We start from the raw sequence: 87,717 nt of genomic DNA on the forward strand, positions 1-87,717 counted from the left end.
CCAATACCTCCCACGCCCGGTCGGAAATATCGTGGCGGCGGTGCGCCGGCGCTGCGGCTGTTGCTGACATAGCTCCCATCCTGCTACATTGGTTACTACCTCAGCTTATCACTACAAGCCTACTTTGACGACACACCCTAGGGTGCCCGCATTCAAGGCCGGATTCTGTTGGCAAGCGCATACGGCTGAATCGGAGAGGCGACCGAACCTAACTCGGGGAACCCTCTGCTGCGAGTTCGCTTTGGCCTCCGTACAATCCCGCGCCTATCACAAATAGGCAGACCGATCCAACAAACAGCAAGAGCTGGCTGACCGTGAGATGCAGCACGACGTCTGGATCGGAGAGAAGCAGCGCTAGTACCATGTTTATGAAGCCAGCTAGTCCGATGACTACCAGCCCGTAGGAGGCCAGCTTATAGATATTCATGCTGCCAAGCCTCGCCGCGAGACCAAACCCAACCAGAAGGGTGGAGGGTTTGCTCGGGCCGAGCGGGCTGGGTCTCGTGGGCCCGCCGAATGCGCTCACGGCCATGGTGCCAATAATCATCACCGGCCTCACTGTGGACTACGCCATTCAGACTGTTTCGCACTATCGCGAGCAGCGCGTATCCGGCGAGACGGTCGCTTTGGCAGTCCGGACGGACGGGGCTGCGCAACGTCACGATCCCGCTGGTGCTGGCTGCGGTGACGACAATCGTGAGCCTGCTGGCGGGACTCTTCTCTCCGATAAATATCATCGGCGATTTCGGCATCATCGCGGGACTGGGCGTTGTGTTGAGCCTCATTGTGATGCTGACGTTGCTGCCGGCGGGACGGTCGAGGATCGACCGTCGCCGCGAGGCACGCGGCACGTTACGCCAGCCCCGCCTGATTTCGACGGCGTTTCCCGGTGTGGAGCGGTTGGCCGAGGGGCTGGGGCGGGAGGTCACCCGCGCTCCCGTGCCTTACTTCCTCATCGTGGCGGTGACGACGATTGCCCTTGGATTTGCGGCCACGGGACTAAAAGCGGAATTCAGCATCCGTGACCTCCTGCCCAGTGATGGGAGTGTGATGGCAGATATCGATACTCTCGATGTTGCGATTGGAGGCTCCACGGAGATCGTCAGTGTGCTGGTAAAAGCTGAGGCGACGGAGACTCGCTCGTTACTCAACCTGCAGGACCTTACCACCGCCTTTGAGAACGAGTCTCTGCGTCCAAGCGCAGCGGCGGGACCAATCCGGACATCGTATGAACTGCTGCTTCGGGACTGGATTCACGATAGCGGAGAGCCGGGGGACAACTACGACCCGGAACTGGCCGCGCTCTTCAGTCAAGCCAGCGACGACATGGAACTTGATCCAGAACTCATGCAGATGATTCTGGACAGACTGGGGTCGCAAGAGCCCTCCCTCGCGCATCTTCTTGTCAACGACCCGGGCGGGATTGACGCAATATTGCTCCAATTCGAGGCCTTCACCGGAGACCCCGCGGCATCCAGAGCACTCCAGGGAGACATTGAAGCTCTCTGGTTTGGCGATGACGACGCCATCACGGCGACTTCCGAGACAATTGTCTCTTTTGCGGTCACGGACGCGATCAGGGACCGGCAGACGGAGTCTATCGGCACGACCGTTGCGGTAGCGGTTGGCGTGCTGGCTATATTCTTCTGGTTGACGGTGCGGCAGCCGGCACTGGCCGTCATCGCGGTGGGGCCGACCTTCCTCGTGCTCATCTCAGTGCTGGGCACGATGGCATTGTTGGACATTCCCTATACCATCATCACGTCAATCATCACGGCGCTCTCCATCGGCATAGGGGTTGATTACACCATCCATGTGATTCACCGCTACCGCGAAGAGTACGGCCGCCGGCGGGACCCGGAACAGGCGGCTATCCGTACGCTCGCCACCACCGGCTCGGCGCTGCTGGGATCGGCTTTGACGACGGGGCTCGGCATTGGTGTGCTCATTGCCTCCCCACTGTTGGCGTCCCAACAGTTCGCTATCACCGCGGCCATCACGATTCTCTACTCGCTGATCGTATCGATTTTGGTGGTGCCGCCCCTGATGACAATTTGGGGCTCGTACCAAAACGTGCGGCTGCGCTCTAACTTGCGACAGATGGCAGCCGATCTCGACCAGCAGATGGAGGCTGTGTATCAGCGCAGCGAGCAGGCACCGTAGTCAGCGGCCCCAAGGACTATTGCCGGGGGCCGGTTGGACCGACCGTAAGGTCTATTGTGGGGAAAGTGCCAGAACTGTGGCACGCCCAACAGTGCAGCAATTCAGGTGCGTTGACTCTAGGGCCGGGTATGCGGAATCTCTAAGCGCCAGCGTGTGCAGAGACTGAGAGCACATAGGAACTGGTGCCTATGTGGGTGGACCGAGGGGGGTGACCCCCGACTTCTGCGATGCGAACGCTGCGCTCTTCCACTGAGCTACCGGCCCAAAGTGAGGCCTGGCGGGTGCGTTAGCCGAGCGGAACGATGGCGGCGCGTTCTTGGTTCGCGACCAGGGGTCTTTCATCGGACGCCGGCATTACACTTTGCCGGGAAAGCTAGAAGACCATGGAAAACTCTAGCCCCAGCAGATGGGTGTGCCATCCTCTCGCAGGGCGCAGGTGAAGAAGGGCCCGCTGCTGGTGGCCGTGAATAGCTCTCCAGCAGGCGGCCACGCCTGTCCGGACCACCCACCCTAATGTGGGACCCATAGGCGCCGCCTCAGCAGACCGGAGACCCGTCTCTTTGTAGTGCACAGACAAGAGAAGTCTTCTGCGCCAATTGCCACAAGGGTCTGCCCTTCGAGGGGCGAAGCCTTATACGTAGCGGGCGAAGAGCGCGATCGGCGCCTGTATCGCACGCGCCGTCATGTTACGGCCCCCACATCTCACCCGCTACGGCCTGCATCACCCTACGGGAGCGCTAAACGGAACACGGTTCCCCAGAAGGTGAGCACGTACACCTCGCCATCGGCATCGGTGCCGAATGACGAAACCGGCCGCTGGATGTCGGCGATCTCAACCACGGCGCCGCCATTCGGAGGTAGCGCCCACAGTTGCCCGCGGCAGAAGTCCGAGAAGAGGTAGTGCCCGACGAGCGCCTGGATGGCCTCCCCCCGGTACACCACGCCGCCCGAGACCGAGCAACCGAGGTGGTGGCCGTACTCCGCCACGGGCAGGATGGTGCCGGCCGGATCACACCCCGTTGCGGGACTGTTGCAATGTGAGCCTTCGAGCCGATTCCAACCGTAATTGCCACCAGCCTCGATGTGGTTAATCTCCTCAAAGTCTGATCTCCCCACATCACCCGCCCACAGCACGCCGGTTGCCGGATCGAACGCCATGCGCCACGGGTTGCGGAGCCCATACGCCCAGATCTCGGGTCGCGCCCCCGGTACATCGACGAACGGGTTGTCGGGCGGGACGGTGTATGGCGAGGATTCTGAGGCCTCGCGGACGTCGATGCGAATGACACTGCCCAGCAGGGTCTCGAGATTCTGGGAATCGCGGTCCGATCCACCGTCGCCCAATCCGAGATACAGCATCCCGTCAGGCCCGAAGCGGATACTGCCGCCGTTGTGGTTCGCATACGGCTTTTCGATTTCTATGACCATGAGCTCGGAGTCGGAATGCACGCGTCGCAGGTCAGCGAGGTCCACCGTGAAGCGGGAGAGCCGCGTTGTGTACGGCACCGCACCCTGCACTGAGTAGAAGAGCCAGAGGTGGCCGGTCTCCTCGAACCGTGGGTCAAGGGCGACACTGAGCAAGCCCTCCTCGTTGCCCTCCATCGTTACGCGGTCAGTGATGTCGAGCAATTCGACGGCCTCGTCGCCATCCGGGTGCAGCAGCAGGATACGGCCTTCCCGCTCGGCTACGAATACGCCGGGACCAGCTCCGTCGGCTGGCCCAATCGGGTACGCGCCAATCTCGATCGGCTGCTCGAACTCCCGTCCGCCGAACACCTCCTGGAGTGCGACCGCGAGCGGAACCGGAGAGTCCTGGGGCGTGACCGCCGGCGCGACGCGAACCGGCACCGGACTGCCCGGAATCTCCCCGCTCAGTTGGTTCCCGTGGAGCCACAACGAGGTAAGGCTCGCGAGGTTGCCCAACTCCGGTGGAATCTCCCCACTCAGTTGGTTTTCGCCGAGCCTCAGTTCTCTCAGGTAGGTTAGGTTACCCAACTCCGGCGGTATCTCCCCAATCAACTGGTTGTACCCGAGCCTCAGCGCGCTCAGGTTGGCGAGGTTACCCAGCTCCGGCGGAATTTCCCCGCTCAACTGGTTGTGGTTGAGCCACAGCGAGGTGAGCCTAGGGAGGTTGCCCAACTCCGGCGGAATCTTTCCGCTCAACTGGTTCCGGTAGAGCCACATCCATTCCAAGTTCGCGAGGCTGCCCAATTCCGACGGTATTGCCCCACTCAACTGGTTTGCTTCGAGGGACAGCGCTTTCAGATTGGTGAGGCTACCGAGTTGCGGCGGAATTTCCCCGCTCAGCGCGTTTTCATGGAGGAACATCCATCTCAGGTTGGCGAGGCGACCCAACTCCGGCGGTATTGCCCCGCTCAACCGGTTGTTGTCGAGCAACAGCGTGGTGAGGCGAGCGAGGTCACCCAACGCCGGCGGTATATCTCCGCTCAACAGGTTTCGCTGGAGCCGCAGATCCGCGAGGTTGGCAAGGCTGCCCAACTCCGGTGGTATGTCCCCACTCAGTTGGTTCCAGTCAAGGCGCAGATCCGTGAGGCTGGCAAGGTTGCCCAACGCCGGCGGAATCTCTCCGCTCAATTGGTTGTGGTTGAGCCTCAGTTCCGTCAGGTTGGTGAGGTTGCCCAACTCCGGCGGAATCTCCCCGCTTAACTGGTTCCGCAGGAGCCTCAGTTCTCTCAGGTTGGTTAGATTTCCCAGCTCCGGCGGAATCTTCCCGCTTAACTGGTTGTTATTGAGCCACAGTGAGGTGAGGCTGGTGAGGTTGCCCAACTCCGGCGGAATCTCCCCGCTCAACTGGTTCCGCTGGAGGCGCAGTTCTATGACGTGTCCTCTTGCGTCAACCGTAACCCCGTGCCACTCTCCAACTGGCGCACTGCTCAGCCACTTGCCACTGTACTTCCAATTCTCGCCGTTCGTGGCGTTGAATAGGGCGACGAGCGCCTCTCGGTCCCGTGGCACCTCCGCCTCCAAACACTCGTCGAATACCTCATACCCAATCAGTTCGCGCATTGTCATGAAGCCCGGCACGAACTTACAGTCGGCGGCGAGAACCGCACTCAGCGCGAGCAGCGCCAAGAGAATACCGAGTATGAGCCCAATAAGGCGTTTCAACGAAGCCACTCCTTTTGCGGCGCGTGGATTCCTCCGGCTTGCTACAGCAGCCGGCTCGCGCTGTGCGCCGCAAGCGTATACGCATGTTTAGAGCCCAGGGGTCCCTGGAGAGAGAGTTGATGTGTAAGTTCTCTATACTCTAGCATAAGGAATGCATAGAACGGCGTGGTTAGGGCGGATGGAAGAAGTGGATTTAGACGTTTCCCCTCGGGGAAGAATTAGCGTAACCTTGCCGGACACCTCGTACCTATCAACCCGGTCTGAACACTCCAGGGAGAGGGGATCATCTCGCCTGAAGAGGGGGGCTTTTTGCCTACCACCCTGGGTAGTGCAAGGTGTAGCCTGATGTTGACGCGCACGATACAGGAGATTAGAGTGTCGTCCTCCGGCGCAGAAGACGTCTCATGGGAGGTCTGGTTGCAATCGCTCCTTTAGAGCAAGGCTTTCGCAGTCCCAGTTGTGCCCAGGCTTGAGTGCCCATGGATCCCGCAGTAACCGTGAGATGAACGCAGACGCCCGGCAATGAACAGGTTGACACAACTCGCTGAGCGCAAATGAAGGAGCGCGCCGGCGCGACCCGGGACAGGCGGCTATCCGCACACTCGCCACCTCCGGCTCGGCGCTGATGGGCCCCGCGCTTACAACAGCACACGGCATTGGTGTGCTGATTGAGTCCCCTTTGCTGGCACCTCAGCAGTTTGCCATCACGGCGGCAAATACCATCGCCTACTCGCTGGTGTTTTCCATCCTGGTGGTCCCGCCCGCAATGGCGGTCTGGGGTGCGTACCAAAATGTGCGGCTGCGCTCGAGCTTGCGGCAGATGGCAACCGATCTCGCCTAGGAGATTGATGCCTTTCATCAGCGGCAAGCGCAGGGATCATGAACGGCGGCAATTCGGATGGTTCTGACCATCTTAGCAATCAGGTAGGTTGTCGAGATTGTCTGAGCAATTGGAGTTGCGTTCGGTTCGAAGATATTTTCCTGTTGAACCGTTCACAACTTCGACATTCGCTATTCTGCCAATGATATCCTTCACGTAATAGATGTGCAGCCTCTGCTCTATCTCTCTGATCGCCAATGACTTGCTAGTACGGCCCCACGAACCGCATAGTGCGGTTATGTCTCCGTATCCGTCCTTACCGGTGCGAAGTACTCTTAGGTTTGCCACTTTCGCCTCCTTGTGGCTGTAAGTTGGACTACATCTAAGTCCATCATACACTAGACTTGTGCAGTTGCGCAAGTACCCTAGTTTGGAGGCGATTCTGTGGGCTCCTGCTTGCCGATCAGACCTAATTCCTCTAGTCGAATCTCCAGCATCGATCGCGAGACTTTCCACCTGGAAGCAGTGCCGGAAAAGTCATTCAATGCTCCAGCTGCAACTTCGCAACGGACCAAATCCTCTGGCAACAACAGGTGAGCAGCCAGCTTGTTTGCGTTTACTTCGCGGATGCGTTGGGATTCTGTAAGTTCTGGTGATTCTGGAGGAAGGCAGTAAACCTTTTCAGGCTTTTCGGGGAAGTCAAATGCAAGCTGATCGGGGTCGTCGGCGTCATAGATCCAATGCGCTAGCTCATGAGCAAGTGTGAAGCGCTCTGGCCCAATGTATCGATCAAAGAGAGACTCGTGCCGCAAATTGAGCACAATCTGCCGGTCGCCAGGAGCCAAGGCACCCAGAATGATCTCACCGGGAACTGCTGGTATATTGTCCCATAGGATTTCTAACCCATAAGTTCGCTCGATAATCATCTCGATAGGCACAGGCAAGTCCACCTGTACGCCGAACTTTATGGCATGACGGGCGAGAACTTTGCTTGCGGTTTGAGAGTGCTGGTAATCGGGGCGAGGGTATGTTCGACGCGGCATCAGGAGTCGCGATCTTTCCACCGGCGCAGAAACTCAAGTGAGCGCTGGGGATCAGATGCGAAGCTCTCCATCAAGTCTGGAGGCATCCTCTTTGCCACCAGAAGTAACTCCTCAAAATCGCAATCCAAGGCACTTGCGATTTTATCAAGAAGATCATCGCTAGGGATCTCGCGACCGGCTTCGATCTTAGAGATGTGTGGAGCACCGACGTTTACTTTCTCGGCAAGATCCCTCTGAGTCAAGTTTCGCAACAAACGTTCACGCTTAATTCGCTGGCCGATTGTCTCCATGCTACTCAGTAGGACTCAATTCATGCTGCCCTTTATTCGTGAAAGCACCCAACTTTTGTAGTGAAATCCCTTTGTACATGGAGCGCTTCGCTTGGTTGGGCTGACTTGGGTGGAACATAACATCTAGTGTGAGCAAGCATCAAGTTCTATCTCTTCCCTATCCTCAGGATTGAGTTTGGATGGTGGACCGAGGGGGATTTGAACCCCCGACTTCTGCGATGCGAACGCAGCGCTCTCCCACTGAGCTACCGGCCCGAGAATTGTCTGTGCAAGGCAGTGCTCGGCTTTAGCGTGGCAATGTTGCGTGTTGCGATTGTGTGCTGGCGCTAGCCGAGCGGAACGATGATGGCGCGCTTGGAATCGCGGCCGAAGGTCTCGAAGCGGACTACGCCATCAATTTTGGCAAAGAGGGTGTGGTCCTTGCCGATACCGACGTTCTCGCCCGGGCGAATTGGGGTGCCGCGCTGGCGCACGAGAATGTTTCCGGCGCGCACTAATTCCCCGTCGGTGCGCTTGACGCCCAGTCGTCTGCCTGCGCTATCCCGACCGTTACGGCTGCTGCCGCCGGCTTTCTTTTGTGCCACTTGTTCGTTACTCCTCGTTTTTGTTGGAGGGACGCGGAATGACCGCGAGTCCCTCCTCGTCTCGGTTATTGGCTCTGCGTATTAATGGAATCTATTTCCAGAATTGTGCGCGTATGCCGGTGACCGGAGAGATGGCGGTAGCGGTTCTTCCGCTTGTACTTGAGGACAAGCACTTTGCTATCTTTCTCTTCCGCGATCACCTGAGCGCTGATGCTGGCGCCGTCAATTACCGGAGTGCCGACGGTAACGCCATCATCTGTGGACGCCAGCAGTACGGAATCCAGGGTAATCTCACTGCCCGGTTCTGCTTCCAGTCTCTCTACAGCGATACGGTCTCCGGGGCTGACCCGATATTGCTTGCCAGCGATTTCGACGACTGCGAACACGATGTTCCTCGTTTATATAGATGCACGACTTCTTAGGTATTCAAGAGACAGGGCCGAATGCGCACCTACCCAAGGGTCAGTGCTGCCCTGCATTGCTTAGGATAGCAATGGCGAGGCGGAAGTGTCAACAGAGGGTTTGCATGCGGATTGCGCGCAGCTTGCTGAGATGGGATCGTCGATAGCTTTGAGACTCGCAGTATTCAAGTAGTCCATGGTTCGACACTTCGGCGAGTTCAGGCAAGGCAACTCACCAAGCACGGTAAATCGGGCTTGCTGTGAACAGATGTCCGACTGTTGCGCGAGGCTTTGTGCAATGCGTCCGCACGGCCGTCAGTGCAACCCCGCACGTCTCTATTGCCGCGACAGTGGCAGCGGATTGTGCAACGACTCGAGCTTGGCGGGGTCGAGGGTAACGCCGAGACCGGCGCCGGTGGGAACGCGCAGGTAGCCGTTGTCCCACTCCCAGGGCTCCACGAGCACGTCATCGGTGTACATGAGCGGCCCGATGAGGTCCGAAGGCCAGTCAATACGCCACGAAGAAGCGGCAAGCGCCAGTTGCGCCGCTGTGCCGACGCCGAGCTCCACCGTACTGCCAAGCAGCGCGTGCAAGCCAGCGGCTTCGGCAATAGCGATTACTTTCTTCGCGCGGTAGATACCGCCGCATCCCACGGTGGAAACGTTGAAGACGTCCACGGCTTCATGGCGGACGAGTTCCAGGGCGTATTCCTGCGTGCTAACGTGCTCCAGTATCGGCGTGTCAACGGACTTGCGTACCTGAGCCATGCCGGCAACGTTTTCTTTGTCAATTGGCGTCTCCACGCCGGAAATGTTGTACTTCTCCAGGCGGCGCATAAAGGTAATGGCCTCATCAACGTCCCAGGCCGCGTTGGCGTCGAGCTTTAGGTTCAAGTCATAGCCGCCGATCTCGCGAAACAGCTTAATGCGCGCTTCGTCAAGATCGATATCCCGGCCGACCTTAAACTTGAAGGCGTCGAAGCCTTGCGCGAGTTTCTCCTGAATCTCGGGAACCATGGCCTCGGGTTCACGAATGTAGGCAACCCAGGATACCCAAACGCTCTTCCGCAAGTGCCCGCCGGCTAAGGAGGTGGCGGAAGTTCCGTAGGACTTTCCCATAATGTCATAACATGCAGTGTCGATCGCGCAGTCTATAAGACCGCCGGTGCGCACCTCCAAAGAGAGCCGCTCCATGTCGCTTGGGTCCCGTCCGACGAGAAGTGAGTTCAGTTTACCGGCAACATTCTCAATCTCCATTGGAGACCCATCGACCATACGCATTTTTGGATCGATGTCGGAGATCTCGCCGATACCCACGATGCCGGCGTCGGTTTCTACTTCGAGGATGTAGAAATAGGAGAGCTCCACGGGAGCGGCGCCAGGATTCTTCCGGCCCTCTTGGCCGCCGGAGGTCAGCGTGGCGTATTGCCGGGAAACGGCAACGGGATGGATGTTAAGGTTTACGATTTTCACGCAATTCTCTCCTTGAGCTACGCGTCCCCTTCAAGACTAATGGGATTGCTCCACGCCCGGCGCCCTTGAAAGTCAACGCACTCTAAGCGCAAATAGGTATGCTCGTTTCGCAGCGAATAGTGGGCGGATGTGATGGGATCGCCCTGTGGTGATCTGATTGCTTGTCCATGCGAGCGTTCGGACATAAAGGCGATCGTGCGGACCGGTGAAGTCTTGGCGGAGGCCACACCGTCTTCGAGGCGAAAATCGTAGATCTCCGGCCCTTGGGAGGAGTAGAAGTCTCCACTTCCAATCGCATCCAAGATTGTCTCCGATGTGCACGATTCCGCTTTCGCCATGACCCAGCCGCCACCGGCATCGGGTAGCTTCCAGTGGGCGTCGTCTACGGCCAAGCCAAAGAGCGGCCGTTTGCGGTCGAGCAGTCCGTCCCAGAGATACGTGCTGTCGCCCTTGTTGATACTCAATTGTGTCCCGTAATTGAAGACCTCCAGGCCGGTAGCACCTTCCAAGTGCGTGAGATCGGTGGTGACGTGACCCAGCCAGTAGGGATGCGCCAGCACAGCCAGCCCGCCGTCCGCGCGAATGGCATCGATTGCACCCTGCGCATCCAGGTCCGGCGGTTGTACGAGCATGTCGCGCAGACCAAGTCCGACGATATGGTAGCCGCCTCCGGCGCGGGTGTCGTCACCATTCAGCTCCATACCCGGGATGAGCACGGGACTGCGCGTTGGCGGTTCATCAAAGAGTGTGAGTGAACGATGATCGGTGATCGAGAGAAAGTCGTAGCCCGTAGTCCAGTACCACAAACACACCATCTCCGGAGTATAGAGGCCGTCAGAATTCGTGGAGTGGGTGTGGAGATTGCCCTTGTACCAGTTCCCCGGCTTTTGAAAGACAGTCATTGGCTCAGATGCTCGCTTTCTCTTTGCTAAAGGACGGACGCGGCGGCGCAGTTCACTGTACCCATCTTACCGCATCGCAGTGGCGGCAAAGGCACAAAGACCAAGTACGTTTGGCAGTTGATCGAGATTCACGCGGCGTTGCGACAATCCGCTATTGAGAAGATGTGCCCAGACTTTGGGTCTACGACACGCGGAATTCAGCCAAAGCGTCCTCATTGAGCGTTATGCCAAAACCCGGTCTATCCGGCGGCGCGAGCATGCCGTCATCGTCCAACATGAGCGTTTCTTTGAACGTCTTGCCCCACATGGGGTCAACGGTATCGCGATAATACTCAAGGATCAGCCCATTGGGGATGCCGGTAACGAGGTGAATGTGCACGTCTTGTGATCCATGGGGCGCGATCACCAGATCATGGGAGGCGGCAAGCGCGGCAATGCGGCGAAACTCCGTAACCCCGCCGCAGATATTGGCATCGGCATTGAGGATGCTGGCTGCTTGGTGCTGAATCAGGTCGCGGAATCCGTAGCGCGTGTATTCGTTCTCGCCGGTAGCAATGGGGATAGTCGTTGCTTGGGCCACGCGGGCACAGCCCGCATAGTCGTCTGCGCCCACCGGCTCCTCAAACCAGTAGATGTCGTACTTCTCCATCTGCGCTGCTATGCGGATGGCTTCGTGAGCAGGATAGGCATTGTTCGCGTCTACCATCACTTCCACGTCCGGCCCCACCGTCTCGCGGACGACGCGCACGCGTTCCACGTCTTCACCAATCGGCGCGCCGCCAATCTTCATCTTTACCGCCCGCGCGCCCAGACGCAGGTTCTCTGCCATCTCGTCCGCCAGCTCTTTGAGGCCCTTGCCTTCCTCGTAGTAGCCGCCGGCGATGTAGACCGGGATGCGTTCCGCATAGCCGCCGAGTAGTTGGTGCACGGATTTGCCCGTTGCTTTGCCGACCAGGTCCCAGAGGGCGATGTCCAGGCTTGAGATGGTGCGCGTCTCTGTGCCGCGCCTTCCTACAAGTTTCGGCACCCACAGGGCATGCCAGTGTCGTTCCACGTTGAAGGGGTCTGCGCCGATGAGCAGGGGCTTGAATTGCTCCAGGAGGGAAGGATTGACACCGCCTAATCCAAGACCGGTGAGGCCGGCATCAGTCTCAATTTCCACCACGGAGAGCGTAACGTCGGTGTACGTGAACATGCCGTTGCGGATTGGCTTCCGGCGGGGCCAACGGTAGAGACGATGCGTGATGTCAGTAACTCTCATGTTTCGCCCTTTGTCTGTTGTTAGACTTCATTTCCGGTTGAGTTGTGCGGAAGTGCCACGGCAGAATTCGCTTTCAGGATTGACAGCACTAATAGGCCGGCTGCCTAAAAACGGCAATTACCGTACGTAGGAGGATGCGAATATCAAAGTAAATCGACCAGTTCTCGATGTAATAGAGGTCGTACTGCGTGCGTTGATCGATGGGCACGTCGCCGCGCAGGCCGTTGACTTGCGCCCAACCGGTCATGCCGGCCTTTTCGCGGTGCCGTTCCATGTAGCGTGGAATTTCGGCGCTGAATTGCCTAACATACTGCGGCTGTTCCGCACGAGGTCCGACCAGGCTCATGTGGCCGATGAGAACATTGATCAGATTGGGTAGCTCATCTACGGAAAACCGCCTGAGGAACTTGCCCAAGCGGGTGCGTCGCGGGTCATTGGGCACGGTCCAGTCGCGGCCTTCTTGGGCGGCAACATCTGCCACCATCGTGCGAAACTTGATGATTGGGAATGCTTTGCCGTCTCGTCCTACCCGCTCCTGGATGAAGAAGGTGGGGCCTGCCGAGTCAAGACGGATCAAGAGGGCAACGAGCAGCAGCGGTCCCGAGAGAACGATCAATGTGATGGCAGCGACCACAAGATCCAACGAGCGCTTTGCCATGCGGTGCCAAACGGCGAGACGAGGTTCCTTAACGGTAAGAAGTGGCAGACCGGAAATCTCGTCTACTTGGATGGTTGTGACCAGGAACTGAAAGAGATCCGGATGCACTCGTATGTGTACGTTCTCCGTGGGGCACAGGTCAAGAATGCGCAGCAATTCAACCGTATTGAGTGCAGGCAACGTAATGATGACTTCCTTCACGTCATACTGGGAGATGACGATCGGTAGTAGGTCGATTTCGCCAAGCAAGGGGTAGCTGAGTTGAAGGACGTTGTCGTCGGGGTCGTCATCCAGGATTCCGACTACTTCATAGCCGAGTTGCTGAAGGCGCTGGAAGTGCACGTCAACGATTGCGCTGCCAGCCCCGTGTCCCACGATGAGTGTGCGCACCGTCCCCATGTTTCGCTGGTGAAGCACGCCGCGAGCGAAGGATACAAGCGCCCGCTCGAATGTGAGGAAAAAGACGCTCAGAATCGCCGCATAGCCGATGAGCAACCGGGAGTATTCGAATCCTGTGCGCCCGAAAAAAGCGGTTAAACCGACCGCTACAACCGTCCCCAGCGCAACGGCAGGCAGAATCTTGAGGAGGTATTCTTCCGCCGGTACGTGTTGATGGGAGCGATAATGCCCATTAATGAGCATCGTGCCCATGTATACGACGGTTATGAGTAACCAAAAGCGGTAATACATCTGCAGGGAATGGGCTTCCTCCGGTGGCGGCCAACCTAACGTGAAACGCACGTAATAGGAACAAAGTACGGCAAGGCCGATCGCCAATGCGTCAAGAACGAGCCACAGCGGCACAATGATGAGGCGCAGATCTCCATTAAGTGTCATGGCCCCCTCCCTCCTAGAACGCTGAAAGCCGCGGGGCGTGGTGGGTATCGCGTCGCGCCCATACCCGGAGCATTGCTGCGAAAAAGAAAGTCCAGATTGCAGTGAATACGAGGACATTCAAGACAGTTGGGTTTTGGGGCGCTTGGTGCTTGGCATAGAACAAGTGCATAGAGCGGAAAAACTCAAATGTCATACGGCCTGGACGTTGGCGGCTGCTTTCGCCTTTCAGGTGGCGCACTGCAACCGCCGGCCAATACCATACTTGCCATCCAGCTTGCTTTATGCGGTAGCAGAGGTCAAGGTCTTCACCGTACATGAAGAACGAGTCATCCAGCAGGCCGGCCTCAGCCAGCGCGTCGCGGCGTATGAACATAAATGCGCCGACCACCGCATCCAAGGGATAGCACTGATTGGGATCGAGATACGTGAGGTTGTATCCGGCGGTTACACGAGACTTAGGAAACCGTTTCGCGAGACCGCAAGCTTTCATGAGCGCATTCCAAGGTGTTGGAAATGAACGTCGGCAGGCCAGATCCAAGCTCCCGTCGGCGCGAACGAGTCTCGGCCCAACAATACCCCACTGCGGGTTTTTCTCCATGACGGCGTGTAATTGTGAGAGTGCAGAAGGCGGGAGTTCTGTGTCCGGGTTGAGCAAGAGAACGTAGCGACCGCGTGCCCGGGCGAGCGCAAGGTTGTTTCCCGCCGCGAAGCCGATGTGCGGCGATCCCAGGATGCGTTGCGCTGCCGGAAATTCGTCCTGCACCATTGCAAGTGACTCGTCAGTGCCGTTATCCACCACAAACACTTCACACTGATCCGCAAAGTCGCTGGCATAGACCGAAGCGAGGCACGTGCGCAGCAGCGCCACGACGTTGTGGGTGACAACGATAATGGAGAGCTCGATAGGAGCCGTACCCATTGCTTTCATTGGCCTCGACGCAGTCGCCGCCCTTGACGAAGTCGCCATCGCCACCAGACTCCTACCGGATACCCAAGCATTTTGGCAATGTCGCCCACTACGCGTATGAGCAAGATACTACCAAACGAAGAGACAAGGCTCTTCTTGTTTCTTGACGCGGGATCTGTGAGTGCACGAAGGAGCGGTTTGCGGGAGCCCGCAACAATCGCCAACGCGAGCAGCGCCCACCACAGTGGATTCTGCCTGCCGCGCCAAAGCAGAATAGACCCGAGAACATAAGCAGTGTAACGGAGCGCGTGGCGGCCCGGCCACAGGTTAGCTTTGCCGTCACCCCGGGCATAGCGATAGTACTGCAGAAAGAACGCCTTAAGGTGCGGGCGCGGTCGAAAGCGCACGCTCGCCGCCGGCTGAAACACAACGTGGGCGCCAACCGCTTTACAATTGAAGTCGAAGACTACGTCTTCGCAGTAGTCGAGCCACTCTGGATATCCAGCCGCTTTTTTCCACAATTCACGGCGAAATGCCACGGAGCGGCTTGAAGCAAGGTAGGATGCTTCACGGATTTCGCTTACCAGAGGAAGCGTCGTCACGGCCAGCAGTTCCTCAAATCGTGTACGAGGGTCCGGCCGCGAATAGCCGCTAACCATGTTTACATCCGGCCGGTCCTCGAACGGACGCACCAATTCTTCAAGCCAGTAATTAGGCAGCGTAACGCCGGCATCGGTGACAGCGATAATGTCGCCGGTGGCGGCGCGAATGGCGGCATTGCGACCCTCCGCAATGTTGGCGCCTGGTAGTTCAAGCAGGACGATGTGAGACTGGATTCCGGCTTCCGCCGGAATGACAGAGTGCTGTCGCGCTACCGCAAAGTCCCGCAGCAAAGGGACTGTACCGTCGGTTGACCCGCCGTCAGCAATGACGATCTCGTCCGGTTGGCGGCCCTGTGCTTCGAGCGATTTCAGTAGTGCAGGCAGAGCTGCTTCCTCGTTCCACACCGTAAATATCAGTGAGACTCTAGACATACCCATCACGTGACTCATGCAGGCGCCCGTAAAACTCGAGCAGGCGAGGCGTGAAACGGCGCCAATCGTAGAGTTCCTCCGCAAGTCGCTTGGCTGCCAGGCCTTGCTCCTGCGCCAATAGACGATCGCGCAAGAGATCGACCACATGTCCGGCTAAGTCCTCCGGGGTGTCGCCAATGCGCACGTGCTCGCCGGGTGCAGCTTCTATACCCTCGATGCCGATGCTCGTGGTCGCAACCGGCTTTGCCCATAAGAAAGATTCGAGTATTTTCACGCGCATGCCGCTTCCCGCCTGAACCGGTACCACCGAGACCCACGCGCTGCCGAGGGCTTGCGCGAACTCTCTGTCGTCCAAGTAGCCCAGTGACTGTATCCCCGGCTGGCGGAGCCAGCGCCTTTCAAGGCCGACACCGGATCCGGCAACGATGAATTCCACGGTTGGGACTTCAGAGCGAATGAGCGGCCAGACTTTTGTGCAGAACCAGCGCAAGCCATCCCGATTCGGTCGATAGTCCAGCTTTCCTGCGAAAAATAGGCGCGGTAAAGGAGCGAGGGGTACGCCCTGGGCGCCTTGCTTCTCAGGGTCGACGCCGATAGGAATGACCGTATGCGGCTTGCCGCTGGAGAGGGGTTCTAGGTAGCTTTCATCAACTTTGGAAACGGTGATCCAGCCGTCGCTCGAGGCGAGCGCATTCGACTCATACTGGCGCAGTCTGCGGGCTTGGATGCGAGAGTACCAGCGCCCTAAGCTCTGGGAAGTGGCTGATATGCGCTCTTGGAGCAAATATTCCACATTGTGCTCGTCGAGAACGAGCAGACTGTTCGGACTCTCCCTTCGTGCCAAGGCAAGATGGGGGACCATTTCCAAGCCCTCGAATTGAATGAGATCGAAGTGCTGATGTGCCAGAATGAATCGCAAGCGTTCTGCAAAGGCCTCGCTCTGGAGCCTAAACGCGAGATCCGGCTCCGAACTCCGTAACAGGTGAAGTATGCGGTCGCGAAGAGTTGACTGGGGCCGGGCTACCCATCCTGCCCAACTGCAAATCTCTTTTAGTGCTGTTAGATCAGTGTCGGAGTCGCCAAAGCACAATACATACACTTGGTGTTGGGTAGCAGCGCCAGCGATGAGTTGATAGTTGCGGATTGCCGGGCCGGCGTGAGGCGGCCACGGCGGTTGCGGCGTAAGAAAGAGGACTCGCATCAGTGTGGTCCTGCAGCCTCGCGGTAGACGGCAAGCGTTTGCTGAGCCGCAGTGCGCCACGAGAACTGCTTCACGCGTGCGTGCCCTCCGGCGATCATGCCGTCGCGCAGCGCCGTGTCATCCAAGAGAGTCGTGATGCCATGCGCAATCGCTGCGGCGGAGTTTGGATCTACGAGGATGGCAGCATCCCCGGCAACTTCTGCCATGCTGCCGAAGTTTGAGGTGATGACGGGGCAGCCGCATGCCATCGCCTCAAGTATGGGCAACCCAAATCCTTCGTAGAGAGATGGGAACAGGAGACAGACGGCGCTGGTATAGAGCATCGGTAGCTTGGCGTCGTCCACGAAACCGAGAAACTTGACCTGGTCCTGTAGGCGATGCCCCTGGACTGCCTCGAGGACATTTTCGTATTGATAGCCCCGGCCGCCGGCAAAGACGAGTTGGGGACGGTCTCTGCGAGGCAGCACGTCATATGCCTCAATTACTCGTTCCAGATTCTTGCGTGCTTCAATGGTGCCAACGACGAGGATATACGGCTCAGAAATACCAAGACGACGTCTGATGCGTTCGCAACTAGCCTCTGGGCGCGTATAGTAAGCCGGATCCACTGCCTCGTAAACGCTGATAACCTTCTCCGGTGCGATGGAAATGCGGTTTAGGACTTCATGCCGGGTGAATTCCGATACCGTGATAACCCGGGCTGTACGAGGTAGTGTGCGAAAAACCTGGGTGTAGTAGAGAAGACTGGCAGAATCGTAGGCTTCCGGATGCGCCAAGAAGGAGAGATCGTGAATGGTAACCACGCTCTCCCACCCTTTCCGTTTCGGTGCCACGTGGTCAGGGCTATGCAATACGTCTAGCCGCTGAGCCGCAATTTCCGCTGCCAGGAACCACCGCTCCACGGGATGGTGGGCAGGAGTAAAGACTCTACGACAGCGCATTCGGGGGGCTTGCAGGAGAGCTTCGCGTTCTCGTCTACTTTGGAGTAGGACTAACTCCATTTCAGCATTGGCGGACTCCGGAAACTCCCGAATTAGGTTTCGGATATAGCGGCCGATTCCTGTGCGATTGTAGTAGTGGAGGCGACAATCAATGCCGATCTTCATGCGTTGTTGCAGGGCTCACGTGAAATTCCATTTGATCCAACTCGCTTAGGGTCCTCGTGGAAGAGGAGGCCATTGGAGTAATCATAGCATCACAAGGTGTCTTCAGTAGAGTGTTTGGAGTCTCGCCCAACCCAAGCGGCGGCAACGCCAAGCCCGGCAACTAGCCAGAATAGTGTTGCCATGTGAGGATAGACGACGTAGTGTTGGTCGAACAGTCCGGTTACGAGCGCTCCCAACAGGCCTGCAAGAGCGCCGAGCGCCACCCATTCACTGTCCGGTGTCAAGCCTCTACGCCATCCTTGCAGCATGCTCCAGAGCGCTGCCCCAACTGCCAGGCTGAAGGCGGCGAGCGTGACAAATCCACCCAATTCGGCCAGTTGTAAATAAATGCTCGATACGCCGACGAAGGTGTCGATGGTGGGCGGCGGCCCGAATCCCACGCCAAGCAAAGGATGATCTTGAATGAGGTTGAATGACTTAGAATACTCATCCAAACGCATCGCTGCCGCCCGATCCTGTGCGCGCAATCCCGATAAGAGATGCAGGAGCATGGCACGAGTTTGAGGCAGAGCGGCGATCGTAATGCCGCCAAGAGGATAGAGCCAAAACAGCCACCGGTAGCGGAGGGTTGTGAGAACTACAATCGCCGCGCCGCTCCCTAGGAGTGCGGCACGCGAACGCGTGAGCAGAAGACAGAGCAGCAAAAGCCCAAGCAGGCCGAGCAACCACCATCTTCGTGGGTGGCTGGCCCATAGCGCCACGCCAAAGGCGATGGCGAATACCAAGGCACCGCCCAGCATATTAGGATCGATGCTCGTTCCCGTCGCGCGTAGCAAGGGAGTGTCGGCTATGTATCGCAGCACGCCGCCCCCAACCGGATAGCCTATTCGCCCCAACTGAGAAAGTATCTTGATTGAATAAGCTGGGGGAATTAAGTAAAGAACGACACCTATCAAGGCCTGGCCGGCGGCGAATACAAGAAACCACGTGGCCGCGCGTCGAGCTGCTTGCTCAGTTTGCAACCACGTGACGAGCATAACGAAAATGAAAGCGCTCGAGGCCAATTTAATTGAATGAGTGATGGCATCTTCAGACATGCCAAAGCGCAGACCGTTGCCGGCGGCAACTAACAAGAGGAGGACGTAGAGCGCAACGGCAACAACCGATACGCGGCTAGGCAAACGAAGACGATGTGTACACACTTGCCACGCGAACAGAAAAAGCAGCGCGCCGGTTGCAAGGTCTAGGAAACTGAAGCGAAAGCCAACGCGGAACGGCAGGGTGCCGAATGGTAGTAACCAGATGATTGCCATTAACCCGATGACTGCTAGGCCCGGGGAGAAGGCAACGGCAACGCTCCCAACTAGGCCCACCAGGAGAAAGAGAAGCGTAAACGGCGAGTAGCTCACCGCTCCCCAGCCGATAGCGATGCCCAGCAGAATTGCAATGAGCAAAAAGAGGACCGTCCAGGAGATGCGGCCCAAAGCTTCGCTGCGCAGGAGACCGGCCGGTAGTCCCAAACTCACCGCTGGCGCTCTTTTCTCATTCGCCGGAGACTCCTTTGCCGATCATGTCTGTAAACTTGGCCTGCCGATTGACCTGGAATTCGCTATGTGACGGGCGGCAACGCGAAGCAATGTGCGTTGTGATGGGCGCAGAATTGCAGAGAAGCAAGGTTAGGCAATCGCAAAATCACGCCTGCGCAATAGTGGCTGAGAGTCCCTTCCACGGGAAGTTGAGGCGTGCAAAGCTTTGCGCCGGCAATGCATTTTGGGATTCGCAGCCACCGGTGCTTCCTGTTAGAGTTGCTCTTCTCCGTTCGTGCCGGCACGGTGCTCTGCAGCAGTGATGAACTGTCCACCCTCGATGTGCCTGCTCTGCTCTTCGTAGCTCGTGCTGTAGTGAATCTCGATGCGCATTTGTTGGAAGCACGTGTCGCTACGCCCCATGACATCCTTGAATAGGCTATACCCGACCGGAGCATCGCTGTTGCTGGATTCCTCGAATTCTTCCACAAGGTCATAGCCCTTGCGCGCCATCACTGCAACAGTTTCGCTACATCTGTTGCAGCGCACGTAGTACCAGAAGAGATTGGGGTCGGCGGTTGGATCGGCGTCTTTGACGTTGTCAGCGTCATTGCCTGATTCGAACAGAAGACGTTTTAGGTACTTCATCGGCGGTTCCACTCCCTTGTCTTGCGATTGTTCAATGACTTACTGAAGGCTGCTTGCCTCTCTTGACTCCTATTGTACGAATTTTCTCCGGGTGACGATGGTGGGGCCAATGCTTAGACATTGGGGCAGTGAGAGGCGAATTGAGTGCGGTCGAGTGGAGTTGCATCCTCTATTGCGGCCGGTCTCCGTTATCAAGCAAGCGCTCATTGCCACACCATTCAAGATTTACGCGGTTGTTCTTCATGCCACCGGCTGTACTGTTCACAGTACAAACCCGCCAATTAGGGAATCTATCTAAAGTCCGCATATCATGTGCCGAGCGCCAGCGTGGATTGTCCGGTAGTCTATTGCCTGAGCGGCAATACCCACGGTCCCATCAGCTCTTCTATCTTTGACAGGTCAGTCGTTATCTGCCCCTGGACGACGCGGCGTTTGCGTAGCATGGAGGGGATGAGGGCGATACCTGCAAGCTGTCCCCGCAAGCGTGCGCGCGCCGCTTCACCTCGAAAGTTGCGCAAGGCTTCGACGGTAATGGCGAACTGCTGTCCAATTATCCGTCTCCAGTATCGCCGCCAGAAATGCCCGGGGACGTCTTTCACTGCGACAGCAATGAAGTTTCGTCCGCAATAGTAGCTGGCAAGCGCCCCGCCGCCGGTCGCAGAGACGTGATGGAAGACCTGGGCTTCTGGAACATAGAGACACCGAAATCCGCGAAGATTAGCGCGCCAGTTTAGGTCAACGTCTTCGCAATAGGAGACAAGGTCTTCGTCGAAGAAGCCAATAGTGTCTAAGAGGCTCCGGCGGTAGGCGCAAGCCGCCCCTTGTGCGCCAAACACCCAGCCGCGTTCGTTATAGTCCGGTCCGTCCTGCTCCCATACCCCGCGGTTTCCCGGCACGCCGTCGCAGCCGTAGTAGTCTCCAGCGGAGTGCAGGCGGCTACGATCCTGATATAGGGAGACCTTGCATGCAAATGACGCTGCAGTGGGATGGCCGTGTGCCGCGGCCACAAGCTCTTCAAGCCAGGTTGGCGCCGCTTCCGTATCATTGTTTAGCAGGACGATCAGGTTTCCTGTAGCAACATCGAACGCCGCTTTCACGCCGCGAGCAAAGCCAAGGTTTCGTTCGAGGGCCACGACGCGTACCCACGGATACTCCTGCTGCAGCATGTCTCTCGTACCGTCGACAGAACCATTTTCTGCCACAACCACCTCAAAATCTCGGTGGGTCTGCTGCAAAAGAGAATCCAGGCAGGCGCGCAGCAGGTCTCTGCCGTTCCAGGTCGGAATGAGGACACTCACGGACAGGGGAGCAACGAGTGATTCCTCTGCGCGTGTTTCCGGCTTGTCATTCGAGTCTTTGAGCATCAATTCAAGCTCTTCGTGTCGGATGGACTACGTGATAGGGGAGACTAGGACCCCAAATCAGCCCTTGGGTGACAGGGCGCTTGCGCAGGCTGGGTAAGCGGCTGAAGGCGATAAGACTATAGGACTCCACGTCGTCCACCAGGTCTGCACTCCTGCTGAATCTCCACCGGCCGAGAATCTGACGCCGACAGCCATGGGCATGGTCATCTAACCGGGGAAATCGTCAGCGGTTCTCTGCGTTGAATCAGGTCTTAGAGGGATTTTCTTGAGATTCGGGTGATTTCTACTCTTAAAGTAGTGATTTAACAAAGTCTTATGCTATAGTAGATTCGTGAATTGGCCTGTAACTACCCTCTAGTTCAAGTCAATTATAGCATCGTCGCTGGCAATCGTTGCTCCCACCTGCAGTTTCCGGGGGAGTAGTGTGTCCGTGGCAAAGTTCTCCTCCATTTGGCATGCACGCCATGCTGATTCTTGTAACCCTGTGTGTCGTTCATACCTGTCCTGAGTGAGGCCAAGAAACATGTCACAAGTCATTAGCACAGACCGAAGCCGGTTCAAGCGGTATTGGGAGCAGCAAGCGATTCAATGCGCCGCTCATCAGCGTTGGGCTGAAGCCGAAAAGATTAATCGCTCGATCGTGAAACTCTGCCCGGATGATGTTGACGCGCACAATCGTCTCGGCAAGTCGCTGTGGGAGATGGGATTGTTGCATGAAGCGAAAGATGTCTACCGGCGAGCGCTGGAACTGGATCCTGTAAACGCAATTGCCGGGCGAAATCTGGAACGGCTCCGGTCCTCTTTGTGTGCTACCCCTGAGATTGCTAGCGCTGACGACATGCCTCATGTCCCTGCGGACATCTTCATTGCAGAATCCGGCAAGACGACAATAGTCAAGTTGCTTCCGCTTCCCAGAAAGCCGAGTAGTGCCCTGCCCTTGCCAGGAGATCCATTGCGTCTCCAACAACATGGCAGCATCATTCGGGTCGTAAGCCGCAATGGGGTGCCATTGGGGCAATTGGGCGCTGCGCTATCGCAACGGCTTGCATTCTTGATTGAATCCGGTAATCGCTTTGCAGCCGCGGTGGTGGGTATTCAAAGTGGTGACATTTTCATCGTGATCAAGGAGACGTATCAACACCCGAGCCTGGCCGGGCAGCACTCCTTCCCAAGTCAGAGTCGCGCGCAGAGCGGCAGGCTGGCTTTCGTTCGTCATTCAGCAGTTTCGCTGAAAAGCGATGCGGCGGATGAGTTCGGCGATGCCGATGACTGGGCCGATCTCGAAAAGGAAGCGGTCGATCATGACGATTTGATGATGGTGGAAGATGACTTCTAGCGTCAGATAAACCGCATTGTGTTGTCTATTTGGTTCCCGCCATGATCCTACCGCGACAAGCTTCGAGAGCGATTGCACTTTGTTTATTAGTTGCATTATTTGCTCTCGGATGTAGTACCCTTCCCTCACCGACCCCCTCGATTCAGGCGCCTGAGGAAGTTGCACGCCAGTCGGATGAGCGCATCGAGCAAATCTCGCGCGATGCTATTCTCATTGTCCGGCGCCTCAACATCAACAATCTGGCGTTCTTGCGTCAATCGCTAACCCCGGGCAAGTATCGTGTAGCGCTTGATTTTCTCATTCCTGAGATTCATTTACTGGCCCAGCAAGTCGTCGATGTTAGTGCAGATGGCACCGAGGAAGTTTCGGGTGGCTTGCTGGATGCTATTGATCCTCTTGCGCGGGCGGCAGCGGGATTTCGCCGCTACATCGATACGGAGCAGGATGCTGCTTTGGCTGCGGCCTATTCCCAACTCTCCGAGGCGCATTTTCAACTGGAATTCTTCCTTGCCAATACCAACTTGAGGGAAGGCCCAACGCTGCAGGACCTCCTCATTCAAGCAGGTCGAATCGAGATTTCAGCGGAGCCAACGGCAGTTTCTCGCGTAGTGCTGGGACCGTTTGCCAGCCTTGATGAGGCCCAAAAGGTGCAAGAGGCAGCGGCATTGCAAGGTGCTGTCATCAGGCAGGACGAAGTGCCCACGGTCTGGTTGGGGCCATTCCGCGTTGCGGCGGAGGCGCGGGCGGTGGCGGCACAGTGGCGGGAGCTCCGAGTCGCTGCAGCCGTGCACGAAGACACCGTGTATGAATTCCGCGCTGTCGAGGTTGCGCCGGTGCAGGGCCATACGTGGCGTGAGTTAGCCTGGTTTTCAGACTTGGAACTGTCGGCGCACTTCATTGCAGTGTCCCCTGAAGGAAGTGTCATCCTTGCCGGCGACACAAGTGGTGTGATACAGCGCCGAACAGGGCACGGCGCGCACGAGTGGACGCAGTCTTTCTCACTGCCCACGTTTGCGCTGGCGGTAACCCGCGAAGGAGAGAACATCTTTGCGGCAGGAATTGGCGCGCAGGCACTCAGCGGGATTGGAGAGGTGAGCTGGCGTGATTCCTTAGACGCATATGACGTCATTCTTGAGAGAGCAGAGATCAGCCATGACGGTGCATTCATGGTTGCCGCCACGTCCAATGCAGAAGGCCTTGGACAGGCGTTCGGCTTCCACCAGTCCGGCCTCGCGTGGGTTACTCCGCCATCGCTTGGGGTGAACAGCTCACACCTCTCATCAGACGGTACGCGAATTGCGCTGGGAGCGGTCGGCGAAGGTCGGTTTCACGTATTGGTGCTCAATGAGCGCGGCGAGAAACAGATGGGCTCAGATTTCTTTGAGCCGGTCGTTAGCGTCGCACTTGCCAATCTCGATCGAAAGCTCATTGTTCTCACCGATAGGCACGTGAGCCAATTCGACATCGCCTCGCAGCAAATTGAGTGGCAGGCGGCGGCCCGTGGACGCACTTTGGCGGTATCCCAACCCGGTGACATCATTTACGTCGGCGGTGTGCAAGGCATTACGGCTTTCGACCAGAGTGGCCGTCAGTTGTGGGCGCAAGACGCCATGCCCGTGTCTCAGATTGTGGCCAACTTCGACTATCTTATCGGTCTGTCGGAGAACATTCGTCTGGTCGTCGTCAAGTACGACGGCAGCATTCTCGGGACAGTGAGCCCACTGGTACCCATCCGCGATTTCGCCGTGGCCAACGACGGCAATCTCTTGGTCGTGCTTGACGAGGAAAACCGGCTCTCGGCCTGGCGTCTTCCGCCTGTTGCCTTATAGCGGCCGGAGCGTTCACGTACGAGGCAGAATGTTCACGCCATTGTCGTGCTCTCTGCGCAATCCTCAGCCCCGCGACCGGTAGTGCGCAGTGATGAAGAGGCCCTCTACCTTCTTGATGGCGAGCTGCTCAGCGAACGGTCCCAGTACACGAGCGAGCCCCCTGGCGCCGTAGTAGACCTTCAGGGCGGGGTGAAGAGAACCATCTCGCAGAGGTCGCTGTTGTATTTCGGTCTCAACATCGTCGAGTGACGGTAAGCTTGAATCGAATATACAAACGCTCCCGCCGGGGCGCACCACGCGCCTCACTTCGCTGAGGAAGGGAGAGACGTCGTCATGCGGCACATGACTGAAAAAGAAGCCGAAGAAGCAGCCATCAACGGAACTATCTGCAAACGGCAGCTCGTAGGCGCTGGCGCGCACGAGCGTGGCATGGGTGTTGTTCATGCTTAAACGCTTGCGGCACTCTGCCAACATGTGCGGCCCGTAGTCAAGCGCGGTAACCTCCAGACCGGACTGGGCCAGCAGTGAAGTCCACCAGCCAATTCCGCAAGCGACTTCCAATATGCTTCCTTCACCAAATGCGGCCAAATCCTCTTCAAGTTGCCGCAAGCCACTGAGAAAGGGCTCGTTTGTTTCCGGTCGGTCGTAGAGCCCTGTACGGAGAAACCAGTCTACGTATTCTCCGGCGCGCTGGTCGTAGTAGACCTGCATTGACTGCTTGAGGGTCTCGTTGTCGACCTCTTCTTCCCAGGCCTCGTAGTCGAAGCCCGTGCTTTTACCGGTTGGTGGATGTTCAGACATGGGGGAGTGGGTTTTCCGCTAACTCGATCTCTGCTTCGGATAGGTCTTTGGCGGTATCGATTGCGCGCCAGTATGCACGTGACTTATAAGCGCCAAGTTTGCCTGCTTGGGCAATTTGTGGAAACGTGCTCCGCTCGTGATCACCCTTGTCCGGCAACAGATCCCTGATGGCGGGCGACAGCGCATAGATTCCGGCACTCAGCCAATGGGGTAAGAGCGGTTTCTCGTGAAATGCGATTACCTTGTGCGCGTCGTTCGATTCGACGATGCCATATGGACTCTGCAGTTGCGTCAGCGAAAGCGTAGCAGTGTTTTCGCCTTCCACATGCACGTCCACGAGCGAAGATATGTCCATACTCGTGAGAGTGTCGCCATTTGTCGCAAGAATAAATGGGTCGGAAGTATCTGCCATCCCAAACGCCAGCTTCAGCCCGCCTCCCGTTCCGAGCTTTTCGTACTCGATCGCGTACTCAATCTGAACGCCAATTGCTCCGCCATCGCCAAAGCGATCCTGAATTACGTCGTGCCGGTAGCCGCACGAAATGACAAAGCGCGAAACGCCACTGTCTCTAAGCCACGCAAGCTGATATGCGAGAATTGGGACACCGCAGGCCTCTACCATGGTCTTGGGGCGGTCGGATGTATACGGCCGCAGTCGCTCTCCTAGCCCCCCGGCGAGAATAATCGCTTGCATTTGATCTGTCGACGCTCCCTCTATGTGGATGCTCCGGAAATGTACACTCCAAAGACAGAGTGACTAGGGTCAAACGGCATGGGACTTCATTCCTACCAAGTCCGTCTCAGAGACGTGGACTCCCAGTTTGCCGAGGTTGAATCCGGCTACCCTTCGTTCTAAAGGAGACCGGCAAGGTGGCGCGGCTCGAAACAAACAAAGAAAGTCAGTCAGCTTCGCTTGGGTTAGCTTTCTTGATGTTCCGATTCAATTGTATAGAGGATGCGTACACCAGGCAAAACGGGTCACTGAACGGAAAGTGTCGCATCAGGGCAGCAGATGCGGCTCGTTGTCAAACTGGCCCCTTGTACCGGCGGCAGTCTCTTACCACGCTGAAGGCGCAAATGGGATTTGGAGTTGATGCTGCGGTCAATGACGGCAGATCCTGCGACTACCGGGACTTGCCCTTGCCGGGGTCCCTACGGGCTGAAGAGCGACGTACGAATTGAAAAGCCGGTGAATAACCCAGGGCGCGTAACGTTTACGGTGATTTCGCGCGTGTCCCGATCAGCATACTCGACATCAACCGTCATAATGTACTCGTAGGTTGGTTCCGGAATAAACGCGTCGAGCCAAATCGGTTCATTGGCGCGAATGCGCACGCGTGTGACCGTATAGCGTCGTATGGGGTAATAGCGGACCCACGAGGGCGGGGAAGCATCGACTTCGAAAATCTCCAAGTCTTGTTTGGGCAGCCCCTCAGCCTGAGCCAGGATATTATCTATGATGTCCTGGGGCCTCTTGGTCACAATCTCCGTGTTTCTCTCGTCAATGCGTGGATCGTAAACGTGGTTGCGCGGCGCCGTGAGGACAAGCAGAAAAAGGCCAATTAACCCGGAAAAGCCGAGGACAAAGACCCATGTAAGTTTCTGCTTCATGGCAAGGTGCTCCAATTGTCGCACGCCGCGTTTAGGTGGACTTCTTGTTCCAGCAGCGAGCCCACCTGCGATGGTATCTCCCGCTAGCGTCAATGGCGAACCACATAGTCTCAGTATATAATGCGAGTTAGGAATAGCAATCGTCCATTTCTTGAGTTCATTCCCGGCCGCGATGAGCAAGTGCAGCTAATGTGTCGCCAATGGCACACCCACTGCTGCCCACGCGCAGCAGTGGGTGTGCTGAATGAAGGTCGGGCGATTCTGTTGGATTGGCTGCGACAATGAATAGACGCAGCTACTTAGAGTGCACAATGCTTAACCAGATCACCCTTGCTGAGGACTCTGCGTAGATTGTGCGGGACATCGGTAACTAGAGACAGGAGAAAACTGAGTGGGGTATACAATTACGCTGATTCCGGGCGATGGCGTCGGTCCAGAGATTACGGAAGCAACTTGCCGCGTCATTGAGGCGTTAGATGTCGGCATTTCGTGGGACGTCCAAGAAGCGGGTCTGCACGTCTTTGAGAAGACCGGCGAACTGCTGCCGCAATCTGTCATCGATTCATTGCGGCGGAATAGGGTGGGTATCAAAGGGCCGATTACGACTCCCGTGGGCACAGGGTTTCGCAGCCTCAACGTCACGTTGCGCAAGGAACTAAAGTGCTACGCCAACTTGCGGCCATGCAAGAGCTATACCGGCGTGCAAACGCGCTTTGATGCGATTGACATTGTGGTAGTGCGAGAAAACCTTGAGGATCTGTACGCAGGAATCGAGTTTGAGGAAGGCACTGGGAGTGCCTTGGAGCTCATCCACTTCATCCGTGCCCATCACGGTAGTCAGATTCCAATGGATGCGGGAATCACGATTAAGCCAATCACCGTAGAGGGTTCTCGCCGCATTGTAAAGTTCGCTTTCGAGTACGCCCGGGCGAATGGACGCAAGACTGTTACCGCAATTCATAAAGCAAACATTCAAAAGCACTCGGACGGCCTTTTCCTCCGTGTGGCACGCGAAGTTGCGGAAGACTATCCCGAAATCGAATTTTGGGACATGATCGTGGATGCTACCTGTATGCAGCTGGTGCGCCGGCCGGAACAGTTTGACGTTATGGTCATGCCGAATCTATACGGCGACATTCTGTCCGACCTCTGTGCCGGGCTGGTTGGGGGTCTGGGTGTTGCTCCCGGCGCAAACATCGGCGACCAAATGGCGCTTTTCGAGCCAATTCACGGCAGTGCGCCCAAGTACACCGGCCAGAACAAGGTAAATCCCATGGCCCAGATGTTTTCGGCGGTGATGATGCTGCGCCACATTGGCGAGCGCGAGGCCGCGGAACGGATGGAGACAGCGCTCGCGGACGTCATCGCGGAAGGCAAGCACGTCACCTACGACATGAAGCCCGACCGCAATGACCCAACCGCAGCCGGCACGTCTGGTGTGGCGGATGCCCTCATTGAGCGTCTGCGCTAGCAGGGGTGCGTTGCAATACTGCGATGTTGCAGCGTGGCATGTGGCTGATTCTTCGCCAGCGCATGTGAGGGACATCGAAGGCCGGGAAAGCGAGGCACTGCCTTGGGACGGTGGATGTGCTGGGCTGAGCTGAAGAGAAATCAATTTAGGAAGAACTCCATACTCGTAGCCACGGCCCCATTTGGTTAAGAGAGTTCCTCGGCAAGGAGTTTTGCAGCGTGGACGAAAACATGAAACTCGTCGTGGCGATTGTTCAAGACGAGGACGCGGGAAACCTTATAGACAACCTGGTGCAAGCCGGCTTTGGCGCGACGCGCATTAATACTGCCGGTGGCTTTTTGCGGCATGGCAACGCCACGGTGCTGGTGGGCGTGGAGGAAGAGAAAGTCAGCGAGGTACTGGTGGTAGTCCGCCGAAATTGCACGACCCGCATGCAGTATGTCAACCCCGTGCCGCCTGCAATGGAGCCGGGCGAGTTCTACATGCCCTATCCGGTTGAGGTGCAGGTGGGTGGAGCCGTCGTATTCGTGCTAGACGTTGAGCGGTTCGAGCGCTTTTAGGCGCTTGCGGTCTATCGATTCTCTTCAACACGAATCCCGTACTGCAATATCAACTGTCTCTGCGGCAATGTCAGTTCTATTGCCAGTGCAGAGCGACGCCGCCGTAGCCGGCAGTCAGATTAGAATTCTTGCGGTGCGCATAGGTACCCGCCTACGCCGGTTGCCGTGGGATATGGACGAAGAATGTGGATGACCGACGGTACTCTTTCTCCCCATTGCGTCGGACCATCGCGATTCTGATAGCCAAGATTGCAGGCGTGTTTTCGCGCCGCCTGCAGCGGGGCGGGGGCACGGCGCTCCCGGGACTGGTGGCGGAGCACCTTGCACCGGACTTACTTGGAGTCTTGCTGAGCCAAGTGCCGGCGGGCACCGTCTTCGTCACCGGCACAAATGGCAAGACGACAACTGCCGCGTTGCTGCGCAACATTCTTGCCGTTGGCGGTCGCTCCGTTCTGCACAACGCTACAGGGTCTAACCTGACACGCGGCGTCTTGAGCCTGTTACTCGAACACACCGGTTGGCACGGCAGGCTGAGTCTTGCGCCGGACAGCATTGCCGTCTTGGAATTGGACGAGGCGGCAATTGTACAAGCGCTCCGCCAGCATCGGCCTGCCTGCATTGTCGTGACAAATCTCTTTCGCGATCAGCTCGACCGCTACGGCGAGGTGCAGACAATTGCCGCAGGCCTACGCTCCGCATTCGCGCAGTTGGATTCTGCCACGGCGTTGCTTTTGAATGGGGATGATCCGTTAGTTGCCAGCTTGGGTGAATCCTACGTTGGTCCGGTGGGCTATTTTGGCCTTGATGATCCTGACGTGGCGCGGGATGATATTGAATTGGCTGCTGACTCACATTACTGCCCGCATGACGCAGAGCCATTGCAGTATGCCGCTGCTTACTACGGACACCTTGGGGAGTTTGCCTGCCCTGCGTGCGGCTGGCGGCAACCTCATCGCGATGTGCGGGCGACAAGAGTTGCTTTGCATGGCTTTGCCGGTGTGGACCTCACCATCGCTGTGCCGGAATCGGAGCTGAGGATACATCTGCGTGTGCCGGGACTCTACAACGTCTACAATGCGCTCGCCGCCACTGCGGCGGCCTGGTACCTTGAGGCGCCTGAACATGCGGTTTCCGAGGGTCTCAGCGCGACAATCTCCGCCTTTGGGCGCGCTGAGGTTGTAGAGTCAGATGGGCGGACAGTGTGGCTGCTTCTTATAAAGAATCCTATCGGAGCAAATCAAGTATTGCGGCTACTTGCCGCCGAGGACAGGCCGTTGCACGTGCTTGCAATTCTCCAAGATCGCGCGGCTGACGGGCATGATGTCTCATGGATTTGGGACGTTGATTTTGAGTGCTTGGCAAACGCCACGGTTACAACCGGCGGCCGCCGCGCGGAGGACATGGCGGTGCGCTTGAAGTACGCTGGGAGCGGCAACATTACTGCGAGGGGCAACATCGCGCATGCGTTCGACTATGCCGCTGACGCCACTCCTGTGGAAGGGACGCTCTTCATCCTTGCGACATATACCGGAATGCTTGAATTGCGCAAGGTCTGGGCTGAGCGAGGGCTTGTTCGCCACTTCTGGGAGGAATCCCTTGCGTAACTATGGTCAATGGGCGGAGGAGAGCTGGATCAATGAAGATGGCCCCTCACCCCGGCCCTCTCCCCCGGGAGAGGGAGTCTCTTCGCCTGCCGGCCCCGATTGTGCAAGAGACTCTTCGCCCGTCAGCCCCGGATGTGCAAGCGTCTCTTCGCCTGCCGGCCCCGGCTGTGCAAGTTTCTCCAGGGAGTGCCTTGCATGAAGATTGTCATTGGGCATCTCTATCCGCATCTTATGAACATGTATGCAGATCGTGGCAACGTGATCTGCCTGGAACGTCGCTGCCGGTGGCGCGGTCTTGACGTGGAGCTGCGGAACATTGGTCCCGGGCCGCTACGCCATGCCGCAGAGCTCGACATTCTCCTGGTTGGCGGCGGGCAAGATCGGGAGCAGTGTCTGGCCTCACAGGACCTTGTGGAGACCAAGGGTCCAGTGTTGCGGGAGGCGATTGGCGACGGCCTTGTCGCCCTGGCGGTGTGTGGCGGCTATCAGCTTTTTGGCGAGTACTATCGCGACCACACCGGCGCAGAATTGCGCGGCATTGAGGTGCTGCCGGCGCACACGACCCACCCCGGCGCCGACAGCCAACGGTGCATTGGCAATATCGTCACAACGTGGAATGGGCAAAAACTCGTTGGCTTTGAGAATCACGGCGGACGCACGTATCTGCACGATCCGGAGGCCGCCCTCGCTACCGTCGTAAGTGGATACGGGAATAACGGCGCGGACCAGACTGAAGGCGCACAGTGGAAGAACGCGTACGGCACCTATCTCCACGGCTCGCTGCTCCCGAAGAATCCGGCCTTTGCCGACCATCTGATCCTGCAAGCCCTGAAACGGCGGTACGGCGTCACGTCGCTGCCTCCGCTCGATGACGCCGTAGAACTGGCTGCACACGAACGGGCTCTAAAGATCGCCGGTGGGTAGCGCGCCTTTGCGGCTTTCGACTGCGACGGTCAACTGTTGCTTGGGGATATTCTCATGCGGGGAAGAACAGGATTTTCGCTGCCGCGCGATTTGACGCGCATGCCCCTGGTTATACGTGCTTTGCTCGCACGAACACTGCTCGAACTCATCCCATAGAATACATTGCTCCGCGCAGACCTGCCCTTCGACAGGCTCAGGGCGAACGGAAAAAGGCGGCGAACCGATAAGCCGGCGAATGGAAAAAGCCGGTGAACGGATGAGCAGGGAAACGGAAGAGGCCGGGGAATGGTAGAGCCGGGAAATGGAAGAGCCGGGGAATGGTAGAGCAAGGGAATGGAAATACCGGGGAGTGGAAGAGCCAACAATCCGTTCGTGCTGAGCTTGTCGAAGCACGGCTAGGCACAGCGCTCCGAATCTGGAGATGCCCTTGAGCGAAAGCTACCCGGTTGAAGAAGCCGCACAACTCGAACAGAGCCCACCGACTTCAAGCTCCACGTTTCTGATTGTGAAGCGGTGCTCATCCTGCAGAGCTTCTTTGAGACGGTCAATGTGCGGACTGCTAAACTCGATGACTTCCTCGCACGAAACGCAGACGAGGTGGTGATGTTCCCCATCACCGGCAGCTTTGAAGTGGCGGTGGTCTTGCTGTAAGTTCGCAGCCTCGACCAGGCCTTGCTCCCGCAAGAGATCGAGCGTGCGGTACACCGTGGAAAGACTGACGCGATGCCCACGTTGACGCGCAATCTGGAAGACTTCATCTGCCCCCAGGTGCCCGGGCTGGTCGCGAATAATCTTCAGAATGGCTTCGCGTTGCCGCGTGAAGCGGCGGCCGGACGACCGGAGAAGCCGCTTTGCATTGGAAGTTGCCAGTTGCGAACGTGGTGCTGCCAAGGTCATTCCCTCTTCCGGCAGGCGCGTGCGAAAAACTGCATCAATAGTAACGGAAGTAAAGTCCGCTAATTCCTACCTCGCTGCTAGCCATTACATCATAGCACAGACTGGGGCACGAGGCGGCCTTGACCAGCAGTGGAAACTACACCGTCTTCCGCGGTGCACGCAGGCAATTACGGGTTGTGAGCTAGCAAGAAGAGCGGGTCCTTTTCAAGAATGGCAATGCCGAGCTCGAGGAACGGCTTGGCCTCGATAAGCCGGAGGGTGGCGTTGCCTATCTTCCCCACCTGCATGATGCCGTGTTCTTGGCAGACGGCATCCATCTTTTCGAAGGCGCGGGGATGGTTTGGCAAGTGGGCGCGCGTGGGCACGGTGACAATGCGCCCTTCCAGGTCTATCACCATGGGATAGAAGACTTCACTGCTCAAGATCGGGGCGCCGCCGGCTTCTTCGATGGTATGGATTGTGGTGTTGCTGTTCTGGCCGATGCCGATGAGCAAGACTTTGCCGCCGCTCGTGCAATTCCTGTGCCACGGGGTGCCGGGACCGGTGGGATAGACAGCGGTTTCCGCACCGGCGAGCAGCCAGTCCCGGCGCGCGCCAATCGCGTGCAGCGTGTGGCACGCCGAGAGCGAAGGCCGCGCCTCCGGCCTAATCCGGAGTGCGTTCGTGATAGCGCCAAGCTTTGAAGGAGTGACCCGCAGGTCGAGTATGGGGTTGTGTTTGATGTAATGGAAGTGCGATCCTCCCGTCCAGATCACTGGACTGGTAGGCACTGCTACCGTCCCTTCAGCCCCAACTGCGGCGAGCAGCGCGTCCACGACAGTGTCAGCGCCGCCCTCGACATACCCAAAGCGAGAGAGGGACGAATGGACGATGACCGTGTCGCCATCGGTAAGGCCGAGACCGCGAAAGCCATCTAAGAGCATCGTAAAAGTTACATGAGGCCGGGACTCATTCATTGACATAAGCGTATGCTCGCTCTCTGTGTTTTGCTGGTGGCGTAGGGAGAGTGTTTCGGGCGTGCGGGGAGTGTTCGGAGTCCTCCACAATGAGTGCGAGAAATACTAACCGTTAGCGCCGAGCTTGTCGAAGCGCGAGCAGAGGGCAGTTTCCTGCGCTTTGTGGCGGTATACTCATTCCTCTAGTAAAGCTCTCATGTTACCGCTTCTTGCAAGGGTCTGGCCAAACTTGCAGGGCCTTTTCAAAGTAAATCCGTCATTCCCGCGAGAGCGGGAATCCATCCTCCAGCACCGCATGCGCCCCGTCAGCAGCGGGGGACAAGCCCCCGCGCTACAGTAAGGTCTATTCTCATAGCATTGACGATTTGCCCTGAAACATAATGACAATGACTTGTAATGACCCTGCCAAACCTGACTCAGTACTCGACCGTTTCGCCCGATTCCATAGACTCCGTGACGGCAAGTCCCGCGCGGAGCGCGCGTCTGCCATCATCGCCGGAGACGCGAGGCGGTTCCCCGCGACGCATGCGGCTAGCGAAATCCTGTATTGCTGCGGTGTACGCATCATGGGGCTGGAATTCGAATTCTTGCGCCTTGCCTCGATGGTCTATGTGCCTGAATTGTTTGGGTTGGAGATTAGTGATTACACCCTGTGGCCCGATGAGCTCTTCCTCATGCGCCAGGAAAGGCTTGAACCCCGCCTGCATACTGCAAGAAGCGGTAATGACGCCAATGTCGCCGGAGCTGTATTCGATTAACGCCACACCGGTATCGGGTGCGGTGCTTAGCCTTTTGCGCTGGTCCGACTCAAGGTTCGCCCAACTGAAGCCGCGAGCATTCACGCGGACGACGTCGCTGCGGAAGAGCCATGCCCAGAGATCGTAGTGGTCCGCAAACAAATCGAGGAAGACCTTTGAGTCTCGCGATTCCCTATGTCCAGACGTGCTGCTTGGGGCAGGCATGAGACAATGCACACGATAAATGACCGGCCTACCGAGCGTTTCCTCGTCCATCATTTCGCGGATGCGCGTAAAGCTGAGCGCATAGCGGCGAGGGAAGCTCATGCCGACTGCGACCCGGTTGCGGCGTGCGGTTGCCAAGAGCGTGTCGCACTCGCCCAAGACGTGGGTGGTGTTGCGCTCGCAGAAGACATGTTTGTGGTTCTCTATGGCGTCGAGAGCGATGGGTCCATTCAGTGCCGACGACGTGCACAGTGAAACGATGTTTATGTCGGCCCGTGCAATAACTGTGGAGTAGTCTGTACTGACAGTGTCGATCCCGTACTCTTGGGCTAAGCCGTACGCGCGCGCCTCGTCCATGTCAACCACAGCAACAACGTGAGAATCTTTCACTGCCTGCCAGCCGACAATATGCTTCCGGGCTGTGGCGCCGGCGCCAATGATGCACGTGCGTACGCGACTAACGGGGGTAATCATTGAACTACAACCAATGTGCGCTTGAGGATGAAATAACGAGAAGGGGCCCAATCGGGACAAGCTGCGAGGTCGTGTGTGCGCGCTGGCGCGCTGAGACTAAGTATAGGCTTACACACATAGTGTAGCGCAGAATGGCTGCGTAGGCGATACTAGACTGGAGCGTAGGATCCTCGGAGGCAAGCATTGGCGCGCGTATACTTGAGCGTTGACATGGAAGGGCTGGCCGGCGTTGCGCTGCGCGAGCAGATTTCCCGCCACATTGGGGGTCGGCAGTATCAACAGGGACGAAGATTGGTGATGGCGGAAGTCAACGCCGCCGTGGCGGGAGCATTTGACGGCGGCGCAACCGACGTCATCGTCCACGATAACCACGGCAGCAGTATGAACATGATCGTCGAGCAGCTTGACCCCCGCGCGTACGTCTACATGGGAAATCTGCCCTATCCCCAACATGCGGTCTTGGAACCGGACATTGACCTATACTTCTGCCTGGGTTACCACGCCGCACAGGGGAGGTTGCACGCTTTCCGGGACCATACCGTGAGTTCATCCCGCTGGAGCGACGTCTGGCTGAATAACGTTGCGATTGGTGAACTTGGGTTGAGCGCCGCGTGTGCCGGCGTCTACGGCATACCGGTAGGATTAGTGGTCGGTGACGACAAATTGTGCGCCGAGGCGCGCACTCTGCTCGGTCCTGAGGTTGAGGTAGTGCCGGTCAAGACCGGGCTGGGCAGGCACGCCGCCAGGCTCTTGCCTTCTTCCGATCAGCACGCCAGGATCCATAAAGCCGCAGCGCTGGCAGTGCGTCAAGGGCAAACTGTACCCCCTCTTGTCTTTGCCCCGCCGTACGAATTGTGCTTGCAGTACACCTCCCCGGAATATGCCGATGCTCACGCGTGCGATGGGGTGCGTAGCGTACGACGAAACGGTACTACGGTCTGCTATCGAGGCGATAACCTCATCGAGCTGGTAGGAAGAATGTAATGGCATGGCTTGTGGTGCGCCGGCTCATGTGCTTGCCGCTCTTAGTGGTGCTCGTTGGCTGTGTTGCGGACACGTATACCCAGCGCATGGGTCGGCTCTATGACTCTGTCCGTTCACAGCCACAGATTCAACCCCCTGCTGATTTCGTGTCTGCCGCGCCCGCGGTCATTGACACCGCCCCAATCGCCAAGGCAGACATGGTAGTTTTCGCCGCGCGTCCCGGAGATGCGGTAGTGTCGGCATACGCGACGATCAGACTGGCAGTATCACAAGGCAAGCGCGTCGTCATCGTTTACGTCACCAACGGTGATGCCCAGACCGAAGCAGCGCAAGCTCTTGCTGAACTCCCTGCTACCGCTACCCCGACGCCGGAACAGTATCTGCAGGCAGCGGCTGTCCTGCAAGACGTGGCGCTCCACGCAGCGGAGAATGCGCTTGGCATGAAACGGGATGATGCAGTCTTTCTCTCGTACCCGGATGGCGCGTTGCATGAATTGACAGATGATGCGCCGGATGACGTGGTTCGTTCGCCGTTTACCGAGAAGGACGGTCTCTTCGATGCCGGCATCACACCGTATCGCATTGCGCGTTCGGGGCAGGGTGTACCCTATTCCTTCAACGCGATCCTCCACGACCTGAACGACATACTTGTTGAACTGAACCCCGCAGAGATATACTTGCCTTCACCTGCCAGCGCGGACGAAACGGTGGCGGCAGCCGGGCGGCTGATTGCGCGGTCGCTGCGGGAAGTCGCGCCTCGGGAGGCGCAGGTGTTCGCATACGCGCAGGCATTGGATGAGGAGCAACCGCCTCTCGACCGGCGGGTGCCCGTGACCGACCCGGCAGCAAAGCAGCGCGCACTCGACAGGGATGCGACACGGATAGGCACAGCAGGCTGGCCGGCAGCACCTGACGCAATGCTCGAAGAAGAACAGTTTTGGGCGTTCGACTCTTCCGCTGAGCGTTGAGGAGGGCGCTGGCGAACACCCAGAGAACCGCAATATCACCTAGGAGATACTGAAGATGACTTTGCCGCAACCGTCGATGCATGGGTCTATATTGAAACCGGGCTATTCATTTGAAGATGTCCTCTCGCTTTCGCAGCGGTTTGGGTTTCCAGGTGTAGACGCCTCGTTTGCTGAAGTGCGAGCGCGGGCCGAGCAGACCTCCGCTGCGGCAGTGCGCGACCTCTTCGCTGAATTTGAAACATCACCGGCCTACATGGGCTTCATTCCGGCAGGACTCTTCTCTCCGGAGGTTGAGTTCATGCAGGCGCTCGACCAGTTCTCGGAAAACTGCGCGTTGGCGGCGTCCGTAGGATGTCAGCGCACGGGATCATACTTTCCGAATCGCATGTCGCTGCCGCCTGACGAGGCCCGGCGCATTCTGAGAGATCGCGTTGCAATTCTGGCGGAACGAGCGGAACCCCACGGCATTGCTATCGGTCTGGAGTTTCTGGGCGTGCGCACGTTCCGGCTGGAGGAACCGCACGCTTTCCTCAACAACGTGCCGGATACTATAGCGATGCTCCGCGAGACCGGCCGGCCCAACGTCGGCTTGATCCTCGATTCGTTCCACTACTACACGAGCGGCGGCGATCTATCGCAGATCCGGTCTTTGCGCGCGGAGGACATTGTGCATCTGCACGTAAATGACGCGCCCCATGCCGACGTGATGACCCTGGAAGACACGGACCGCGTGCTGCCGGGCAAAGGCGTCATCGACTTGCCCGGCTGGTTCAAGGCCATCGCCGAGATCGGCTTCGACGGCTACGTCGCCATCGAGATCTTCGACGACGAGTTTCGCAACCAGGACTGGGACGTGGCGGTGGGCGCCGCCAAAAAGGCGCTTGACGCCGTTCTGGTCCAGGCAGAGCATTCCGGCGACTAGCGGTGCGGCTTTAGTGCCTGAAGGGTCCCCTCATCCTGGCCCTCTCCCCGAGGAGAGGGCGGTGCTCTTGCGCCAACTGCCGAAGTTGCGCAGGGGAATTCTTAGCCAAGGGGATCTTTTCGCCTGTCGGCTTTGGCATCTAGAGACTGTCCGGCTTCCAGCCAAGACGTAGCGCGGGGGCTTGTCCCCCGCCCCTTCACTCCTGTACTGCCTCTGACCTTGCTCACCAAAGCCAAGTTATTTGTGTGCTAGACCGTCACACTGCTGAATGCCAGAACGATAGCCCCCAAAGCGATTACGACTGCGCCCCCAATGCGCGGCACCGGCGACGATTCCCGCAGAATGACGATGCCAAGTATCGTGCCGATAACCACCCCTACTTCCCGCAATGGCGCCACTTGACTCACCTGGCCAATTGAAAGCGCCACCAGCGCGAGACTGTAGGCCAGCGGAGAGAGCACCGCCCCGGCGCCCATGGTGGCCGGATGCGCCCGCCACACCGCAATCAACGTGCCTACGCGGCGGCGGAGCATCCACGACATTGATATTGCCGGACCGAGGAAGGCGCCGGTGACGTACAGCAACGGCGGCACGTGCGAGACGCCCACTTTGTCCCACAGTGAGTACGTGGCGATGGTCACGCCGGTGACTACGGCAAAGATAAGGCCGGCCGCCGGTCGGAAGTGCGCGGCCAGGGTCTGCCGAGAGAGATCAGGTGGGATCTGAAGAATGAGGAGTCCCAGCACGATGCCGGCAATGCCAAGCCCTTGCGGCAGGGTGATGTGCTCGCCCAGTATGAGCACCGCGCCGATGGGGGTGAGCGCCACGCCCATGCCGCGGGCAAGGGGATAGACGAGCGACATGTCACCGTGTTCGTAGGCTTGCGCAAGCAATGTGAAGTAGAACGCGTGAATGATCGCCGTACCCAGAAAGAACCCCCAACCGGTGAGCGAAATCGACGACCCGACGAGCACGTAAGAGGCAACCGGCAATGTGGCGATTGTACCGGCAACACAGATGTTCCAGGTGTAGATCAGAGGCCTGCCGCTGCGCTTGAGGAGCAGATTCCACGTGGCATGCGCCAAGGCCGCTCCCAGCACGAGCAGCAACGCGAGGACGGTCATTTCTTCGCCTTGCCGATCTCCCTACGGTAAGCATTCAATACCGTACACACCAGCGGTTTTCGTGTCGCTGCCGCGCGCCTGTGATTGGAACAACAGTTGATCGTGACTATACTTGCACCCTCCTGAACCCGCCATGTCCACTATGCAGATTGACTACAACTATTCGCTCAGCCTTGCCGTGATGGGAGTATAGGCGGCGAAGATGAGCGAATAGTTGCAGTGGGTCTTCCCAGTATAGCGCGCCTGACCGTGGACGGCTTTGCACCTGGCAATCTGCCGTGGCGTGCACTTGGGATCAGCAGGGATTAGATGGTCTGATTAAGTTCGTCTTAGTGTACGGACAGGACTAGACTTGGCTGCGTATAGGGTACAATTCAGAAAACAAACTAAAGATTCATGCAATTCGCGACTCAGGGCACTGGTACGGAAAGTACAATCGCTTGATAATGTCCTTAACTCAAAGGGCGTTTGCTATAGGAGAGTGCGAGCATGAACGATGGAATACGTAGCACAAGTCGACGCCGAATCTTGCAGGGCATCAGTGGGTCTCTCGCCGCGTTGGGTCTGGCAGCATGCGAGTATCAGTCTGCACCATTAGGACCACCCCCTGTAGCAACGGAGATGGTGGTGCCGGTCCCAACGAAACGACCCCGGCTTGAGCCGGTTGAAGTCGAATTGAAGATTGGCCCAATCTCCGACCGAAACTCTGAGGCATTCCAAGAGTCTGTGAGAGTCTTCCACAGCTACTATCCTGGCATTCGGATCAGGGTGGAGTTTCCAAGCGGAGGAGCGAGTCAGCGGGAATGGATAGCAGTCACTTTTGCCGCTGGGAGTGGAATTGACGTAGCGCAGATATCCGGGTCTCACGTTGAGTTTACAAAGTACAACTTCATTAGGAAACTGCACGAATTCGCTAAGGCAGACAATTCATTCAACATCGAGCCGTACTACTCGCGCATTGTCGATTATTACAACACCCCGGGCGAGGGGCTGTGGTGCCTGCCGTGGAGCTACGCTACCGAGACTCTGTACTATAACAAGCGGCACTTTACTGAGGCTAGTATCCCCACTCCTGATTTCAATTGGACCTGGGACGATGTCCGCGACGTGGCCCGCAAGCTAACCAAGAAGGCCGGCAGCGATATAGATACTGAAGTATGGGGTGTTGAATTTCGGTTGTCGCATCTTGATTACGTGCTGCGATCGTTCGGTGGAGGCTTCCCAATTGGGGAACCGGAGAATTCCGAAAGGATCCGCGCTGGAAACATCGCGGCTATGCGGTTCCTTTCTGATCTCGTAAAGGATGACCGTGTCCATCCATATCCTGCCCTGGGATGGAGCGATGGCTTTGCTCTTGGCAAGGTGTCAATGGCCTTCCTGCCGGAGTGGGCTAGTGCCAGGCTCAACGCGATTGAAGGGCTTGACTACGACGTGGCTCCCATGCCCCAGGGCCCGGCGGGAAGTGTGACCTCATTTGCGGTTAGCGGTGTCGCAATGGGAGGATATGACTGTTTTCACCCTGATCATTCCTGGGAAGTCTTAAAGTGGTTTGCGCACGCTGATTTCGGTAAATGGGATGTTGCCCGGGCAATCCTGTTTCCCGAGGGGATGCCGACCGCTCTCATCGCCGCGAATGAGAACTGCTGGACCACGCACCATCAAGAACCGGATAACCGGCGCCTCTTCCTTCAGAACACCGAAAACGCAATGGTGCCATTTTCAGACAGCCCGTGGTGGCCCCATCTCTCAGAGGCCATGCTGTATAGTGACTTACGACGGTATGTGAGTAGTATGCTTGTTGGCCGTGCATCAGTGGAGGAGGGGGTCGAAAGGCTGGAACAGAGTTGGAAGACTGTTTGGCCAACGATTGCCGAAGCCTTGTCAAAGGACAATGCCAGTGTAGGTTGCAGATTCTGAGGCGGACGGGAGAAGTTCCATTGGGTGCACAATGCCTGGCACTGCGCCCCTTAAATCGCGGAAGCAAGTTTCTTCAGCCAAAAATTCGAGAGACGACTTTAGCCTCTTGATGGTTGGACTAGCTTTGGGATGTGTAGTAGTATTCTTTCAGAGATGCCCTAATTCTATCAAGCTTTTTCCGGGATGTAGCGATTGGTGGTTTCCCGGCGAGAAAGTAGTGTCAATAGTTTGTGAAACGCGGAGTACAGGAGGGTGTGAGTATGAGAGCAAATTCCGTTGGTTTGAGTCGACGCCGGTTGTTGCAGGGCTTCGGCGGGACGTTAGGCATATTGGGCTTGGCGGCGTGCGGCACTGTTGCCATGGCCCCGGCTGCGGAAGAAGAAGCCATGGCGCCGAAGGAAGAAGAGGCCAAGCAAGAGGCGCCCGCACCGGCTGAGCCGACCGATGTCGAATTCCTTATCGGCCCCTTTGCCGGGCGCAGCGTCGACGCCATGGATGCGTGGCTGGCGAACTTCCATGAGAAGAATCCGAGCATCCAGATCAAGCTGATCATCGCGGAGGCGGGCACGAATTATCAGCAGCAAATCGCCACGTTTGTCGCCGCCGGCGCCAATGCGGATGTGCTGCACATGTCCGGCGGGCACTTTACCTATGCGGCCGAGGGCGTACTGGTAAACTTGGATGACCACATCAAGGCAGATACGAACTTCGACATCGCGGCCTACTATCCGCGTGTCACCGAGTTTTACCGCGTGCCTGAAGGCGGGCAATGGGCGTTGCCGTGGAACCATGCCACTGAGGGCGTCTACTACAACAAGACACTGCTCGCGGAGGCCGGACTAGACGAACCGGGCAAAGACTGGACGTGGGACGACCTGCGCGAGATGGCGCGAGTCCTGACGAAGGACGCCAATAATGACAACGAACCGGAATCGTGGGGCGTTGAGTTCCGGCTGGTGCGCATCGATCACGTGCTGCGGTCGTTTGGCGGCGGCTTCCTGGCCGATGACAACACCCGGTCTGTCATCACGGAACCTGGCTCAATTGCCGCACTTCAGTACCTGGCCGACCTGATGCTCAAAGACCGCACCCATCCCTACCCGGCGCTGGGCTGGAATAACGGTTTTGCCGAAGGCAAGATAGCGATCTCTTTCCTGCCCGAGTGGGCGGCTGTGCGTTTGGCAGGTGTAGAGGGGCTAGACTTTGACGTCGGACTCATGCCCCAGGGACCCGAAGGCAGATACACGTTCTTCGGCTCCGGCGGCGCCTCCATGTTCAGCACGTCCGATGCCCAGGACGCGTCCTGGGAGGTGCTGAAGTGGTTTACGAACTTCGACGGCGGCGAGTGGGGGATGGCGCGGGCAATTTCATTCCCGTCGGGTTCACCGTCTGCGTTGATCGCGGCCAATGAGTTCTTCTGGAATGAGTATCTCACCAAGCCGGAAAATCGCACGCGCTTCTTGCAGAATCCCGACTTTGCCGTGGTGCCCTTCGGCGGCAGTTGGGACGGCAGATTCTTCGATCAAAGCGCGCGCCAGGCGCTGCCCCAGATTTGGGAAGGTACCAAGTCAGTGGAAGAGGTAGCGCGGGAACTGGATGCCATGTGGGTCGCGCGCCTGGAGGAGACCGGCAGGCACCAGGGATAGAGGTCACACCGGCATCTTGGCAAACAGGTTAATTGGGAGTGACATCTCCGCAGAATACCCATCTGCGGAGATGTCACTTAGAGGGGCTAAGTTTATTCTGCCATTCTGTCCGTCTGATCAAATCATGGCCAGCTTGTTGCACAATTATCGAATGCCCCACTCGACCAGGGCATAGATTCGGTCCATACTCTGGTAGTTCAAAGAGGATGTTAGGGGTGAGGGACGGTCCCTTGTCTGCAGCACGAAAGCACGGAATTGAGGTCTTGAGACATGAGCGCGATTCGGGTAGGCGTCGTCGGTATTGGCGGCCGCGGGCAGAACTATCTGCGGTGGATCAGTGAAGTTGACCGCCGCGCATACTTGGGCGCAGACCGGCACTGGAGTCATGCCAAGCGGACCTCGTACTGGGGGACTGAGTTGCGGGAATCCCGTGACATTGCGTTTCCGGAAGAGATGTATAAGCAGTATGCGCGCAGTCTCGAGGAGTACGGGATCGTAGAAACGCGGGACCTGAAGGCCGATGTCGTGGCCGTGTGCGACGTACAGGAAGATCACCTGGCGACAGCCAATGAAGTCCTCACTGAAGAATTCGGGCGGGATGCACCGGTAGCCTATACCGACTATCGCCAGATGCTGGACGAAGCCAATCTAGACGCCGTCGTTGTGGTCAGCGCCAATTTCACCCATCGGGAGATCGCCGTCGCAGCGCTGGAAACTGGAGCTTGGGTGCTCTGCGACAAGCCGCTGGCGACCACGGTAGCGGACTGCCAGGCAATCGTGGACGCCGCCCACCGCAGCGGCGGCAAGTGCTTTATGGGCTTCAACGAGCGTTCCAATCCGGCGGTGACGAAAGGCCGCGAAATTGTGGCAAGCGGCCAGATCGGCCAGCCGCAGATGGTATTGTCTCGCACGATTCGCCCACCCTTTGCACCGACGCCGTGGCGCTACAGCCAGTCCCAGAGCGGCGGCGCCCTCAATGAAAAAGACTGCCACAGCTTCGATCTCTTCAACTGGTATGTCGACTCGAAACCCGCACGCGTGATGGGCATTGGCGGCCAGCATGTGCTGACGGAAAACAACGACATTATCGATCACGCCTGGGTGCTGGTGGAGTACGAGAACGGCGCGAAGGGCTGCTTGCAGCTCTGCCTCTTTTCCCCGCCTTCCACCGGACCTGGCGCGGTGCTGGACGCCGTCGGAGCTAACGGGCGCATTATCGTCAAGGGCGGATCGGTGGAAGTCTACGGCCGCCGGCCGCTTAATGACCGGGCCGTCTATCACGTCAGCCGTGATAGCAGTATGCCGGGACATTCCGGAGACCTGACCCAGGCCTTTCGTTTCCTGGACTGCGTCGCCCACGACAAACCGGCGCCGGCAACTCCCGAGGCCGGTATGGAAAGCACCGTAATCTGCTTGGCGGCGGAGGAGTCGATCCGGCGCAACGGCGAGTGGATTGACATAAGAGATTTTGTGGCGCGAGAGCTGCAGGCGGCCTCGGCTTGACGACTGATAATCAGTTGAATCTACTGATATAGTTCATGCTTCGACAGGCTCAGCACGAACGGGGGCAGTGTGCTCAGTACGAACGGAGCTAACGTGCTTCGACGGGCTCAGCACGAGCGGGGCTAGTGTGCTTCGACAGGCTCAACACGAGCGGAAGAGGGAGAGCGGTGTGGGATAGAAGCCGTTCGCCCTGAGCAAAGTCGAAGGGTAAACGGCGGAGGATGGCGGCACGGGACGCTCTCCCCCTACCCGGAGTCCGTTCATGCTTCGACAGGCTCAGCACGAACGGGGGAAGTGTGCTCAGCACGAACGGGGCTAACGTGCTTCGACGGGCTCAGCACGAACGGTGAGTGGGTGAACAATGAAGAGTTCGGCACGAACGGGAGCCGAATACCCGTACTGGCCCGGCACGAATGGGACTTAGCTGCTTTTTGTGCTAGCGAGAGCTAATTAAGTCCCACTTAAATTTGAGTTAATGCGCCGGTCAATCATGTTTGCAAACAGATTCCATTGACGGTCCAGTTAGTCTGAGTGGATTGAGAAGCCGGTCGCCTACACTGATTTCATCTATATTGCAGACTTGACCCACTGCATTGGGAAGAGGAACAAGCCATGCCAAAGCGCCCAAATGTCGTTGTCATCATTACCGATCAGCAGCGGTCGGACTGCATTGGGTACGCGAATCCGGTCCTCGAGACGCCGTATCTCGACCAGCTCGCCGGGCGCGGCGTGAAATTCACGCGGTGCTATACGAGTTCACCGTCATGCTTGCCGTCGCGGGCCGCTATGATGACGGGCATGGACCAGTGGAATCACGGACGGCTTGGCAGTGGCGCCGGCCAAGACGCCTTGGACTTTCCGGCGACGCTGGCGGGCGAGCTAATGAAGGCTGGATACCACACTGCCAGCATAGGCAAGTCGGACCAGTTTCCCCGACGTGCGCTCTACGGGTTCTATGAAGCCGTGCAGGATAGCACGGGCCGTGGTCTCTGGACAGACTACATGGCTTGGCTGCGCGAGGAGACAGCCGGCAAGATCGGTGACCTGGACCATGGCCTTGAGTGGAACAGCTTGATGGGCCGGCCAAGCCACCTGCCGGAACACCTGCACGCCACCCATTGGACGGTGAGCGAAGCGGTCAAGTTCATCGAGCGGCGCGATCCTACGTGCCCGTTCTTTCTATGGATGTCGTTCACGCGTCCCCATGCGCCCTACGATCCTCCGCCCGTCTATTTCGATATGTACAAGGACAACCCCGATATCCCAATGCCGCCTATGGGCGACTGGGCCGCGGAATTCGATGAGCCGATTGCCAGCACCACTGCTTGGCGGGGCCGGGCCCCTGACGCACAGGTGCACCGCACACGTGCGGCTTACTACGGAAGCATCACATTCATCGATCATCAGGTGGGCCGTTTCCTGTATGAATGTAGTTGGCGCGATCGTGAGGCCTTGCGCAACACCCTCTTCATCTTTACCTCAGACCATGGCGACATGCTCGGCGACCACTGTTTGTGGCGCAAGGGCTACTCCAACGACGGCTCCGCACGTATCCCGTTCTTCATCAAGTATCCGGACACGTGGGATGAGGAGCGTGGCGGGTCTTGCGACGAGATTATTGAACTACGCGATCTCATGCCGACGGTGCTCGAAGCCGCGCGGGTGGAGATCCCTGAATCGGTCGACGGTAAGAGCCTGCTTCCGCTCGCGCGAGGCGAACCAACTGAATGGCGCGAGTACCTGCAAGGGGAACAGACCAGAATCCATGGCTGGGACCAAGGCATGCAGTTCATCGCGACGAAGCGAGATAAATACACCTGGTTTCACCATACGGGCAGGGAACGCTACTTCAACCTGGTCGAGGATCCGCAAGAGTGCCGCAATTTGGCCGGGCATGCCGAAGCCAATGGGCGCATTGAGGAGTTACGTGCGCTCCTTGCCCAAGTCAACGAGCAGCGCGGTGACCCGCGGGGACAGAACGGTCAATTGGTAGTCCAAACCAACGAAGCTCTCCTACAGTCACCAAATTACGCCAAGTGGAAGGCCCGCGCGGACGAACGCATGAGCTTGTAAGAGCCGTGGCTCTTCAAGCGGTGCCACATACCGCCACTCACACAGATTTCGGCAGGGATTCCCAGCACTAAACCTGCGGTTCGCTCCGGCTTCTTCGCCTCAGAGCTAGATAGTACGGTTAGAGATAGCTGTCAAGTGCGCTTAGGAAGTTCTTGTAGACGCACTGCTGCTCCCAGATAATCCCATCCACGCCCAGGCTCCACCATTCGTCCGGCATGAAGTAGACGGATACTTCTGCCTCTGATCCCCAACGCCCCCACCAATTGATCAGGTGGAGATTATCTGACTGGGTAAGCCAGAGGGCGAGATCGACCAGTGTTTCGTTGCCGGTTAATCGTGCCTTGTGGTAGCACGCAGTCATCAGTTGGAAGAGCGCGCGTTGCGGTTCATTCCCCAGAAAGAATTCGGCGCCGCCCGACCCCGCCCACGTACTGGGAAATGGCGGAAGCGCAAGCTGATGAGCCTGGTCACCGTAGGCGTTGATCATCTCCGTAGCCGTTGCGGGGGTAACGCCCTCGCGTTGCAGGTACCGTGGCAGCGCCTGCATGAACTCAAACACGCCGCTGTCGTAATACTGGTGCTCCCCGAACGTCTCGAAATCCCACCCGACCATCACAAATTGGCCTGCCGCACTCCGGACCCAATGCGCGTAGTCGTCCGCCATGAGCGGCCACCCCGCCCACTGGCGCTGCGAAAAGCGATAGCCGACGTCATCGCTCAGTTCATAGTGCCGGGCAAGCATCTTTACCGCCGGTCGGTGATAGTAGAGATACGTGGGCTGGCGCCAGTCTAGAGTCCACTCCCTGCCGTCCATCAGAGCGCCATGGAAGCCGGCACTCTCCACCGCGCTGACAATCGTCTCCGAGACGAGCATTTCGGTCGTGTCGGTCACGGTGGGTCGCTTGCCAAAGATACCGGCAAGCTCGTCTGCCATGGAGTGCATTCGCGCGGTGAACTCGGGCAAATCGATCAGCATGAGGAACGAGTGATAGGGATCGACGCCAATCAACTCCGTGTTGGGGTGGGCAACGATGCGCTTGAAGCCGTCTAGGACGGATGGCTCCCATTGTTTCGCTTGCCTGATTAGCGAAATTGAAACACCGAAGCAGAGCTTGATGCCGCTATCGAGAAGCTGCAACCACAGATCTGTGGCGGGCCTATAGCTGTAGCGGGCCACCTTGCGAAAATAGCGCTCATTCATCTTCTCATCGAAGAGGAGCGGCGCCATGTCTTCCGGCGCGGTCCCGGGTGGGATTGCTCTGGCGGGTAAACGTACTCGCCGTGGTTGATGTGCGATTACGTAGATGACCAGGTTTTCAGCCATCTGCTTCGCTCTGCAGGTGAATCCCTTGCTTGGTAGCCAGGTACTCCACCTTCCCCACGAGGTCCCGTATGGTCGAATCCCAGGTAAAGAGAGCCGCCGTCTGCCGCGCGTGGCGCTGTATCTGACGAATTACGTCAGGCTGATTGTGGATGAGTTGCAGGTAGCTGGCCAGTTCTGCAGGGTCGTCAGTCTCGACAGAGAGGGCATTGTGCAGTTGCACAGCATAGTCTTCGCCGGTAGTTCCCGTAACCACCACGGCACCGCACGCCATCGCCTCCAGCCCCACCAGGCCGAATGGTTCATAGCCACTATTGGCGAGTACTGCGTCGGCAGCAGAATAGAAGACTCGCTGCAGTGCCTCAGGCACAAATTCACAGAGGTTCAATACATCCGCCTCGTCAGCCGCGAGAATCGCATTGAGCGCACCTTCCAAGTCCGAGTTGTCGCTATGGATGTCTTGCACCACTAGTCCCAATTCCCTGGCTCGGTGCAGCACGTCACCTCCATGGGGTTCAAGGCCGCCTCGCGCGATGAAGCGCACACGGTGACCGGCGTGCTTTAGTTGGGCCGCAGCTTCTATTGCCTGGAGCCATCGCTTATCCGGATCGAACCGCCCCATCTTTAGAAGCAAGTAGTCCGCGTCCATACCCTTGCGAAGCCTTGTCACCGGCCTTTGCGGCACTTTTTCCAACAAGCGGCGGGGAATGCCATTGGGCAGTACGAGCGGATTTAGTCCCCAATCCCATAGCCGGTGCTTCATAAACCGGCTCACGGTGGTAATAGTGGCAATAAAGCCGAGACGAGGGAGGTCTATGTGGCCGAACCCAAACTCGTTATTAGCGTTCCACAGCAGCACACACTGCTGGCGCAGGCCGTTGAAGTGGAGAGAGTCGCTGAGCCGTGACAGCGTTTCCGTCGTGTGCCACTCTTCCGCCATAACAACGGTGATCCGACCTTGGTCGGCGGCGGGCCGTACCAGGCGGTCCGTTACGAACCAAGGAACGCTGCTGGCAAAGTCAACGAGCTTGTCCCATTCAGCCTCGTAAGCGCCCGTTGGGTGTGCGTGGCTAATCCACTGGCACCAGCGATAGAGGTGCAGATTGCCTTCCTCGCGAGTCTCTACAGAAGGCAAGTTGGGATCGCCAATGAAGATCAGGTGGGTGGTGAAGCCAGCCTGCGCGAGCGCGCGCGCAAGCTCGGTGACGCGAGTGCCGAGTCCCCCGGCTTGCGAGTACCGATCAGGGCCCTCGAAACTGAGCAACACAAACTGGGCATTGTCGGGGACGATGCTCATTGCCGCGCCGGCTCCACTTCCTTAAGGATGCCTCTTTGAATCCTTGTGGTCGTGCACCGAGCTAGGATGGGATTATGTTTGCGCGACCTGCAGCACGTCGGCACGTCGCGACCGTTCCCAGTCGGCGTTCGTGGCATAAGTATAAGACAAGAACGCCTATACGTCGAGGTGTTGCACTTCCTTGGCGTGCGCTTGGATGAAACGCTTGCGGGCTTGTGGGTCGTCTCCCATGAGCCGATCGAACACCAAACTGACGGCAGCCTCGTCTTCCAGCATGACCTGCAAGAGCTTACGGCGGGCCGGGTCCATGGTGGTTTCCCACAGTTGGTCGGCGTTCATTTCACCCAGACCCTTGTAACGCTGCATGGCGATGTTTGTGCGGTTGAATTGCTTGAGAATGCGGTCGCGCTCATCGTCGTTCCACGCGTAGTGCACATCACGATTGCGAGCAACCCGGTAGAGCGGCGCCTGGGCGATGTAGAGCCGCTGGTTCGTAATGATCTCGCGCATATAACGGAAAAAGAACGTAAGCAGAAGCGTGCGAATGTGCGCACCGTCAACATCGGCATCGGTCATGATGATGACTTTACCGTACCGCAGTTTCGAAATGTCGAACGTCTCGCCGATGCTTGTGCCTAAGGCGGTAACCAGTGCGCGGATTTCCGTATTGGACAGCATGCGGTCAAGGTTCGTGCGCTCCGCGTTGAGAATCTTGCCGCGCAGCGGGAGAATGGCCTGGAAGCGGCGTTCCCTGCCTTGTTTTGCGTTGCCGCCTGCCGAATCACCCTCCACGATGAATATCTCTGCATTCTCCATACTGCGCTCCGAGCAGTCGGCGAGTTTTCCCGGAAGTGTCGAGACATCCAAGAAGCCCTTGCGGGACACCATGTCCCGGGCCTTTTGCGCGGCAATGCGCGCGCGGGCGGCGTTCAGGCATTTCTCGATGATGGCCTTGCCTTCGCTGGGATGCTCTTCCAGATATTGGCCGAGTTTCTCATTGACAGTCGTTTCTACAAAGCGCCGCACTTCGGAGTTGCCGAGTTTGGCCTTGGTCTGCCCCTCGAATTGCGGGTTAGTAAGCCGCACGCTGATCACAGCCGTCAGTCCGGTGCGCACGTCGTCACCCGTAAGAGAGACATCTTTCTCCTTGATGAGGTTCTGCTTGCGGGCGTAGTCGTTCAATGTGCGGGTCAGAGCAGAGCGGAACCCGGTCAGGTGCGTGCCGCCGTCCACGTTGTTGATGGTGTTGGCAAAGGCGTAGATGCGTTCGTCATAGCTCTGGGTGTATTGCAGCGCCGCTTCGAGCTGCAGCGAGTCAGCTTCCCCGGTAAGGAAGATCCCCTCGTTATTGATGATCGTCTTGCGCCGATTCATTTGATGCACGAAGGCGCGGATCCCGTTCTCAAAGTAGAACGTTAGTTCGCGGGCAGTCCGTTCATCGCGGAACTCGATACGAAGGGCGGGACAGAGATAGGCGATCTCACGGAAACGCTGTGCCAGCGTATTGAACTCATAGTCAAGCGTCTCCATGATCGTGGAATCGGGGAGAAAGTGGATAGTGGTACCGTTCCGGTCAGACCTGCCGACCCGCTCTACCTGGCCGAGGGGGGCGCCGCCGCGGTACTCTTGTCGGTAGACGTAGGGCGCTTGATAAACGGTGGCGACGAGTTTTATCGATAGTGCATTGACAATTGAAACGCCAACGCCGTGGAGTCCGCCGGAGACTTTGTAGCTCTTGCCGCCAAACTTGCCGCCGGCGTGCAGCCGGGTGAGCACGGTCTCCAAGGCAGATACGCCGGTCTTTTCGTGCACGTCAACCGGAATGCCGCGGCCGTTGTCCTCGATGGTGACGCTGCAATCCTCGTGTATCGTGATACGAATGCGGTCGCAAAGGCCTGCCAGTGCTTCGTCAACGCTGTTATCCACCACCTCATAGACGAGGTGGTGCAGTCCACGGACGTCTGTACTGCCAATGAACATACCGGGACGAGTCCGGACCGGTTCCAAGCCTTCCAGCACCTGAATGTCGGCAGCGGTGTAGTCGTTCAAGGCCTCTGCGGTAGGTTCGTTGTTGGATTCTAGCATCGCCGCACTAGCATTAGCTTCTATAGTGTTCTTTGCCATAGATTTCCCTTCGCGAAAGAGTAACTTGGACTGCTACGCAGAACTAGGATCCCCACGATGAATGAGTAGTCGATTCCACACATACATGAACAAAGCGATCGTCACCCAGGTCCCCACGTATGCGTTTCCAATGGTTGCGATGATTCTTCCGATACTGATACTCAGGATTTCCCAGCCTAGAATTGGCCCCCAAAGAATGCTGGTCCCAAAGACGATGAGCCAATAGAGGAAGAAGAAACCGACTGATGACCACAAGTTTGCATGGATCACGTCCAGTGTCAGCCGAATCACCTTTGGCAGACTCTGGCGCACTAGCGCAACGCTATCCACGATGAAGAAGACATAGAACGCGACCCAGAGTAGCAGGGCCACCGCCAGCAAGAGCAGCAACGCTCCAATTAACGGTACCAACGAGAGCATGAGACTGGCGACGGCGAATGGTACCAACGTTGCTACCAGCATGACTCCGACAAGCCCCCCAAGTCGATTGGTCAACCGCAGGACACGGGGCAGGAGAACCTCCCAAGGCAGTGCACTTTGTTGCACTTCCGCTGCAATCAGGGCAAGGTAGGTACCACCAAGCAAGAAACTGACCGGAAGAAGGAGTACGAGGGCTAACAGGAACTGTTGGAACGAATCCAAGACAATCGTAGCGCCCGGTCCCTCCCCGGATACGGCGACACCAAGCGAAGGCACCCAAATCCCAAGAATAAGCGAGAGCAGGTTCGACTGGCTGACTATTGTGAAGATATTCGCGCTCTCAGGGCTTGCGCCCGCTTCCAAAGTTGAGGGGGAACCTTCCGCCAGTGGAAGAAGCTCCGCTCCCAGCATTATGCGCGGCCCAAACCAAATTAACAGGTCTATTCCGATCGGCAAGAGTACCAGCCATAGGCGCCGATTGAGGAGAGAACCGGACTCTGCCAGGGCGTCGATGGGTCTGAGTGTGTGTAGGTCATTCACTGTACTATTATAGCAGTTTTGGGCGATAGTCTCAATGCGTCAAGTGTTTACATGCCAGTAACGACGGGGAGAATCGGCCTCCGTTATATCCGTTCGGTCTTAGGGTGGAAACAGGAGGAGGGAGATAGATGCGTGTGATCATCGCGGGTGGCAGCGGCTTGATCGGTCGTGCGCTGACTCATCACCTGTGCGCGCAAGGCCATTCCGCCGTTGTCTTATCCAGGCAGCCATTGAAGGTGCCGAAGCTTCCTGATGGCGCCGATGTCGCATACTGGGACGGCAGCGGCAGCGAAGGCTTGGTCGATCTGGTAGACGGCGCGCACGCGGTGGTAAACCTTGCCGGGGAGAGCATTGCCGGCAGGCGCTGGACACCTGCGCAGAAACGAAGATTGCGTGATAGCCGGATACGGTCTACCAGCGGAATAGTGGCCGCAATCCGCGCTGCGCCGCGGCAGCCGGCCGTGCTCCTCCAGGCCTCCGCAGTGGGCTATTACGGGAATACCGGCAAGGAAGTAGATGAGCAGCAGGCGCCGGGGTCCGACTTTCTCGCCGAATTGTCTCAGGAGTGGGAACACGCATCAGCGGCGGTCGAAGAGTCATCGACACGGCGGGTGCTGCTGCGCATGGGGGTTTCCCTGAGTATGGAAGGCGGTATGCTGCCGCGCGTGGCGCTGCCGTTTCGCTTCTTCGCGGGGGGCGCCCTGGGCACCGGCCGCCAGTGGGTGCCCTGGATACACATCGAGGATACGGTGCGGGCAATTGCGTTTCTCTTAACACATGACCATATCTCGGGGCCCGTGAATGTGTGTGCGCCCCAACCTGTGCGGTTTGCTGACTTTGCCAGCGCCGTGGGGCGAACATTGAGGCGTCCGTCGCTCTTCCGTGTGCCTCCTTGGGCTCTCCGCCTTGGCATGGGCGAAATGGCGGACATAGTGTTGCACGGGCAACGCGCGGTGCCCGCGCGGTTGACTGGCGCCGGGTTCGAGTTTCGGTATCCTGTTGTTGAGGACGCATTGAGCGCTATCCTGCGCGCAGAGACCTAAGCGCCTGACCCGTGTATAGTGCGCTTTTTACCAGTGTACGCTCAATTCTCTTGGACAAGGCGTAGCGCGGGGGCTTGTCCCCCGCCTCTTGGCCCAGGAAGCAAATGCCATATCGGGCAAGGTGCTTAGGTGCTGATGCATGCGCCGAATAGTCGCTGCGCGCCGGCGACGTATATGCGGTATGGTACCGCTGTGAGCCATTGAAGAACTCGAAATGAGGTTAGCTAACATGAATGCACGCTCTGCAGAGGCCAGGTTTCTCTATGTCGGCACGTTTACCGGCGTCGACGATCACGGTGGCGGAGCGGAAGGGATCTACGTCTGCCGGATGAACATGACTACCGGCGCTGTGGAGTTAGTTCACACGGTGCCGGACGTGCCGAATCCATCATATCTCGCGCTCCATCCGGAGCTCCCCGTGCTATATGCGGTGAACGCGGTTCCTGAGATTGACGGGCATGCTGGCGGCGCGGTGAGCACGTTTGCGGTGGACCACGCGACCGGCGGGCTTGAGTTTATCAACCGGCAGTCGTCCCAGGGCGCTGGTCCCTGCCACGTGAGCGTAGAGCAGACCGGCAAATACGTTATTACCGCGAACTATACGGGCGGAAGTGTGGCGATCCTGCCTATCACGGAGGATTGGCGTTTGGGTCCGGCAACGGACTGGGTGCAGCATGTAGGCTCGAGTGTGAATCCTGATCGTCAAGGAGAGCCTCACGGGCACTCATTCACGCCCGATCCCGCAAACCGTTTTGCCCTGGCGTGTGATCTTGGTCTAGATCAGGTGCTCGTCTATGGGCTGGACCTGGAGAACGGAAAGCTGCCGCCGGCTGACCCGCCGTTTGCTACGGTGCACGCAGGCGCCGGGCCGCGTCACCTTGACTTTCATCCCAACGGCCGCACAGTCTACGTGATCAATGAAATCGGTAACACTATGACGGTCTTCGCGTACGATCAAGTACGCGGTGCGATGAATGAGCTGCAGACAATCCCCACACTGCCGCCGGACTTCGAGCCAACAAGCCATACCGCCGACGTGCATGTGCACCCGAATGGGAAATTTGTCTATGGTTCCAATCGCGGACATGACAGCATTGTCATCTACGGGGTGAACGATGCAGACGGCACGCTCACGCTTATCGGTCACCAATCCACGCTCGGCGAAGTACCGCGCAATTTTGTCATCGATCCGACGGGCACGTTCTTGCTGGCGGCAAACCAGGATACGGACTCAATCGTCACGTTCCGGATAGACGCAGAATCAGGGGAGCTCAAACCCACGGGACACGTTGCCTCGGTGCCGACACCGGTCTGCTTGAAGTTCGCGACGCCATGACGTTCTTGGCACTCTGAGCTGCTCTACCGAATTCGCGTTTTCGTTTGGACGGGAATGCGGGGGACAAGCCCCCGCGCTACGGCTGGTCAATGAATCACGAGTATGCGCTGCAAGCGCTCCTTAACCGAGTCGAGACGCATAGAGAGAGATGACCCCTAGCCCGTTACTCCCGCGAAAGCAGGAATCCATCTGATGTTCTGCGAGGGGATCGAGAGATCCGGCGCGCCAAGAGACGGCATCCCGTCAGTGGCATGGTAGTCTCTTCGCTTCGTTGCGGAGCGAAGATGGAGATTTACCGGCCCATGGTCTCGGTCTGTCTCACACTATGCTCCGGTCGAGAGGCGATTTCTCGATGCAAGTCGCGCAACGGGAACACCGGACCGTCGCGACAGACGCGCTGGTAGCCGCGGGGTGTCGTGACGACGCACCCGAGACAGACCCCCATGGCGCAGCCCATCTGGTTCTCTAACGAGACCTGGATGGGCTTTTTGCTGTTCCAGCCCCAAGCGCGTGCTTGATATGCTGCGTCTATTGCCGCGATCATCGGCCACGGGCCGCAGACGTAGACGGCGTCACTCCAGAGATAGTATTCGGCAATGAGATCCGTTACGTGACCGTGATGGCCTGCCGAACCATCTTCGGTTGCCAGCACGTACTCCACTTCAGGCGGCACGTATTCGGCAGGGAGATGGCGGGCGGCGGTGCGGGCGCCCGCCAGCAATGTGACGGTGTAGCCCTGCGCAATCATCGTCTCCGCCAAAAAGACCAACGGTGCTATGCCGATGCCGCCCCCAATCATCAGGAGATTGCTTTGGTTGGGCGGCGTGGTGAAAGTCTTGCCCAAGGGGCCAAGCTGCAGGATTTCATCACTGGCTCGCCGGTTCTGGAGGATTTCCGTGCCGCGTCCGACCACTTGATAGAGGATGTCGAGCGTGCCCGCTTCCCGGTCCACCGTCAGCATGCTGAAGGGACGCAGCAGGAGCGGATCGATGCCGTCACCGCAACGCACGTGGACGAATTGCGCGGGTTGGCACTGCGCGGCAATCTGCGGCGAGTGCAGCCGGACTATCAAGAGACCGTCAGCGACGGGCTCGTTGGAAATGACCCTCGCTCGTTCTTGAACAACGCTCATAGCAAACGCAAGTCTTGCTCTTCCATCAACTTTGATCGCGATACGCCCACAGGGGCCGCACTTGATAGGCATCCTGCTGCAGCGAAAGCGCAGTTGCCAGAGCGCGGGACGTGTCTAGCGACGTCAGGCAAGGAATTTGGCGCTCGACGGCGGCTCGACGGATAAAGAAACCGTCCTGCAGCACCGCGCGTCCCCCGGTGAGCGAGTTTATGACGGCTTGCACTTCGCCCTCCCGAATTACCGACACCACGTTGGGCGTGCCTTGCAGGCGTTTGCTGATCATGCGTACGGGAATGCCCATCGACTCCAACATGGCGGCGGTACCTTCGGTAGCCATGAACTTGTACCCGGCAGCGGCAAGTTGGCGCACGATGGGATGGATGGCGTCTTTGTCGGCATCGGCGATGGAGAGCAAGAACGTGCCGCCCGCGGGCACATTCAGCCCGGAAGCCACCATCGCCTTATAGAGCGCTGCTTCGAAGGTGACGTCCACTCCCATTACTTCACCGGTGGATTTCATCTCGGGTCCCACTGATGTTTCCACGCCGCGCAGCTTTGCCATGCTGAACACCGGCGCTTTCACGGCGACCAGAGGTTGCTTGGGCCGGAGGCCGCTACCGTAGCCCATGTCTTCCAGTGATTTGCCGAGCATGGTGAGTGTGGCAAGGCGCACCATGGGCACGTCGGTTACTTTGCTGAGGAAGGGCACCGTGCGGCTTGACCGCGGATTTACTTCAAGCACGAAAACCTCGTCTTGGAAGATCACATACTGGATGTTTACCAGCCCCAAGACACCCAGCTCCAGGCAGATGCGCGTCGTGTAGTCAACGATGGTTTGTTCTAAGTGTTCGTGAAGGTCTCGGGGCGGATAGACGGCAAAACTATCGCCCGAATGCACACCGGCGCGTTCGATATGCTCCATGACGCCGGGTATGAGCACTGTCTTTCCGTCGCAAATTGCGTCTACCTCGACTTCCTTGCCTTGGAGGTACTTGTCGACTAGGACGGGATGTCGTGTAGAGAGCTGCACGGCAGTTGCCACATAGCTCTTGAGGTCTTCCGGCGTATTTACGATTTCCATTGCCCGGCCTCCGAGCACATACGAGGGCCGCACGAGCACCGGATAGCCGATGTTTGAAGCAACGGAAAGAGCATCATCAACGTTGGTCACGGCGGCGCCGGGAGGCTGCGGGATGCCAAGCCGGTCCAGGAACGCCTCGAATTTGCGGCGGTCTTCAGCGAGGTCGATCGCGGACACGCCGCTTCCCGCCAGTGTGACGTTCTCCATGGTAAGCGGTTCGGCGAGATTGATGGCCGTCTGCCCGCCAAATTGCACAATGGTTGGCGGCACGCCCTCGTTATCGAGGACATTCAGGACACTCTCCGTGTCCAGCGGTTCAAAGTAGAGGCGATCGGACGTATCGAAGTCGGTGGATACGGTCTCGGGATTGCTATTTACCATGATGCTCTGCACGCCTGCGCTGTCGAGCGCCCATGCCGCATGAACGGAGCAATAGTCGAATTCAATGCCCTGGCCGATGCGGATCGGCCCGGAACCAACTACGGCGGCTCTTGCCGCTGTCAAGGACGGCGCATCGTTTTCAATCTCGTACGTACTGTAGAAGTACGGCGTTCGAGCTTCAAATTCGGCGGCGCAGGTATCTACCATCTTGTACACCGGCACGATGCCCCACTGTTTCCGCATCTCGCGCACACGTGTCGGGAGCACATCGGCCAAGGTGCCGACTTGGGAGTCGGCAAACCCTAGTCGCTTCGCCTCCCAGAGCAAACCCGGTGTGAGCGGTTCGGCCAGGAGGCGCTGTTCCATGTCGCGGATAGCAGCCAGTTTATGGATGAAGAACGGGTCGATGTGGGAGCGGCGGGAGACTTCCTCAATGCTAACTTCGCGCCGCAACGCGCTCATGATTGCCCAAAGTCGCAGATCGCTGGCTTCCGTGATGTGCCCCCAGATGGCTTCCGGTTCTCCTTGCCACTGTTCGTCTTCCCACATGAGACTGCGATCGCCGATTTCGAGGCCGCGCACCGCCTTTTGCAGCGCAGCCTCCAAGGTGCGGTCAATGGCCATTACTTCGCCGGTGGACTTCATCTGCGTGCCCAGCATGCGGTCACCCGACGGAAACTTGTCGAACGGCCAGCGCGGAATTTTGACCACGACGTAGTCAAGGGCCGGTTCGAACGCAGCGGTGGTCTTCTCCGTGATAGGATTCGGCAGCTTGTCAAGGGTACGGCCAATAGCGATCTTGGCCGCCATGCGCGCAATCGGGTAGCCGGTTGCCTTAGACGCCAAAGCGGATGAGCGACTTACACGAGGATTAACTTCGATAACGCGATAGGCAAATGAATGGGGGTCCAGCGCCAACTGCACGTTGCACCCCCCCTCAATGCCCAACGACCGAATGATGTTGAGCGACGCGGTACGAAGCATCTGATATTCACGGTCGCTTAAGGTCTGGCTTGGCGCGACCACTATTGAATCACCGGTATGCACGCCCATGGGGTCGAAATTCTCCATGTTGCACACGGTGATGCAGTTGTCCGCGCTATCGCGCATGACTTCGTATTCGATTTCTTTCCAGCCGAGCAAGTACTCCTCCACCAGCACCTGGTTGATTGGACTGGCGGAAAGGCCGCCTGCAACTACCGTTTGCACCTCTGCAGCCGTACGGGCGATGCCGCCGCCGGTGCCCCCCAGCGTATAGGCAGGCCTGATGACGACGGGCATCCCAATAGTAGCCACGAATGCTTCCGCTTCTTGCACGGAGTGGACAGTCTTGCTGGCGGGAATGGGTTCGCCGATCTGAGTCATGGTTTGCCGGAAGAGTTCTCGATCTTCCGCTTTCCGGATCGCTGATAAGGGCGTGCCCAGCAGTCGCACATCATACTTTTCCAAGACTTCCGCTTCGGCCAAAGCTACGGCGAGATTGAGACCGGTCTGGCCGCCGAGCGTGGGGATGAGTCCGTCGGGCCGCTCGTGCGCAATGATGCGCTCGATGACGGGAACGGTGAGCGGCTCGATGTAGACTACGTCGGCGATGTCCTCATCGGTCATAATCGTCGCGGGATTGGAGTTGACGAGAACGGAGGTCACGCCTTCTTCGCGCATGGCCTTGCATGCCTGCGTTCCGGCGTAGTCAAACTCAGCGGCCTGGCCGATGATGATTGGGCCTGAACCGACAATTAGTACCTTGGATGGTCTATTCGTCATGAAAGGAGTTCTACAAATTCGTCAAATACATATTGATTGTCTTGTGGTCCGGGGCAAGCCTCAGGATGGTATTGCACGCTTAGAATTGGCAAGTCCTGGTGGCGAAGGCCTTCGACCGACCCATCATTGAGACTGATGTGGCTGACGCGGAATCCGGACTCTTCAGGGATGCTGCTCGCGTCAACTTGAAAACCATGATTTTGGGTGGTGATGTGCACCTTCCCGCTCTCCGTATCCTGCACCGGGTGATTGGCGCCGCGGTGACCAAATTTGAGGCGGCTTGCTCGGGCGCCCGCGGCCAACGCGATAATCTGGTGGCCCAAACAGATGCCCAACATCGGATAGCGATGCATGAGCCGAGCCGTAGTCTCGACGGTTGCGGCGACCGCGCCGACTTCCGGATCGCCCGGACCATTGCATACAACGATTCCGTCCGGATCCAGACTGCAAATCTCCTCATATCGAGTGCCGTACGGCACCCACAGGACCTCGGCGCCTCGGCTTGTAAGGGAACGGGCAATATTGTGTTTGCCCCCGGTGTCGATCAGGACAAGGCGTTTCTGCGCGGCGGACTGTGGCGGCAGTTGCCACGGTTCCCAGGGCGCGTGAGAGGTATGCTCACCTGAATTTACCGAGACCTCGCCCACGACGTCGTGGTCCGAGAGCGGAGTGACGTGCCGGGCGCGCGCGACACAGTCATTTACGTACGATTCAATGCCCGTGGTTCGGCCACTCGACCAAAGATAAGGATCGTAGGCATCATCCGGCAACACGTCTGGCGGCGCTACCGCAAGGACGGCCCGTTTGAAGCCGTATGTGCGCAGGTGTTGGGTAATCGCGCGCGTATCCAGACCAAATATTCCGGGAATATTGTTGTCTGCCAGGAATGCGTCGAGTTCATCCGTCGCCCGCCAGTTACTGGGATGAGTACAGAGTTCTCGCACAACGAGACCCGATAGCCATGGATTTACCGACTCCATGTCAACCGGAGTGACACCGTAGTTATTGATGAGCGGATACGTCAGGGTGACGATTTGCCCGCGGTAGGACGGGTCGGTACAGATTTCCTGATAGCCGGTCATGCTTGTATTGAAGCAAAGCTCGCCGGCGGCATCCTTGGCAGAGCCGAATGCCCGGCCGAAGAAGACTTTGCCGTCTTCCAAGGCGAGCAGGGCGTGAGGATAGGTATCTGCGTCTGACACGTTTACTGTGCACCTCCTGGTCTGTAGCCGTCAGCCGTATGGACGAGCCTCCCGTCGACGAACGTCATCGCGACACAGCCGGGGAGCGTTGTTCCCGCGATCGGCGTGTTCTTGCCTTTCGAAGCAAACTTTTCAGGGTCTACGGTCCACGCGGCACCGAGATCGAGCAGGGCTAAATCCGCCGGTGCTCCTACCGTGATCATTCCCGTCGGTAGGCCAAACACATGGGAGGGTTCTGACGTCAGTTTGCTTATTAGTGTTTGCAGAGAAACCCTGCCGTTTTGCACCAACTGAAAAACTTGCGAGAATGCAGTTTCTAGACACGAGATGCCTGAGGCCGCTTCGCTAAACTCGCAGAGCTTGTCGGTTGTACTGTGGGGTGCGTGGTCCGTGGCAATCGCGTCGATTGTGCCATCGTTCAAAGCCTCAATGAGGGCTTCAATGTCTGCTTGAGCGCGGAGAGGCGGTTTGACTTTGGCGTGCGTGTCGTAAGCAAGACCCACGCCTGCGTCTTCTTGCAGTCTCTGAGCAACAAGCGAATCGGTAAGCGTGAGATGGTGAGGCGTTACCTCGGCGGTAATGCGAATGCCTTGTTGCTTCGCTGCACGGATGATCTCGACGCTGCCACGCGTCGAGACGTGGGCGATGTGAATGTGGGCGCCGGTGCGACGCGCCAAGAGAGCGTCCCGCGCCACCATCGTCTCCTCAGCTTCGGCCGGCATCCCGCGCAGTCCCAGTCGCAAGGAAGTCAGGCCTTCATGCATGACGCCCTCTTGGGCGAGAGAGGGGTCTTCGCAGTGGTTTACGATAGGCTTTCCAACGAGAAGACTGTATTCGAGCGCGTGTCGCATCATGCGAGCATCGGCTACCGGCATGCCGTCATCGGAAAAAGCAACAGCGCCCGCGTCTGCCAGTGCCGCCATTTCCACGAGCTGCGTGCCTTCTAAGCCCTGGGTCACGGCAGCGAGAGGAAACACCCGCGCGGACGCGGATTCCCGCGCGCGTTCCAAAATGAGCTCGATAGTTGCCGGGGTGTCCACTACCGGATCCGTATTCGCCATGCTGCAGACAGTGGAAAAGCCGCCACGAGCGGCTGCCAGCGTGCCGGAAGCAATTGTCTCCTTGTATTCGAAGCCTGGTTCACGCAGATGACAGTGCAGGTCCACGAATCCCGGTGTGAGTACAAGTCCGCCCGCTTCAATAACGGGATAGTCTGCCGCAGAGAGTGACTCATTGATTTCCGCGACTTTACCGTCTCTGATCAGCACGTCTTGCACACGGTCGAGGTTGTTCGCCGGATCGAGCACCCGTGTCCCTGTGATCAGCCAGCTATTGGTCATACCAACCGCTCCGCCGTGCCTGCGAGCAAATAGAATATTGCCATCCGTACCGCGACGCCGTTAGTTACCTGTTCCTCGATAACGGCCTGCTCGCCGTACGCAAGCTCAGGCGAGATTTCCACGCCCTGGTTCATAGGGCCGGGGTGCATTATGAGCGCATTGGGACGAGCGCGCTGCAACCGCCGGCGGGTGAGTCCGAATCGGACGGCATATTCACGCAAGGAAGGCAACAACCCACTTGCCATGCGTTCGCGCTGCAGACGCAACATCATAACGACGTCTGCGTCCACGATCGCTGCATCGAGATCATATGAAATCGAAACTTGAGGCATGTCCTCAGTAATGCCGAGGATCTCAGGTGAGAGAAGGGTGGGCGGCCCACAGAGCACAATCTCGGCCCCCAATCTGCCAAAACCCCAGAGATTGGATCGCGCCACGCGGCTATGTAAGATGTCACCCACGATTACGAGCTTCAATCCTTCGAGAGTGCCAAGCCGCTGCTGGACCGTATAGAGATCGAGCAGAGCTTGACTGGGATGGGCGTGCCAGCCATCTCCAGCATTTATGACGGAAGCGTTTAGCCAGGACGCGGCGAGGTAGGGCGCGCCGGCTTCCCAATGGCGCATGACTATCATGTCTGCACCCAGCGCTTGTAGGGTGCGCATAGTATCAACCAACGACTCGCCCTTGTCGACACTGCTTTGGCTCGCGGATACATTAACAAGATCGGCGGAGAGGTTCTTCGCTGCCAACTCAAATGAGGAGCGCGTGCGGGTACTGGCTTCATAGAACATGTTGACAATAGTCTTGCCGCGTAATGTCGGCACCCGCCGGATCGGTCGGGACAGAATTTCCGTCATGGCGGAGGTAGTCTCCAGCAGGAGCATGATTTCCTCGGACGAGTAGTCATCGAGATCGAGGAGGTCTCTATGCGCCAGAGGCATCTAGGCGTCCTCCTGCGGTGTGGAGACTAAGACAATCTCGTCCATGCCGTCGGTTTCCAAGAGGTGTAGTTCTATTTCCTCCACACGAGATGTAGGAACATTCTTACCCACATAGTCGGCGCGAATTGGCAACTCACGGTGACCGCGGTCGATGAGTACGGCAAGCTGGATCGAACGCGGACGGCCGAAGTCCATTACCGCATCCATGGCAGCGCGAATCGTACGTCCTGTATAGAGAACGTCATCGACGAGGACGACGTGCTTCTCTGTGAGATCCACGGGAATTTGCGTCTCGCGCACGTTAGGGCGAAAGTGCTCGCGCTCGAGGTCGTCGCGGTAAAGGGTGATGTCCAGCCGGCCGACCGGGACGGCTACTTCCTCATGGGCCTCAATGCTGCCGGCAAGCCGCCGGGCCAGCGGCGCGCCCCGGGCTTGAATGCCAACCAATACAATGTCTTCAGCGCCGCGGTTGTGCTCCACGATTTCATGGGCGATGCGCGAGAGCGCGCGGCGAATCTCTGCCGCTTGGAGTAGGACTTTCCCCGAAGCCGTCATATGCTCCTCGTCGCCAGTAGGCGGCATAGCGCCGGTCATGTGCTCCGTGCTCTACGCACAAAAAAACTTCCTGCCTGCAGGCAGGCAAGAAGCATCCAAGTATATCTGGGCCCCTCTTACCTGCCTCGCGGGACGGGTTTAAAGAGAAGTTTTCTTCAGTCTAGAATAACAGACATCGCCAGCCTGTGCAATTGGCCAGAAGCAAGTGAGAACTTGCGGTAGCAACAACCATAACACCCTACAATTGGGATTTGAAAAGTATTTCCGTCGTTGGTAGAATACCGCAGGGAAGTGTAACCGGCGCTTCTCTGTTGCGGTAGCATGATTTGCTAGTGTCGTTGAGCACTAGTATGATGCTATGCAACGATTGCTATATAATGTGGTTCGACTAGCACGGGAAAGGCAGCGAAAAACGTGCCCACGGCGCTCTATCCTGGGAGCTTTGATCCAGTTACGAACGGACACATGGATATAATTGCCAGGGCGTCTCGAATCTTCGATGGGCTTTTCGTTGGAGTCTATGCAAATCCCAGGAAGGATGTGCTCTTTTCCTTAGAAGACCGCGTGAAAATGCTTACGACGGCCGTGAAGCAGTGGCCCAATGTTGAGGTAAGGAGCTTTGCGAACCTTACGGTGGAGTGTGCGCATGAACTCGGCGCGCAAGTGCTGGTACGAGGGTTGCGGGCGGTAACGGATTTTGAGTATGAGTTTCAGCTTGCCGCCATGTATCAGCAACTTCGTCCCGACCTTGAAGTCGTCTGCCTCATGACATCGGTGAAGTATTCATTTTTAAGCGCGAGTCTTGTTAAAGAAGTCGCCAAGCTAGGTGGAAATGTTGACGCATTCGTACCGGAGGTGGTTGCGGCACGATTGCGTGAGGTGCAGACTATGTGAAGGCTCATAGCACGGCTTCATGTGGGATATGGGTTATCTGTGATGAACGCATGAGACGGGCGGATGACAAAAGGGGTAGCCAGGATGGACATTTTTGCACTAATTGAACGTTTAGAGGCTCTCGTCAACACAGGCCAACGGGTTCCCTTTGTCAATAAGATTATGCTAGACGAGCAAGAGTGCCTCGACGTTATTGCGCAGATGCGAATGTCAGTGCCTGATGAAGTGCGGCAAGCAAGGCGCATGCTTCAGGAGCGCAGCCGCATCCCCGAACAGGCGCGCCTGGAGGCCGAACGCATTGTGGCGATTGCCCATGAGCAGGCGGAGGAGATACTCTCCGAGCACGGCCTCGTTCGCGCGGCGGAAGATAACGCGCGCGGGATTGTGGAGGAAGCCGAAGAGCAGGCGAGTGAAATCCAGCGAGAATCGGACGCCTACGCTGTGCGGTCCTTGACCGATCTGCGCACACGACTTGAACAACTGCATGAGCGCGTGCAGATTTTCCTGGAAGCGATGGCAGATACGGAACCTGAGACGGTTACTTCCGCTCGCACAAGAGGCGATCGTAGCTCGCAGGGTTCGGCAGAGTAAGACAAGCCATGGATAGGCTGACCTTAAATGTGGCCGGGCTTCTCCAAGATATGTCTGGCACGTTGCGTAGTCACGAGATTGAAGGGTTCCTTCCCAATTGGAAAGACATTTCCCTTGTCACACCAATTGAAGGCACGATTGAATTGGCCCATGCGGGGAAAGGCATTGTTGTCAGAAGTGATCTACATGCTACGATAGAATTACTATGTTGCCGGTGCTTAGACGCTTTTGATGAAGATGTGCTAATTCAGTTTGAAGAGATGTACTACCCGGTCTTCGACCTGGCAACGGGTAAGGCAATTCGACTCGATCACGATGACATAGAATCCGAGTTTCTCATTGAAAGTGTCGACCGTCTAGACCTCAGCGAGGCGGTTCGACAGTACATAGAGATCGGCCAACCGCTTATGCCCCGGTGCCAGCCGGATTGCCTCGGTATATGTCCGGAGTGCGGCGGCGATCGGAATAATAGTTTTTGTAGGTGTGTGGATGAGACGCCGGACGTGCGATTGGCGCCATTGCAGGATATGCTGCAGAAAATGGGGCAAGAGCGACCGGCGTGAAGATGAGCGCATGATATTTGTGAGGTGACAATGGGCGCACAACCAAAGAAGAAGATTTCGCGTTCGCGACAAGGCAAACGACGCTCGCATCTGAACAACCTGAGCGTGCATTTGATAGCGTGTCCGAGGTGCCGCCAACCGGTGCCTTCCCACACGGTATGCTCGTTTTGCGGTTACTACCGCGGTCAGGAAGTCTTGGAGATAGAAACTCCGGGCTCCTAGGGCCAATTCTTGACGGTATCCTGCCTGCTTTCCGCATTGCCGCAATTGCACGCTTTGCCATGGTGCGGTCAAGTGCCGCATGGGTTGGAAGTTGTGGTCCGGCATGTTTTGCTTGTCGTATTGTACCGGGCTTCTGCATTCCTCAAAGTGGCGAGGCGCCAACTCCGGGTCATGTTCTCAATGACTAGCTTCGGCATGCTGGGGGCAGGATGCCCAAATTGGGTTAAGTAATTGGTCCCCACCCACTCGCCCATTCCATGTGCAATCAGGTGTTGCTGCAAATGGGATTCGGCCAAAGCGTGTACAGTGTCATAGAGTGGAATCTTGATGCGTTGGCTGGATGAAAGTCAGCATGGCGGGGCAGAAGTGCCTTGCAGCGCTACTTGTGCAGATCGGAAATGGAGCGATGGGAAGTAGAGCATACATTTTCCCGGGTCAAGGCGTGCAACGAGTAGGCATGGGCGCGGATGTAGCGGCACACTCTGCTGCTGCAAAGCGTGTCTACGCTGCTGCGGATGACGTCCTGGGCACGGAATTGACAGCGCTGAGCTTCGAGGGCCCGCTCGGAGTTCTCTCCGAAACGCGTAACGCGCAACCTGCCATTTTCACTGCCAGTGCCGCATGCTTGGCTGCCTATCTGGAGGCTTGTGGCGTGGAGGCAGTAACGGATCTGCCGGACGCGCTGCAGCCTGCTTTGGTTGCCGGACATAGTATCGGTGAATTCACCGCCCTGTATGCAGCCGGGGCGCTCTCATTGGAGGACGGGCTGCGGCTGGTGCAGACTCGAGGAGAGCTTATGCAACGCGCTGTTGCAGACGCGCCAGGCGGAATGGCGGCTGTGATTGGCGTCTCGCCCCAGGTTGTCATGCAGCTCTGCGCGCGAGCGCGGAGCGCTGATGTGCGGAGCATTGTGACTATTGCCACTTTCAATACGCCTCAACAGGTTGTCATCGCAGGAGATAAGGCTGGATTGGACAGCGCCATCGTTCTGCTGAAGGAACACGGCGCACGGCGCATCGTGCCTTTAAGGGTTGGCGGCGCATTTCACACGCAGGCGATGGCGCCGGTGCAGGATGAATGGCGAGCCGCGGTAGCTGCAGCGCCGCTCCTGCCGCCGTGTATTCCAGTCGTAGCCAATACAACCGCCAATATCGCTACCACGGTGGAGGCCTTGCGGCACGAACTTTCTGTGCAGGTCACGTCTCCGGTGCGCTGGGCAGCGACAATAGACATGCTCTTGCGAAGAAACCTGAATCCAATCTATGAGTTTGGGCCGGGCGCCGTCCTGACCAAAATGATCGGGAGCATCGCTCCGGCAACCACGGCAACGGCGATAGATTCCCAGCAAGCGGCCCTGCGCGCAGCCGAATCCGGCGTGGTCGCATAGACCTGGTGTAGTCATACTGAAGCGCCGGCACGAGTGTTAGGCCAGTCCGAAACTGTGTTGAGCGATTCAGGTAGTTTGCATAATTCTGTGCGCGAATGCATTCAGGTCGAAGTATTCAGGCAAACAGCAGTCTAACTACGTGAAGGATGAACTATGAAAGGGCGGGTTGCGCTGGTCACTGGCGGGTCCGGTCATTTAGGTGCAGCCATTTGCGCGCGGCTTGGCAAAGAGGGGGCTCACGTGGTTGTGCACTACCATAGTGGCGCTGAGGCGGCTGAGCGAGTCGTAGCAGATATCGCCGCGGAAGGTGGCAGCGCCAGCGCAGCCCGGGCTGACGTAACCAATTCCGACGAAATTGAAGATATGGTCAAGTCCGTCCACAACGATTGCGGACAGATAGACATTCTCGTCAACAATGCCGGCATTACGCGGGATACATTGTTCGTGCGCATGTCTGAAGCAGATTGGGATGCTGTGGTCGATACCAATCTGAAATCGGCGTTCCTTTGCAGTAAGGCGGTTGTGCGCAACATGCTGCGGACGCGCTACGGACGTATCGTCAATGTCTCCTCGATTGGCGGTTTCATGGGCGCGCCGGGTCAGGCGAACTATTCTGCCTCCAAGGCCGGGCTCTGGGGGTTTACACGGTCGCTCGCGCGCGAAGTGGCGACGCGAAACGTTACGGCGAATTGTGTTGCGCCGGGCTATTTCGGCGGCCCCATGACGGACTCTATTCCGGAAGACACGGTCGATACAATTCTGAAGATTATCCCCCTGGGACGCTATGGCGATCCCCACGAGCTTGCGGCTGCCGTTGCCTTCCTGGCTTCTGAGGAAGCTTCGTATATTACGGGTCAGATACTCATCGTAGACGGCGGCATTATGATGTATTAGAGGCGAGTGAATCGTCTGAAGCGGCACGCCACCATGGGCCTTGACGATTGTAAGAAGAGGGGCCAGGAGCTACAGTACGGCGAGGTCAGATGCTGTGCAGGCGGAGACCCTCTCTAAGGCTGCCACAAAACTAAACCTAGGTAGTTTGGTGTTTCAAAAAATCCTCATAGCCAATCGCGGCGAGACGGCGCTCCGAGTGATTCGGGCCTGTCGTGAGTTAGGAATCTCCACGGTAGTGGCTTACTCGGATGCGGACCGTGAGTCTTTACCGGTCCATTTGGCCGATGAAGCCGTATGCATTGGACCTGCCCCCGCGAGCAAGTCCTATTTGAATGTACCGAGCATCATTAGTGCCGCCTTCATTACGGGCGCCGAGGCCATTCACCCTGGCATTGGCTTCTTGGCAGAAGACACGTACTTTGCCGAGATCTGCGAGAAATACGGCATTACCTTCATCGGTCCCAGTCCGGACGTCATTCACGCGATGGGTGACAAGACCAATGCCAAGGCGGAGATGCGCAAAGCGGGTCTGCCCGTTATTCCTGGCCGGGACTCCCCGGTCAGGAATGCAGCGGATGCTCTGGAGGATGCTGATTCCATTGGGTACCCGGTGGTACTCAAGGCGGCCGGAGGCGGCGGGGGACGAGGCATACGCTTCGTGGGCGATGAGAAAGAGATGGCGACGGCGTTTCCGGTGGCCCAGGCGGAAGCTCAAGCGTCATTCGGCAACGCGCGGCTGTATTTGGAGAAGTACATCTCTCCTGCCCGCCACATTGAGGTTCAGATCCTCCGGGACGGTCAAGGCAACGCGATCCAACTGGGCGAACGCGATTGCACCATTCAGCGGCGGTATCAAAAGCTCATCGAGGAGTCGCCGTCGCCGGTGCTCGATTCCTCGGTACGGGAAGCCATCGCCACGGCGGCACTGCAAGGAGTCAATGCGGTTGGCTATACGTCTGCGGGCACGGTGGAATTCTTGGTCGATTCGGCGCTGAATTACTATTTTATGGAAATAAACTGCCGCTTACAGGTGGAGCATACGGTTTCGGAAAGCACGACCGGCATTGATCTCGTTCGGGAGCAGATCGCCGTTGCAGCCGGTAAGACCCTTAGGTATAGCCAACAGGAAGTATGCTTCAGGGGGCATGCCATCGAGTGTCGGATAACCTCCGAAGACCCGGAACATGAATTCCGGCCGGAAAGCGGTGAAGTGACGAGCTTTCTCGCCCCCGGCGGCCCGGGCATCCGCGTCGACTCTCACCTCTATAGCGGGTACACAATTCCCCCTCACTATGACTCGCTGATTGCCAAGATAATTGCCTGGGCGCCCGATCGTGCTGAGGCCATAGCACGCATGTTACGGGCGCTGGACGAGTGTGTCATCGACGGCGTGAAGACGAACCTTGAATTCCACCGCAAAGTCCTCCATGCTCAGAGCTTCCGGGAAGGCAGTTTCGATGCGAACATGCTCAATCTCCTATGAACGGTCGACTCTGTTTCTCTGCAGAAACCAATGTCATGGCTGCGCGGGCGCTGCGTAGTACCGCGTCTATGGGACGGTCGCTCTGCAGAGCGAAAGTGAGTGACGACGAATGACGGCACGTACTGCCAATGTTTCCAATAGACGAATTCACCCGCGCCGCCATGCGCGTGTGGCTGCTATGCAGGTGCTCTTCGCGCTAGACATGTCTGATGAGTCTCCGGACGTTGTGCAGAGCAAAGTGGAGTACATGGCGAAAACCAAGGCAGAGGCGCGCGAACTCTTGGAGGGTCTCGTCTCCGGTGTCCGCGCTCACCTGGCGCAGATCGACGAGAAGATTCAGCATGCCGCGTCAATGTGGCCCATGGGTCAGATGGCGCTGGTCGACAAAGCCATCATGCGCCTTGCCGTATACGAGTTGCTCTATGTGCCCGAGACACCCCCTAAAGTTGTCATAAATGAAGCAGTAGAACTGGCAAAGATCTACGCCTCCGACAACTCCCCCCGCTTCATAAACGGTGTGCTCGCGACAATCTACGAACGCGACGTGGTGAACTGCCCGGACAACAGCACATCTGCTTGAGATCGTTGCTACTCTTGATGGTAGCCCCGGTACCGGTTTGCTATACTATGTTTGAATCAATTGCAGAAGTCTCTGTTCCGGGTTAGGCACGCAAAGAACATTCAGGGGAGCATTGGTGGCTGTACACAGCTCTGACGCATTGCGAGAGTTTCTTGCAGATGGAGATTTTAATCCTAGGCAAGCTGCCAGGCTGGCATTGCTTGTTGAGGGCATAGTAAGTGATAATGCACAAAAATTTGCAGCCAAAAACGACTTAGATCGACTTGCAACTAGGGACGATCTGCAGCAATTTGTCACTAAAGAAGACCTCAAGAAAGAGCTCAAGATTCTTGAGCAAGGAATGACCATCAAATTGGGGTTGATAGTTTCTGCTGCAGTCGGCGTGCTTTTTACGCTGTCGCAGGTGTTTCCCTAATTCAAATTGTTACATTGCCCGAGGCAAGTAACGTATGCTAGGCATGATACAAGTACAACTCGGCATACTTGAATTGGGATAGGGTTGCGATCAGTGCGAGGGAATGTAGAAAAGGAGAAGGTCAGGGCGACCCTCTCCTTATTTGTTTCCCGGTGCAAGCATGCACCCATCCTTGGGCGAAGCTAGACCGCAGTTGATTTCGCCTGTGTGCGGAGGCAGCGCGTGCAGATGTTGACTTTCTTGAGCTGACCGTCAATGAGCAGCCGCACTTTCTGCACGTTGGCTTTCCACACCTTGCGCGTCTTCGGCGCACGATAGCGCCACTGGCCGGAAGCCTGGTGCTGAATATTGTGACCTACTTGCGCGCCTTTTCCACATACGTTACAAACAGCCATGAGCTAGTCCTAAGTCCTCAGTTAGTCCGGTCGTCCGTGTTATTCTTGACCATGCGATCCATCTATCGCTATGATGATCGTGTCACCAAGCCCCAATGTTAGCATAGATTCGATCCCATACTCAATCCTGACGCGTGGTGAGTGAGTTTGCAATCTTGGTTTTTGCGTCGGTTGCACGTTTGTGAATGGACTCACAAATGGACGGCAGGCCAGAGAAGCTTGTAGTCCCAGGTTTTCAGTAAACGACATGGCAGACATAGTCTCTCCAAAGTACAGAGAGGTATGCAGAAATCGTGGATGATGCCCAGACCGGACAGGAAGTGCGCGAAGGAATCGCTGTGAAGTGCGATGGGCGCAGCCTCATCGGGGCTCTGGAGTACGGATACCATCTCCTTGCCGCCAATAAGGAGGAGATCAACCGGCTCAACGTCTTTCCCGTGCCGGACGGCGACACCGGAACCAACATGCTCCTTACCCTGGAAGCTGCCCTGCAGGCGGGTAAACAGGCAAGCAGCACGCGCGCGGACGAGGTCTCCCAGGCGATCTATCGCGGTGCATTGATGGGCGCGCGGGGCAACTCAGGTGTTATCTTCTCCCAGTGCCTGCGCGGGATTGCGGATGCCTTGGCGGAGTCAGATGAAATCACTGTCCCAGGCATTGTGCAGGCGTTGCGTTCGGCTTCCGACTCCTCCTATGCGGCGTTGCAAGAGCCGCAAGAAGGCACGATGCTCACCGTAGCACGCGATACCGCGGAGGCATGTGAGGCTGGCGCGCCGGACGCTGAGATGTCTGCGGTGCTTGCAACGGCCGTCGCCGCCGCGGAGCGGTCTGTCGCCCGCACGCCGCAGTTGCTGGACGTGCTGCGGGATGCCGGCGTGGTGGATGCCGGCGGACAGGCGTTGTGGCTCTTGTTGGAAGGGGCGCGGCGATACGTCACCGGTGAGTCGGTTGAGCAGGTGGAGCTGCCCAGCAGCGAACGGGCGCTTCTCCCAGAGATTGCGGCGGTTACTGAAACCCTGTACGGTTATTGCACGGGTTTCTTGGTGAGCGGCGCCGATCTCGAAGTAATGGAGATGCGCCACGCGGTAGCCGAGCGCGGCACCTCGGTGGTGGTTGTCGGTGACGAAGATTTGGTGCGAGTCCACGTGCACACGGAGAATCCGGGCGCCGTGCTCGATCTTGCCCGCGCTGCGGGAAACCTCCACCGCATCGAGATCTTCAACATGGACGACCAGTACGAGCGGTTGCAGTCAGCGTTAGCTGACGGGGACCTGCCGGGGATCGACGTGGTGCCAACTGAAGCCGCGCCGGAGCCGCGCGAGCAGTGCGTGGTCGCGGTGGCGGATGGCACAGGTCTTGCAGAGATCTATCGAGACATCGGCGCAACTGTGGTGAGCGGCGGTCCCACTATGAACCCGAGCACCCAGGAGATCTTCCAGGCGATTGAGGCCACCAATGCGCGTCACGTGTTTGTCTTGCCGAATGATAAGAACGTGATTCTGTCTGCGGAGCAGACGCGGGACTTGTCGGACACAGATGTTCGCGTGTTGCCGACGTACTCCTCGGCACACGGCATCGCCGCTTTGCTGGCGTTTCAAGAGAGCCAAGACCCTGACGTGAATGAAAGCGCAATGCAGGACGCGGCGGAGAACACCCAGTACGGGGCGGTGACTCTTGCCACACGAGATGCCACCGTGGATGGCGTGGACGTTCTCCAAGGGCAATGGCTCGCACTTGCAGGCGGCCACGTTTGCGCCTCTCATGACGACCTCCTCGCAGCAGTTAAGTCTGTGGTCGAGCGCATGGGACCGGATACTGCTGAGCTCCTCACTTGCTATCACGGGGTAGACGTTTCAGAAGATGAGGCTAACTCCCTTAGCGCCCAGATTCAATCGCAGTTTCCAAAGCTGGAAATCGAGGTCATCTCCGGCGGCCAGCCGCACTATCCATATCTGATGACCCTTGAGTGAGGTGCTATGCCCCGCTCCGAACCTCGCGACCGCGCCAAGATCCTGCGCCGCATTCTTGAGCAGGAGATGCAGCGGGGATATGACGATGGCGCGGTAATTGGCGGCCTAGAGCGATTTGTCGCAAACTGGCAAGCCGAGAACACCAACACCGCCAGAGATGTTCAAGTTCTTCCCGCAATCGAGCGTGGATTGCGGGACTACGGCGCGCTTGAACCATCGGAAAGAGCGTCTCGCGTACAGAGCCTGTTGCACGTCCTGAACGAAAGCCCACGCCCTGCATCTCCTCCACAGAGCGGTCCACCCCAACGGAAAGCCGTTACGTCCGCTGCAAAGGCCGAAACCAAGGTTTCGCGGCCCCGAAAGCAACGTGGCGCGCAGCCGAAGGCAGGTCTAGATTCACCTCTTACTGTCGTGCCGATGCTGAAGGCTGAAGACGCTAAGCGCCTGGAGAAGTTGGGCCTTGCTACGCTGGGCGATCTCATCCAGCACTTTCCGCACCGGCACATCGACCGCAGCAGCATCAAGACGATCGCCGACCTCAAGCCCGGTGAAGAAGTCACCATCATGGCCAACGTGATGCAGGTGGAGAATCGGCGCGTAACCCAGGGCCGCATGGTCATCACCGAGGCTGCCTTGGCAGACAAGACGGGCTACATCAAGGCGGTCTGGTTCAATCAACCGTTTCTACAACGCAGCCTCACGAATAAGCGCCGCGTTACGGTAGCAGGCAAGGTGGAAATCAGCCGCTCCGGACTGGAATTGCGTTCGCCCGAGTACGAATTTGCCGAAAGCCCCGAGCACGGGCTGCACGTGGGACGGCTGGTGCCGGTCTATCCGCTGACGGCCAATCTCTCTGCGAAGTGGATGCGCCGCTGGGTCCACTCTGCGCTGGACATGGCCGTTCATGCCGTAAGAGAGGTTGTACCGGAAGACATTCTGAAGCGAAATTCCCTAATGGGCGCACAAGAAGCCCTGCGCCAGATGCATTTCCCCGAGAGTAATGAGCAGCGTCAGCGTGCGGTCCACCGCCTTGCTTTTGACGAATTCTTCTTCATTCAACTTGGCACGCTGCAACGGCGCCGCGAGTGGCAGCTCGATCAACCCGGTGTTCCGGTACGTGTCGACGCCGATGTTTCACAGGCGTTTCTCGACTCGTTGCCCTTCTCCCTGACGCGCCACCAGCAGCAGGCGCTAACCGAGATTTTCGCCGACGTGGGTAAGCCGGCGGCCATGAACCGCTTGCTGCAAGGCGACGTCGGTTCCGGCAAGACGGTCGTTGCGGCCGCGGTGGCGCTGCAGATGGCGAAACACGGACTCCAGTCGGTCATCATGGCGCCGACGGAGGTACTGGCCGAACAACACCTACAGACCTTCAAGGGTTTTCTTGATCCGTTCGCGGTGCGCAGTGCCTTGCTGACCGGCAGTACGCGCAAGAGTGAACGCAGGGTCATGCTGGCCGACTTGGAGTCAGGTGCGCTAGACCTCCTGGTGGGCACGCACGCCGTCATCCAGGAAGACGTAGTGTTTTACAACTTGGGTTTGGCGGTCGTGGATGAGCAGCACCGTTTTGGCGTGCGGCAACGCGCAGTCCTGCGGCGCAAGGGTCGTAACCCTCACGTCTTGGTTATGACGGCGACGCCAATCCCGCGTTCGCTGGCGCTCACGCTCTACGGTGACTTGGACGTTTCCACGATTCGAGAGATGCCGACAGGACGCTTGCCGATCACGACCCGTTGGGTGCCGGCGGAGAAACGCACACCGGCATATGCCTTTGTCGCCAAGCAGGTTGCGCAAGGCCGCCAGGCCTTCATCATTTTCCCGCTCATCGAAGAGTCTGAGACATTGCAAGTGCGCGCCGCCAAGAGCGAGTTCAATCGCCTGCAGAAAGAAGTCTTTCCGCAACTCAAGGTGGATTTGCTCCATGGGCGTCTGACCAGCAGACAGAAAGAGAAGGTCATGCGCGCGTTTGCGGCAGGAGAAACTGACATTCTGGTAAGTACGCCCGTCGTTGAGGTCGGCATAGACGTGCCCAACGCCACAGTGATGATGATCGAGAGCGCCGAACGCTTCGGCCTTGCCCAGCTCCACCAGTTCCGGGGCCGCGTGGGGCGCGGCGAGCACCAATCGTATTGTTTTCTGCTATCTGATTCGGCCAATGCGGCGGAGAACGAACGCTTGCGCATCTTGGAGGAGCAACGCGACGGCTTCGCGCTGGCGGAAAAGGACCTGATGCTGCGCGGGCCGGGTGAGTTCTTTGGTACGCGCCAAGCCGGGCTCCCGGCACTCAAAGTGGCGAAGCTCTCCGACCTCGCTACATTAGAGCTTGCCCGCGAGGAAGCAAGGAAGCTATTTGATGCGGATCCGCTGCTGCAAGACCCGAGGTACGCGGGGCTCGCGCAGCGAGTTGCCACGTTCTGGCGTGTGGAAAGCGAACTTTCATGAGCGAATCCTATACAGATCCCGATGAGCTTTTCGATGTTTGTGATTCGTTGGGGCGACCGCTGGGTTTGCGCAAGCGCCGGGCGGACGTACATCGCGACGGCGACTGGCACCGGTCTATCCACTGTTGGGTAGTGGGGCAGTACCACAACGGCACGCCCTACGTGATTTTCCAGCGTCGGTCGGAATCCAAGGATACGTCACCGGGGAAACTGGATGCGACCGTTGGGGGACACTTGACCGCCGGGGAGTCCGTAGAGGATGCCTTGCGGGAATCTCAAGAGGAGATCGGCCTCGCTCTCTCAATGAGCGATCTCTTGCCGTTAGGAGTACGCCAAGCCGCGAGTGATATCGAGCCCGGCGTACGTGACTATGAGGTGCAGTTCGTTTTCTTGTATCGAGCTAATCTACCGCTCTCCTCTTTCGCGCCAAGCCCTGCCGAGGTCTCGGCCTTGTTAGAGATTTCCGTTCCGAACGCACTTGAGCTTCTATCGGGAAAACGCGAAACGATTTCGGCTAAGGCGCTCTGCAATCAGCGCTGTCACCCTAACGAAGCGTGGCTGGCGGAACAAGATGTCCGAGCGGACGACTTTACATCTCAAGCCGATCGCTATTTCTATCGGCTGTGCGTTCAGACTGATCTGCTCTATAAGGGTTATCCACATGTCTCGATTTGATACCTCTGCCGCGACGGCATGACAGCGCACATGAGAGACCACGCCACTACAACGTCTCACGAGAAAGCCTTTCCAAGCATACGGCTTCACAATAGATCCCCGGAGTATTGCCTTAAGATGATGCCCAGACCGCGTGAGATTACTTTATGAATATGCGTATTATCCGTGGAACTGCCGCGGGACGGCGCCTGCGGGCGCCGAAATCGAAGCAGGTGCGCCCTACGCTCGACAAAGTGAAACACGCCATCTTCAATTCGCTCGGCGAAAGCGGAGAGTGCGGCCGCGTGTTAGAACTTTACGCGGGCACCGGTGCGCTCGGCATAGAGGCCTTAAGCCGGGGAGCTGATTGGTGTGACTTTGTTGACGTGCTGCCGGCGTCCTGCCGCGCAATCCGTGAGAACTTGCGCGTGGCGTCATTGCGTGAAAGGGCGCGCGTGATCCAGGCACGTGTGCCGGGAGTGTTCAACCGTTTGAAAGAGCCGTACGACCTCATCTTGGCAGACCCGCCGTACCATACCGTGGACCATGAAGACTGGCTACCGGCACTTGCCGAATCGCGCGCAATTGAGGAACAGACGGTGATTGTCGTTGGGCACTGGAAGAAGAAATTGCCTGACGAACAGTGGGGACAGTTGCGGCTCTTACGCCGCCGTCAACACGGCGACTCGATGTTCAGTATCTATGCGGTGGGCGACGAGTGAGAGAGACGCGCCGACCGTCAGCCGGGCCGGTTCGCCAATGCCATGACAGATTCTGCCAGGAGGAGCGCGGCATCAGTCCGAGCGAGCCCCTTGGCGGCACATGCCATCGCTTTCTGCCTCACCGGATCGGCAAGCAGCTCACGCGCGCGTTTACATAAAGTAACGCCAGTGAGTTCTTCCTGCTCAATTATCACCGCCGCGCCGGCACGTGCGGCATGCTGCGCGTTGCGCCGCTGTTCGTCGCCGCCGGTTGGCACCAAGGGGATGAGAATCGCCGGTTTGCCAAGGGCAAAGAGCTCTGCTATCGTGCCTGCGCCGGAGCGGCTCACTACCGCGTCCGCCAGCGCGTAGAGGTGTCCTATCTCTTCTTCAACAAAATCGACCACGTGGTAGCGCGCATGCAGGTGGTCCGGCAACGCCGCGCGCGCCCGCTGGAGGCGTTCAACCTCGCGTGTTGGCCCTGTTGCCTGGCGTCCGCATTGGTGAATGATGCGGCAAAACCTGAGGAGGTCCGGCAAGGCATCTTCCACGGCGCGGTTGATGTGTTGCGCGCCCTGTGCCCCGCCGGTCACATACAAAGTCGGCAATGTGTCACCACTCGAGAACCCCGCAATAGACATCGCCGTCGCCGGACTGCCATTGAAGATGACGTGGCGCACCGGATTGCCGGTTACAAAGGTCTGGGCTTGCAAGCGCGCCGGCAGGTAGTCCCGCGCAGATTCGTAGGTCAGAGCGATGCGTCTCGCGAAGCGAGAGGCGATGCGGTTTGCCAGGCCCATCTGCACCGTTTGTTCATGGGTGATCACGGGAACACGCAGCAGCCAGGCTGCGACTACGGGCGGCACGCACACGAATCCCCCGGTGCTTAGGACAACGTGAGGTCGGAATCGTATCACGAGAAGCAACGCCTGCAGCACGCCCCAAGGCAGCCGCAGGGCGTCGAGAAGGTTGCTCCAAGAGAAGTGCCCCAGCACGTGACTTGAGCGGCGGAGTTTGCCGGTCGCAATGGCGGTGAAGGGAATGCCGGCCGCCTTGGCCATTTCGCGTTCCACTCCGCCGTGGCTCCCCACGTAGAGGAATGTGGGCGCCCATGTGCCCTCCCGTTCGGCAAGCGCCTTGATTTCTTCTATCGTAGCGAGTGCAGGCGTAACATGACCGCCGGAACCGCCGCCGGAAACGAGGACTCGCACGGTGCGCTGGCTCTCTGTCATTGGCGTTGGGGCACTCTCTCCTAGTCGGGCACACCCCCGACGAATGATGCAGTAGGCAATCACTCTTCGCCAATGTACGCCCAGCAGGCAATTGAGAGCAAAGAGTCATTATTGTAAGAGTCAGTTAATTCGTTGACAGAATTCGCTTTCCCGTAGAAAGCGCTACAAGGCCTTGTCATTCCGAGCGTAGCGAGGAATCTAGGGTCCCTGCTCAACAAACTTTCACGGCCTCAGCACTCTAGATTCCTCACTCCGCTGCGCTCCGTTCGGAATGACATGCATGCAGGCAACCACAGAGTTCTGCTCCCATGTTTCTTTTTCCAAATCTGTCAACGATTTACCTGACATCTACAATTGTGGTAGACATCGGCGCTACACTCTTCGCGTATTCTCTCACACGATTGATCGCAGCGCCGTTGCCAGCCGCTCAAAATCCCCCTCGGTGTTGAAGTACGCAGCGGAGGCTCGCACGCCCGGCGGAGTCGTGGTGTGGCGCGTAATGATTCCTTGCTGCCAGAGCGCCCGCGCTACTTCCGCGGGACTCTTGCTCGGCGCGTGAAATGTAATAATCCCCGCCGACTCGTCATCAGATCGCGGCGTGACGACCTCAATACCGGGAGTCTCAGCGAGCATCGACTTGGCTTGCCGAGCCAAGTCTCTAATGCGCGCATAAACGACGGAAAGTTCTAGCTCCTCGAGCCATGTGATGGCGGACCGCAGGCCGACGAGTGCGGCGTGGTTGCGCGTGCCAAACTCAAACCGCCGGGCGTCCGGCCTGAGTTTGTGGCGAAAGGCTTCACCGTTCCACGTAAAGTGCTCAAAGGTGCCGGCTCCGACCGCGCCCAAAGTTAGCGCATCAAGTCGGTCCGGCCGTACATAGAGAATGCCGGTTTCCTTGGGACCGCACAGCCACTTGTGTCCATTGCTCACGAAGAAATCACATTCCAACTCCACAACGTCCACGGGTATGGCGCCCAGCGACTGCGCGCAGTCCAAGAGCGCCCAAACACCGTGCTCATGCGCGAGCCGACAGATTTCTTTTGCAGGCAGGCGGATACCACTCTCACAGCTCACGTGGCTAAAGGCAATGAGGCGTGTGGCAGGACTTAGTGCAGCGCGGACATTCTGCATCGTGACGTGCGGATCGGCATCTATAGCGAAGACGCGCACGCTAAGCTTGTCACGCTCTTGCAGATAGGCCGCCGGATGACTGAGGGCCGGATGCTCCTGGTTGGAGATGAGGAGTTCATCACCCGGCTGCCACCGCAGGCCGTGCAGCACGATGTTATGCCCGTCTGTGGCATTGCGTGTGAAGGCGATGGTGTTTGGCTGGGCATGCAGTAAACGTGCAACTATTTTGCGTGTGCGGTCTAGTTCGGCATAGCGCCACTCGAGCGCCGCGTGTCCCTCACGCTCCTGGCGGGCGATGGCCGCCTGATAGTCGGCGAGGACCGGTTCGGCCAGTAGTCCTTCCGTGCCGGTGTTTAAGTAAACTCGGTCTTGGAGGAACGGAATGGTCTCTCGAACTGAGGCGCAATCGTAGGGAGGCATGGGTCGGTTTAAGGGACACTTGGCTGTCGCACAGGGGCTACATCGTCCCTAACACTATAACCTGACTCGCAGCATCATGAAGGTGCGGCTTGCGGCAAGCGTACAAACGTGCGAGGTGCAGCCGTCACCTGACAATGGACGCGCGTGCCCGGTGCGAGCGGGGCGCCGAGAAGACGAACTTCAATGTGTTCGCCGGTCTCGAGACGGATCGTTACCGTGCTGTCGTGGCCGTAGAAAGTGGCATCCACCACGCGGGAAGCGCCATCCGGGGCTACCGTCAGGGCAATGTCCTCGGGACGGAACATAAGGTCTAGATCGCCATTGTGGGCGGCTCCGTTGAGCGCAAAGCGGCCGAGCGCGCACTGTGCGTAGCCGTTATTAACGTTGGCGTAGAGGAAATTCGCGCTACCTACGAACTGGGCGACATCTTTGGATGATGGGCTGCGGTACAACTCTTCTGGATCTCCTACTTGGGCAAGCTGTCCGCCCCACATCACGGCCACCCTATCGGCGATACTTAGCGCCTCTTCTTGGTCGTGGGTTACAAAGATCACTGTGGCGCCCGCCCGGGCGAGGATATTCCGCGTCTCGGCGCGAATGCGCGCGCGCAGGGCCACATCCAGGTTGGAGAAAGGTTCATCCATCAGGATGACGTCCGGTTCCGGCGCCAGCGCGCGGGCCAGCGCCACCCGTTGCTGCTGTCCGCCGGAGAGTTCATTCGGCATCCGCTCGCGGAGACCATCCAAGCCGACGAGCCGCAGCGCATTTCCGACTCGTTCAGTCCGATCAGGCCACTTGCGCACGCCGTAAGCGACGTTCTCCGCCACGGTCATATGCGGAAAAAGGGCATAGTCCTGAAACACCATGCCCACGCGGCGGCGTTCAGGCAGAATCCACCGCTTTGGTCCCACGACGCAGACGTCACCGATCTCGATCGAGCCGGAGTCGGGTACTTCAAAGCCGGCGATGAGTCGAAGGAAGGTCGTCTTACCGCAACCGCTCGGTCCCAACAGGCCCAGGAACTCTCCAGGAGCAACAGTGAGGTCAACATCGTTTACGGCTAGTACCGAGCCGAAACGCTTGCTGACATTCTTACAGCGGATAGCGAAGAGGTTAATGCTCATGGCACTATTTTAAGGCTCCTTACGCGCAAAAAGCAATGTTGGCAGTAGCGAGACGCCGAGCAGCACCAAGATCACCGGAGCAGCCTCGGCGAAGAACCCTTCCGCGGTATTTGTCCAGACTTCGGTGGCAAGTGTTTTGAAGCCGATCGGGCCGAGCAACAGCGTGATTGGGAGTTCCTTGAGAGTTGTTACAAAGACCAGAATACCGCCCGCAGTGGCGCCGCCGCGCACCAGAGGCAAGGTGATGGCGCGAAGTGTGGCGTGCCAGGAGTGACCGAGACTGCGGGAGGCTTCTTCCAAAGACGGATTCACCTGCAGAAGTGAGGTCCGCGCATTGCCGTACGCTTGGGGCAGGAAGCGGATAAGATAGGCGGCTATCAAGAGGAAGAAGGTTTGATAGATGATTGGCGCGACGTTTGCTCCAAAGAAGACAAGGGAGAGGGCAATGACAATGCCCGGCAGGCCATAGCCCAGATAAATCGCGTACTCGAAGAGGCGCAGAGGCCGGCCTGGGAATCGTACCGTCAGGTAGGCCACCGGTACGGCAAGGATAACGGCGGCAATCCCGGTAGCGGCAGAAACCCAGAGTGTATTCCACGCCAGTAGCGGTAGGGAGCTAAAGCTTGTCGTGTATGTCACGCTGCGGAACAGCCAGTAGCCGATAGTGAGCCCCGGCAACACCAGCGCGAAGAGTGCGACACAGGAACAGAGGGCGAGAGACGGAAGCCGCCATCTACCAAGGTTGACGCGGCGCAGCGACCTCAATCCACTTTGGGCTCCGCGATGGTAGTAGGCCCGTCCCCTGCTCCAATGCTCGAGGACGAGAATGAGCAACGTCATGACGACGAGTACGAGGGCCAGGCCGGCGGCAAGATGGCGGTCAAAAGAGCCTTGGTAGTGGGCGTAAATGACGCGTGTAAAGGTATCAAACTGCAGGAGCGATACGGCGCCAAAGTCACTGAGCGTGTAAAGGGCAACGAGGAGCCCACCCGCCGCGATTGCCGGACGGAGTTGGGGTAACGTAATCTGCCAAAAGGTAGACCAACCACTGTGCCCGAGGCTGCGCGAGGCTTCTTCCAACGTGTGGTCCATGCCTTGCAGGGCGGCGCGCACGACAAGGAATACATAGGGATAGGTAAACAGCGTCAGTGCCAGCCAAGCTCCGGGAAAGCCGTAAATCTCCGGCAGGCGTTCGACGCCAAGTGGTTCCAGCAATCGCTGCAGCATGCCGCGCGGTCCAAGTGCCCCAATCAGTACAAATCCGCCCACGTAGCTGGGGACGGCAAGCGGCACGATTAAGAGGCCAGTCCAAAATCTTCGCAAGGGCAAGTCGCTGCGCACGACGAGCCAGGCCAGGGGTACGGCAATAGCGATCGTGCTTAGGGTTACGGCCGAGGATAGTGCAACACTATTGAAAAGAATGACCGCAGTACGCGGACGCAGCAAGAGCCGCCAGAGCTCGTCTCCCGCTCCTGCGGCACGCAACACAAGGTAAACAAGGGGCAGGAGTATGCCGATTCCAACCACACTGCTTGCAACCAAGAGTAAGAGAGGCGGACCGGCGGACCGATAGGTCCGCCGGCCGCTCCGCACAGTCTCACGCAGCAGGATTGGTATCTCCATAGGATCTTTCAGCTATTAGATGAGGTCCACCTCTTGAAGGAGTTGAAGTGTGCCGCGCAGATCGGCGAGGTCGCCAAGGTCGATTTCAGGAGTCTGAATTGTGGAGAGCGCTGGAAGATCGGGGTGAGCAGCTACGCCATGAGCTAAGGGATACTCGTACGTCTCTGTGGCAAAGTACTTCTGGGCTTGCTGAGACAAAAGGTACGTTACGAACTGTTCCGCAGCGGCTTGGTTCTTCGAGCCCGCGATGACAGCAGCGCCGGCCACATTGATTAACGATCCGAGATCGCCGTTAGGCGGAAAGTAGTTTTCTGCCGGCACTGTGCCCTGTTCGGCGCGGATGCGAAAGAGATAATAGTGGTTTACGAAGCCGACGGCAATCTCGCCATCCACCGCCGCCTGCACCGTGGGCGTATTCTTTGGATACACTTTCGGCTCGTTCGCCTTGATGCCTTTCAACCACGCCCGCGTTTGTTCTTCCCCAAGCGTGACCCGCATGGCAGTGACGAACGCCTGGAACGAGCCGTTCGTCGGCGCCCAGCCAATACGGCCCTTCCACTGGGGATCGGTAAAGTCCAGGATCGATGGCGGGAGGTCCGCAGGCGTCACGCTCTCGGTATTGTACACCACGACGCGGGCGCGGCCTGAAGTGCCGACCCACTGGCCTTGCGGGGAGCGGAAACGCGGCTCCACAGTGTTGAGGATTGCATCGGGCAGCGCAGCCAGGCGGTTTTCTGCCTGTAGCGCGCCCAGAGCGCCGGCATCCTGGGCGTAGAAGACGTCAGCAGGGCTGTTTGCGCCCTCTTCAAGGATGGTTGCCGCAAGTTCAGCCGTGCCGCCATACTTGACCTGAATATCAATGCCGGCGTCATTGCCGAACTGCTCCAACAGTGGTCCCACGAGGTTTTCGTTGCGGCCAGAGTACACCGTGAGCGTGGTGGACATCGCCTCAGGGGTGTCTGTTGTGCCGCCAGGTGTGAAAACGACTCTGCCGCATGCCGCTCCTACTGCGACGGGAAGCATCGCGAGCGATGCCTTAAGCAGGGTACGACGATTTACGTACACGTACAGTGGCTCCTTTTCGTGCCAATTCCAGTGCGTATGTTCCGTGTCTTGCCGTGCGCTTCAAGGCCTATCCGCATAGGTTCACCAATCAGGCAGCCAGCTCGCAGGAACTGTCCAGGCGTTCGTTAGCAATTCACGTCAGGACATAATAGGTTAGCCTCATTGGCAAAAGTTAAGGTACCTAAAGTCCTCAGCATGAGTCAAGAGTATCTGGCATAAACCCTAGAAAATGACTATGGATTAAATTAATGTACCTTACGGTTAACTAATGAGGCTTCCATTCCTTGTGATATTGAATGTCTGGCGCTTTCGAGGAAAAGAGGCAGCGTATTGGTGCACTCTAATTCGAGTCTTCTTACGTAGGAGTGAGGTAGGATTGCGAGTCCAAACCCTAGCAAACGAGTGTGTATTAGCTTAGAAAAGACTCTTGTGGGTAAAGTGCAAGCTGGAAGTGACGGTGATAAAATCGCTGAGGGGGCGGCTCAGCTTCTCTTCCATCAGGACCGCTCGCATAACAGCTGGGTCCATTGCCTTTCTCCATCGGTATACGGAGTGTTATTCCTTGATTACAAACCCCGAATCCCTGCTGGCAGACCTTAACGAACCGCAGCAGAGCGCGGTTGAAACAACGGACGGGCCGGTGCTCATCTTGGCCGGAGCCGGATCCGGCAAAACGCGGGTGATAGTCCATCGCATTGCATACCTCATGCTCGCCAAGCGCGTGCCTCCGTGGCAAATCCTTGGGGTAACCTTTACGAACAAGGCTGCCGGCGAAATGCGTCACCGGGTGCGGGAACTGGCGGGGCCGATTGGCGAGAATGTGCTCTTGAGCACGTTCCACGCGTTCTGTTCGCGCATTCTGCGTCGCGAATTACGGCGGCTCGGCTGGGACGAAGGCTTTACGATCTACGACGACGCCGACCAGTTGACCGTGATTAAGGACGTGCTCAAAGCGCTCGACATCAATGAAAAGCGTCTGAGTCCCCGCTCAGTCTTGAATACGATCTCACGCGCCAAGGATGAACTCATCACCCCCCACGTGTTTGCCGAACACGCGCAGGGGCCCTTTGAAGAAGCCGCCGCCAGAATATACCGGCGCTATCAAGACACGCTTCGCAAGGCCAATGCGCTTGATTTCAATGACCTCATTATGTTTGTAGTACAGCTCTTTCGGGAGCACCCGGACGTGCGGGAGCACTACCAGGACCGCTTCCGCTACATCATGGTGGATGAGTATCAGGATACAAACCATGCGCAGTACGAACTGGTAAGGATGCTGGCAGCGAAGTTTCGCAACATTTGTGTGGTTGGCGACGACGACCAAGGCATCTACAGTTGGCGGGGAGCCGATCTGCGCAATATTCTGAACTTCGAGCAGGAGTATCCCGACGCCGTCGTCATCAAGCTGGAGCAAAACTCCCGCTCAACCCAGAATATTCTGGACGCGGCCCACGGCATCATAAGCCGCCTGCCGAATCGCCGCGACAAGCGGCTATGGACGACGAACGGCGGAGGCGCGCCGCTGGTGGTCTTACCTGCACTCGATGAGGAAGATGAAGCGCGCCTCATCGTGAATAACGTGCGCCGCTTGCAGGACGAAGGCCTTGGCCTCAGCGACTGTGTGGTCATGTATCGCACGAACGCGCAGTCTCGCGCCCTGGAGGACGCACTGGTTACCCATGGCATACCGTATCAATTGGTTGGCGGTGTAGCCTTCTACCAACGGCGAGAAGTCAAAGATGTCCTTGCGTATTTGCGCGTGATCAACAATCTGAGTGACAACGTGAGCTTTCGGCGGGTGGTGAATGTGCCGCCACGCGGTATCGGCGCCAAGACGTTTGCGGCGCTGTCCATGTGGTCCGAATTGCAGGACATCTCCGCCGCGGAGGCAGTCCTGAGCTTTGCTGCGGGCAGCGTCACCGACCCCTTGCCGGTGACGGCGCGGGCCCGGACCGCCATGGAGAATCTCGGCCACTTACTGGATAGATTTCGCGCAGAGTTGGCGCGCGCGCCTCTGAGTACGCTCGTGAAGACGGTTGTCAGGGAGAGCGGTTACCTGGAACTCGTTCGCAGTCACGAGAATGTCGAGGAGGCAGTGGACCGTGAAGAGAATCTTGATGAGCTGGTGGCTGCCGCCGCGCGCTTTGATGACATTGAGCCGCCGCAAGGCTTGGGCTTATTCTTGCATGAGGCTTCGCTGGTGGCCGACGTCGATCGTATGGGTACAGACGGCGGCCTGACTCTCATGACGATGCACAATGCGAAGGGCTTGGAATTCCCGGCGGTGTTTGTAGCCGGTATGGAGGAAGAGCTCTTTCCGCACATTCGCTCACTCGACGATCCGGAGCAGTTGGCGGAGGAACGGCGGCTCTGCTACGTGGCCCTCACGCGGGCCAAAGAGCGGCTCTATCTACTTTACGCGGCACGGCGCTATAGCAGCCAATCGGTTGGTCGAATACCCTCCCGCTTCATTGCCGAATTGCCCATGGAACTCGTGACCGGTCCCATGATGCAGTCACAGCCGTCACTGGAGGCAGTCTGGCAGGGGTCGCAGTCTGGCTCCCGACCGCAGCGAGCGCAGGTGCCGGAGACGCAGAAATACCGCGACGGCGACCGAGTCCGGCATAGCGTATTCGGTGAGGGCACCGTGGTGAGCAGTAAGATTACGGATACTGACGAGGAAGTTACTGTGGCGTTCCCCGACATTGGCGTCAAGCGCCTCTCTGCCTCGTTTGCGCCCCTTGAGAAGCTTGCCTAGCCGGTGCTGCCAGGCGACGGCCTGCATAAACAGAAGGGTGTGTGAGAGGTTTTCAGCCAATCGCCGTTCATGGTTCGACAAGCTCACCACGAACGGAAGAAGGCTCACCGCGCACGGAAGGAAGCTTGCCACGAACGGAAGGAGGCTCACCGCGCACGGAAGGAAGCCCACCACGAACGGAAGGGGGCTCACCGCGCACGGAAGGAAGCTCACCGCGCACGGAAGGAAGCTTGCCGCGAACGGAAGGAAGCCAACCACGAACGGAAGGAAGCTCACCGCGCACGGAAGGAAGCTTGCCACGAACGGAAGGAAGCGCATCACGGACGGAAGGAAGCCCACCGCGGACGGAAGGAAGCTCACCACGAACGGAAGGAAGCTCACCGCGGACGGAAGAAAGCTCACCAAGAGCGGAAGAGAGGTATGTTCCTTGGGATGACTGGTATCCGTTCGTCCTGAGCCTGTCGAAGGATGAACGCACACCACTTTCAAACGCCCTCTTAGAGCAGCAAGCTCGCGTCGCCGAAACTGTAGAACCGGTAGTCTTCTTCCATCGCAGTCCGGTAGATTTGCTTAAGCTCAGGCAAACCTGTGTACGCTGCCACGAGCAGTAGCAGGGTTGAGCGGGGCAGGTGAAAGTTTGTCATGATGCCGTCAACCACACGGAATCGATAGCCGGGATAGATGTAGAGACGCGTGTCGCCGCTCCAAGCTCGCACAGTGCCCTGCGCATTGGCGGCGCTCTCAAGGGCGCGCACGCTTGTTGTTCCCACTGCCACCACTCTCTTGCCGAACCCCTTCGTGTCCCTAATCATCTGCGCTGTTTCTGGTGGAACTTCCAGGTATTCGCTGTGAATGGCGTGTTGCAACGGGTCTGATTCGCGGATGGGCTGGAAGGTGTCAAGGCCGATGTGCAGCGTGATGAAGGCAAATCGCACACCGTAATTCTCTAATTCGCGAACCAGCCGGGGCGTGAAGTGAAGTCCGGCTGTGGGAGCGGCAGCCGAGCCGTGCACGCGGGCATAGGTTGTCTGGTAGCGCGAGGGATCCGCCAGCGGCTGCCGGATGTACGGCGGCAGCGGGACCATGCCGCTGCGCTCGAGCACGATGGCTGGGTCAGTAAAGAAGCGCACGAGCCGGCTGCCATGTGGGAGCTCGTCCCCGATTTCGATCACATCCGGGCTTCCGCCATCCTGGTTGTTGAGAAGCACCCGGGCACCGGGCTTGAGACGGTGCGAAGGCCGCACCAGCGCTTCCCAGGCGTCCTGCTCTCGCGGTCGCAACAAGAGCAGTTCCACCTTGCCGCCGGTGTGCTCGCGCCGGCCGAATAATCGCGCCGGAATCACGCGCGTGTCGTTAGCCACGAGCAGGTCGCCAGGCTGCAAGTGCTCTGCTATGTGCGCGACCCGGCTATGCTGAATCTCTCCGGTACCGCGGCGATATACCAGCAGCCGGGCGGCGTCGCGCGGCTCGCACGGGTTTTGCGCAATGAAGTGCGACGGTAGGGCGTAATCTAGGTCCTCAAGCCGGATCATAATTCCTCTGCTATCATGAGGTGGGCTTTCTCTTGTCGTGATGGCACTAGCATAGCAAAGGGTGTACTTCTATCCATGGCAGCAATTACGGTGGTAATGTCCACATGGAGCCACCGCAAGGATCAAGTTGAGCAACTACGGCATAAATTCTCCCAGATCGAATTCGTCGTGCCAAGCAACGATGCTGAGTATGCAGCGGTGATGCCGCGGACCCACGTTGTGGTCGGGCGCTTACCTCAGGACTTGCTGCCTAAGGCACGCAATCTGCGCTGGGTCCAAAACCAAGGAGCCGGAGTCGACCGCCTGCTGACGCCGGAGATCATTGCCTCTGATGTGATTGTGACGAATGCGCAGAGCCTGCACGCGACGCAGATTTCCGAACACGTCTTGACTATGATGTTGGCGTTTGCGCGGGGTTTTCTTAAGATACTTCAGGCGCAACGCGATCACGTGTGGCGGCCTCCTGACTTTCACCCCTTCTGTTTGGAGGGGCAGACCCTCGGCGTGATCGGGGCGGGCGGCATTGGCGGGGCCCTGGCCGAAAAGGCCCACCACTTGGGGATGCATGTCATCGGTCTTCGCCGCCACCCCAAGGAAAGGCCGGCATATCTCGCTGAGTTGGTGGGACCGGAGGGGCTGCACGATCTCTTGCGGCGTTCAGACCACGTGGCGGTTTGCTGTCCGCTGACAGAAGAGACGAAAGGGCTGGTTGGCGAAACGGAGCTTCGGCTCATGAAGCAGACAGCGTACATCTATAACATCGGCCGGGGTAAGATCATCCAAGCGGAGCCGCTGCTCCAGGCGCTGAAAGTAGGTTGGATCGCAGGCGCCGGTCTTGACGTAACCGACCCCGAACCTTTGCCGCCGGACTCTGAACTGTGGGACATGCCCAACGTCATCGTTACGCAACACACGTCGGGAACCGCACCTCACAACGACGATCGATTCTACGAACTGCTGGAACAGAATTTTCAACGATTTCTCGATGGCGAACAGCTGTTGCACGTAGTGGACAAAGAAGCCGGCTACTAGTAGGGCAGGTTTGCAACCTGCGACCGTCGCATGTTTTCGTGCCAATGTAAGCGCGAACCTCGTTAACAAGCCGTAGCGCGGGGGCTTGTCCCCCGCTTTTTGGCACGAGTAGCGCAGGATTGCACCCTGCGGCCGTCGCATGTTTGCGAGCCAAAGTAAGCGCGAACCTCGTTAACAAGCCGTAGCGCGGGGGCTTGTCCCCCGCTTTTTGGCACGAGTAG

Annotated in this window: 75 protein-coding genes and 2 tRNA genes; 33 read left to right on the plus strand and 44 right to left on the minus strand. The window is 58.0% G+C overall.

Going from position 1 to position 87,717, the window contains the following annotated elements:
- Window positions 1-208: 208 nt before the first annotated feature.
- Window positions 209-547 (minus strand): hypothetical protein, encoded by a 339-nt coding sequence (locus OXE05_11460; GenBank protein ID MCY4437934.1) that lies wholly within the window; start codon window positions 545-547, stop codon window positions 209-211.
- Between the two features lie 125 nt (window positions 548-672).
- On the opposite strand from OXE05_11460, the gene OXE05_11465 reads away from it, so the two are divergent.
- Window positions 673-2,163, plus strand: a complete 1,491-nt coding sequence (locus tag OXE05_11465) for an MMPL family transporter (GenBank protein MCY4437935.1) — start codon at window positions 673-675, stop codon at window positions 2,161-2,163.
- Window positions 2,164-2,358: 195 nt separating this feature from the next.
- Here OXE05_11465 and OXE05_11470 read toward each other — a convergent pair.
- Window positions 2,359-2,427: transfer RNA gene (locus tag OXE05_11470), tRNA-Ala, on the minus strand.
- Window positions 2,428-2,889: 462 nt separating this feature from the next.
- On the minus strand, window positions 2,890-5,292 hold the full coding sequence (locus tag OXE05_11475; GenBank protein ID MCY4437936.1) for a PQQ-dependent sugar dehydrogenase: 2,403 nt from the start codon (window positions 5,290-5,292) through the stop codon (window positions 2,890-2,892).
- A 544-nt stretch (window positions 5,293-5,836) separates the two neighbouring features.
- On the opposite strand from OXE05_11475, the gene OXE05_11480 reads away from it, so the two are divergent.
- Complete coding sequence (locus OXE05_11480) at window positions 5,837-6,133, plus strand: MMPL family transporter (GenBank protein ID MCY4437937.1); 297 nt, start codon at window positions 5,837-5,839, stop codon at window positions 6,131-6,133.
- Window positions 6,134-6,205: 72 nt separating this feature from the next.
- Here the strand turns inward: OXE05_11480 and OXE05_11485 are convergent, their stop codons facing one another.
- From OXE05_11485 to OXE05_11565, 17 genes are all read right to left on the minus strand, one after another.
- Window positions 6,206-6,460, minus strand: a complete 255-nt coding sequence (locus tag OXE05_11485) for a DUF3892 domain-containing protein (protein MCY4437938.1) — start codon at window positions 6,458-6,460, stop codon at window positions 6,206-6,208.
- A 77-nt stretch (window positions 6,461-6,537) separates the two neighbouring features.
- Window positions 6,538-7,050 carry an ImmA/IrrE family metallo-endopeptidase gene (locus OXE05_11490; GenBank protein MCY4437939.1) on the minus strand — a complete coding sequence of 171 codons (513 nt, stop codon included), beginning with the start codon at window positions 7,048-7,050 and terminating at the stop codon, window positions 6,538-6,540.
- A 104-nt stretch (window positions 7,051-7,154) separates the two neighbouring features.
- Window positions 7,155-7,445: a helix-turn-helix transcriptional regulator gene (locus OXE05_11495; GenBank protein ID MCY4437940.1), complete on the minus strand. Its 291-nt coding sequence runs from the start codon at window positions 7,443-7,445 to the stop codon at window positions 7,155-7,157.
- Window positions 7,446-7,625: 180 nt separating this feature from the next.
- Window positions 7,626-7,700 (minus strand) — tRNA-Ala (locus OXE05_11500).
- Window positions 7,701-7,771: 71 nt separating this feature from the next.
- Window positions 7,772-8,029, minus strand: a complete 258-nt coding sequence (rpmA, locus tag OXE05_11505) for a 50S ribosomal protein L27 (protein MCY4437941.1) — start codon at window positions 8,027-8,029, stop codon at window positions 7,772-7,774.
- A gap of 65 nt (window positions 8,030-8,094) precedes the next feature.
- Complete coding sequence (rplU, locus tag OXE05_11510; protein ID MCY4437942.1) at window positions 8,095-8,415, minus strand: 50S ribosomal protein L21; 321 nt, start codon at window positions 8,413-8,415, stop codon at window positions 8,095-8,097.
- Window positions 8,416-8,766: 351 nt separating this feature from the next.
- A complete protein-coding gene (locus tag OXE05_11515; GenBank protein ID MCY4437943.1) occupies window positions 8,767-9,903 on the minus strand; it encodes a hypothetical protein in 1,137 nt (378 codons plus the stop codon).
- A gap of 17 nt (window positions 9,904-9,920) precedes the next feature.
- Complete coding sequence (locus tag OXE05_11520) at window positions 9,921-10,805, minus strand: CehA/McbA family metallohydrolase (GenBank protein MCY4437944.1); 885 nt, start codon at window positions 10,803-10,805, stop codon at window positions 9,921-9,923.
- Window positions 10,806-10,986: 181 nt separating this feature from the next.
- Window positions 10,987-12,066 carry a mandelate racemase/muconate lactonizing enzyme family protein gene (locus tag OXE05_11525; GenBank protein MCY4437945.1) on the minus strand — a complete coding sequence of 360 codons (1,080 nt, stop codon included), beginning with the start codon at window positions 12,064-12,066 and terminating at the stop codon, window positions 10,987-10,989.
- 88 nt (window positions 12,067-12,154) lie between these two features.
- Complete coding sequence (locus OXE05_11530) at window positions 12,155-13,561, minus strand: sugar transferase (GenBank protein MCY4437946.1); 1,407 nt, start codon at window positions 13,559-13,561, stop codon at window positions 12,155-12,157.
- A gap of 13 nt (window positions 13,562-13,574) precedes the next feature.
- Window positions 13,575-14,480: a glycosyltransferase family 2 protein gene (locus OXE05_11535; GenBank protein MCY4437947.1), complete on the minus strand. Its 906-nt coding sequence runs from the start codon at window positions 14,478-14,480 to the stop codon at window positions 13,575-13,577.
- Between the two features lie 5 nt (window positions 14,481-14,485).
- Window positions 14,486-15,508, minus strand: a complete 1,023-nt coding sequence (locus OXE05_11540) for a glycosyltransferase (protein MCY4437948.1) — start codon at window positions 15,506-15,508, stop codon at window positions 14,486-14,488.
- A complete protein-coding gene (locus OXE05_11545) occupies window positions 15,495-16,703 on the minus strand; it encodes a glycosyltransferase family 4 protein (protein MCY4437949.1) in 1,209 nt (402 codons plus the stop codon). Before OXE05_11545 ends, OXE05_11540 begins: the two co-directional genes overlap by 14 nt.
- Window positions 16,703-17,809 (minus strand): glycosyltransferase family 1 protein, encoded by a 1,107-nt coding sequence (locus tag OXE05_11550; protein MCY4437950.1) that lies wholly within the window; start codon window positions 17,807-17,809, stop codon window positions 16,703-16,705. The genes OXE05_11545 and OXE05_11550 overlap by 1 nt, the downstream gene beginning before the upstream one ends.
- 89 nt (window positions 17,810-17,898) lie before the next feature.
- Entirely contained in the window at window positions 17,899-19,335 is a 1,437-nt protein-coding gene (locus OXE05_11555; protein ID MCY4437951.1) for an O-antigen ligase family protein, read from the minus strand.
- A gap of 273 nt (window positions 19,336-19,608) precedes the next feature.
- Window positions 19,609-19,983 carry a hypothetical protein gene (locus OXE05_11560; GenBank protein MCY4437952.1) on the minus strand — a complete coding sequence of 125 codons (375 nt, stop codon included), beginning with the start codon at window positions 19,981-19,983 and terminating at the stop codon, window positions 19,609-19,611.
- A 344-nt stretch (window positions 19,984-20,327) separates the two neighbouring features.
- A complete protein-coding gene (locus tag OXE05_11565; protein ID MCY4437953.1) occupies window positions 20,328-21,347 on the minus strand; it encodes a glycosyltransferase family 2 protein in 1,020 nt (339 codons plus the stop codon).
- Between the two features lie 523 nt (window positions 21,348-21,870).
- On the opposite strand from OXE05_11565, the gene OXE05_11570 reads away from it, so the two are divergent.
- Window positions 21,871-22,683 (plus strand): tetratricopeptide repeat protein, encoded by an 813-nt coding sequence (locus OXE05_11570; GenBank protein ID MCY4437954.1) that lies wholly within the window; start codon window positions 21,871-21,873, stop codon window positions 22,681-22,683.
- Between the two features lie 248 nt (window positions 22,684-22,931).
- The gene (locus tag OXE05_11575) at window positions 22,932-24,512 is read left to right on the plus strand and encodes a hypothetical protein (protein ID MCY4437955.1); all 1,581 of its coding nucleotides are present in this window, start codon (window positions 22,932-22,934) and stop codon (window positions 24,510-24,512) included.
- Window positions 24,513-24,575: 63 nt separating this feature from the next.
- Here the strand turns inward: OXE05_11575 and OXE05_11580 are convergent, their stop codons facing one another.
- From OXE05_11580 to OXE05_11590, 3 genes are all read right to left on the minus strand, one after another.
- Window positions 24,576-25,313, minus strand: a complete 738-nt coding sequence (locus OXE05_11580) for a class I SAM-dependent methyltransferase (GenBank protein ID MCY4437956.1) — start codon at window positions 25,311-25,313, stop codon at window positions 24,576-24,578.
- Entirely contained in the window at window positions 25,306-26,007 is a 702-nt protein-coding gene (locus OXE05_11585) for a nucleotidyltransferase family protein (protein ID MCY4437957.1), read from the minus strand. The genes OXE05_11580 and OXE05_11585 overlap by 8 nt, the downstream gene beginning before the upstream one ends.
- A gap of 458 nt (window positions 26,008-26,465) precedes the next feature.
- Window positions 26,466-26,924, minus strand: a complete 459-nt coding sequence (locus OXE05_11590) for a hypothetical protein (protein MCY4437958.1) — start codon at window positions 26,922-26,924, stop codon at window positions 26,466-26,468.
- Between the two features lie 391 nt (window positions 26,925-27,315).
- Between OXE05_11590 and OXE05_11595 the strand changes: the two genes are divergently transcribed.
- The 4 genes from OXE05_11595 (at window position 27,316) to OXE05_11610 (ending at window position 31,483) form a co-directional block, all read left to right on the plus strand.
- Window positions 27,316-28,395 (plus strand): isocitrate/isopropylmalate dehydrogenase family protein, encoded by a 1,080-nt coding sequence (locus tag OXE05_11595; protein MCY4437959.1) that lies wholly within the window; start codon window positions 27,316-27,318, stop codon window positions 28,393-28,395.
- Window positions 28,396-28,625: 230 nt separating this feature from the next.
- The gene (locus tag OXE05_11600; GenBank protein MCY4437960.1) at window positions 28,626-28,955 is read left to right on the plus strand and encodes a cyclic-di-AMP receptor; all 330 of its coding nucleotides are present in this window, start codon (window positions 28,626-28,628) and stop codon (window positions 28,953-28,955) included.
- 185 nt (window positions 28,956-29,140) lie between these two features.
- A complete protein-coding gene (locus OXE05_11605) occupies window positions 29,141-30,559 on the plus strand; it encodes a MurT ligase domain-containing protein (protein MCY4437961.1) in 1,419 nt (472 codons plus the stop codon).
- A gap of 195 nt (window positions 30,560-30,754) precedes the next feature.
- Window positions 30,755-31,483: a glutamine amidotransferase gene (locus OXE05_11610; GenBank protein ID MCY4437962.1), complete on the plus strand. Its 729-nt coding sequence runs from the start codon at window positions 30,755-30,757 to the stop codon at window positions 31,481-31,483.
- Between the two features lie 438 nt (window positions 31,484-31,921).
- Here OXE05_11610 and OXE05_11615 read toward each other — a convergent pair whose 3' ends face one another.
- From OXE05_11615 to OXE05_11625, 3 genes are all read right to left on the minus strand, one after another.
- Window positions 31,922-32,374, minus strand: coding sequence for a Fur family transcriptional regulator (locus OXE05_11615; protein MCY4437963.1), 453 nt, complete (start codon window positions 32,372-32,374; stop codon window positions 31,922-31,924).
- A gap of 173 nt (window positions 32,375-32,547) precedes the next feature.
- Complete coding sequence (locus OXE05_11620; GenBank protein ID MCY4437964.1) at window positions 32,548-33,303, minus strand: AAC(3) family N-acetyltransferase; 756 nt, start codon at window positions 33,301-33,303, stop codon at window positions 32,548-32,550.
- Window positions 33,304-33,752: 449 nt separating this feature from the next.
- On the minus strand, window positions 33,753-34,772 hold the full coding sequence (locus OXE05_11625) for a Gfo/Idh/MocA family oxidoreductase (protein ID MCY4437965.1): 1,020 nt from the start codon (window positions 34,770-34,772) through the stop codon (window positions 33,753-33,755).
- A gap of 183 nt (window positions 34,773-34,955) precedes the next feature.
- Between OXE05_11625 and OXE05_11630 the strand changes: the two genes are divergently transcribed.
- The 3 genes from OXE05_11630 to OXE05_11640 are packed head-to-tail and all read left to right on the plus strand — an operon-like array spanning window position 34,956 to window position 37,646.
- On the plus strand, window positions 34,956-35,756 hold the full coding sequence (locus OXE05_11630) for a M55 family metallopeptidase (protein MCY4437966.1): 801 nt from the start codon (window positions 34,956-34,958) through the stop codon (window positions 35,754-35,756).
- Window positions 35,756-36,724 carry a PIG-L family deacetylase gene (locus OXE05_11635; GenBank protein MCY4437967.1) on the plus strand — a complete coding sequence of 323 codons (969 nt, stop codon included), beginning with the start codon at window positions 35,756-35,758 and terminating at the stop codon, window positions 36,722-36,724. Before OXE05_11630 ends, OXE05_11635 begins: the two co-directional genes overlap by 1 nt.
- Before the next feature lie 55 nt (window positions 36,725-36,779).
- Window positions 36,780-37,646: a sugar phosphate isomerase/epimerase gene (locus OXE05_11640; GenBank protein MCY4437968.1), complete on the plus strand. Its 867-nt coding sequence runs from the start codon at window positions 36,780-36,782 to the stop codon at window positions 37,644-37,646.
- Window positions 37,647-37,894: 248 nt separating this feature from the next.
- Here OXE05_11640 and OXE05_11645 read toward each other — a convergent pair whose 3' ends face one another.
- A complete protein-coding gene (locus tag OXE05_11645; GenBank protein MCY4437969.1) occupies window positions 37,895-38,770 on the minus strand; it encodes an SMR family transporter in 876 nt (291 codons plus the stop codon).
- A gap of 489 nt (window positions 38,771-39,259) precedes the next feature.
- Between OXE05_11645 and OXE05_11650 the strand changes: the two genes are divergently transcribed.
- From OXE05_11650 to OXE05_11665, 4 genes are all read left to right on the plus strand, one after another.
- Window positions 39,260-40,687, plus strand: a complete 1,428-nt coding sequence (locus OXE05_11650) for an extracellular solute-binding protein (GenBank protein MCY4437970.1) — start codon at window positions 39,260-39,262, stop codon at window positions 40,685-40,687.
- A gap of 260 nt (window positions 40,688-40,947) precedes the next feature.
- A complete protein-coding gene (locus tag OXE05_11655) occupies window positions 40,948-42,333 on the plus strand; it encodes a sugar ABC transporter substrate-binding protein (GenBank protein MCY4437971.1) in 1,386 nt (461 codons plus the stop codon).
- Between the two features lie 270 nt (window positions 42,334-42,603).
- Window positions 42,604-43,836 carry a Gfo/Idh/MocA family oxidoreductase gene (locus tag OXE05_11660; protein ID MCY4437972.1) on the plus strand — a complete coding sequence of 411 codons (1,233 nt, stop codon included), beginning with the start codon at window positions 42,604-42,606 and terminating at the stop codon, window positions 43,834-43,836.
- Between the two features lie 612 nt (window positions 43,837-44,448).
- On the plus strand, window positions 44,449-45,909 hold the full coding sequence (locus tag OXE05_11665; protein MCY4437973.1) for an arylsulfatase: 1,461 nt from the start codon (window positions 44,449-44,451) through the stop codon (window positions 45,907-45,909).
- A gap of 118 nt (window positions 45,910-46,027) precedes the next feature.
- Here OXE05_11665 and OXE05_11670 read toward each other — a convergent pair whose 3' ends face one another.
- From OXE05_11670 to OXE05_11685, 4 genes are all read right to left on the minus strand, one after another.
- A complete protein-coding gene (locus tag OXE05_11670; protein MCY4437974.1) occupies window positions 46,028-47,233 on the minus strand; it encodes a glycoside hydrolase in 1,206 nt (401 codons plus the stop codon).
- On the minus strand, window positions 47,226-48,527 hold the full coding sequence (locus tag OXE05_11675; GenBank protein ID MCY4437975.1) for a glycosyltransferase family 4 protein: 1,302 nt from the start codon (window positions 48,525-48,527) through the stop codon (window positions 47,226-47,228). Before OXE05_11675 ends, OXE05_11670 begins: the two co-directional genes overlap by 8 nt.
- Window positions 48,528-48,683: 156 nt before the next feature.
- A complete protein-coding gene (gene gyrB, locus OXE05_11680) occupies window positions 48,684-50,612 on the minus strand; it encodes a DNA topoisomerase (ATP-hydrolyzing) subunit B (protein ID MCY4437976.1) in 1,929 nt (642 codons plus the stop codon).
- A gap of 72 nt (window positions 50,613-50,684) precedes the next feature.
- Complete coding sequence (locus OXE05_11685; protein MCY4437977.1) at window positions 50,685-51,527, minus strand: hypothetical protein; 843 nt, start codon at window positions 51,525-51,527, stop codon at window positions 50,685-50,687.
- Between the two features lie 212 nt (window positions 51,528-51,739).
- On the opposite strand from OXE05_11685, the gene OXE05_11690 reads away from it, so the two are divergent.
- The gene (locus tag OXE05_11690) at window positions 51,740-52,654 is read left to right on the plus strand and encodes a TIGR01777 family oxidoreductase (GenBank protein ID MCY4437978.1); all 915 of its coding nucleotides are present in this window, start codon (window positions 51,740-51,742) and stop codon (window positions 52,652-52,654) included.
- Window positions 52,655-52,883: 229 nt separating this feature from the next.
- Window positions 52,884-53,990: a lactonase family protein gene (locus OXE05_11695; GenBank protein MCY4437979.1), complete on the plus strand. Its 1,107-nt coding sequence runs from the start codon at window positions 52,884-52,886 to the stop codon at window positions 53,988-53,990.
- A gap of 292 nt (window positions 53,991-54,282) precedes the next feature.
- Here OXE05_11695 and OXE05_11700 read toward each other — a convergent pair whose 3' ends face one another.
- Genes OXE05_11700 through pyrR form a run of 6 tightly spaced genes read right to left on the minus strand, consistent with a single transcriptional unit; the run spans window position 54,283 to window position 62,389 of the window.
- Window positions 54,283-55,122: a dihydroorotate dehydrogenase electron transfer subunit gene (locus OXE05_11700; GenBank protein MCY4437980.1), complete on the minus strand. Its 840-nt coding sequence runs from the start codon at window positions 55,120-55,122 to the stop codon at window positions 54,283-54,285.
- Window positions 55,123-55,147: 25 nt separating this feature from the next.
- Window positions 55,148-58,348, minus strand: coding sequence for a carbamoyl-phosphate synthase large subunit (carB, locus tag OXE05_11705; GenBank protein ID MCY4437981.1), 3,201 nt, complete (start codon window positions 58,346-58,348; stop codon window positions 55,148-55,150).
- Complete coding sequence (gene carA / locus OXE05_11710) at window positions 58,345-59,550, minus strand: glutamine-hydrolyzing carbamoyl-phosphate synthase small subunit (GenBank protein ID MCY4437982.1); 1,206 nt, start codon at window positions 59,548-59,550, stop codon at window positions 58,345-58,347. Before carA ends, carB begins: the two co-directional genes overlap by 4 nt.
- A gap of 2 nt (window positions 59,551-59,552) precedes the next feature.
- A complete protein-coding gene (locus OXE05_11715) occupies window positions 59,553-60,890 on the minus strand; it encodes a dihydroorotase (GenBank protein ID MCY4437983.1) in 1,338 nt (445 codons plus the stop codon).
- Window positions 60,887-61,834 (minus strand): aspartate carbamoyltransferase catalytic subunit, encoded by a 948-nt coding sequence (locus OXE05_11720; GenBank protein ID MCY4437984.1) that lies wholly within the window; start codon window positions 61,832-61,834, stop codon window positions 60,887-60,889. Before OXE05_11720 ends, OXE05_11715 begins: the two co-directional genes overlap by 4 nt.
- The gene (gene pyrR, locus OXE05_11725) at window positions 61,835-62,389 is read right to left on the minus strand and encodes a bifunctional pyr operon transcriptional regulator/uracil phosphoribosyltransferase PyrR (GenBank protein MCY4437985.1); all 555 of its coding nucleotides are present in this window, start codon (window positions 62,387-62,389) and stop codon (window positions 61,835-61,837) included.
- A gap of 414 nt (window positions 62,390-62,803) precedes the next feature.
- Here pyrR and coaD point away from each other — a divergent pair, with 414 nt between their 5' ends.
- The 9 genes from coaD (at window position 62,804) to OXE05_11770 (ending at window position 69,418) form a co-directional block, all read left to right on the plus strand.
- The gene (coaD, locus tag OXE05_11730) at window positions 62,804-63,283 is read left to right on the plus strand and encodes a pantetheine-phosphate adenylyltransferase (GenBank protein MCY4437986.1); all 480 of its coding nucleotides are present in this window, start codon (window positions 62,804-62,806) and stop codon (window positions 63,281-63,283) included.
- An 84-nt stretch (window positions 63,284-63,367) separates the two neighbouring features.
- A complete protein-coding gene (locus OXE05_11735; GenBank protein ID MCY4437987.1) occupies window positions 63,368-63,874 on the plus strand; it encodes an ATPase in 507 nt (168 codons plus the stop codon).
- A 50-nt stretch (window positions 63,875-63,924) separates the two neighbouring features.
- Entirely contained in the window at window positions 63,925-64,437 is a 513-nt protein-coding gene (locus tag OXE05_11740; GenBank protein MCY4437988.1) for a DUF177 domain-containing protein, read from the plus strand.
- A gap of 30 nt (window positions 64,438-64,467) precedes the next feature.
- On the plus strand, window positions 64,468-64,659 hold the full coding sequence (gene rpmF, locus OXE05_11745; GenBank protein MCY4437989.1) for a 50S ribosomal protein L32: 192 nt from the start codon (window positions 64,468-64,470) through the stop codon (window positions 64,657-64,659).
- 406 nt (window positions 64,660-65,065) lie between these two features.
- On the plus strand, window positions 65,066-66,046 hold the full coding sequence (gene fabD, locus OXE05_11750) for an ACP S-malonyltransferase (protein ID MCY4437990.1): 981 nt from the start codon (window positions 65,066-65,068) through the stop codon (window positions 66,044-66,046).
- A 153-nt stretch (window positions 66,047-66,199) separates the two neighbouring features.
- The gene (fabG, locus tag OXE05_11755) at window positions 66,200-66,940 is read left to right on the plus strand and encodes a 3-oxoacyl-[acyl-carrier-protein] reductase (protein MCY4437991.1); all 741 of its coding nucleotides are present in this window, start codon (window positions 66,200-66,202) and stop codon (window positions 66,938-66,940) included.
- Between the two features lie 148 nt (window positions 66,941-67,088).
- On the plus strand, window positions 67,089-68,423 hold the full coding sequence (accC, locus tag OXE05_11760) for an acetyl-CoA carboxylase biotin carboxylase subunit (GenBank protein ID MCY4437992.1): 1,335 nt from the start codon (window positions 67,089-67,091) through the stop codon (window positions 68,421-68,423).
- Window positions 68,424-68,532: 109 nt separating this feature from the next.
- Window positions 68,533-69,003: a transcription antitermination factor NusB gene (gene nusB, locus OXE05_11765; protein ID MCY4437993.1), complete on the plus strand. Its 471-nt coding sequence runs from the start codon at window positions 68,533-68,535 to the stop codon at window positions 69,001-69,003.
- A 115-nt stretch (window positions 69,004-69,118) separates the two neighbouring features.
- Window positions 69,119-69,418, plus strand: coding sequence for a hypothetical protein (locus tag OXE05_11770; protein ID MCY4437994.1), 300 nt, complete (start codon window positions 69,119-69,121; stop codon window positions 69,416-69,418).
- A 182-nt stretch (window positions 69,419-69,600) separates the two neighbouring features.
- Here the strand turns inward: OXE05_11770 and rpmB are convergent, their stop codons facing one another.
- Window positions 69,601-69,813: a 50S ribosomal protein L28 gene (rpmB, locus tag OXE05_11775; GenBank protein MCY4437995.1), complete on the minus strand. Its 213-nt coding sequence runs from the start codon at window positions 69,811-69,813 to the stop codon at window positions 69,601-69,603.
- 293 nt (window positions 69,814-70,106) lie between these two features.
- Between rpmB and OXE05_11780 the strand changes: the two genes are divergently transcribed.
- From OXE05_11780 to rsmD, 4 genes are all read left to right on the plus strand, one after another.
- Window positions 70,107-71,783, plus strand: a complete 1,677-nt coding sequence (locus OXE05_11780) for a DAK2 domain-containing protein (GenBank protein MCY4437996.1) — start codon at window positions 70,107-70,109, stop codon at window positions 71,781-71,783.
- A 6-nt stretch (window positions 71,784-71,789) separates the two neighbouring features.
- The gene (gene recG / locus OXE05_11785) at window positions 71,790-74,225 is read left to right on the plus strand and encodes an ATP-dependent DNA helicase RecG (GenBank protein MCY4437997.1); all 2,436 of its coding nucleotides are present in this window, start codon (window positions 71,790-71,792) and stop codon (window positions 74,223-74,225) included.
- A complete protein-coding gene (locus tag OXE05_11790; GenBank protein ID MCY4437998.1) occupies window positions 74,222-74,899 on the plus strand; it encodes an NUDIX domain-containing protein in 678 nt (225 codons plus the stop codon). Before recG ends, OXE05_11790 begins: the two co-directional genes overlap by 4 nt.
- A 146-nt stretch (window positions 74,900-75,045) precedes the next feature.
- Window positions 75,046-75,600: a 16S rRNA (guanine(966)-N(2))-methyltransferase RsmD gene (gene rsmD, locus OXE05_11795; GenBank protein MCY4437999.1), complete on the plus strand. Its 555-nt coding sequence runs from the start codon at window positions 75,046-75,048 to the stop codon at window positions 75,598-75,600.
- Between the two features lie 17 nt (window positions 75,601-75,617).
- On the opposite strand, the gene OXE05_11800 is transcribed toward rsmD, so the two are convergent.
- From OXE05_11800 to OXE05_11820, 5 genes are all read right to left on the minus strand, one after another.
- On the minus strand, window positions 75,618-76,811 hold the full coding sequence (locus OXE05_11800; protein MCY4438000.1) for a UDP-N-acetylglucosamine--N-acetylmuramyl-(pentapeptide) pyrophosphoryl-undecaprenol N-acetylglucosamine transferase: 1,194 nt from the start codon (window positions 76,809-76,811) through the stop codon (window positions 75,618-75,620).
- A gap of 393 nt (window positions 76,812-77,204) precedes the next feature.
- The gene (locus OXE05_11805) at window positions 77,205-78,362 is read right to left on the minus strand and encodes an aminotransferase class V-fold PLP-dependent enzyme (GenBank protein MCY4438001.1); all 1,158 of its coding nucleotides are present in this window, start codon (window positions 78,360-78,362) and stop codon (window positions 77,205-77,207) included.
- A 74-nt stretch (window positions 78,363-78,436) separates the two neighbouring features.
- A complete protein-coding gene (locus OXE05_11810; GenBank protein MCY4438002.1) occupies window positions 78,437-79,486 on the minus strand; it encodes an ABC transporter ATP-binding protein in 1,050 nt (349 codons plus the stop codon).
- 9 nt (window positions 79,487-79,495) lie between these two features.
- Window positions 79,496-81,109 (minus strand): iron ABC transporter permease, encoded by a 1,614-nt coding sequence (locus OXE05_11815; protein ID MCY4438003.1) that lies wholly within the window; start codon window positions 81,107-81,109, stop codon window positions 79,496-79,498.
- A 15-nt stretch (window positions 81,110-81,124) separates the two neighbouring features.
- A complete protein-coding gene (locus tag OXE05_11820) occupies window positions 81,125-82,054 on the minus strand; it encodes an iron ABC transporter substrate-binding protein (GenBank protein MCY4438004.1) in 930 nt (309 codons plus the stop codon).
- 682 nt (window positions 82,055-82,736) lie between these two features.
- Here OXE05_11820 and OXE05_11825 point away from each other — a divergent pair.
- Together OXE05_11825 and OXE05_11830 are read left to right on the plus strand one after the other, a co-directional pair.
- The gene (locus tag OXE05_11825) at window positions 82,737-84,932 is read left to right on the plus strand and encodes a UvrD-helicase domain-containing protein (GenBank protein MCY4438005.1); all 2,196 of its coding nucleotides are present in this window, start codon (window positions 82,737-82,739) and stop codon (window positions 84,930-84,932) included.
- Window positions 84,933-84,969: 37 nt separating this feature from the next.
- The gene (locus OXE05_11830) at window positions 84,970-85,368 is read left to right on the plus strand and encodes a hypothetical protein (GenBank protein ID MCY4438006.1); all 399 of its coding nucleotides are present in this window, start codon (window positions 84,970-84,972) and stop codon (window positions 85,366-85,368) included.
- 61 nt (window positions 85,369-85,429) lie between these two features.
- Here the strand turns inward: OXE05_11830 and queA are convergent, their stop codons facing one another.
- Window positions 85,430-86,461 carry a tRNA preQ1(34) S-adenosylmethionine ribosyltransferase-isomerase QueA gene (queA, locus tag OXE05_11835; GenBank protein MCY4438007.1) on the minus strand — a complete coding sequence of 344 codons (1,032 nt, stop codon included), beginning with the start codon at window positions 86,459-86,461 and terminating at the stop codon, window positions 85,430-85,432.
- Between the two features lie 78 nt (window positions 86,462-86,539).
- Between queA and OXE05_11840 the strand changes: the two genes are divergently transcribed.
- Window positions 86,540-87,496: a D-2-hydroxyacid dehydrogenase gene (locus tag OXE05_11840; protein MCY4438008.1), complete on the plus strand. Its 957-nt coding sequence runs from the start codon at window positions 86,540-86,542 to the stop codon at window positions 87,494-87,496.
- Window positions 87,497-87,717: the final 221 nt, after the last annotated feature.

This window comes from Chloroflexota bacterium (assembly GCA_026710945.1).
Taxonomy (GTDB): Bacteria; Chloroflexota; UBA11872; order VXOZ01; family VXOZ01; genus VXOZ01.

Excerpts from the sequence above, each read along its gene's own strand:
- OXE05_11460 (MCY4437934.1), bottom strand. The coding sequence starts at position 547 with ATGATTATTGGCACCATGGCCGTGAGCGCATTCGGCGGGCCCACGAGA.
- OXE05_11495 (MCY4437940.1), bottom strand. The coding sequence starts at position 7,445 with ATGGAGACAATCGGCCAGCGAATTAAGCGTGAACGTTTGTTGCGAAAC.
- OXE05_11520 (MCY4437944.1), bottom strand. The coding sequence starts at position 10,805 with ATGACTGTCTTTCAAAAGCCGGGGAACTGGTACAAGGGCAATCTCCAC.
- OXE05_11525 (MCY4437945.1), bottom strand. The coding sequence starts at position 12,066 with ATGAGAGTTACTGACATCACGCATCGTCTCTACCGTTGGCCCCGCCGG.
- OXE05_11530 (MCY4437946.1), bottom strand. The coding sequence starts at position 13,561 with ATGACACTTAATGGAGATCTGCGCCTCATCATTGTGCCGCTGTGGCTC.
- OXE05_11535 (MCY4437947.1), bottom strand. The coding sequence starts at position 14,480 with ATGGGTACGGCTCCTATCGAGCTCTCCATTATCGTTGTCACCCACAAC.
- OXE05_11540 (MCY4437948.1), bottom strand. The coding sequence starts at position 15,508 with ATGGGTATGTCTAGAGTCTCACTGATATTTACGGTGTGGAACGAGGAA.
- OXE05_11545 (MCY4437949.1), bottom strand. The coding sequence starts at position 16,703 with ATGCGAGTCCTCTTTCTTACGCCGCAACCGCCGTGGCCGCCTCACGCC.
- OXE05_11550 (MCY4437950.1), bottom strand. The coding sequence starts at position 17,809 with ATGAAGATCGGCATTGATTGTCGCCTCCACTACTACAATCGCACAGGA.
- OXE05_11560 (MCY4437952.1), bottom strand. The coding sequence starts at position 19,983 with ATGAAGTACCTAAAACGTCTTCTGTTCGAATCAGGCAATGACGCTGAC.
- OXE05_11565 (MCY4437953.1), bottom strand. The coding sequence starts at position 21,347 with ATGCTCAAAGACTCGAATGACAAGCCGGAAACACGCGCAGAGGAATCA.
- OXE05_11570 (MCY4437954.1), top strand. The coding sequence starts at position 21,871 with ATGTCACAAGTCATTAGCACAGACCGAAGCCGGTTCAAGCGGTATTGG.
- OXE05_11580 (MCY4437956.1), bottom strand. The coding sequence starts at position 25,313 with ATGTCTGAACATCCACCAACCGGTAAAAGCACGGGCTTCGACTACGAG.
- OXE05_11585 (MCY4437957.1), bottom strand. The coding sequence starts at position 26,007 with ATGCAAGCGATTATTCTCGCCGGGGGGCTAGGAGAGCGACTGCGGCCG.
- OXE05_11590 (MCY4437958.1), bottom strand. The coding sequence starts at position 26,924 with ATGAAGCAGAAACTTACATGGGTCTTTGTCCTCGGCTTTTCCGGGTTA.
- OXE05_11600 (MCY4437960.1), top strand. The coding sequence starts at position 28,626 with ATGAAACTCGTCGTGGCGATTGTTCAAGACGAGGACGCGGGAAACCTT.
- OXE05_11610 (MCY4437962.1), top strand. The coding sequence starts at position 30,755 with ATGAAGATTGTCATTGGGCATCTCTATCCGCATCTTATGAACATGTAT.
- OXE05_11620 (MCY4437964.1), bottom strand. The coding sequence starts at position 33,303 with ATGCTCTTAGATGGCTTTCGCGGTCTCGGCCTTACCGATGGCGACACG.
- OXE05_11625 (MCY4437965.1), bottom strand. The coding sequence starts at position 34,772 with ATGATTACCCCCGTTAGTCGCGTACGCACGTGCATCATTGGCGCCGGC.
- OXE05_11635 (MCY4437967.1), top strand. The coding sequence starts at position 35,756 with ATGGCATGGCTTGTGGTGCGCCGGCTCATGTGCTTGCCGCTCTTAGTG.
- OXE05_11640 (MCY4437968.1), top strand. The coding sequence starts at position 36,780 with ATGACTTTGCCGCAACCGTCGATGCATGGGTCTATATTGAAACCGGGC.
- OXE05_11645 (MCY4437969.1), bottom strand. The coding sequence starts at position 38,770 with ATGACCGTCCTCGCGTTGCTGCTCGTGCTGGGAGCGGCCTTGGCGCAT.
- OXE05_11650 (MCY4437970.1), top strand. The coding sequence starts at position 39,260 with ATGAACGATGGAATACGTAGCACAAGTCGACGCCGAATCTTGCAGGGC.
- OXE05_11655 (MCY4437971.1), top strand. The coding sequence starts at position 40,948 with ATGAGAGCAAATTCCGTTGGTTTGAGTCGACGCCGGTTGTTGCAGGGC.
- OXE05_11660 (MCY4437972.1), top strand. The coding sequence starts at position 42,604 with ATGAGCGCGATTCGGGTAGGCGTCGTCGGTATTGGCGGCCGCGGGCAG.
- OXE05_11665 (MCY4437973.1), top strand. The coding sequence starts at position 44,449 with ATGCCAAAGCGCCCAAATGTCGTTGTCATCATTACCGATCAGCAGCGG.
- OXE05_11670 (MCY4437974.1), bottom strand. The coding sequence starts at position 47,233 with ATGGCTGAAAACCTGGTCATCTACGTAATCGCACATCAACCACGGCGA.
- OXE05_11675 (MCY4437975.1), bottom strand. The coding sequence starts at position 48,527 with ATGAGCATCGTCCCCGACAATGCCCAGTTTGTGTTGCTCAGTTTCGAG.
- gyrB (MCY4437976.1), bottom strand. The coding sequence starts at position 50,612 with ATGCTAGAATCCAACAACGAACCTACCGCAGAGGCCTTGAACGACTAC.
- OXE05_11690 (MCY4437978.1), top strand. The coding sequence starts at position 51,740 with ATGCGTGTGATCATCGCGGGTGGCAGCGGCTTGATCGGTCGTGCGCTG.
- OXE05_11695 (MCY4437979.1), top strand. The coding sequence starts at position 52,884 with ATGAATGCACGCTCTGCAGAGGCCAGGTTTCTCTATGTCGGCACGTTT.
- OXE05_11700 (MCY4437980.1), bottom strand. The coding sequence starts at position 55,122 with ATGAGCGTTGTTCAAGAACGAGCGAGGGTCATTTCCAACGAGCCCGTC.
- carB (MCY4437981.1), bottom strand. The coding sequence starts at position 58,348 with ATGACGAATAGACCATCCAAGGTACTAATTGTCGGTTCAGGCCCAATC.
- OXE05_11715 (MCY4437983.1), bottom strand. The coding sequence starts at position 60,890 with ATGACCAATAGCTGGCTGATCACAGGGACACGGGTGCTCGATCCGGCG.
- OXE05_11720 (MCY4437984.1), bottom strand. The coding sequence starts at position 61,834 with ATGCCTCTGGCGCATAGAGACCTCCTCGATCTCGATGACTACTCGTCC.
- pyrR (MCY4437985.1), bottom strand. The coding sequence starts at position 62,389 with ATGACGGCTTCGGGGAAAGTCCTACTCCAAGCGGCAGAGATTCGCCGC.
- OXE05_11735 (MCY4437987.1), top strand. The coding sequence starts at position 63,368 with ATGGACATTTTTGCACTAATTGAACGTTTAGAGGCTCTCGTCAACACA.
- OXE05_11740 (MCY4437988.1), top strand. The coding sequence starts at position 63,925 with ATGTCTGGCACGTTGCGTAGTCACGAGATTGAAGGGTTCCTTCCCAAT.
- rpmF (MCY4437989.1), top strand. The coding sequence starts at position 64,468 with ATGGGCGCACAACCAAAGAAGAAGATTTCGCGTTCGCGACAAGGCAAA.
- fabD (MCY4437990.1), top strand. The coding sequence starts at position 65,066 with ATGGGAAGTAGAGCATACATTTTCCCGGGTCAAGGCGTGCAACGAGTA.
- fabG (MCY4437991.1), top strand. The coding sequence starts at position 66,200 with ATGAAAGGGCGGGTTGCGCTGGTCACTGGCGGGTCCGGTCATTTAGGT.
- nusB (MCY4437993.1), top strand. The coding sequence starts at position 68,533 with ATGACGGCACGTACTGCCAATGTTTCCAATAGACGAATTCACCCGCGC.
- rpmB (MCY4437995.1), bottom strand. The coding sequence starts at position 69,813 with ATGGCTGTTTGTAACGTATGTGGAAAAGGCGCGCAAGTAGGTCACAAT.
- recG (MCY4437997.1), top strand. The coding sequence starts at position 71,790 with ATGCCCCGCTCCGAACCTCGCGACCGCGCCAAGATCCTGCGCCGCATT.
- OXE05_11790 (MCY4437998.1), top strand. The coding sequence starts at position 74,222 with ATGAGCGAATCCTATACAGATCCCGATGAGCTTTTCGATGTTTGTGAT.
- rsmD (MCY4437999.1), top strand. The coding sequence starts at position 75,046 with ATGAATATGCGTATTATCCGTGGAACTGCCGCGGGACGGCGCCTGCGG.
- OXE05_11800 (MCY4438000.1), bottom strand. The coding sequence starts at position 76,811 with ATGACAGAGAGCCAGCGCACCGTGCGAGTCCTCGTTTCCGGCGGCGGT.
- OXE05_11805 (MCY4438001.1), bottom strand. The coding sequence starts at position 78,362 with ATGCCTCCCTACGATTGCGCCTCAGTTCGAGAGACCATTCCGTTCCTC.
- OXE05_11810 (MCY4438002.1), bottom strand. The coding sequence starts at position 79,486 with ATGAGCATTAACCTCTTCGCTATCCGCTGTAAGAATGTCAGCAAGCGT.
- OXE05_11815 (MCY4438003.1), bottom strand. The coding sequence starts at position 81,109 with ATGGAGATACCAATCCTGCTGCGTGAGACTGTGCGGAGCGGCCGGCGG.
- OXE05_11820 (MCY4438004.1), bottom strand. The coding sequence starts at position 82,054 with ATGTCCACCACGCTCACGGTGTACTCTGGCCGCAACGAAAACCTCGTG.
- OXE05_11840 (MCY4438008.1), top strand. The coding sequence starts at position 86,540 with ATGGCAGCAATTACGGTGGTAATGTCCACATGGAGCCACCGCAAGGAT.